101 protein-coding genes and 1 riboswitch (1 of these 102 only partly in view) are annotated in these 115,343 nt (G+C 55.6%); of the genes, 52 read left to right on the forward strand and 49 right to left on the reverse strand.

The genetic code is table 11. The features are described 5' to 3' along the window. The 10 genes from R1T41_RS11485 to ftsY form a co-directional block, all read left to right on the forward strand. Positions 1–13,198, forward strand: the 3' portion of a protein-coding gene (locus R1T41_RS11485; RefSeq protein ID WP_317337149.1) for an Ig-like domain-containing protein. It extends 1,343 nt beyond the left edge of the window; 13,198 of the gene's 14,541 nt are visible here — the last part of the coding sequence; its start codon lies off the left edge, out of view; its stop codon occupies positions 13,196–13,198. 158 nt (positions 13,199–13,356) lie between these two features. Next, positions 13,357–13,491 (forward strand): 50S ribosomal protein L34, encoded by a 135-nt coding sequence (gene rpmH, locus R1T41_RS11490; protein ID WP_007091264.1) that lies wholly within the window; start codon positions 13,357–13,359, stop codon positions 13,489–13,491. Positions 13,492–13,507: 16 nt separating this feature from the next. After that, on the forward strand, positions 13,508–13,954 hold the full coding sequence (gene rnpA / locus R1T41_RS11495) for a ribonuclease P protein component (protein WP_309471143.1): 447 nt from the start codon (positions 13,508–13,510) through the stop codon (positions 13,952–13,954). Further along, positions 13,951–14,253, forward strand: coding sequence for a membrane protein insertion efficiency factor YidD (gene yidD / locus R1T41_RS11500; protein WP_062950731.1), 303 nt, complete (start codon positions 13,951–13,953; stop codon positions 14,251–14,253). The genes rnpA and yidD overlap by 4 nt, the downstream gene beginning before the upstream one ends. A gap of 60 nt (positions 14,254–14,313) precedes the next feature. Further along, positions 14,314–16,029, forward strand: coding sequence for a membrane protein insertase YidC (yidC, locus tag R1T41_RS11505; RefSeq protein WP_297011868.1), 1,716 nt, complete (start codon positions 14,314–14,316; stop codon positions 16,027–16,029). 55 nt (positions 16,030–16,084) lie between these two features. After that, positions 16,085–16,747, forward strand: coding sequence for a ribosome biogenesis GTP-binding protein YihA/YsxC (gene yihA, locus R1T41_RS11510; protein WP_007091260.1), 663 nt, complete (start codon positions 16,085–16,087; stop codon positions 16,745–16,747). Between the two features lie 37 nt (positions 16,748–16,784). Further along, positions 16,785–17,714 (forward strand): acetylglutamate kinase, encoded by a 930-nt coding sequence (gene argB, locus R1T41_RS11515; protein ID WP_317337161.1) that lies wholly within the window; start codon positions 16,785–16,787, stop codon positions 17,712–17,714. 153 nt (positions 17,715–17,867) lie between these two features. Then, positions 17,868–18,893 (forward strand): GGDEF domain-containing protein, encoded by a 1,026-nt coding sequence (locus R1T41_RS11520; RefSeq protein ID WP_317337162.1) that lies wholly within the window; start codon positions 17,868–17,870, stop codon positions 18,891–18,893. Between the two features lie 192 nt (positions 18,894–19,085). Further along, the gene (gene mtaB / locus R1T41_RS11525) at positions 19,086–20,333 is read left to right on the forward strand and encodes a tRNA (N(6)-L-threonylcarbamoyladenosine(37)-C(2))-methylthiotransferase MtaB (RefSeq protein ID WP_062958617.1); all 1,248 of its coding nucleotides are present in this window, start codon (positions 19,086–19,088) and stop codon (positions 20,331–20,333) included. Then, the gene (gene ftsY / locus R1T41_RS11530) at positions 20,330–21,265 is read left to right on the forward strand and encodes a signal recognition particle-docking protein FtsY (protein ID WP_317337163.1); all 936 of its coding nucleotides are present in this window, start codon (positions 20,330–20,332) and stop codon (positions 21,263–21,265) included. The genes mtaB and ftsY overlap by 4 nt, the downstream gene beginning before the upstream one ends. Here ftsY and R1T41_RS11535 read toward each other — a convergent pair. Together R1T41_RS11535 and R1T41_RS11540 are read right to left on the reverse strand one after the other, a co-directional pair. Beyond that, complete coding sequence (locus R1T41_RS11535) at positions 21,262–22,620, reverse strand: diacylglycerol/lipid kinase family protein (protein ID WP_317337164.1); 1,359 nt, start codon at positions 22,618–22,620, stop codon at positions 21,262–21,264. The two genes, ftsY and R1T41_RS11535, sit on opposite strands and share 4 nt — an antisense overlap. A 116-nt stretch (positions 22,621–22,736) precedes the next feature. Next, positions 22,737–23,240 (reverse strand): Dps family protein, encoded by a 504-nt coding sequence (locus R1T41_RS11540; RefSeq protein WP_062950713.1) that lies wholly within the window; start codon positions 23,238–23,240, stop codon positions 22,737–22,739. Between the two features lie 221 nt (positions 23,241–23,461). Here R1T41_RS11540 and R1T41_RS11545 point away from each other — a divergent pair, with 221 nt between their 5' ends. Both R1T41_RS11545 and R1T41_RS11550 read left to right on the forward strand, forming a co-directional pair. Continuing rightward, positions 23,462–23,929: a hypothetical protein gene (locus tag R1T41_RS11545; protein WP_062950710.1), complete on the forward strand. Its 468-nt coding sequence runs from the start codon at positions 23,462–23,464 to the stop codon at positions 23,927–23,929. Positions 23,930–24,031: 102 nt separating this feature from the next. Next, on the forward strand, positions 24,032–24,631 hold the full coding sequence (locus tag R1T41_RS11550; RefSeq protein ID WP_317337165.1) for a YqaA family protein: 600 nt from the start codon (positions 24,032–24,034) through the stop codon (positions 24,629–24,631). Between the two features lie 83 nt (positions 24,632–24,714). Here the strand turns inward: R1T41_RS11550 and R1T41_RS11555 are convergent, their stop codons facing one another. Beyond that, positions 24,715–24,888 carry a hypothetical protein gene (locus R1T41_RS11555; RefSeq protein WP_317337166.1) on the reverse strand — a complete coding sequence of 58 codons (174 nt, stop codon included), beginning with the start codon at positions 24,886–24,888 and terminating at the stop codon, positions 24,715–24,717. A gap of 380 nt (positions 24,889–25,268) precedes the next feature. Between R1T41_RS11555 and R1T41_RS11560 the strand changes: the two genes are divergently transcribed. From R1T41_RS11560 to chrA, 4 genes are all read left to right on the forward strand, one after another. Beyond that, complete coding sequence (locus R1T41_RS11560) at positions 25,269–25,796, forward strand: sigma-70 family RNA polymerase sigma factor (protein WP_062950706.1); 528 nt, start codon at positions 25,269–25,271, stop codon at positions 25,794–25,796. Then, positions 25,796–26,038: a hypothetical protein gene (locus R1T41_RS11565; protein ID WP_062950704.1), complete on the forward strand. Its 243-nt coding sequence runs from the start codon at positions 25,796–25,798 to the stop codon at positions 26,036–26,038. The genes R1T41_RS11560 and R1T41_RS11565 overlap by 1 nt, the downstream gene beginning before the upstream one ends. A gap of 470 nt (positions 26,039–26,508) precedes the next feature. Next, positions 26,509–27,978 (forward strand): AMP nucleosidase, encoded by a 1,470-nt coding sequence (locus tag R1T41_RS11570; protein ID WP_114111643.1) that lies wholly within the window; start codon positions 26,509–26,511, stop codon positions 27,976–27,978. A gap of 169 nt (positions 27,979–28,147) precedes the next feature. Further along, on the forward strand, positions 28,148–29,377 hold the full coding sequence (gene chrA, locus R1T41_RS11575) for a chromate efflux transporter (protein WP_317337168.1): 1,230 nt from the start codon (positions 28,148–28,150) through the stop codon (positions 29,375–29,377). 15 nt (positions 29,378–29,392) lie between these two features. Here chrA and R1T41_RS11580 read toward each other — a convergent pair whose 3' ends face one another. From R1T41_RS11580 to R1T41_RS11605, 6 genes are all read right to left on the reverse strand, one after another. After that, entirely contained in the window at positions 29,393–30,844 is a 1,452-nt protein-coding gene (locus R1T41_RS11580) for a serine hydrolase (protein WP_317337169.1), read from the reverse strand. A 104-nt stretch (positions 30,845–30,948) separates the two neighbouring features. Further along, positions 30,949–32,118: a CynX/NimT family MFS transporter gene (locus tag R1T41_RS11585; RefSeq protein WP_317337171.1), complete on the reverse strand. Its 1,170-nt coding sequence runs from the start codon at positions 32,116–32,118 to the stop codon at positions 30,949–30,951. A gap of 114 nt (positions 32,119–32,232) precedes the next feature. Beyond that, on the reverse strand, positions 32,233–32,808 hold the full coding sequence (locus tag R1T41_RS11590) for a helix-turn-helix transcriptional regulator (protein WP_317337172.1): 576 nt from the start codon (positions 32,806–32,808) through the stop codon (positions 32,233–32,235). A 66-nt stretch (positions 32,809–32,874) separates the two neighbouring features. Continuing rightward, complete coding sequence (rsmD, locus tag R1T41_RS11595) at positions 32,875–33,450, reverse strand: 16S rRNA (guanine(966)-N(2))-methyltransferase RsmD (protein ID WP_317337173.1); 576 nt, start codon at positions 33,448–33,450, stop codon at positions 32,875–32,877. 6 nt (positions 33,451–33,456) lie between these two features. After that, positions 33,457–34,773 (reverse strand): pseudouridine synthase, encoded by a 1,317-nt coding sequence (locus R1T41_RS11600; protein ID WP_317337174.1) that lies wholly within the window; start codon positions 34,771–34,773, stop codon positions 33,457–33,459. Then, on the reverse strand, positions 34,770–35,492 hold the full coding sequence (locus R1T41_RS11605; RefSeq protein WP_247794036.1) for a gamma-glutamyl-gamma-aminobutyrate hydrolase family protein: 723 nt from the start codon (positions 35,490–35,492) through the stop codon (positions 34,770–34,772). The genes R1T41_RS11600 and R1T41_RS11605 overlap by 4 nt, the downstream gene beginning before the upstream one ends. A 273-nt stretch (positions 35,493–35,765) precedes the next feature. Here R1T41_RS11605 and R1T41_RS11610 point away from each other — a divergent pair, with 273 nt between their 5' ends. Beyond that, positions 35,766–36,218, forward strand: coding sequence for a nucleoside deaminase (locus R1T41_RS11610; protein WP_037991063.1), 453 nt, complete (start codon positions 35,766–35,768; stop codon positions 36,216–36,218). 49 nt (positions 36,219–36,267) lie between these two features. Here R1T41_RS11610 and R1T41_RS11615 read toward each other — a convergent pair whose 3' ends face one another. Next, positions 36,268–37,869 carry a glucan biosynthesis protein D gene (locus R1T41_RS11615; RefSeq protein WP_317337176.1) on the reverse strand — a complete coding sequence of 534 codons (1,602 nt, stop codon included), beginning with the start codon at positions 37,867–37,869 and terminating at the stop codon, positions 36,268–36,270. A gap of 186 nt (positions 37,870–38,055) precedes the next feature. Between R1T41_RS11615 and R1T41_RS11620 the strand changes: the two genes are divergently transcribed. Then, entirely contained in the window at positions 38,056–39,417 is a 1,362-nt protein-coding gene (locus tag R1T41_RS11620; RefSeq protein WP_317337178.1) for an adenylate/guanylate cyclase domain-containing protein, read from the forward strand. Between the two features lie 111 nt (positions 39,418–39,528). On the opposite strand, the gene R1T41_RS11625 is transcribed toward R1T41_RS11620, so the two are convergent. Continuing rightward, positions 39,529–39,876 (reverse strand): Atu4866 domain-containing protein, encoded by a 348-nt coding sequence (locus R1T41_RS11625; protein ID WP_062950683.1) that lies wholly within the window; start codon positions 39,874–39,876, stop codon positions 39,529–39,531. A 24-nt stretch (positions 39,877–39,900) separates the two neighbouring features. Beyond that, positions 39,901–40,647 carry an SDR family oxidoreductase gene (locus tag R1T41_RS11630; RefSeq protein WP_181850075.1) on the reverse strand — a complete coding sequence of 249 codons (747 nt, stop codon included), beginning with the start codon at positions 40,645–40,647 and terminating at the stop codon, positions 39,901–39,903. Between the two features lie 168 nt (positions 40,648–40,815). Here R1T41_RS11630 and R1T41_RS11635 point away from each other — a divergent pair, with 168 nt between their 5' ends. From R1T41_RS11635 to R1T41_RS11650, 4 genes are all read left to right on the forward strand, one after another. Then, a complete protein-coding gene (locus R1T41_RS11635; protein ID WP_209221288.1) occupies positions 40,816–41,733 on the forward strand; it encodes an AraC family transcriptional regulator in 918 nt (305 codons plus the stop codon). A 68-nt stretch (positions 41,734–41,801) separates the two neighbouring features. Continuing rightward, positions 41,802–41,999: riboswitch (cobalamin riboswitch) on the forward strand. A 210-nt stretch (positions 42,000–42,209) separates the two neighbouring features. Beyond that, entirely contained in the window at positions 42,210–43,250 is a 1,041-nt protein-coding gene (locus R1T41_RS11640; protein ID WP_317337180.1) for an ABC transporter substrate-binding protein, read from the forward strand. A gap of 8 nt (positions 43,251–43,258) precedes the next feature. Next, positions 43,259–44,311 carry an iron ABC transporter permease gene (locus tag R1T41_RS11645; protein ID WP_317337181.1) on the forward strand — a complete coding sequence of 351 codons (1,053 nt, stop codon included), beginning with the start codon at positions 43,259–43,261 and terminating at the stop codon, positions 44,309–44,311. Then, the gene (locus R1T41_RS11650; protein ID WP_317337182.1) at positions 44,308–45,090 is read left to right on the forward strand and encodes an ABC transporter ATP-binding protein; all 783 of its coding nucleotides are present in this window, start codon (positions 44,308–44,310) and stop codon (positions 45,088–45,090) included. Before R1T41_RS11645 ends, R1T41_RS11650 begins: the two co-directional genes overlap by 4 nt. A 24-nt stretch (positions 45,091–45,114) precedes the next feature. Here the strand turns inward: R1T41_RS11650 and purD are convergent, their stop codons facing one another. Beyond that, positions 45,115–46,398, reverse strand: a complete 1,284-nt coding sequence (purD, locus tag R1T41_RS11655) for a phosphoribosylamine--glycine ligase (RefSeq protein ID WP_317337183.1) — start codon at positions 46,396–46,398, stop codon at positions 45,115–45,117. Positions 46,399–46,511: 113 nt separating this feature from the next. Between purD and xseA the strand changes: the two genes are divergently transcribed. From xseA to R1T41_RS11670, 3 genes are read left to right on the forward strand one after another with little or no spacing between them, the layout of a single operon-like run. Beyond that, positions 46,512–48,155 carry an exodeoxyribonuclease VII large subunit gene (gene xseA, locus R1T41_RS11660; RefSeq protein ID WP_317337184.1) on the forward strand — a complete coding sequence of 548 codons (1,644 nt, stop codon included), beginning with the start codon at positions 46,512–46,514 and terminating at the stop codon, positions 48,153–48,155. Next, entirely contained in the window at positions 48,155–49,015 is an 861-nt protein-coding gene (locus R1T41_RS11665) for a M23 family metallopeptidase (protein WP_317337185.1), read from the forward strand. Before xseA ends, R1T41_RS11665 begins: the two co-directional genes overlap by 1 nt. A 29-nt stretch (positions 49,016–49,044) precedes the next feature. Continuing rightward, positions 49,045–50,592: a gamma-glutamyltransferase gene (locus R1T41_RS11670; RefSeq protein WP_317337186.1), complete on the forward strand. Its 1,548-nt coding sequence runs from the start codon at positions 49,045–49,047 to the stop codon at positions 50,590–50,592. Positions 50,593–50,608: 16 nt separating this feature from the next. Here R1T41_RS11670 and R1T41_RS11675 read toward each other — a convergent pair whose 3' ends face one another. The 7 genes from R1T41_RS11675 to R1T41_RS11705 form a co-directional block, all read right to left on the reverse strand. Further along, a complete protein-coding gene (locus R1T41_RS11675; protein WP_062950673.1) occupies positions 50,609–51,094 on the reverse strand; it encodes a MarR family winged helix-turn-helix transcriptional regulator in 486 nt (161 codons plus the stop codon). Between the two features lie 95 nt (positions 51,095–51,189). Beyond that, complete coding sequence (locus R1T41_RS11680; RefSeq protein ID WP_317337187.1) at positions 51,190–51,795, reverse strand: hypothetical protein; 606 nt, start codon at positions 51,793–51,795, stop codon at positions 51,190–51,192. A 93-nt stretch (positions 51,796–51,888) separates the two neighbouring features. Continuing rightward, a complete protein-coding gene (locus R1T41_RS11685; RefSeq protein WP_317337188.1) occupies positions 51,889–52,788 on the reverse strand; it encodes a lauroyl acyltransferase in 900 nt (299 codons plus the stop codon). Beyond that, positions 52,781–53,752 (reverse strand): tetraacyldisaccharide 4'-kinase, encoded by a 972-nt coding sequence (gene lpxK / locus R1T41_RS11690; protein ID WP_317337189.1) that lies wholly within the window; start codon positions 53,750–53,752, stop codon positions 52,781–52,783. The genes R1T41_RS11685 and lpxK overlap by 8 nt, the downstream gene beginning before the upstream one ends. Continuing rightward, positions 53,739–55,025 carry a 3-deoxy-D-manno-octulosonic acid transferase gene (locus tag R1T41_RS11695; RefSeq protein WP_317337190.1) on the reverse strand — a complete coding sequence of 429 codons (1,287 nt, stop codon included), beginning with the start codon at positions 55,023–55,025 and terminating at the stop codon, positions 53,739–53,741. Before R1T41_RS11695 ends, lpxK begins: the two co-directional genes overlap by 14 nt. Next, the gene (locus R1T41_RS11700; RefSeq protein ID WP_317337191.1) at positions 55,022–55,795 is read right to left on the reverse strand and encodes a lysophospholipid acyltransferase family protein; all 774 of its coding nucleotides are present in this window, start codon (positions 55,793–55,795) and stop codon (positions 55,022–55,024) included. The genes R1T41_RS11695 and R1T41_RS11700 overlap by 4 nt, the downstream gene beginning before the upstream one ends. Positions 55,796–55,815: 20 nt before the next feature. Continuing rightward, complete coding sequence (locus tag R1T41_RS11705) at positions 55,816–57,552, reverse strand: ABC transporter ATP-binding protein (RefSeq protein ID WP_007091220.1); 1,737 nt, start codon at positions 57,550–57,552, stop codon at positions 55,816–55,818. Between the two features lie 258 nt (positions 57,553–57,810). Between R1T41_RS11705 and R1T41_RS11710 the strand changes: the two genes are divergently transcribed. Continuing rightward, positions 57,811–58,644: a lipopolysaccharide kinase InaA family protein gene (locus R1T41_RS11710; RefSeq protein ID WP_317337192.1), complete on the forward strand. Its 834-nt coding sequence runs from the start codon at positions 57,811–57,813 to the stop codon at positions 58,642–58,644. Between the two features lie 14 nt (positions 58,645–58,658). On the opposite strand, the gene R1T41_RS11715 is transcribed toward R1T41_RS11710, so the two are convergent. Next, on the reverse strand, positions 58,659–59,768 hold the full coding sequence (locus R1T41_RS11715) for a glycosyltransferase family 4 protein (RefSeq protein ID WP_114111621.1): 1,110 nt from the start codon (positions 59,766–59,768) through the stop codon (positions 58,659–58,661). After that, complete coding sequence (locus R1T41_RS11720; RefSeq protein ID WP_007091217.1) at positions 59,765–60,682, reverse strand: UDP-2,3-diacylglucosamine diphosphatase; 918 nt, start codon at positions 60,680–60,682, stop codon at positions 59,765–59,767. The genes R1T41_RS11715 and R1T41_RS11720 overlap by 4 nt, the downstream gene beginning before the upstream one ends. 217 nt (positions 60,683–60,899) lie before the next feature. Between R1T41_RS11720 and R1T41_RS11725 the strand changes: the two genes are divergently transcribed. Continuing rightward, the gene (locus R1T41_RS11725; protein WP_062958588.1) at positions 60,900–61,862 is read left to right on the forward strand and encodes a diacylglycerol/lipid kinase family protein; all 963 of its coding nucleotides are present in this window, start codon (positions 60,900–60,902) and stop codon (positions 61,860–61,862) included. A gap of 9 nt (positions 61,863–61,871) precedes the next feature. On the opposite strand, the gene R1T41_RS11730 is transcribed toward R1T41_RS11725, so the two are convergent. Next, positions 61,872–63,221, reverse strand: coding sequence for a TldD/PmbA family protein (locus R1T41_RS11730; protein WP_317337193.1), 1,350 nt, complete (start codon positions 63,219–63,221; stop codon positions 61,872–61,874). A gap of 240 nt (positions 63,222–63,461) precedes the next feature. Between R1T41_RS11730 and R1T41_RS11735 the strand changes: the two genes are divergently transcribed. Next, positions 63,462–64,016, forward strand: coding sequence for a hypothetical protein (locus tag R1T41_RS11735; protein ID WP_317337194.1), 555 nt, complete (start codon positions 63,462–63,464; stop codon positions 64,014–64,016). 39 nt (positions 64,017–64,055) lie between these two features. Here R1T41_RS11735 and R1T41_RS11740 read toward each other — a convergent pair whose 3' ends face one another. Next, positions 64,056–65,582: a UbiD family decarboxylase gene (locus R1T41_RS11740; protein WP_317341575.1), complete on the reverse strand. Its 1,527-nt coding sequence runs from the start codon at positions 65,580–65,582 to the stop codon at positions 64,056–64,058. A 168-nt stretch (positions 65,583–65,750) separates the two neighbouring features. Beyond that, on the reverse strand, positions 65,751–66,215 hold the full coding sequence (locus tag R1T41_RS11745; protein WP_297011743.1) for a hypothetical protein: 465 nt from the start codon (positions 66,213–66,215) through the stop codon (positions 65,751–65,753). Positions 66,216–66,477: 262 nt separating this feature from the next. Between R1T41_RS11745 and R1T41_RS11750 the strand changes: the two genes are divergently transcribed. From R1T41_RS11750 to R1T41_RS11760, 3 genes are all read left to right on the forward strand, one after another. Continuing rightward, positions 66,478–66,834, forward strand: a complete 357-nt coding sequence (locus tag R1T41_RS11750; RefSeq protein WP_007091209.1) for a DUF4170 domain-containing protein — start codon at positions 66,478–66,480, stop codon at positions 66,832–66,834. Further along, a complete protein-coding gene (locus R1T41_RS11755) occupies positions 66,824–67,558 on the forward strand; it encodes a hypothetical protein (protein WP_317337196.1) in 735 nt (244 codons plus the stop codon). The genes R1T41_RS11750 and R1T41_RS11755 overlap by 11 nt, the downstream gene beginning before the upstream one ends. A gap of 320 nt (positions 67,559–67,878) precedes the next feature. After that, complete coding sequence (locus tag R1T41_RS11760; protein ID WP_317337198.1) at positions 67,879–69,576, forward strand: PAS domain-containing methyl-accepting chemotaxis protein; 1,698 nt, start codon at positions 67,879–67,881, stop codon at positions 69,574–69,576. Positions 69,577–69,586: 10 nt separating this feature from the next. Here R1T41_RS11760 and R1T41_RS11765 read toward each other — a convergent pair whose 3' ends face one another. From R1T41_RS11765 to ubiA, 3 genes are read right to left on the reverse strand one after another with little or no spacing between them, the layout of a single operon-like run. Further along, complete coding sequence (locus R1T41_RS11765) at positions 69,587–70,297, reverse strand: class I SAM-dependent methyltransferase (protein ID WP_062950626.1); 711 nt, start codon at positions 70,295–70,297, stop codon at positions 69,587–69,589. 37 nt (positions 70,298–70,334) lie between these two features. Next, a complete protein-coding gene (locus R1T41_RS11770) occupies positions 70,335–72,179 on the reverse strand; it encodes a sodium:proton antiporter (RefSeq protein WP_317337199.1) in 1,845 nt (614 codons plus the stop codon). Between the two features lie 51 nt (positions 72,180–72,230). Beyond that, positions 72,231–73,169 carry a 4-hydroxybenzoate octaprenyltransferase gene (gene ubiA / locus R1T41_RS11775; RefSeq protein WP_411045422.1) on the reverse strand — a complete coding sequence of 313 codons (939 nt, stop codon included), beginning with the start codon at positions 73,167–73,169 and terminating at the stop codon, positions 72,231–72,233. 62 nt (positions 73,170–73,231) lie between these two features. On the opposite strand from ubiA, the gene R1T41_RS11780 reads away from it, so the two are divergent. The 3 genes from R1T41_RS11780 (at position 73,232) to R1T41_RS11790 (ending at position 75,787) form a co-directional block, all read left to right on the forward strand. Further along, on the forward strand, positions 73,232–74,032 hold the full coding sequence (locus tag R1T41_RS11780) for a 16S rRNA (uracil(1498)-N(3))-methyltransferase (RefSeq protein ID WP_317337202.1): 801 nt from the start codon (positions 73,232–73,234) through the stop codon (positions 74,030–74,032). Between the two features lie 11 nt (positions 74,033–74,043). Then, positions 74,044–75,414, forward strand: a complete 1,371-nt coding sequence (locus tag R1T41_RS11785) for a glutamate--cysteine ligase (RefSeq protein ID WP_062950611.1) — start codon at positions 74,044–74,046, stop codon at positions 75,412–75,414. A gap of 70 nt (positions 75,415–75,484) precedes the next feature. Then, complete coding sequence (locus tag R1T41_RS11790) at positions 75,485–75,787, forward strand: chorismate mutase (RefSeq protein ID WP_037991166.1); 303 nt, start codon at positions 75,485–75,487, stop codon at positions 75,785–75,787. 15 nt (positions 75,788–75,802) lie between these two features. Here the strand turns inward: R1T41_RS11790 and glpD are convergent, their stop codons facing one another. The 5 genes from glpD to phnD form a co-directional block, all read right to left on the reverse strand. Further along, positions 75,803–77,317 (reverse strand): glycerol-3-phosphate dehydrogenase, encoded by a 1,515-nt coding sequence (gene glpD / locus R1T41_RS11795; RefSeq protein WP_317337203.1) that lies wholly within the window; start codon positions 77,315–77,317, stop codon positions 75,803–75,805. Between the two features lies 1 nt (position 77,318). Continuing rightward, entirely contained in the window at positions 77,319–78,143 is an 825-nt protein-coding gene (phnE, locus tag R1T41_RS11800; protein ID WP_062950608.1) for a phosphonate ABC transporter, permease protein PhnE, read from the reverse strand. Then, positions 78,137–78,949 carry a phosphonate ABC transporter, permease protein PhnE gene (gene phnE / locus R1T41_RS11805; RefSeq protein WP_317337205.1) on the reverse strand — a complete coding sequence of 271 codons (813 nt, stop codon included), beginning with the start codon at positions 78,947–78,949 and terminating at the stop codon, positions 78,137–78,139. Before phnE (R1T41_RS11805) ends, phnE (R1T41_RS11800) begins: the two co-directional genes overlap by 7 nt. After that, entirely contained in the window at positions 78,946–79,743 is a 798-nt protein-coding gene (phnC, locus tag R1T41_RS11810) for a phosphonate ABC transporter ATP-binding protein (RefSeq protein WP_062950602.1), read from the reverse strand. The genes phnE (R1T41_RS11805) and phnC overlap by 4 nt, the downstream gene beginning before the upstream one ends. A 69-nt stretch (positions 79,744–79,812) precedes the next feature. Continuing rightward, a complete protein-coding gene (gene phnD / locus R1T41_RS11815; RefSeq protein WP_231858195.1) occupies positions 79,813–80,793 on the reverse strand; it encodes a phosphate/phosphite/phosphonate ABC transporter substrate-binding protein in 981 nt (326 codons plus the stop codon). A gap of 226 nt (positions 80,794–81,019) precedes the next feature. On the opposite strand from phnD, the gene R1T41_RS11820 reads away from it, so the two are divergent. Together R1T41_RS11820 and fumC are read left to right on the forward strand one after the other, a co-directional pair. Then, on the forward strand, positions 81,020–81,832 hold the full coding sequence (locus R1T41_RS11820; protein WP_114111612.1) for a DeoR/GlpR family DNA-binding transcription regulator: 813 nt from the start codon (positions 81,020–81,022) through the stop codon (positions 81,830–81,832). Between the two features lie 151 nt (positions 81,833–81,983). Beyond that, entirely contained in the window at positions 81,984–83,375 is a 1,392-nt protein-coding gene (fumC, locus tag R1T41_RS11825) for a class II fumarate hydratase (protein ID WP_317337206.1), read from the forward strand. Positions 83,376–83,424: 49 nt separating this feature from the next. Here fumC and R1T41_RS11830 read toward each other — a convergent pair whose 3' ends face one another. After that, positions 83,425–83,898 (reverse strand): DUF2867 domain-containing protein, encoded by a 474-nt coding sequence (locus R1T41_RS11830; protein ID WP_170954067.1) that lies wholly within the window; start codon positions 83,896–83,898, stop codon positions 83,425–83,427. A 120-nt stretch (positions 83,899–84,018) separates the two neighbouring features. Here R1T41_RS11830 and R1T41_RS11835 point away from each other — a divergent pair, with 120 nt between their 5' ends. From R1T41_RS11835 to R1T41_RS11850, 4 genes are all read left to right on the forward strand, one after another. Then, positions 84,019–84,492 (forward strand): DUF2946 family protein, encoded by a 474-nt coding sequence (locus tag R1T41_RS11835; protein WP_317337208.1) that lies wholly within the window; start codon positions 84,019–84,021, stop codon positions 84,490–84,492. Positions 84,493–84,568: 76 nt separating this feature from the next. Further along, entirely contained in the window at positions 84,569–85,075 is a 507-nt protein-coding gene (locus tag R1T41_RS11840; protein ID WP_317337209.1) for a copper chaperone PCu(A)C, read from the forward strand. A 120-nt stretch (positions 85,076–85,195) separates the two neighbouring features. After that, entirely contained in the window at positions 85,196–85,699 is a 504-nt protein-coding gene (locus R1T41_RS11845; RefSeq protein ID WP_062951474.1) for a cupin domain-containing protein, read from the forward strand. Between the two features lie 49 nt (positions 85,700–85,748). Further along, positions 85,749–86,396 carry a LysE family translocator gene (locus tag R1T41_RS11850; RefSeq protein ID WP_317337211.1) on the forward strand — a complete coding sequence of 216 codons (648 nt, stop codon included), beginning with the start codon at positions 85,749–85,751 and terminating at the stop codon, positions 86,394–86,396. A 35-nt stretch (positions 86,397–86,431) separates the two neighbouring features. On the opposite strand, the gene R1T41_RS11855 is transcribed toward R1T41_RS11850, so the two are convergent. Beyond that, positions 86,432–86,977, reverse strand: coding sequence for a TetR/AcrR family transcriptional regulator (locus R1T41_RS11855; protein WP_062951476.1), 546 nt, complete (start codon positions 86,975–86,977; stop codon positions 86,432–86,434). Between the two features lie 92 nt (positions 86,978–87,069). Between R1T41_RS11855 and R1T41_RS11860 the strand changes: the two genes are divergently transcribed. Both R1T41_RS11860 and R1T41_RS11865 read left to right on the forward strand, forming a co-directional pair. Continuing rightward, positions 87,070–88,086 carry an NADP-dependent oxidoreductase gene (locus R1T41_RS11860; RefSeq protein ID WP_317337212.1) on the forward strand — a complete coding sequence of 339 codons (1,017 nt, stop codon included), beginning with the start codon at positions 87,070–87,072 and terminating at the stop codon, positions 88,084–88,086. Position 88,087: 1 nt separating this feature from the next. After that, positions 88,088–88,387: a putative quinol monooxygenase gene (locus R1T41_RS11865; protein ID WP_317337213.1), complete on the forward strand. Its 300-nt coding sequence runs from the start codon at positions 88,088–88,090 to the stop codon at positions 88,385–88,387. A 140-nt stretch (positions 88,388–88,527) separates the two neighbouring features. Here R1T41_RS11865 and R1T41_RS11870 read toward each other — a convergent pair whose 3' ends face one another. The 8 genes from R1T41_RS11870 to tldD form a co-directional block, all read right to left on the reverse strand. Further along, the gene (locus R1T41_RS11870) at positions 88,528–89,520 is read right to left on the reverse strand and encodes a peptide ABC transporter ATP-binding protein (protein WP_317337214.1); all 993 of its coding nucleotides are present in this window, start codon (positions 89,518–89,520) and stop codon (positions 88,528–88,530) included. After that, entirely contained in the window at positions 89,520–90,533 is a 1,014-nt protein-coding gene (gene dppD, locus R1T41_RS11875; RefSeq protein WP_097051092.1) for a dipeptide ABC transporter ATP-binding protein, read from the reverse strand. The genes R1T41_RS11870 and dppD overlap by 1 nt, the downstream gene beginning before the upstream one ends. A 3-nt stretch (positions 90,534–90,536) precedes the next feature. Next, entirely contained in the window at positions 90,537–91,478 is a 942-nt protein-coding gene (locus tag R1T41_RS11880; RefSeq protein WP_037991200.1) for an ABC transporter permease subunit, read from the reverse strand. Positions 91,479–91,491: 13 nt separating this feature from the next. Continuing rightward, positions 91,492–92,502, reverse strand: a complete 1,011-nt coding sequence (locus R1T41_RS11885) for an ABC transporter permease subunit (protein ID WP_037991198.1) — start codon at positions 92,500–92,502, stop codon at positions 91,492–91,494. Positions 92,503–92,618: 116 nt separating this feature from the next. Next, positions 92,619–94,226, reverse strand: a complete 1,608-nt coding sequence (locus R1T41_RS11890) for an ABC transporter substrate-binding protein (protein WP_037991195.1) — start codon at positions 94,224–94,226, stop codon at positions 92,619–92,621. A gap of 400 nt (positions 94,227–94,626) precedes the next feature. Continuing rightward, positions 94,627–95,652 (reverse strand): threonine aldolase family protein, encoded by a 1,026-nt coding sequence (locus R1T41_RS11895; RefSeq protein WP_317337217.1) that lies wholly within the window; start codon positions 95,650–95,652, stop codon positions 94,627–94,629. Positions 95,653–95,754: 102 nt separating this feature from the next. After that, positions 95,755–96,768 carry a threonine aldolase family protein gene (locus tag R1T41_RS11900; protein ID WP_317337218.1) on the reverse strand — a complete coding sequence of 338 codons (1,014 nt, stop codon included), beginning with the start codon at positions 96,766–96,768 and terminating at the stop codon, positions 95,755–95,757. Positions 96,769–96,862: 94 nt separating this feature from the next. Beyond that, a complete protein-coding gene (gene tldD / locus R1T41_RS11905) occupies positions 96,863–98,296 on the reverse strand; it encodes a metalloprotease TldD (RefSeq protein ID WP_317337220.1) in 1,434 nt (477 codons plus the stop codon). 225 nt (positions 98,297–98,521) lie between these two features. Between tldD and R1T41_RS11910 the strand changes: the two genes are divergently transcribed. From R1T41_RS11910 to R1T41_RS11925, 4 genes are all read left to right on the forward strand, one after another. Next, the gene (locus R1T41_RS11910) at positions 98,522–99,790 is read left to right on the forward strand and encodes a DUF3422 domain-containing protein (RefSeq protein WP_317341576.1); all 1,269 of its coding nucleotides are present in this window, start codon (positions 98,522–98,524) and stop codon (positions 99,788–99,790) included. Between the two features lie 124 nt (positions 99,791–99,914). Beyond that, complete coding sequence (locus R1T41_RS11915; protein ID WP_317337221.1) at positions 99,915–100,817, forward strand: GntR family transcriptional regulator; 903 nt, start codon at positions 99,915–99,917, stop codon at positions 100,815–100,817. Between the two features lie 443 nt (positions 100,818–101,260). Further along, positions 101,261–103,378: a TonB-dependent siderophore receptor gene (locus R1T41_RS11920; protein WP_317337222.1), complete on the forward strand. Its 2,118-nt coding sequence runs from the start codon at positions 101,261–101,263 to the stop codon at positions 103,376–103,378. A gap of 14 nt (positions 103,379–103,392) precedes the next feature. Continuing rightward, complete coding sequence (locus R1T41_RS11925) at positions 103,393–104,586, forward strand: ABC transporter substrate-binding protein (RefSeq protein ID WP_317337224.1); 1,194 nt, start codon at positions 103,393–103,395, stop codon at positions 104,584–104,586. 49 nt (positions 104,587–104,635) lie between these two features. Here the strand turns inward: R1T41_RS11925 and R1T41_RS11930 are convergent, their stop codons facing one another. After that, positions 104,636–105,721 carry a COX15/CtaA family protein gene (locus tag R1T41_RS11930; RefSeq protein WP_317337226.1) on the reverse strand — a complete coding sequence of 362 codons (1,086 nt, stop codon included), beginning with the start codon at positions 105,719–105,721 and terminating at the stop codon, positions 104,636–104,638. A 258-nt stretch (positions 105,722–105,979) separates the two neighbouring features. Here R1T41_RS11930 and R1T41_RS11935 point away from each other — a divergent pair, with 258 nt between their 5' ends. Together R1T41_RS11935 and R1T41_RS11940 are read left to right on the forward strand one after the other, a co-directional pair. Continuing rightward, positions 105,980–106,537 carry a bifunctional precorrin-2 dehydrogenase/sirohydrochlorin ferrochelatase gene (locus R1T41_RS11935; RefSeq protein ID WP_062951485.1) on the forward strand — a complete coding sequence of 186 codons (558 nt, stop codon included), beginning with the start codon at positions 105,980–105,982 and terminating at the stop codon, positions 106,535–106,537. After that, positions 106,537–107,280: a phosphoadenylyl-sulfate reductase gene (locus R1T41_RS11940; protein ID WP_297206188.1), complete on the forward strand. Its 744-nt coding sequence runs from the start codon at positions 106,537–106,539 to the stop codon at positions 107,278–107,280. Before R1T41_RS11935 ends, R1T41_RS11940 begins: the two co-directional genes overlap by 1 nt. 171 nt (positions 107,281–107,451) lie before the next feature. On the opposite strand, the gene R1T41_RS11945 is transcribed toward R1T41_RS11940, so the two are convergent. From R1T41_RS11945 to R1T41_RS11960, 4 genes are all read right to left on the reverse strand, one after another. After that, positions 107,452–107,766 carry a hypothetical protein gene (locus R1T41_RS11945; RefSeq protein WP_317337227.1) on the reverse strand — a complete coding sequence of 105 codons (315 nt, stop codon included), beginning with the start codon at positions 107,764–107,766 and terminating at the stop codon, positions 107,452–107,454. A 506-nt stretch (positions 107,767–108,272) separates the two neighbouring features. Further along, positions 108,273–109,712, reverse strand: coding sequence for a deoxyguanosinetriphosphate triphosphohydrolase (locus tag R1T41_RS11950; protein WP_317337228.1), 1,440 nt, complete (start codon positions 109,710–109,712; stop codon positions 108,273–108,275). 110 nt (positions 109,713–109,822) lie between these two features. Continuing rightward, positions 109,823–110,242, reverse strand: a complete 420-nt coding sequence (locus R1T41_RS11955; protein ID WP_317337230.1) for a hypothetical protein — start codon at positions 110,240–110,242, stop codon at positions 109,823–109,825. Between the two features lie 113 nt (positions 110,243–110,355). Further along, positions 110,356–111,018: a LysE family translocator gene (locus R1T41_RS11960; protein WP_062952278.1), complete on the reverse strand. Its 663-nt coding sequence runs from the start codon at positions 111,016–111,018 to the stop codon at positions 110,356–110,358. A 162-nt stretch (positions 111,019–111,180) separates the two neighbouring features. Here R1T41_RS11960 and gor point away from each other — a divergent pair, with 162 nt between their 5' ends. The 3 genes from gor to R1T41_RS11975 all read left to right on the forward strand — a co-directional run bounded on the left by gor (position 111,181) and on the right by R1T41_RS11975 (position 113,532). Then, the gene (gene gor / locus R1T41_RS11965) at positions 111,181–112,542 is read left to right on the forward strand and encodes a glutathione-disulfide reductase (RefSeq protein WP_317337231.1); all 1,362 of its coding nucleotides are present in this window, start codon (positions 111,181–111,183) and stop codon (positions 112,540–112,542) included. A 190-nt stretch (positions 112,543–112,732) separates the two neighbouring features. Next, positions 112,733–113,203 carry a hypothetical protein gene (locus R1T41_RS11970; RefSeq protein WP_209221329.1) on the forward strand — a complete coding sequence of 157 codons (471 nt, stop codon included), beginning with the start codon at positions 112,733–112,735 and terminating at the stop codon, positions 113,201–113,203. Positions 113,204–113,271: 68 nt separating this feature from the next. Next, complete coding sequence (locus R1T41_RS11975) at positions 113,272–113,532, forward strand: hypothetical protein (protein WP_209221330.1); 261 nt, start codon at positions 113,272–113,274, stop codon at positions 113,530–113,532. An 8-nt stretch (positions 113,533–113,540) separates the two neighbouring features. Here the strand turns inward: R1T41_RS11975 and R1T41_RS11980 are convergent, their stop codons facing one another. After that, entirely contained in the window at positions 113,541–114,029 is a 489-nt protein-coding gene (locus R1T41_RS11980; protein ID WP_062952276.1) for an Lrp/AsnC family transcriptional regulator, read from the reverse strand. A 179-nt stretch (positions 114,030–114,208) separates the two neighbouring features. Between R1T41_RS11980 and R1T41_RS11985 the strand changes: the two genes are divergently transcribed. Continuing rightward, entirely contained in the window at positions 114,209–115,225 is a 1,017-nt protein-coding gene (locus tag R1T41_RS11985; RefSeq protein ID WP_097051075.1) for a 1-aminocyclopropane-1-carboxylate deaminase, read from the forward strand. Positions 115,226–115,343 lie beyond the last annotated feature (118 nt).

The following is a 115,343-nucleotide window of genomic DNA, read 5'->3' on the forward strand; positions in this document are numbered from 1 at the left end:
TGGTTCCGAAGATTCGGCTATTACGCTGAATATCGATGCGGGCCTCATGGACGGTTCAGAAGTCCTGACCATCACGATTAGTGGTGTTCCGGATGGTGCAACCCTGTCGGCGGGTACTGACAATGGTGATGGCACCTGGACGCTGGCTTCGGGTGACCTTGACGGTCTGACGATCACGCCAGCAGACGATTTCTCCGGCAGCTTCGAGCTTGGTGTGACCGCAACGTCGGCAGATGGTTCTGATGTAGCAACCACGACAGGCTCAATCACGGTCGATGTTGCCGGTGTCGCTGATGCGCCGACATTGGACGTTTCTGATGCCAGTGGTTCGGAAGATTCTGCCATAGCACTTGATATCGACGCGGGTATGACGGATTCCAGCGAAGTCCTGACGGTCACGATTAGTGGCGTTCCGGAAGGTGCGACCCTGTCTGCGGGTACTGATAATGGTGACGGTAGCTGGACACTAAGTCCCGATCAGCTTGCAGGACTGACGATTACCCCGGCGGATGATTTTAGCGGATCGTTTGATCTGACGGTGACGGTGCAGTCGGCTGATGATGACGATGTTGCGACCACAACAGGCAGCATTACGGTTGATGTTGCCGGTGTCGCCGATGCCCCGACGTTAGACGTTTCGAACGCTAGTGGTTCCGAAGACAGTGCCATTGCACTGGATATCGCTGCAGGTCTGACAGATGGATCCGAAGTCCTGACGGTTACGATCTCCGGCGTGCCGGATGGAACGACATTATCGGCGGGTACCGATAATGGTGATGGCACATGGACGCTCGATGCGGACGATCTTGAAGGTCTGACAATTACCCCGGCAGATGACTTTAGCGGATCGTTTGATCTGACAGTTACTGCGCAGTCTGCCGATGGCGAAGACGTTGCGACGACTAGTAGTACGATCACGGTCGATGTTGCTGGTGTTGCTGACACTCCGACGCTTGATATTGCGGATGCATCAGGTAATGAAGATTCAGCCATTACGCTCGACATTGATGCAGGTCTGACAGATGCATCCGAAGACCTGGCCATCACAATCTCTGGTGTTCCGGAAGGTGCGAGCCTGTCTGCGGGTACTGATAATGGTGACGGTAGCTGGACTCTAAGTCCCGATCAGCTTGCAGGCCTGACGATTACACCAGCGGATGATTTTAGCGGATCGTTTGATCTGACAGTTACTGCGCAGTCTGCCGATGGTGAAGACGTTGCAACTTCGACGGATACGATCACGGTTGATGTTGCAGGTGTTGCTGACACTCCGACGCTGGAAGTTTCGAACGCCTCGGGTAACGAAGACGGTGCTATCGCACTGGATATCGATGCGGCTCTGACGGATGGTTCCGAAGTCCTGACGGTCAGGATCTCTGGCGTTCCGGATGGTGCTACCCTGTCTGCGGGTACAGATAATGGTGACGGTACATGGACGCTGGGTTCGGATGACTTTGACGGTCTGACGATCACGCCTGCGGATGACTTCAGCGGATCGTTTGATCTGACCGTCACCGCGCAATCTGAGGATGGCAGCGACATTGCGACAGCGACGGATACGATCACGGTTGATGTTGCTGGTGTTGCTGACACTCCGACGCTGGGAGTTTCGAGCGCCTCGGGTAACGAAGACGGTGCTATCGCACTGGATATCGATGCGGCTCTGACGGATGGTTCCGAAGTCCTGACGGTCATGATTAGTGGCGTGCCAGAAGGCGCGACTTTGTCGGCGGGTACTGAGAATGGTGATGGCACTTGGACGCTGGCTTCGGATGACCTTGACGGTCTGACGATTACGCCAGCGAATGATTTCAGCGGCTCGTTTGATTTGACGGTGACCGCGCAGTCCGCAGATGGCGACGATGTCGCGACCACAACGGGTAGCATTACTGTTGATGTTGCTGGTGTGGCAGATAACCCGACACTTGATGTTGCGGATGCCAGTGGATTCGAAGACAGTGCGATTGCTCTCGATATTGACGCGGGCTTGGTGGACTCCAGCGAAGTTCTTTCGGTCACGATTAGCGGTGTTCCTGACGGAGCAACCTTGTCGGCTGGTACCAATAATGGCGATGGCAGCTGGTCATTGTCTGCTGAGGACCTGGATGGTTTGACGATCACGCCTGCGGATGACTATAGCGGATCGTTTGATCTGACGGTCATCGCGCAGTCTGCCGATGGCGAAGACGTTGCGACGACTAGCAGTACGATCACGGTCGATGTTGCAGGTGTTGCTGACACTCCGACGCTGGGAGTTTCGAACCCCACTGGTTCCGAAGACAGCGGCATTGCACTGGATATCGATGCGGGTCTTACAGATTCATCTGAAGTATTGACCGTCACGATTAGTGGCGTGCCGGAAGGCGCGACTTTGTCTGCAGGTACCGATAATGGAGACGGCAGCTGGACATTGTCTGCTGCGGATCTGAACGGTTTGGCTATCACGCCAGCGGATGATTTCAGCGGCTCGTTTGATTTGACGGTGACCGCGCAGTCCGCAGATGGCGACGATGTCGCGACCACAACGGGTAGCATTACTGTCGAAGTTGCTGGTGTGGCAGATAACCCGACACTTGATGTTGCGGATGCATCTGGCAGTGAAGATTCAGCCATCACGCTCGACATTGATGCTGGTCTTACAGATTCATCTGAAGTTCTGACTGTAACCATCTCCGGTGTGCCGGATGGCGCGACTTTGTCTGCCGGAATCGATAATGGTGACGGCAGTTGGACATTGTCTGCTTCGGATCTGAACGGTCTGACGATCACGCCTGCGAATGACTTCAGCGGATCGTTTGATCTGACAGTTACTGCGCAGTCTGCTGATGGCGAAGACGTCGCCACCATGACGGATACGATTACGGTTGACGTTGCAGGCGTTGCTGATGCGCCGACATTGGAGCTCTCTGACGCAAGTGGTTCCGAAGATTCGGTTATTGCGCTGGATATTGATACGGATCTCACGGACTCTAGCGAAGTTTTGACCGTCACGATTAGCGGCGTTCCGGAAGGTGCGACCTTGTCTGCCGGTACCGATAACGGTGACGGTAGCTGGACAATGTCGGCGGCTGACCTGAACAGTCTGACGATTACCCCGGCGGATGATTTCAGTGGATCGTTTGATCTGACGGTGACCGCGCAGTCAGCGGATGGTGACGATGTTGCTACCACAACAGGCAGCATTACGGTTGATGTTGCCGGTGTCGCCGATGCGCCGACTTTGAACGTCTCTGAGTCGAGTGGTTCGGAAGATTCAGCCATCGCGCTCGACATTGATGCTGGTCTAACAGATTCATCTGAAGTTCTGACAGTCACCATCTCCGGTGTGCCGGATGGTGCGACTCTGTCTGCGGGTACTGATAATGGTGACGGTAGCTGGACACTGAGTTCCGATCAGCTTGCAGGCCTGACGATTACCCCGCCAGACGAATATTGGGGATCATTTGACCTCGGTGTGACTGTTACTTCGACTGATGGAACGGACAGCCAGAGCGTTTCGAATACCATAACCGTTGATGTCATATCGGACGGGCGAGAGACCATCATTGGCAGCGATGGCAAGGATCAGATCACCGGCGGTGATACCGACGATTACATCGAAGGCGGCTGGGATCACGACAGCATCGCATCGGGTGCGGGCAACGATACGGTTTATGGTGGTGATGGCCATGATACGATTGATGCCGGTGCCGGAGACGATAGCGTTCATGGTGGTACCGGGCACGATACGATTGCCGGTGGCGAGGGGAATGATTACCTCGACGGTGGCAGTGGCGAAGACATCATCACTGGTGGTGCCGGGGATGATACCCTTGAAGGCGGTAGCGGCAACGACACGCTTGACGGGGGCGAAGGCACCGATGTGCTGTCGGGCGGTTCGTGGGATGATACGCTGATCGGATCGGGCGGCGATACGCTTGATGGCGGATCGGGCAACGACATTCTTGAATATACAATCGAGCCCGAAAGCGGACAGACTGGCCTTGTTGATGGCAGCGGGGATACCGACATCCTCAAGCTTCATCTGACAGGAGAACAGCTTTCCGATCCGGATGTCCTGAGTGCTTTGCAGGAACTGCAAAATCACATCGATGGCGGAGAGCGGAGCAGTCTGACACTCACCGCACTTGGGGTTGAGATTGTGAATATAGAAGAGCTTCAGGTCTTTGTTGACGGTGAAGCTTTTAACCCGCTTGCCGATGCGCCGGAGCTTGAGGTGGACAATGCCTCGGGCAACGAAGATACGGCAATCGATCTTGATATTGATGCCGCGCTTTCGGATGCGACCGAGACGTTAAGCGTGACGATTTCCGGCGTGCCGGAAGGTTCCACTTTGTCCGCGGGAACCAACAACGGTGATGGCAGCTGGACGTTAAACCCGGAACAACTTGAAGGGCTTGCAATTACGCCCCCTAAGGATTACGCGGGCAGCTTTGATCTGACGGTCAGGGCCACATCCGTGGCAGGTGGCGATAGTGCGGCGACCGAGACTTCTGTCACGGTCAATGTTTCCGGTGTTGCTGACACTCCGACGTTGGAAGTTTCGAACGCCGCTGGCTCCGAAGACGGTGCTATCGCACTGGATATAGATGCAGGTCTGACAGATGCATCCGAAGTCCTGACGGTCACGATCTCTGGCGTTCCGGATGGAGCTACCCTTTCTGCGGGTACCAATAATGGCGATGGCAGCTGGACACTGTCTGCTGAGGACCTGAATGGTCTGACGATTACGCCTGCTGATGACTTCAGCGGCTCGTTTGATCTCAGCGTGACAGCTCAGTCTGCAGATGGCGAAGACGTTGCAACTTCGACGGATACGATCACGGTTGATGTTGCAGGCGTTGCAGATGCCCCGACGCTGGAAGTTTCGAATGCTTCGGGTGCCGAAGACAGTGCCATCGCTCTCGACATTGATGCTGGTCTGACGGACAGCTCCGAAGTTCTCTCTGTTACGATTAGTGGCGTGCCAGAAGGTGCTACCTTGTCCGCCGGTACCGATAACGGTGACGGCAGCTGGACACTATCGGCGGCCGACCTCAACGGCCTGTCGATTACCCCGGCGGAGGACTTTAGTGGTTCATTTGATCTGACAGTCACCGCTCAATCTGCGGATGGCAGCGACATTGCGACAGCGACGGATACGATTACGGTTGATGTTGCCGGTGTTGCGGATGCTCCGACGCTCGGCGTCAGTGATGCCAGCGGCAACGAAGACAGTGCCATTGCTTTGAATATTGACGCTGGTTTGGCTGATTCCACTGAAACGCTGACAATTACGATTAGCGGGGTCCCAGAAGGTGCGACGCTGTCGGTAGGTACTGACAACGGTGACGGTACATGGACACTGACAAGTGATGAACTGGAAGGTATCAGCGTTACACCGCCGTCTGATTTCAGCGGTAGTTTTGACCTTGAAATTACTGCAAGTACGCAGGATGGCACCGATATCGCATCGGTTACCGACACCGTTATGGTGGACGTGGCCGGTGTGGCCGACGCGCCGATGCTTGATGTCAGTGACGCGTCTGGCAACGAGGACAATGGTATCGCCCTCGACATCGACGCCGCTCTTGCTGACAGCTCGGAGACTCTCACTGTCACCATTAGGGGTGTTCCGAATGGCGCGACCCTGTCGGCAGGGACCGATAATGGCGACGGGACCTGGACGCTGGGTTCGGATCAGCTTGACGGTCTGACGATTACGCCTGCGAATGACTTCAGTGGTTCGTTTGATCTTGATGTGACGGCGTCCTCTGCCGATGGTTCAGATGTTGCAACGACGACCGGCAGCATCACTGTTGATGTCGCTGGTGTTGCGGATGCGCCGACGCTGGAAGTGTCTGACGCCTCTGGCGACGAAGACAGTGCGATTGCACTTGATATTGACGCAGGCCTGACGGACAGCTCAGAAGTACTGACAGTGACCATCTCCGGTGTTCCGGATGGGGCAACCCTGTCTGCGGGCACCGATAACGGAGATGGCACCTGGACGTTGACCCCTGCACAGCTTGAAGCTCTTACGATCACACCATCGGAAAACTATTGGGGCAACTTTGAGCTGACCGTTACGGCCACATCGGTTGATGGTGAGGACAGTGCAAGCATCTCACAGGTGCTGCAGATCGAAGTGATTGACGATCCGAATGAGAGCGTGATTGGTACGGCCGGTTCTGATGAAATCACGACCGCTGAGGGTAATGATTATGTAGAAGCCCTGAGCGGCAACGATATTATCAATTCCGGTGCAGGTAATGATACCAACTATGGCGGCAGCGGCGATGACATTATTGATGCAGGCGAGGGTAATGATATCGTCTATGGCGGCAGCGGCCATGACATCATTGATGCCGGTCAGGGTAATGATACCGTCCATGGCGGCAGCGGACGTGACACGATCAGCGGCGGCGAGGGTGAGGATTATATCAATGCCGGTGGCTCGGATGACATTGTAACTGGCGGTGCCGGAGACGACACGATCTACGGTGGCAACGGTCGTGACACGATTTCGGGCGGCGACGGCAGTGATTACATCAATGCCGGAAATTCTGATGACATCGTGACCGGTAATGCGGGCAATGACACCATATTGGGGGGCTCGGGCAAGGATACCCTGGACGGTGGAGACGGCACGGATACGCTTTATGGCGGTAATTCGGACGACACGCTGACAGGGTCGGGCGATGACAGGCTTTATGGCGAGGCCGGAAATGACGAGATCAATTACACCGTCGATCTGAGCGCAGAGGGAACCGGCATTGTCGATGGCGGTTCAAACACCGATACATTGAAGCTTTATCTGAGTTCGGATCAGCTTTCAGGCGATGGTGTTCTTGAAGCATTGCAGGACCTCAAAGCCCATGTCGAAAGCGGAGATGGCGGCAGCCTGATGCTTGACGCACTCGGGGTCGAGGTCAGCAATATCGAGAATCTCGAAATTTATGTCGATGGTGCGTCCTATAACCCGGCGGCGGAGGCCCCGGCACTGGATGTCGCTGATGCCACGGGGGCCGAGGATGGCGGCGCGATTGCCCTTGATATTGATGCATCGCTTGGCGACGCAACCGAAATCCTGAGCATCACCATTTCTGGTGTGCCCGAAGGTGCCACCCTGTCCGCCGGTACCAATAATGGCGATGGCAGTTGGACGCTGGAGGCCGCAGACCTTGAAGGTTTGACGATTACACCGGCCGATGATTACAGCGGTGCATTCGATCTTACCGTTACGGCAACTTCAAGTGCTGGCGATGACAGTGCATCGACCAGCCAGGTCATCACTGTTGATGTCAGCGCAGTTGCAGATACACCGACTTTGACCGTGTCGGATGCATCGGGCAGCGAAGACAGCGCGATTGATCTGGATGTCGATGCCGGGCTGACAGATACCAGCGAAACGATGACCATCACCATCAGTGGTGTTCCCGATGGGGCCAGCCTGTCGGCTGGGACCAATAACGGTGATGGCAGCTGGACATTGAGCGCGAGTGATCTTGAAGGTCTGAGCATCACCCCGAGCGGTGATTACAGCGGCAGCTTTGATCTGACCGTCACGGTAACATCGCAGGACGGCAACGACACGGCATCGATCAGCGATACCATTACGGTTGCTGTCGCCGGTGTCGCGGACAAGCCAGCACTGGATGTATCAAATGTATCCGGCACCGAAGACAGTGCCATTGCGCTCGATATCGATGCCGGCCTGACAGATGCATCTGAACTCCTAACCGTCACGATCAGTGGCGTTCCGGAAGGTGCCGCCTTGTCGGCAGGTACGGATAACGGCGATGGCAGCTGGACCTTGTCGGCGGCCGACCTGAACGGACTGACGATCACACCAGCGGATGACTTCAGTGGATCGTTTGATCTGACCGTCACCGCGCAGTCTGCGGATGGCAACGATATCGCCACCGCGACGGATACGATCACGGTTGATGTTGCAGGTGTTGCCGATGCTCCGACGCTGGAAGTTTCGGATGCCTCTGGCTCGGAAGATTCTGCGATTGCACTCGACATCGATGCAGGCCTGACGGATTCCAGCGAAGTGCTGACGGTAACCATCTCTGGTGTCCCGGAAGGGGCAACTTTGTCCGCGGGCACCGATAACGGTGACGGCACATGGACTCTTGGTTCCGATCAGCTTGCAGGCCTGACGATCACGCCAGCGGATGACTTCAGCGGATCGTTTGACCTGACCGTCACCGCGCAGTCGGCTGATGGTGATGATGTTGCGACCACAACAGGCAGCATTACGGTTGATGTTGCCGGTGTTGCCGATGCGCCGACGCTGGAAGTTTCGGATGCATCTGGTAACGAAGATTCGGCCATTGCGCTCGATATTGACGCAGGCCTGACGGACAGCTCCGAGGTTCTGAGTGTCACGATCAGCGGCGTGCCGGAAGGTGCGACGTTGTCTGCCGGAACCAACAACGGCGATGGCAGCTGGACATTATCTGCTGCCGACCTGAATGGTTTGACGATCACACCAGCGGATGATTTTAGCGGATCGTTCGATCTGACGGTGACTGCGCAGTCAGCGGATGGCAGCGACATTGCGACAGCGACGGATACGATCACGGTTGACGTCACAGGTGTTGCCGATAAACCGACGCTTGATGCCGCAGATGCCTCTGGCTCGGAAGACAGCGCGATTGCGCTCGATATTGACGCAGGTCTGACAGACAGCTCCGAAGTTCTGACGGTTACGATCAGTGGTGTGCCAGAAGGTGCAACCTTGTCGGCTGGAACCAATAATGGTGACGGCAGCTGGACGCTGTCAGCAACCGACCTCAACGGCCTGTCGATTACCCCGGCGGAGGACTTTAGTGGTTCATTTGATCTGACCGTCACCGCGCAGTCTGCTGATGGCAGCGATATCGCCACCGCGACGGATACGATTACGGTTGATGTTGCGGGTGTCGCCGATGCGCCGACACTGGAAGTATCCGATGCAAGCGGATACGAAGACAGGACAATTGCGCTGGACATCGATGCGGGCGTAACGGATTCGAGCGAAGCCTTGACCGTTACCATTTCCGGTGTCCCGGATGGTGCAACCCTGTCGGCAGGCACGAACAATGGTGATGGAAGCTGGACTCTTGATGCTGGAGACCTGGATGGTCTCAGGATCCGTCCGGTTCACAACTATAGTGGTTCGTTTGATCTTGGTGTCACGGCACAATCTGCGGATGGAAGCGATATTGCCAGCGCAAGCGGCATCATCACAGTTGAGGTTGCGGGCGTTGCCGACAGGCCATTGCTTGATGTGTCTGATGCATCGGGCAATGAAGATTCAGCTATCGCTCTGGATATTGATGCATCGCTCACCGATGATAGCGAAGTTCTGACAGTTACGGTAAGCGGCGTTCCGGAGGGAGCCATCCTCTCGGCAGGCACCAATAATGGCGATGGCAGCTGGACGCTGGGGGCTGACGACCTTGAAGGTCTGACGATCACCCCGCCTGAAAACTTTAGCGGTTCTTTCGACCTTTCTGTTGTTGCCCGGTCCACAGACGGAGATTCTTCGGCATCGACATCAGACCCAATTCGGTTAACGCGCACCCCACGTTTTGGAAGCAACACGATCACCGTAGAGGTCGCGGGGGTTGCCGATGCCCCGACACTTGATGTTGCGGACGCCAGTGGTTCCGAAGACAGCGCAATTGCACTTGATATTGATGCAGGCCTGACGGACAGCTCCGAAGTTCTGAGTGTCACGATCAGCGGCGTGCCAGAGGGCGCGACCCTGTCAGCCGGTACCGATAACGGTGATGGCAGCTGGACTCTAAGTCCCGATCAGCTTGCAGGCCTGACGATTACCCCGTCGGATGATTTCTCCGGCAGCTTCGAGCTTGGTGTGACGGCAACGTCTGCCGATGGCGAAGATATCGCGACCACAACGGGCAGTATTACTGTTGATGTCGCAGGTGTCGCCGATGCCCCGACGTTGGATGTTACGGATGCATCTGGCAACGAAGATTCTGCGATTGCACTCGACATCGATGCAGGCCTGACGGATTCCGGCGAAGTGCTGACGGTAACCATCTCCGGCGTTCCGGAAGGTGCGACCTTGTCTGCTGGAACAGATAACGGTGATGGCACATGGACGCTGGGTTCGGGCGATCTTGAAGGCCTGACGATCACGCCAGCGGATGATTTCTCCGGTAGCTTCGAGCTTGGTGTGACGGCAACGTCTGCCGATGGCGAAGATATCGCGACAACAACGGGCAGTATTACTGTTGATGTCTCGGGTGTTGCCGATGCTCCGACGTTGGATGTCTCTGACACCCGTGGCTCGGAAGATTCTGCGATTGCACTCGATATTGACGCAGGCCTGACGGACAGCTCCGAAGTTCTGAGTGTCACGATCAGCGGCGTGCCAGAAGGTGCGAACCTGTCTGCCGGCACCGATAATGGTGATGGCAGTTGGACACTGTCAGCAATCGACCTGAACGGCCTGACGATCACGCCAGCGAATGATTTTAGCGGATCGTTTGATCTGGCGGTCACCGCGCAATCTGCCGATGGCAGCGACATTGCTACCACAACAGGCAATATTACTGTTGATGTCGCAGGTGTCGCCGATGCCCCGACGTTGGATGTTACGGATGCATCTGGCAACGAAGATTCTGCGATTGCACTCGACATTGATGCAGGCCTGACGGATTCCAGCGAAGTGCTGACGGTGACCATCTCCGGTGTTCCGGAAGGTGCAACCTTGTCCGCCGGTACCGATAACGGTGACGGCAGCTGGACACTGTCGGCGGCTGACCTGAACGGTCTGACGATCACACCAGCGGATGACTTCAGCGGATCGCTTGACCTGACGGTCACCGCGCAGTCTGCGGATGGCAACGATATCGCCACCGCGACGGATACGATCACGGTTGATGTTGCAGGTGTTGCCGATGCTCCGACGTTGGATGTCTCTGACACCCGTGGTTCGGAAGATTCTGCCATTTCGCTTGATATTGATGCAGGCCTGACGGATTCCAGCGAAGTCCTGACGGTGACCATCTCGGGTGTTCCGGAAGGTGCGACCTTGTCTGCGGGTACAGATAACGGTGACGGCAGTTGGACACTGTCGGCGGCTGACCTGAACGGTCTGACGATTACACCAGCGGGTGACTTCAGCGGATCGTTTGATCTGGCGGTCACCGCGCAATCTGCCGATGGCGAAGATATCGCGACCACAACGGGCAGTATTACTGTTGATGTCGCAGGTGTCGCCGATGCGCCGACGTTGGATGTTACGGATGCATCTGGCAACGAAGATTCGGCGATTACGCTCGACATTGACGCAGGCCTGACGGACAGCAGCGAAGTTCTGAGTGTCACGATCAGCGGCGTGCCTGAAGGTGCGACCCTGTCTGCGGGTACAGATAACGGTGACGGCAGTTGGACACTGTCGGCGGCTGACCTGAACGGTCTGACGATCACGCCAGCGGACGACTTCAGCGGATCGTTTGATCTGGCGGTCACCGCGCAATCTGCGGATGGCAGCGACATTGCGACCACAACAGGCAGTATTACGGTTAATGTTGCCGGTGTCGCCGATGCGCCGACACTTGATCTGTCTGATGCCGCTGGGGACGAAGGCAATGCTGTTGCGCTTGATATCGACGCGGCATTGACCGACAGCAGCGAGACCCTGACGATTATCATCAGTGGTGTGCCGCGTGGGGCGACTCTGTCTGCCGGGACTGATAACGGGAATGGTACCTGGACGCTGAGTGCGGCACAGTTGAGTGGCCTGACCCTGACACCGGCAAGTAACTATTTCGGCACGTTCGAACTGACGGTATCGGCCCAGTCGCGTGATGGTCGCGATACGGCCACAACGACCGCGATCCTTCTGGTTACGATCGAGGAAGAAGTCGCCGATCCGAATGAAACCCGTTGGGGCACGGAAGCAAACGAAACATTCCAGACCGGTTCCGGCAATGACACCATCGGTGCGGGGGGCGGGAATGACACCATCTGGACCAACGCTGGCAACGATACGATCTGGGCCGGGAACGGTAATGACGTGATTTATGCCGGTGACGGTGATGACAGCATTACCGGCGATGGCGGGAACGATTATATCAATGCCGGTGCAGGCAACGACACCGTTCATGGTGGCGAAGGCACAAATACGATCTATGCCGGTGAGGGGAATGACTATGTCACTGGCGGCAGCGGCGATGACAAGATCCATGCCAGCGGCGGTGACAATATCATCTATGCCGGTGAAGGCGCGAATACCGTTCAGACCGGTGCGGGTAACGACACCATATATACCGGCAGCGGCAATGACACCATTGTCGGCGGTGATGGCAACAACATCGTCAATGCCGGGGAAGGCGATAACCGCATCTGGACGGGCACCGGCAATGACACGATCAGTGTTGGCAGCAAAGACGACTATGTTGATGCCGGGGACGGCAACAACACGATCACGGGTGGCGAAGGCCGGAACACCATCCTGAGCGGCAGTGGTGATGACAGCATCACGACCGGTAGCGGTAAAGATACGGTCGCATCCGGTGACGGGAATGATCGCATTGATGTTGGCGGCGGGGACAACACTGTCTGGGGCGAAGGCGGTAACGACTCCATTCATGGTGGATACGGTGATGACACCTTCCTTGGCGGCGACGGTAACGACATCCTGAACGCGGACGGCGGGTCGAACTATTTTGACGGTGGATCGGGCAACGATACGCTAACCACCGGCTGGGGGCGCGATACGCTGTATGGCGGGTCGGGTAACGACACGATTGATGGCGGGGGCGACAGAGACCGTCTTTACGGTGACGATGGAAATGACACCCTGACTGGTGGTGCCGGGAACGATACCCTGTTTGGCGGGGCCGGAAACGATATGCTGCTGGGCGGGGATGATGACGATACCCTGATCGGCGGCACCGGGGATGACCGTCTTTACGGCGGTGGCGGGTCGGATCTGTTTATTTTCAACATGGGTGATGGTTCTGATCATGTGGATGGCGGGGCCAACGGATGGACTACCGATACCATCGAATTGCATGGTGCGGATGGCGGTAATATCGATTCGAGTGACTGGACCCTTGTTCTCGATGAAGGAAGCATTACGAAATCGAAACACAACTATATGGAACTATCCACCGATTCGTCGGGAACCATTGTGTTTTCTGATGGAACCGAGTTGACATTTTCCAATGTCGAACGTATCGAGTGGTGACGAAAAGACGATTTGGATGCCGTCGGGACGCAATCTCGGCGGCATTGCCGGTTTTCTGGGGGAATTCACCCTGTCGCGATTGACAGCCATGGTGTGAAGTCCTATACAGCGGACCTCGAATTTTATCGGATTACCTTTATTAGAACGGAGTAAGTGCAGTGAAGCGCACCTACCAGCCAAGCAAACTCGTACGGAAACGCCGCCACGGCTTCCGTTCCCGCAGCGCGACCGTCGGTGGCCGCCGTGTGCTGACCGCACGCCGCGCCAAGGGCCGCAAGCGTCTGTCGGCCTAATGTTGTGACCGTTTCGGTGGAACGCTTGAAAAAGCGCGCAGAATTTCTTCGCGTCGCAGGCACCCGCCGGAAATGGGTTACACAGGGATTGATCCTTCAGGGCGCTCCGCGTCCCGGGATCAAACCGGACACAGAATACGCCGGTGAAGATCGACTCGCACGAGTCGGATTTACTGTCACCAAAAAGGTGGGCAAGGCCGTCGTTCGCAATCGCGTTCGGCGGCGTTTGCGTGCTGTGGCGGACCAATTGATGAGCGAAATGGCATTGCCCGGTTGGGATTATGTCGTGATCGGTCGTCAGCAGACCATCGACCGGGATTTTGAAAAACTGGTCGATGATATGCGGTTTGCCCTGCGGCGTATCCCTGATGCCAAACCTTCCGCCCCGGATGGTCAGCGCCCCCGCAAGGGACGCGGATCAAATTCCGGTGGTGCGACGAAGGCAGGAGACTCTGCCAAATGAGTAACCTTCCCGGATCGAATGTGGGCCCCTTGGCGCGTCTTCTTCAAATCGCGGTTCGCGGCTACCAGCTCTTTTTATCGCCCTATATCGGGTGGTCCTGCAGATATCAGCCGACCTGTTCGGCCTATATGATGGAGGCCCTTGCCCGCCATGGGGCAATAAAAGGCGGCTGGATGGGTTTTAAACGGATAATGCGTTGCCATCCATGGGGTGGTCATGGTTATGATCCCGTGCCCGGATGTGGCTGTGAACAAAACAAAGCGCCGTCGGAGGATGAACTCCGGTTAACGGCGCTTTAGTCATGTAAATAGAATACCGGTCAGGCGTTCTTCGCCGCCGGACGAAAGCGGAAAGAGGCGATGAACGAACAACGTAACCTGTGGATTGCGATTGCAGCTTCGGTCGCAATCCTTGTCGGGTTCCAATTCTTTTTCGCTCCCGAACCTGCTCCGCAGGATCGAGAAGCGCAAGTTCGCGAACAACTTGACGTCAATGGCAATACTGCACCGCAGACTGCCTCGAATGTGCCCAGCGTGCCGGGTGGTGCTGCGCCGGCGGCTCCGGTCGTCAACCGCGATGCCGCGCTGGCAAAAGCTCCGCGTATCAAGATCGAAACCCCGCGTGTCGAGGGTTCGATCCGTCTGGTCGGTGGTGTGATTGACGATATCCAGTTGCAGGATTACCGCGAAACCGAAGAACCGGACAGCCCGCTGATCCACGTTCTGAACCCGACCGGTAGCGACAATGCATACTTCGCCGAATTCGGCTGGGTTGCCGCCGACAAATCTGTCAGCGTTCCGAACAGCGATACCCAGTGGACCGCAAGCTCCAACGAACTGACGCCAGCAAAACCCGTCACGTTGAGCTGGGATAATGGCAGCGGCCTGACCTTCAATCGCGAGATTTCGATCGACGAGAATTATATGTTCTCGATCAAGCAGTCGGTCAAAAATGACAGCGGTTCGGATGTCACCCTGTATCCCTACGGTCTGATTTCGCGCAAGGGCAAGCCGACCACGGCAGGGTTCTACATCCTGCATGAAGGTCCGCTTGGTGTCATTGACGGTACCCTGACCGAAATCGATTATGACGATCTTGCCGAAGACGGTGCCGTGGAAAAGAAAACCACCGGCGGCTGGCTTGGCATTACCGACAAATACTGGCTGGTTGCGCTTGCGCCGTCCTCGGACGAGGCACTGACCACCCGTTTCAGCCATCACGTTGCTGAAAATGCCGACAAATATCAAACCGACTATCTTGGTGCGGCCCGCACGGTTGCGGCCGGTGCCGAAGCCGCTTCGGAAACCCGTTTGTTTGCCGGTGCCAAGGAAGTGTCGCTTCTTGATCAGTATGCCAATGACTATGGCATCAAGAATTTCGACCTCGCGATTGATTTCGGCTGGTTCTACTTCCTGACCAAACCGTTCTTCCTGTTCCTGCAGTGGCTGAACCATCTGGTTGGCAACTTCGGTGTTTCCATCCTGATCTTCACGGTTCTTGTGAAGGCAGTGATGTACCCACTTGCCAACAAGTCGTACAAATCCATGAGTGCGATGAAGAAACTGCAGCCGCAAATCACCAAGATGCGCGAGCAGTTTAAGGATGACCGTCAGCGTCAGCAGCAGGAAATGATGGCGCTTTACAAGCGCGAGAAGATCAACCCTGCTTCGGGTTGCCTGCCGATCGTGGTACAGATTCCGGTGTTCTTCGCACTTTACAAGGTGCTGTTCGTGAACATCGAAATGCGTCACGCACCGTTCTTTGGCTGGATTCAGGACCTTTCGGCTCCGGATCCGACCTCGCTGTTCAATCTGTTTGGCCTGATCCCGTGGGATCCGCCGCAGATGCTGATGATCGGTGTATGGCCGCTGATCATGGGGATCACCATGTTCCTGCAGCAGAAACTGAACCCGGCACCGGCTGATCCGACGCAGGCCAAGATCATGATGTTCCTGCCGCTGATCTTTACCTTCATGCTGGCAAGCTTCCCGGCGGGGCTTGTGATCTACTGGGCATGGAACAACCTGCTGTCGATCGCACAACAGCGTTACATCATGTACAAAATGGGGATTTAATCCCCATCCTCTCCGCGGGGCGGGCAACCGTTCCCGCGGGGCTCAAGGAACGACAATGACCGAAGAAAAATTGCCATCGGCAACCGCAATTCCGACATTTGAATCGGCTCAGATCGAAGCCGGGCGGAAACTGTTTTCCCGCCCGGTTACTTTCATGTTGGGGGTGGCGCAGCTCGAGCAGCTGCCGCCCGAAGACAAGATCGAAATCTGTCTTGCAGGCCGGTCCAATGTCGGAAAATCCAGCCTTTTTAATGCCATAACCGGGCGTAAGGATATGGCCCGGACGTCAAACACGCCGGGCCGTACCCAGCAGTTGAACTATTTCGATCTGGATGGTGCGCTTAATATCGTCGATTTGCCGGGCTATGGATTTGCAAAGGCGCCCAAGGACATCGTTGATACATGGCAGAATGTGATCAAACAATATCTGCGCGGTCGGGTAACATTGCGGCGTGTATTTGTTTTGATCGATTCCCGGCACGGCTTCATGAAAGCCGATCTTGAAATGATGAAGATGCTTGATGAAGCTGCCGTGTCTTATCAGATTGTGCTGACCAAGGCTGACAAGCTTAAAAAAGGCCAGATGGAAAAGCGCATTCGCGAAGTGGTCGAAGCGGTAAAAAAACATCCCGCGGCCCTGTCGCAGCTTTTCGCGACATCAAGCGAAAAAGGCACCGGCCTTGAAGCGCTTCGCGCAGAAATCGCAACGCTGCTATAATCACCCGATAGCGCTCGTATAACATTGGGGAAAAGACATGAACGAAGAAGTCCGTTCTGACGAAGAAAACTCGGAATCCAGCGCGTACCGTACGCTGGCACGTGCCAAGGTTCTGTCCGAGGCCCTTCCCTATATGCGACGCTATAATGGCCAGACGATTGTGGTGAAGTATGGCGGGCACGCAATGGGTGACCCGGAACTGGCCCGCCTGTTTGCCCAGGATATGGTGCTTTTGAAGCAGGTCGGCATGAACCCGATTGTGGTCCACGGCGGTGGTCCGCAGATTGGCCAGATGCTTAAAGAACTTAACATCCAGTCGGAATTTGTTGATGGCCTTCGCGTGACGGACCAGCAGACAATTGATGTTGTCGAAATGGTTCTGGCCGGCAAGATCAACAAGGAAATCGTTTCGAACATCAACCGTGCCGGGGGTGTCAGTGTTGGTCTGTGTGGCAAGGATGCCCATCTGATCAAGGCGTGCAAATTGCAACGGACCAAACGTGACCCGGAAAGCAATATCGAGAAGGTTCTTGATCTTGGCTTTGTCGGCGAACCGGTCGAAGTCAATCCGCATGTGCTGGATTGTTTTATCAACACCGACATTATTCCGGTAATTGCACCGATAGGGGTTGGTGAAGACGGTCAGACATACAATATCAATGCTGATACGGCTGCCGGTGCGATTGCAAAGGCCGTTGGTGCCCGCCGTCTTTATATGCTGACCGACGTCAAGGGGATCCTTGATGGTGAAAAACAACTGGTCCGGGATGCGGATATCGACAGCATCAATGCAATGATCGCCGATGGTACGATCCAGGGCGGTATGATTCCCAAAACGGAAACCTGCATGGATGCGGTCCGCAACGGGGTCGAGGCCGCGGTAATTGTCGATGGTCGTGCCCCGCATGCGGTATTGCTGGAACTGTTTACCGAACGCGGTGCTGGCACAATGATCAGGGGCGGCTGATTTCAGCCGCTCAAGGTGTAGACTGCCGACAGGTTACCATTACGGATGAGTGGTCCAGCCCCGCAGATTAGGCTATGTTCTTCACGAGCAAACGCCTCTGCAGGCCTAGGGCTCTGAAATATAATGGTTAAATAAAAAGGCGGAGCACCCGTTGTGACAACGACGGATCATCATGTTTCCAAGCACTGGGACTATGCCAAGGCAACGCTTGATGCCCTGCGCGATCATGGCCTGAGGCCGACCCCCGAACTTTATCATGTCTGGTTTGTCTATTACGCAGAAGAAAACCCCGAAATTCTGCGGGTTATCGACGCGGTAAAGGCAAGTGGGGAGGCAATCGGCGAAGAAACGCTACTGCAACTTTATTACCGGTATATCTTTGACCGTCAGGCAGCCGATTTTCTTCAGCGCGGCATGGAAGATTTTTCCGATGTTGTCGAAAACAGCGATGCCAGTCTGACAAGTACGCGCGACGAACTGCGCGTTTATGGCGATGTGCTGGGCAAAGCCGAAGAATCTCTGCTGGCTGGTGAAAAGGTCGCGGAGGTCATTCGCAATGTTGCGCTGCATACCGGCCGGATGCAAACGACGGTCGAAAGCCTGCATGAACAGCTTGGCGATTATCTGAACAAGATCGCCAATCTGCAGCGTGAATTGCATGAAACCCGTGAACGGTCCTACACCGATGGCCTTACTCGGGTTTCCAATCGCATGCATTTCGAGGAAACACTGGCCAGTTGCTGTGTTGAATTTGATACCGGCAGCATTGACGAACCATTTTGCGTGATGATGGTCGATCTTGATCAGTTCAAGGTGGTGAATGACAAATATGGTCACCGGATCGGTGATGAAATTCTTGTTCTGATCGCATCCATGATCAAGGCAAACACCAAGGGCCGCGATCTGGTGGCGCGTTACGGCGGAGACGAGTTTGCAATCCTGTTGCCCCAGACACCGCTTAAGGATGCGATGATGCTGGCCGATGATATGAGCAAGCGCATCGCCGCGCGCGAGGTGCGTGCTAAATCCAGCGGAACGTCGTTCGGTCACATGACGGTTTCGGTCGGTGTGGCCGAATATGTGAAGGGCGAAGGAGCTGCCAAGGTCGTTGATCGTGCCGATAATGCGCTCTATCGGGCGAAAAAGAACGGTCGCAATCGTAACTTCGCTGCCGAATAGCCTGCCCGTCCCGTTCGGTGCATGCGTGCCATGAACCGGCCAGACTTGCATTAAAACCGCTAAAAGCGTATGAAACCAGCGCCCGGCAAGGAGGTTGAACTTGCCGGACTTTCCGTACTGGCAGCAGGTCAATAAGTGTGCCGCGCCGACGGAAGTGTTTTCCAGACTGGAATTGATCGTAAAAGGGCGAGCATGACAGAGCCGCGCGTTATTACATTTGGTTGTCGCCTTAACACCTATGAATCCGAGGTGATGCGCGACCATGCCAAAAACGCCGGTCTTGACGATGCGATCATCATCAATACATGCGCGGTTACGACCGAGGCAGAACGTCAGGCGCGGCAAAGCATCCGCCGCCTGCGCCGGGAAAATCCCGATGCCAAGATTTTTGTCACCGGCTGTGCTGTTCAGGTCAATCCCGACAAATTCGCCAAAATGACCGAGATCGACCGCATCTTTGGTAACGATGCCAAGATGAAGGCCGAAACCTTCCTGATGCCCGAGCATGAACGTGTCGTGGTCAACGACATCATGTCGGTCGAGGAAACCGCAAGCCATCTGGTTTCAGGCTTCGAAGGCCGCGCACGCGCCTTTGTGCAGGTTCAGAACGGCTGTGATCATCGTTGCACGTTCTGCATCATCCCGTTTGGTCGCGGCAATTCGCGCAGCGTACCGATGGGCGAGATTGTAACGCAGGTGCGCGAACTGGTTGCCAACGGTTACGGCGAAGTTGTTCTGACCGGGGTGGACATTACATCCTATGGTCATGATCTTCCGGGCAAACCGACATTGGGGCAGATGGCGCGCCGTCTTCTGGCACAGGTGCCTGAACTGCCGCGCCTGCGGATTTCATCCATTGATCCGGTCGAGGTCGACGAGGATATCTTCCGCCTGATCGAAACCGAACCACGTCTGATGCCGCACATGCATATCAGTCTTCAGGCCGGTGATGACATGGTGCTGAAACGCATGAAGCGTCGCCATCTGCGGCAGGATGTTATCGATTTCTGCGACAAGGTGCGCGGACTTCGGGCCGATGTAACCTTCGGCGCCGACATCATTGCAGGTTTCCCTACCGAAACCGATGAAATGGCGGAAAATACCCTGCGTCTGGTTGATGAATGCGGGTTGATTTACCTGCATGTTTTCCCCTATTCGTCGCGTCCGGGGACACCGGCGGCCCGTATGCCACAGGTGCCAAAGGATATTCGCAAAGAACGCGCAGGCGCGCTTCGCGATGCCGGGGAAATTCAGTTGAACAATTTCCTGAAATCACGGATCGGCATGATCGAGAGTGTCCTGGTGGAAAAGGAAAATACCGGCCACACCGAACATTTTGCACCCGTTCTGCTGGATCGCGTGATAGAACCGGGCACAATTGCAAAGGCCAAGGTCATCGGCCTTGAAGACGGAAAACTGAAAGCGGAGCTTGCGGGATGAGTGAAGAGGGGAAAAAAAGCTGGTTTGCCCGACTTAAATACGGGTTGAAACGCTCCTCCTCGAAACTGACCACCGGGATTGCGGATATCTTCACCAAGCGTCGTCTTGACGATGACGCGCTTGAGGAATTCGAAGATCTGCTGATTACGTCCGATCTGGGCGTGACCACTGCGGCAAAACTGGGTGCGGAACTGTCGCGCACCCGTTTCGACAAGGAAGTCGATCCCGCCGAGATTCAGGAATTCATCGCCACCGAAGTCGCCAAAATCCTTGAACCCGTGGCAAAGCCGCTGGTGATTGATACGACCAAAAAGCCCCATGTGATTCTTGTCGTTGGTGTTAACGGATCGGGCAAAACCACCACAATCGGTAAACTTGCCAAAACCTATCGCGATCAGGGGCTTAAGGTCATGATGGCGGCTGGCGATACATTCCGTGCTGCTGCGGTCGAACAGCTTAAGGTCTGGGGTGAGAGGACGGGATGCCCGGTGATTGCCCGCGATACCGCTGCGGATGCCGCCGGGCTTGCCTTTGATGCCATCGATCAGGCCCAACGCGAAGGTTATGACCTTTTGCTGATTGATACGGCGGGGCGTTTGCAGAATAAAGCGCACCTGATGGACGAGCTGAAAAAGATCGTTCGCGTCATTCAAAAACGCGATCAAGCAGCCCCGCATGACACACTTCTGGTACTTGATGCGACCACCGGCCAGAATGCCCATTCCCAGGTCGAGGTATTTTCAGAGGCCACCAGTGTCACCGGCCTGATCGTGACCAAGCTTGACGGTACCGCCAAGGGCGGGGTTGTTGTGGCATTGGCCGAAAAATTTGGCAAACCGGTTCACGCAATCGGGGTCGGCGAAAGTGCCGAAGACCTGCGTCCGTTCGATGCAAAATCATTTGCCCGCAGTCTTGCCGGGCTTGAGGACTAGGGCTGAAAATCGTTCAGGCCCGCCTGCAAGTCACGGATCAGACTTTTCATATCCATGAGTGGCGTGGATATATCGACAGGGATTTTGTCAATCGCACAGCTTCCCAGTGCATTTTCGATAAGGGATGCCTGATTTTTCAGGCCACGTGCAAGACGTTGATCCGCATCGGCAAGCATCCATGACATTGCCCGGTCACGTAACTGTTCCAGACTGTGCAAATCCGGATCTGGTGACGATGTCGGCAGGTTATAGGGCCGAAGTGCCAATTCCAGGCGGCGATTGATGTCGCGCAGGCGATTGGCGGTATCGTGGCATATGGCCTTCAGGCCACTATCGGTGGCCATGGGATATATGGCCGACAGCCGCAGCGAAAGGCCAAGTGCATCCAATGCAATGTCGTTGACGATTTCCTGATCCTGGAATGATGCAGACCGGTCTGTTTCGCCGTGAAAAGCATTTGGTGCAAAGACAGGCAGTGTTTTTGCTTCCAGTGTGAAGCGCGCAGGCAGTTTGCTTATGATTTCACCATCGGCCAGCACGGGTTCGCCATCGGCACCTTCAATGAGAATCTCATCGCATTCCTGACTGATGGCATAATTGCTGTCATCGATTGATCCAAACAGCAGTTCGGCAGCGATATCCATACCTGACAGAGTATCGACATTGGCCTGAATGGCGAACATATGCAATTTGCCATCATCAAGGCGCTTGTTCTCGCGCGGACGCAAACCGCCACCAAAATACTGTCCGTTGGTTACGGTCAATTGACGCAGTTTAAGGTTTTGTGGCGGGTTTGATCCACAGGTAACACTAAGTTCCAGCGGCTTCATTTCGTGCCAGCTTTGCCAGTTGGCCACGGCATAGCTGATCGCGCCTGTCCAGCGTTTCAGGTTCGGATCAATACGTTTCCGGGCGTCGGCAGGGACCCCGATGCTGGCGGCATTGACAAAGCTTTGTCCGTTGACCCGCCCGATATCAAGCATGGCAATCTGGCCATTGATGGCAGCGCGCGCAGCCTGAAGGATATCATCGGGAACATAAAGGCTTCGGGCAAAATCGTTTGCGGTTCCAAGCGGCAACGGAACCATAACCACGCCAGCCTTGATAACGGTATCGAGAACGGCGTTGATCGTGCCATCACCGCCACCAATCGCGACAACGTCGCCGGGTGCGCAGGATGACGTGATAAAGGTATTCATGGCGACAGGATCATCACAGAGTTCGAGTTCTGCTGTATAGCCGGCTTCCTCGAAAATGCTGCGCAACGGCTGTGCGCCGTTGTCACGCCATTCGTCTGGCATCTTGTGACGTGTCAGAAGGATGCAAACCTTGCCGGTAAGTTCGGTCGATTTCACCTGAGGGCCTCCGCCATGGGGATCGGGAAGTCTTGCCTTGCAGGGTGCGTAAACAGAACGGCAAGATTGAGACACAAAACCGGCGCCAATCTGGCACCGGTTTTGGTTGTGATCAATCAGGAAATGGTTGCGCGAAGCATCCATGCCGCTTCTTCATGAACGCCAAGGCGTTCTGTCAGAAGATCGGCTGTTTTGACGTCATCGGCGGCTTCGGCCTCGGCCACGCCTTCGCGCAGCAGGCGCGAAACATGATCGTGATCTTCGACCAGTTCCTTTACCATATCGTTGGCCGGAAGAAGCTTGGTCTGATCCTTGACCACCGAATTTTCAATCATTTCCGAAAGCCCGGTCGGTGCCTGAAAGCCGATTGCGCGGATGCGTTCCGCCATATCGTCAATAGCTTCGTTCAGGTCTTCATACTGCTCTTCGGTCATCTTGTGGAGCGAATAGAAGGCTGGACCGACCACGTTCCAGTGGACGCCACGAATTTTGGCATACAGTACGTGCGACGAGCCAATGATCTTGGTTAGCATCTTGGCCAGTTCGCGACGGTCTTTGCGGTCGACACCGGTTTTGACCGGAAATTCTTTCGCAATGCTCTGCATACTGCTGTGTGCCATTTTGTAACTCCTGTATTTCTTTTCACGTTCATTCGCTTTGATCCTGAACCAGCATATGGCTGCCGGTCATATCCCGAACGCTTGTTTAAAAAACGTGACCAGGAAACAAAAGTTCCAAAAATTAAAATCAACACAATTGGAACATTCTTTTGCACCACCCGTTTGAAACGATAAGCAGTGCCAAAGAAAAAGCGCTGCTGTTCAATAACTAGGAGGTTGTGATGCTTAGCAAGACTGTTCTGATGGCTGGTACTATTATGATGTCTGTTGCGGTGGCTGCACCGGCTTATGCAGATGCACAGAAAAGCTCGGATCAGGCAGGCTCTATGGCAACCGACGACGCAATGAAATCGGATGCTGAAAAAATGGGTGATAAAGCCAAGGCCGAATATGAAAATGCCAAGGATTTCACCTATGAGGAAAAAAATGAATTCCTCGCCTGGGTTGAGGAAAAGTCCAATCAGCTTGGCGAAAAATATGACGAGGTATCCGCACGTGTAAGCGATGACAGCGAAGATGCAGTCGATGAGCTCGCAGAAGCATGGGATGGTGCCAAGGAAAACCTGAACGAGGCATATGAAGATTCCAAGGATGCTTCGGCTGAAACCTGGGAGACCGTGAAGGCCAAAACTCTTGAGGCGCTTGATAATGCCGAGCAGGCGCTCTCGGATGATCACGCCACCGAATAAGACATCACAACCTTAACTCGGTGAAGTGGTGTTCCGGGTGTCGGCGGCCCGCCCATATGGGCGGGCCGTTGCTCGTTTGACCCTGTTCAGTCAAGGGTGTCTATGGAAAAAGAACAAAAAAATCGCCGGAAAAGCGGGATTGCACGGTGGTGGCGTGCCTGGCAAGTGCGGTTGGAAAAGCTGGCCGCCGGCCGCAAGGGACTTGGGGGTATTGCTGTTGCGTCGTTTCTTGAAACCACCATCATTCCTGTTCCGATCGAAATCCTTATTGCCCCCATCATGGCCGCATCGCGTCGGCGCGGTATCATCGTTGCGACGGTTACCCTGCTTGGCAGCATTGCGGGTGCCGTTTTTCTATACCTGATTGCTTATGGGCTTTCGGATGAATTTATCCGGCCCCTTGTTGAAATGGCGGGCGGGCAACAGGAGTTCCAAGAGGTGGAGCAACGGTTCGAGGCCGGTGGCTTCTGGGTTGTTTTTGCGATCAGTATTACGCCAGTGCCGATGCAGCTTGCAGCCCTAGCTGCGGGAGCAACAACTTATCCCTTCTGGCTGTTTGTGGTTGCCATCGGGATTTCACGCGCCTTGCGTTATTACGGTCTCTGGGTGCTGGTTCTTGGTTTTGGTGCGGGGATTGCCCGGATTTTTGAAGGCAAGAAGCCCTCAAAAGGGCCGGGTGGCGATAGAAAACCTGCCCCGTAATCTGGCAAAACATGAGCACATGAATAACAAAGCCCGGCAATTGGCCGGGCTTTTTTACAAGATATCCGAGAATTTTCTTTGAATTATTCCGGTTCGATACGGAAATCGGTGGTGGTTTTACCTTCGGTTTCCGGATCTTCCACGTCCTCGGAGACCAAGCCGCGGCGAATCAGCTCACGAATAGCTGCTGCCCGGGTTGGCATGCGATGCTCAAATCGCCAGTCGTCGATGAACTTCAGTTCATCGTCGTCGAGCATAATCTGAAGCTTTTCAGTTCTTTTCGAGGTTGGCACGCGGGGGTCCTTATTAAGTTCAGACGTTCCAATATGCGTCTGAAACCATTGATATGCAACGCATCCGAGAATTTTGGAGTAACTTACGTTACCTGCGTTTTCTCCATATTACAACTGCCTTGCTCAGTTGCATCATTTTGCGCAACTTGCGCAAGTAATGTAAAATAATGAGTAAATGTTAAGTGCGTATTATGGGCGTGTTGATGTGATTATGTTTGTTGTGTTTGTTGATGTTGTTGTGCACGTTAAGTCACTTCATTGTATTGCCTAAGTGAACCATACGATTTTACTTTAAATATTATTTTCTTTTGTTACGGTGAAGACATCCAAAAACGGAGGTTGTGATGTCTGAGCAAGTGATGAACGAAATTGAAGATCACGTACCCGCGCTGCGTCGCCATGCATATCGGCTGACGGGCAGCATGGATCGTGCACAGGATCTCGTGCAGGACACTTTGTTGAAAGCCATCAGCAAAAAAGATCAGTTCGAAGAAGGCACCAGTCTTAAGGCATGGCTGCACCGGATTCTGTTCAACACATTCATCTCGTCCAAGCGTCGCGAGAAGACCCGTGGGCATCATGTCGACTGGGATGATCTTGGTGACGTCTACGGTCATGGCAGCAATCAGATGGCCCGGTTGCAGCTGCGTGATGCGGATCGCATCTTGGGTGAGCTTCCCGAGCAGGAACGTCAGGCGATCCTTCTTACCGCCGTTGACGAAATTTCCTATCAGGACGCCGCCGAGCGGATGAATGTCGAGATTGGCACGGTCAAATCCCGCGTAGGTCGCGCACGCCGGAAGCTGCGTTCTTCCGTCGGGCGGATTGAAACACGGGAGCACGCGTCGCGGTTCGTGGCGGAGGCAGCCTGATGACCCATGTGCTTGCTGTTTATGGCAAGGACGACATTGTAAATTACGTGCGCGGATCGATTGATGATGAAGACAAGAGCGATATCGAAAGTCTTGTCCAGTCCGATCCGCGTGCAGCAGGAATTGTCCAGGATATCGAAAAAGGTCATTTAGGTGACGGAGGGACAGTTGACCTGCTGTACTACCGTCGTCTCAGGAAGCTGAAATCGTTGGCTTCCAGTGCCGGGTTCCTGCAGGAATGATGCGTCAAACGCAAGACTGCATTGATTCGAAATTTTATTGACTTTGTTGACCAATGGTCAGATAAAGTCTGTATCGGAGTTGATCGTCTTTTCCCTCAACGTCTAAGGCCCTTCTCCGAAATAGGCCGAAACCTCTTGGTTTCGGCCCTTTTTTTATTTTGGTGCCGGATTTCCTGCTTGGCGAATCGATTATGTTCATGTCGGTTGGCATGGAAATATCGCGTCATGGTTATGACCCGCGCATCAAAACTGTCATTTGGATTTCTTGAAAATAATCCCGACATATAAAGCAGTCACGATGCTGTGCTGCGCGGGTTTATGCGCTTCGTGTGTCATGATCCGCCATATCGTGTATGGCTGATATGCTGCCTGTGTGCCAAGCCATGCATGAATTGGGGGTTGCCAGAGTCCGGGCAGGCGGTGATAAATCTCCCGCTCAATACAACAATAAGAAAAAGGAGCAACTTATTATGGTTTCCGGAGTCCACGGATCGGTTCGCGATCTGTTTGAATTTACTGACGCCGACAGGGCACTTGCCCGCATCAAGGATATTTATACCACTGGTGCCGAGGCAGTCCGTGAAGCATTCACCCGGTTTGGAAACGGTCAGCAATCCTCGCCTGTGCGCGCCTATTACCCGTATCTCGGGATTGAGGTGCCGCCCGAGAAGTTGCATGTCGAAAGTACATTGTCGTATGGCGCGCCGCGCGACCCGGGCATTTACGGTACGACCCTGACGCGCCCGGATCTGTTCGAACAATATTACCGCGAACAGATTGAACTGCTGCTTAAAAACCATGACGTGCCGGTCGTGGTCGGTGTTTCGGATCGTCCCATTCCGTTACCGTTCCTGGTTGAAACCGCAACCGATAATATCGGCCCGACCGATATTCGCCAGCTTCAGCTGGTGTTTGACATGCCTGATCTGGCGCGGACAGATGACGATATCGCCAACGGGGTACATTACGGAATTACCGAAGGACCCAAGCCGCTTTCTCTGTTTTCCGGGGAAAGGGTGGATTACTCGCTGGCACGTTTGCGCCACTACACGGCGACATTGCCCGAACATTTCCAGAAGTTCGTGCTGTTCACCAACTATCAGCGCTATGTCGACGAGTTCATCGAGTTTGCCAAATTGCAGCTTGAAGACCCCAAAAGCCCCTACGTTGCTTTTGTCGAGCCGGGGCCAAAAGTCCATGTACGCAAGAATGCTCCCAAGGCATGGCAGGAAAGCGGAGAAGCCGTCAAACAGCTTCCGCAGATGCCTTCCTATCACCTGATCCGTGAAGACGGTCTGGGGGTGACGCTGGTCAATATTGGGGTCGGCCCGTCGAATGCGAAAACCGCCACCGACCATATCGCGGTTATGCGCCCGCATTGCTGGTTGATGCTGGGGCATTGTGCCGGACTTCGCCGAAGCCAGCTTCTGGGCGATTACGTTCTGGCGCATGGTTATGTCCGTGACGATCATGTTCTCGACTCGGACCTGCCGCTTTGGATTCCGGTGCCGCCAATTGCCGAAGTACAGGTCGCCCTTGCCAATTCCGTGACCAAAATTACGGGACTTAAAGGGCGCGAAATGAAGGCGCGCATGCGTACCGGTACTGTGGCAACCACAGACAACCGGAACTGGGAACTGCGTTACAGCGAACTGTTCGTGCGTCTTAACCAGTCGCGCGCGATCGCGGTCGATATGGAAAGTGCAACCATAGCTGCCAACGGTTTCCGTTTCCGTGTTCCTTACGGCACGTTGCTGTGTGTTTCCGACAAGCCGGTGCATGGCGAACTGAAACTGCCGGGAATGGCCAACAATTTCTATCGGCAGCGTATCGGTCAACACCTTCAGGTCGGTCTTGATACCATCGATACCCTGCGAAACGAGGTCAATCAGCTGCATTCGCGCAAACTGCGGTCGTTGGACGAACCTGCTTTCCGCTAGTTTCGCTTGTACAGTTTTGTCTGGCGCCCGTTACCATCCGGTAGCGGGCGTTTTGTTATGTTTTTATGAAACGCCGAAAAACTGCCGCTTTTGGCTTTGGAAGGGGCAGGACTTCACCTATCTTCGGCCGGCTTCTTTGGCGATATCATCTATCCGATAGCAGGCAGGTATGACGGTTCATCACGATGCCAGACAGGATTTGCCGGTTTGGCAGATTTTTCTGATTTTTCTTCGACTTGGCTTGACCAGTTTTGGTGGGCCGGTTGCACATATCAGTTATTTCCGTGAAGAGTTCGTAGTACGCCGCAAATGGCTTTCGGATGCGACTTATGGCGATCTGGTAGCACTCTGCCAGTTCGTGCCGGGTCCTGCCAGTTCTCAGGTCGGGATGGGAATCGGCATGTCGCTCGGCGGATTTCCCGGTGCATTTGCCGCATGGATCGGTTTTACCATGCCATCGGCAATTGTTCTTGTCGCGCTTGGGCTTGGTTTGGCTGGCAGTAACCTCGCCGCCACTGGTCCCATGATATGGGGGCTCAAACTGGTTGCCGTTGGTGTTGTTGCGCACGCTCTTTGGGGCATGGCGCGAAGTCTGTGCCCTGATATTCCGCGTGCGGTTATTGCCATAATTGCAGCCGCACTGATGATCGCATTTAGTGGTGCGGGCATGCAGGCCATCGTCATTGTCGGTGGGCTGGTTGCCGGGACACTGTTCCTGCAGGCTGATCTGGTCAAGCTGGACGGGAAGCTGGCTGCCGGTATTTCCCCGAAGGTGGCGGTGTTCGCGTTGGCAATCTTTGGTGCGCTACTGATCGGGTTGCCGTTACTGGTGCAGGTCACATCGTCATCATGGCTTGCCGTATTTGACGGATTTTATCGCAGCGGGGCGCTGGTTTTTGGTGGCGGCCATGTGGTGCTGCCACTGCTGCAGGAAGCCGTTGTTGCGCCCGGTTGGGTCGATACGGATACGTTCCTTGCCGGTTATGGCGCAACGCAGGCAGTACCGGGGCCGATTTTTACCTTTGCTGCCTATCTGGGGGCCGTGATGCAAACCGATACGGGCGGGATCGCGGGGGCGATGATTGCCCTGATCGCCATTTTCCTGCCTGCGTTTCTTCTGGTGATCGGATTATTGCCGTTTTGGGATCGTATCCGGCATATGCCCAAAATGCGTGCGGGGCTGGCAGGGATCAATGCTGCGGTGGTGGGCTTGCTCGCATCGGTTCTGTACGATCCGATCTGGACCGGATCAATTCATGACGTGAAGGACGTGGTGATTGCGATCATTGCATTCATAATCTTGCAATGGCGGCTGATGCCTGTCTGGGCGCTGGTTCTTGCGGGTGGAACCGGTGGTATTGTGATGGGCTATTTCGGCGTTGCCGGTACGGTTGTCTGAATGGCCGGCTGGGGTTTATTCGGCTGACTGTGCGGTATTTTCCACTTCCACAGTGGTATCACCATTGCGCGCGATAATATCGGGAAACAGTGCCGAAATTGATCCGACAAAGCGATGTTGGTCAAAGGCACTGCCGTCTCTGGTCAATCCAAGTCTTACAATCACCAGTTCCTTTGACGGGATGATGCTGATGATCTGGCCATCATGACCAAGTGCAAAAAACGCATCATCCGGGATCGTTGGGCCATTGATTTGTGTGTCACCGTCTTTATCACGTGAACCGGGCAATTGAAGCCACCAGTGGGCACCATAGATACCGTTTGGGGCGGCTGGTGCGGGCGTGACCGAATATTTCACCCAGTCTGGCGGTAGAAGTTGTTCATCGTTCCAGACGCCATCCTGCAGGAATAACTGACCAATTTTTGCCCAGTCACGAGCCGAGGCATGCATGAAGCTGGAACCGATGAAATAGCCGTCCTGATCGGTTTCGATTACCGCATTGCGGATGCCAAGCGGCCGGAACAGCATGTCAAACGGGATATGCTGATAGCTAAGGATTGAGCCGCTGATATTGCGCATTGCCGCCGACAGAACGTTTGTCGCCCCGGAATTATAGGAGAAATATTCACCTGGTTTGTGTTCAAGCGGGCGGGCCACGGCAAATCCGGCAGTGGCGGGTTCGACAAACAGCATTTGAACCACGTCCGATAGCGGATTCCAGTAGCTTTCATCAAATTCCAGTCCGCTGCTCATATGCAGAAGCTGGTCATAGGTGATGACAGCACGGGGATCGTTTATCCGGGATTGCCATTCGTTGATCAGAACCGGGCTGTCAACTCCGGGGATCATGTGTTCCTGCTGCATCCGGCCCAGCAGGGCATTGAACACGCTTTTGGTCATCGACCAACCCGGCAAGGGGGTGGTGGCATTGATCCCCGGTGCATAACGTTCGGCAATGACCTTGCCACGATGCAACACCACAATTGCCCGGCTGCGTCGCGAGATATCCGTGCCCGGTTCATCCATCGCATCGGCAAGAATATTGTTAAAGGCCCGCCTGTCAATATTGCCTGGCACGGATGCCGTTCGCAGCGGTTGTGCCGGGATCGGACGAATTAGCGGGCTTGTCGCGCGCAACTGTTCAATCCGCGCCGGATCATCGGAAAGTGTGCAGCCAAGATTTGGGCGAAAAACCGCGATACGTGTACGAAAACCGAATGCATGCGCGCTGACCGTTTGATGGCGCAAATCAACATTCGCGGTAATCAGCGACAGCAATGGATTGTTATCGGCAAGTACATCCTCGTCACGGGCGCGGTCCGAGGACAGGCCATTTACAAAAATGGCTGAACACATGATTTTGGCCGTATAACCCGCCCCCACAGGGGCCAGCCAGATGAAGAACGCGGAAATCACCAGAATGCCAAGCAATATCAGGCCGACAAAGGTGGCTTTAATCCAGGTCATTCCGTTTCCCTTGTGCAGAGCGTTATTTGCCCCTTGCATCTGATCCGGCAAGGAGGGTCGCCTGCTTTACGGGATAGGTCAAGACAGCGGATTGTATAGGCGGACTAACCCGCTGTTACGATACGGACCTGACGGTACCGAAGCGAAATGACAAATCCGGCAAGGTAGAAACCGGCCAGAAGAAATGCCGCCCCCCTCCAGTTTGCCCAGTCGATCATGGCGCCTGCAACGGGTGGAACAATCACAACGAAAATCTCGGCAAACTGGGCCAGCATCCCCTGAAGGGCGGGCATCGAAAGATTGCGATCTGCAATACGGGGTAAAAGCGCAAAGCATGTACCGGCAACGACGCCCTGCCCGATATTGAACAGGACCAGCGCCAATACACTGATGGTGATGATCTGGCTGACAAACAGGATGAAGATCGCCGCCGCCATGACCGGTAATCCGATCGCAAGCATGATGCGGCCGGGCATCTCGCGGCCCAGTGCCATTCCTGCGCCGACGCTACCGATGATGTTTCCGGCAATTGCCGTGATGCCAATGATCGCCGCGGCAAGGGGAATGCTGATCGCAAGATTGTCTGCCATCATGGCGGGCATGAAGGCAAGAGATGCGGATGTTGCCCCGGCAAAGGCCGCAAAGGTAAGTGCGATTTGCATCGCCGGGCGGGATTTAAGGACGCCGGAAATACCCGATGTCAGGGACCGGTTGAAACTTTGCTCGCGCGGTTTGGTCAGCAGCATCAGGGCTGGTAAAAGGATCGCGACCGGGATGGTGCAGGCAACAACCGCCATGCGCCAGTCAAGCCACGCAACAATCGCGGCACTGGTCCAGTTCCCCATGGCAATGCCGACCGGGATGAACGTGCCCCAGATGCTCATGGCCATGGCAACGGTTCTGGCATTGCCCAGATTGGCCATCCAGCTTGGGGCACCCACCACAATCAGAAGATATCCGACACTGGTGACAAGACGCCCGACATAAAGCATCCCGCTGCTGGATGCTGTTGCAAAGAGTGCAGCACCAATGATCATCATAAGGCCGCCCAGAACCAGCGAGCGACGCAATCCGACCTGTGCGGCCCAAACCCCTGCGGGAATGGCAAACAGCGCACCCGCCGCCGTGATCAGCGACGCGACAAGTCCAAACTGTGCCTGGCTAAGATCAAAACCGGCACGAAGATCGGGGGCAATCGGCCCGACCAGCCCAACCTGCATCGAGGCCGTCAGTCCAAGACCGTAAAGAACACAAATGGCAAAAATCGGTGGCATGAGGGCGCAATCCGTCAATTCAATAAACGATTTGGTTGGGGCGAACCAAAATAGCGGGTTCCTTTTACCGGAAACCCGCTTGGGCGATCCACGTATGAAATATGCGTGAAGGGGTTAGACGGGCGGTGTATCAAAACCGGTGGTCAGGCGAACGGCGGTACCATCGGACAGGAAAAACCGTTCCCACAGGATGAATTTATCGACAATCGGCATCGGCGGGCCGTCGCGCCCGGATGTTTCGAAAGTCAGATGATCTGCCTGATCTTCGTGCCAGCCCATATGATGCAGGCGTTTTTCCGCCTGTGCGATTTCCGGCGTGGCAAAGCGCCAAAGGGATGTGCCAAGAAGATCACCAGAATCCCGTTGCCATTCCTTTTCGCGCGGTCCCGATGCGCACAGCAAACGATGGCTGCGATCCTCGATCAGATGAACACGTTGCCGCGAATGGATCACCAGCCGTTTGATCGCCTGATCCAATCGGAAATTGCGGTTGCGCGTCATCATCTGATGCAAAAGGTCGATCTGAAGCGGGGCGGGCGTTTGCAAACCCTTTTCCCAACGTGATACGGTGGCCTGTGTGACTCCGACAATATCGGCAAGACGCGATTGCTTGATCTCGCTTTCGCGGCGCCATTGGCGCAGGCGGCGACCAAATTCAGGATCGGGTGCTGTCGGGGTCAGTAACTTCATCACTCAACACGGCCTGACTTTTCGAAAGGCAGACCACCATAACACAGCCGGGAATTCAATAAAGGCTCAAGCCGCTGCGCCAAGGCGGCAAATATCGATCTGGCAACGGCCATATTTGCGGCTGTCGAGGATTTCAAGCCCGTCAATATCGGGCACTGGATCGCGCGGATCGCGTTCGGCAATGATCAGCGTTTCCGCATTGATCCATCCGGCATTTGCCAGTCCCGTAATGCTCGGTCCCAGCAATTCCTTATGATAGGGCGGATCAAGGAACACCATACTGGCGGGTTCTGGCGCGCGCGGTGGCTTGGTTGCATCTGCGCGCTGAACGCGGGTTTTGTCGCCCAGTTTCAAATCGGCAATATTCTGTTCGACGGCGGCAAGCGCACCGCGATCAAGGTCAAAGAAAACCGCCTTTTGCGCGCCACGTGAAATGGCTTCAAGTCCCAGCGCGCCGGAACCGGCATAGGCATCAAGAACCAGCCCGTCATAAAGCGGGTTCTGGTCGTCCTCGTACCAGCGCGATGCATGTGTCAGGATGTTAAACAGGGCCTCGCGAACGCGATCCAGTGTCGGGCGCGTATCGCGCCCGGTTGGTGCGGTCAAAAGCCGCCCGCGAAGACTTCCGCCAACAATCCGCATTCTGCCTTAGCCCTTCTTGCTACGCGGGCGATTGCCCGCCGGTTTCGATCCGCTGCGTCCCGCCGGGCGATTGCCGGGTTTTCCATCGGCAATGCTGCCGCGATTATTGCCGCCGGTATTGCCAGATGGCTTGCCGCGACCGCCACCAAACGATTTCCCACCGTCGCTATTGCGTTCGCCACCGGCTTTGCCACCGGGCGCATAACGCCCGCGGCCTTTGTTGGCCGGGCGGTTTGTATTGTCGCGATCATCAAAACGATTGTCCCTGTCGTTTCGTGCGCCGCGGTCGTTACGATCTTCGCGGTTTTCACGATTTTCACGCGCAGGACCACCACGCGATACCTCTCCGCGTGCGACGGCCGGTCTGGCGCGATTGCCCGGACGTGTCCGGTTTTCAAAGCCGTTCTCAGTCCGGGTGTCATCGGTGACGGCGTTCAGGTTGTTGCCCTGCTGGCGACGGCGCGGCGCGGCTGGTTTGCCAAACACTGTGCGCGGTGCCTTGGGGCGGCCGGTACCACCGCGCGCGACCGATTTCTTTTCGGAAACCTTGCTGTAATCACCCTTGAAGAACGCGGCCAGCTGTTCTTTCATCACCTTGCCGGTGATTTCTTCGCAATCGCCGGGTGCCAGGTTACCCAACTGGAACGGGCCATAGGACACACGCATCAAACGGGTTACCGGCCAGCCAAGATGTTCCATCACGCGACGGATTTCGCGGTTTTTACCTTCGCGAAGGGTTACGGTCATCCAGGCATTGCTGTCTTTCTGAACATCAACTTCGGCCTGAATCGAACCGTAATTGATACCGTCAACCGTAACACCGTCTTCAAGCTGTTTGAGTTTTGCCTCATCAATCCGGCCGTGAACGCGCACCCGATACCGGCGTGCCCAGCCGGTGGCAGGCAGTTCAAGATAACGGGCAAGCTCACCATCATTGGTCAGCAGCAAAAGACCCTCGGAGTTCAGATCAAGACGGCCGACCGAAATCACGCGCGGCATATAGCTTGGCAGATGTTCGAAAACCGTATCGCGCCCCTGTTCGTCACGGTGGCTGGTGACCAGTCCGCGTTTTTTAAACAGACGCCAAAGGCGCGGCTTTTCCTTTTGCGGCAATGGTTTGCCATTGACGTAAATTTCGTCCTCGTCGGTGACGGTTACGGCCGGGCTATCAAGCACCTTGCCATTCAGCTTCACCAGACCTTCCTCGATCATGCGTTCGGCATCACGACGCGAACAAACGCCGGAACGCGCAATGCGTTTGGCAATGCGCTCGGGTTTGCTTTCTTCGGTATCTTCTGTCGGGTTCGGGGTCTGGTCGCTCATTTGCGGGCCTCGGAAATCAGGGCGTCGAAGATTTTCGCATCGCCCGAACTGATATGAAATTCGGGATGCCATTGCACCCCAAGACAATAACGATATCCCGGATGTTCAATCCCTTCGATCACGCCATCAGGGGCAAGGGAATTGATGATCACATCCGGGCCGACCTTATCCACGGCCTGATGATGGGCGGAATTGACCGACAGGCTTTTGACATCGCCAACAATACGCGAAAGCAGGGTATCGGCTTCGACGGTCACATCATGCCCCGGCTCGTTGCGCGGGTTGGGTTGTTCATGCGGCAGGCAGTTTTCAACACTGTCGGGAATATGCTGGATCAATGATCCGCCAAGGATCACGTTCAGCAATTGTTGCCCGCCGCAAATACCCAGAACCGGCATATTGCGTTTCAGCGCACCTTCGGCCATCGCCCATTCAAACTTGGTGCGGCGGTCTTTGGTCACCACGGTATCATGGCGTTCTTCGGCGCCAAACAGGCTGGGATCGACATCAAATGCGCCACCGGTGACAACAAGCCCGTCAATCAGATCCAGCAGATCGGGAACCAGTTCAACCTCGTGGGGAAGGGGCATGGGAATGCCGCCCGCCGCCGTGACCGCACCGGCATAGTTTTCACGCAGCGCATACCACGGAAATTTGGAATAGCCACCGGGTTCCTCGGAATCAAGGGTAATGCCGATGATCGGTTTTCTGGCACTCATGATCTGTCAAATCCCGTTGGTGGTGGCAGTTGTTCGCTATGTTTGCTGGCGATGCCATGAATTTGGCCGGAAACTAACCCCGGTGCGTTAGAAGGGCAACGGCAATTCATGCATATGTGCAATCGGCCATGATCTTATCACCGCTTGACCGATCCTTGCACAGATTGCAATCTCATATCCTTAAAACTCAAGAAAAACAGTCAACAGACAGTGCGATGGGCCGTGTATGATGATGCTGCGGCCAACTCATTATTCCGGGATGGAAAGCAAATCATGAGCGCAGACAGCTATATGGATATGGCGCTGGAAGAGGCGCGCGCCGCCGCAAGGCGTGGCGAGGTGCCGGTCGGTGCGGTTCTGGTCGATGCCGACAGTGGCGAGGTGCTGGCGCGTGCCGGTAACCTGACCGAGGAACTCAATGATCCGACGGCCCATGCCGAAATCCTTGTGATCCGTGCCGCTGCCGGGGCCAAGGGCGAACCGCGTCTGCCCAATTGCGATTTGTATGTCACGCTTGAACCCTGTCCGATGTGTGCCGCCGCAATTTCGTTTGCCCGTCTGCGGCGGGTATATTTCGGGGCCTATGACCCTAAAAGCGGTGGCATCGATCATGGTCCGCGGGTATTCGAAAGCACAAGCTGCCATCACCGACCGGAAGTTTACGGCGGGATCGGCGAGGTCGAGGCAGGCAAGCTTCTGAAGGAATTCTTTGGGTCGCTGCGCTAAGGCCCAAGATAAAAAGTAAAAGGCCCGCCAAAATGACGGGCCTTTGTTCTTATTCGCGTGTCTGTCCGCGCAATCCCGGCAGATGCTGATACATCCAGGTTTCGCTAAGCGGTGCATCGCCGCGTCTCAGATACATCCGTAAATCAACCGGCTCGGTGCCCTCGACTTTAAGGTCAAACGCCGCACGCCAGATACGGGTATCCATGATCGGCTCGATCTTGGTGCGGACAATTTCTCCGCGCGAGGTTGAAACAATGACTTCCGGGAACTCGCCATAGGCCAAGGTTCCAAGGATTTCACCTTCGAACTCGACCGAGAATTTCAGTTCATCCTTCGGACGGACCGTGCCGGGATTGCCGCCGCGCCCCATGCGGGTGGCGGTAACATGGGCAAGCTTGTCCATCGGGAACGGGTTATGGGCCTGCCAATACAGGCGATAACGGAACTGATAGCTATTGCCCGCCTTGGCAGGAGCATTCGGTACCCAGAAAGCGCCGATATTGTCGTGAATTTCGTCATCTGTCGGGATTTCGACAAGCTGCACGGCACCGTCTTCCCACGCGCCAAGCGGTTCGACCCACAGGCTGGGGCGGCGGTGATAACGCACACCGTCAAGATAATGGCTGACTTCGCGATCCCGCTGCATAAGTCCAAACCCGCGCGGGTTTTTATCGCCAAATGCCGATGTACGGATGACTTCCGGGTTGTTCAGCTGACGCCAGATGCGTTCGCCATTCCCGGTCCAAAGCTCCAGCCCGTCACTGTCATGGACTTCCGGGCGCCAGTCAAAGCGGAACGATTTGTTCTGTTCGGAATACCAGAACATGCTGGTCAGCGGGGCGATGCCAAGGCGTTCGATATCCTTGCGCAGGAACAGGTGTTTTTCGACATCCATCGTCACACCTTCGCCGCGCGTCAGATAGAACCGGTAGGCACCCGTGATGCTGGGACCATCGAGCAGGGCATAGACCGTGACCGGGGCGTTGGCCGATTTCGCAGGCTCAATATAAAATTCGCGGAAATCGGGGAATTCTTCGGGCTGCGACGTTGCCGTATTGACGACAATACCGCGCGCCGACAGGCCATATTGGCCTTCATCGCCAATCGCACGGAAATAGGACGCGCCAAGAAACGCCGCCCAGTCCTGGGTCTTCCAGTCATCACGTTCGACATTTTCATGCAGACGGAAACCGGCAAAGCCACTGTTTTCCGAAAGTTTGCGCGCGATGCTGTCTTCGGGCATGTCGAAATAGTCGGGCGTATAAACCACTTCGCGCGATTTGCCACCGTCAACCAGATGCATATGCACCGGTTTGGCGAAATACATGCCAAGATGGAAGAAGGTCAGCGGGTAGGTGCCCGAACCATCGGCGTATGGTGAAAATTCGCGCTTGTAATGCAGCTTGCCATGAATGTCGTAATCGATCTTGCCGACAATTTCGGGATCGGGGGCGACAGGCGGCTCATAAGGCGATTTTGCCATGGCTTCGGCGCGTTTGATCAGGGCGTCAAAGCTGAAGCTTTGCGGTTCGCCAAGATCAAGTTTTTCGTTGGCCGCCGATGCGCCATTGACCAGCGACATACCCGGCAGGATCAGCCCGGCAGCGGCCATGGATTTCAGAAATCGTCTGCGTTCCACAGAAGTCGTCATCAATCAGGTCCCGTTAATTTAAGATGTCCGGAACTATACCGGACAGTGTGGACGTAATCGGGATAAAACATGGCGAATTCAAGATCGTAATATCTGCATTTTTCGCATAGCGGTATGTTCGATGTCTGCCTAAATAAACTTGCAATCATTAAAATGGCGGGGTCGCCATCGCAGAAAGGCATGTTCATGCAGCAAACTGTTATTGGAAAATCTGAGCAGGCCGCCATTTTCCACGAGGCAGAACAGAAAGGCCTTCGTCTGGCGATCAAGGGGCGTCTGGTCGCGCTGATCCTGATGGGGGTCTGGCTTGTGGCGTCGCGGTCGGGCGACCCGTTACGTGCCATTGAATATCTGATTGCACTTGGTGTCTTTGCCGGGTTTGGCATTATCCATTACCGGATTATCGGATCATCCTATGATCGGAACTGGATCAAGTATCTGTTCATTGCGCTTGATATTGGCTTCCTGTCTCTTCTGATTGCGACGCAGCCGGTGTTTGATAATGTCGATCTGCCCCAGGCGGTGATTTTCCGCACACCGATCTTCCCGTTTTATTTCATCATTCTTGGTGTTGCCGCATTCAGCTTTTCACCGGGGCTTGTTTTATGGGCCGGTATTTGCGGTGCCGCCGGATGGCTTGGCGCGTTCCTTTATGCCATCCGCGATATGACGCAAACCTATGACTGGCAGGATATTGGTACATCGCCCGATACCCAAACCTTTGTGACCTATTTCTTTAGCCCCGATTTTATCGGCGCCTGGAGCCGCGTACAGGAAGCCTTGGCACTGGTTATTGTTGCCATCCTGATTGGTCTGGTGATGTGGCGGGCGCGCCATACGGTCCACCGCCAGATTGAGGCAGAGCAGGAACGCAGCGCCATTTCCGATATTTTCGGACAATATGTGCCGCCCGCCGTGGCCGAGGTGCTGATTTCCAAACGCGGGACACTGTCCCCGATTGAGCGTGAGGCAACCATCCTGTTTGCGGACGTGGCCGATTTCACCAAGCTTACAGAAACCATCGGGCCAAAAGGAATTGTCGAAGTCCTGAATGCCTATTTCGATGCGGTGTCACAGATCATCACCCGTCATCATGGCGTGATTACGCAGTTTCAGGGTGATGCCGTTCTGGCGACATTCAATGTCCCGGTCGAGGATGACGACCATGCCGGATGTGCCATCCGGGCCGCACGCGAGATCAATGATCTTGTTCATCAGCGTGATTTTGCCGGTATTCACATTCAAACCCGGATTGGTATTTGTACTGGAACGGTGATCGCTGGAAGTGTCGGTGGTGGTGGGCGCCAAAGCTATACCGTGCATGGTGATACGGTGAACCTTGCTGCAAGGCTCGAAGTCATGAACAAGGAACTCGGGACCGATGTTCTGATTTCGGGGACAACGACGAAGTATCTTGCTGCGGATGATTTTCGCAAGATCGGGCAAATGGACGTGCGCGGGCTTTCCGAACCGATTGATCTGTTCACCTTTGCAGCCGCTGGCGAATTGAATGTTCCGACCGACAATGTGCCCGCGACGGCAAGCTGATCATCGTTAAAGATTTCACTCATGAAAAAGGAACGGCATCCATCGGATGCCGTTCCTTGCGGGTTCTGCATCGGAGTTAACCGGTGCAGTGGGGCTCTGAAATCAGAATATCTATTGCAGCGGCTGGCGATACATAACCATTCCGGCGTGATACAGAACGCCATCTTCGAAATAGCCATCTGCGGTGAAGCCGGTATCATCCCAGTAATCGATGTGATTGCCTGAAATTTCGTAACGTCCCTGATAGGCGGACTGACGATTGCCGCGCGCCTCGTCATAACGCCCATTGGCCAGCAATTCCTGACGGATGTTACCGTCTGCCGTGACCCACATGCCGACATAGGGATGCGGATCGTTCGACGCGGTTCCGGACATGACGGTATCCTCCTGTGCGGTGGCTGTGCTGGAAAACAGCATCAGAAGACTGGTGATAGAAGACGCAAACATATGACGTGCCATGCGGGCCTCCTTGGGCGGTACGGATCAATATGCCGATGCCGTCGGGCGTACGATGATCTCGTTGATATCGACGCTGTCGGGCTGGGCGATTGCATAAAGGACAGACCATGCAATCGAAATCGGACTAAGGGCGGTTTTGCGTAGTTCGCCGAGGAACCCCTTGGCGCTGTCATCGGTAATATCGTTGCCAAGTTCGGTTTCGGTAACACCCGGCGAAACCATGGTAACGCGGATATCCCGGCTTTCCTGACGCAGGCCGTCTGAAATGGCCCAGACGGCGTATTTGGTGGCGCAATAAACCGCGGCGGTCGGCGATACCAGATGCGCCCCGATCGATGCGGTGTTGATGATATGACCACCGCCCTGTTCCTTGAACAATGGCAGGGTGGCGGCAATACCGTTCAGAACGCCACGGATATTGACGTCGATCATCTTGTTCCACTCGTCGATTTTCAGTTCGGCAAGTGGCGACAGGGGCATGACGCCCGCATTGTTAAACATCACATCAACGCGGCCATAGGTGTTTTTGGCGAAATAGACCAGTGCTTCGACATCGTCGGCATCGGTGACATCAACCGCGCGGCATGTGGCGGTGCCGCCTTCGGCTTCGATCTCGGCGACGATGGAATGGAGTTTGGCCGTGCGGCGGGCGGCCAGAACGACCTTTGCACCATTTTCAGCCAGAAGTTTTGCCGTGGCTTCGCCAATCCCGCTGCTGGCACCGGTGATAACGACGACCTTGTTTTCAACATTGCTGGACATAAGCGACATGACATCCTCCGTGTTTGGTTGATGGCGCTCAATGTGAGTGCAAACAGCAATTTGATGAATACACAGAACTCTTGATCAATTGCCTGATCCTCCGAACGGTACGAAAACCGCTTTTCAGTACAGTCCGGATCGGTATAGTTCATATTAGAGAAACAAAGGAGTTTGGTGATGTCTGTATTCGAAGAGATGTCTGAACTGATTGACAAATACTGCGAAGGAGAAGGCGTTGCCCAGACGCCGGTGAGTGCGATGCACCTGTATCGCGCGACCGGGCCATCGATGAAAGTCCCGACAATCTATAAGCCATGCCTTTGTATTATCGCGTCAGGTGCTAAAGAGGTCACTCTGGGCGAGGCGGTTTTCAGTTACGCGCCCGGAAAGTATCTGGTGGCGTCGGTTGACCTGCCCATTGTCGGGTGTGTGACAAATGCCAGTGCAGCCCTTCCGTATCGCAGTTTGTCGATTGAACTTGACGGCCAGATGCTAAGTGACCTTGTAACCCAGATCGATCTTCAGATCGGATCCGCATCCGAAAGCGATTGCGGGCTTCATGTCGATGATGCCAGCGATACCTTGCTGGACGCCGTGATGCGCCTGTTGAGCCTGTGCGATCAGAAAGACGATATTTCGGTGATGGCGCCGATGCTTCTGCGCGAAGTGCATTATCGCCTGTTGCGCGGCCTTCAGGGGGCCCGGATTGCACAAATCGGAATGGGCGGCAGCAACATGCAGCGCATTTCCAAGATCATCCGTCTGATGAAGGACGATTTTGCAGCACCACTGCGGGTCGATGATCTTGCTGCACAGGCAAATATGAGCCCGTCCTCCTTCCATCATCATTTCAAGCAGGTAACATCCATGAGCCCGCTTCAGTATCAGAAACGCCTTCGCCTGACGATGGCGCGCCAGATGATGCTGACGGAAATGAAGGATGCGGCGACCGCGGCCTATGAAGTCGGATATGAAAGCGCATCACAGTTCAGTCGCGAATATGCCCGCATGTTTGGCGCACCGCCCATGCGTGATGTATCGGCCATCCTTGGACGACTGGGCGGGGATGGTACGGCGGCAGCGAACGCCTATTAGGAAACCAGGTCCTGACCCTTGATGATTGCGACCGGTTTGCAATTCTCTTGACGGGTCTGTGTGACTATGTGACATCAATTGATGTCAGTATCCGACAAGGATAAAGGGAATTCGAAGCCGTTCGTCTGGACGGTTAACCGAAGCTGCCCCCGCAACTGTAGGCGGTGAGTGTTTTTCTTCTGAAAGCCACTGGGATATTTCCCGGGAAGGCAGAAAAGCACAGCGACCCGCGAGCCAGGAGACCTGCTGACATGACGACGACGGACCGGGCGGGGTGCCCCGGAGGATGTCGGTACATGTCACCGTCTCACGCAGGTTGCAATGCGTTATGCCTGCTTTCGGGTTCTGACATTTCCCGCCATTTTTCAGCACCTTTGCCAGTCTCTTGACCATAGTAACTTTGATGTTATGTTATAACATAACATTTATTGGTTTGATATGCCTGATCGGGAATGAAATTCCGGATCGGTATATCCATGAAAGGACGCAAAGTGATCGAACTTAACAAACGGGTTCTTGCAGTCGGGGTGTTTGCTGCAGGGCTGGCTTCTTTCGCGCAATACGCATCTGCGACGGAATATCCGCTTACACTGGAAAATTGTGGTCGGACTCTGACCTTTGATCAGGCCCCGAACCGTGTCGTATCGCTGGGCCAAAGCAGCACCGAACTGCTTTATCTTCTGGGGCTGGCCGACAGGGTGGTTGGAACGGCCGTATGGCTTGGGCCGGTACAGGAACAGTTTCGCGACGTTAACGCCACCATTCCGCGTCTGGCAGATAACGATCCCAGCTTTGAAAGTGTGGTCGGCCAGAAACCCGATTTGGTCACAACCCAGTTCCAATGGCATATCGGCCCGAATGGCAAGGTCGGAACGATTGACCAGTTTGCCGAACTTTCAATCCCGGTCTATACCGCACCGGCTGATTGCATGGGCAAGGACAACACCACGGGCGGCGACGGAACCCGAATCGATGCCTTTTCGATGGATCAGATCTATCAGGGGATAGATGACCTTTCGAAAATCTTCGATGTCGAGGAACGTGGCGCCGAACTGATTGCCGATTTCAAAGCCCGCGAAAAAGCCGCACGTGAAAAAGTCGCCGCCGTCAACGGCAAGGGCATTTCGGCCCTGTTCTGGTTCTCCAGTGCTGAAATCGATGTTGATCCGTTTGTTGCCGGTCAGAAAGGTGCGCCGGCCTATGTCATGTCGATCCTTGGTGTCGACAATGTTATCGACAGTGACGATGAATGGCCCACAGTCGGGTGGGAAACCATCGCACGAACCAATCCCGATATCATTGCGATTGGCAAAATGGATCGTCGCCGTTTTCCGGCTGATGACTGGGAACTGAAAATGCAGTTCCTGAAATCCGATCCGGTAACCAGTCAGATGAGTGCCGTCAAAAGCGGAAATATCGTCGTCATGGATGCCCAGTCGATGAACCCGACCATGCGGACAATCGAGGGCATTGAAACGCTGGCCAAGGCAATCGAGGCGTTCGAGGCTACTCAGTGATCGGGCCAGTGATCAGACCAGTGATCGGTAAAGTCATTTCCAGCCCCGTTTTCCTAAAACGCATCAGCGTGGCATTTGCCGCGCTGATGTTGCTGGCTGCGGTCCTGGCGGTTGCCGCATCGGTGGGTGAAACAGCAATCCCGGTGGGTACGGTGATCGATACGATTGCCAATCATTTATGGGATGCCGGTCATCCGGTGGATGCGATCGATGCCGGTATTGTCTGGAACTATCGGCTGAGCCGCGCCATCGTTGCCGCAAGTTGCGGGGCGGCCTTGGCCGTTTCCGGCGCGGTCCTGCAGGCGCTTTTGCGCAACAGTCTTGCCGATCCCTATCTGCTGGGCATTTCTGCCGGGGCGTCGACCGGTGCGGTCAGTATCGTGATTCTTGGTCTTGGGGCCGGGATGCTTTCACTGTCACTTGGTGCATTTATCGGCGCAGTGGCGGCATTCGCCTTTGTGACTCTTCTGGCGTTACAGGCCGGGCGCGGCACGGGGGCAATCATTCTGGCCGGGATTGCCGGGTCGCAGATGTTTAACGCCCTGACATCCTTCATTGTCACCAAGTCAGCCAGTGCGGAACAGGCGCGCGGCATCATGTTCTGGCTTCTGGGCAATCTTAGCGGCGTGCGCTGGCCCGATGTGTGGCTGGCCTTGCCCGTGGCTATTGTCGGGCTTATCGTGTGTCTTTGGCATGCACGCGCACTTGATGCCTTTACGTTTGGCCGTGAATCCGCGGCATCACTTGGTGTTCCGGTCAGACGCGTTTATGCCGTCCTGATTGCTGCGGCGGCAATGATGACCGCGGTGATGGTCAGCATCGTGGGCTCCATCGGCTTTGTTGGACTGGTAATCCCGCATGCCGCGCGCTTCTTTGTCGGAACGCGCCATGGGCTGGTATTGCCGTTATCGGCATTGATTGGCGCACTGTTTCTGGTCTGTGCCGATGTCATCTCACGCGTGATCGTTCCGGGGCAGGTGTTGCCAATCGGGGTGATTACTGCCCTTGTCGGGGCGCCGGCCTTTGCCCTGATCCTGTGTCACGGAAGGATTTTGCGATGACCCTGGAACTGCGCGATATCGTCTGGTCTGCCGGTTTTCGCAAGATCATTAAAAATGTCTCGATCCGGGTTGAACCAGGCGAGTTCCTTGGCCTGATCGGGCCGAATGGATCGGGCAAAACAAGTTTGATGTCGGTTTTGGCCGGTATTCGTCCACCTGATCAGGGGCATGCGATGCTGGCAGGGCAGGACATGAAAAAGCATGGCCGTCGCAAACTGGCCCGGCAGATCGGCTTTGTCGAACAGCAGGCCGACACCACAGACCGCTTGACCGCGCGCGAGGCGGTGGCACTGGGGCGCACACCATATCTCAGCATGCTGTCACCCTGGTCTGAACGGGATGATGCGATTGTTAACCGCGCCCTTGGTGATGTCGACATGACCCATCTGGCCGACCGGTTCTGGCATACACTTTCGGGCGGCGAGAAGCAGCGGGTTCATATTGCGCGCGCGCTGGCACAGGAACCGAAATTCCTGTTACTGGACGAGCCAACAAACCATCTGGATATCCGCCATCAGCTTGGATTACTGGAACTGGTGCGCGAATTGCCGGTTACCGTGGTCGCAGCCCTGCACGATCTGAACCATGCCGCGATGTATTGCGACCGGATTGCCGTGATGCGTGATGGGGAACTGGTGGGCATTGGCAGCCCTGCCGACATTCTGACATCGGAAAATCTGCGCGATGTGTTCGGTGTCGAGGCAACCATCGAACATGGCCCGAATGGTGAATGTGCGGTGCGTTATCACGCAGGCATGAAAAAAGACCGGGCTGCATGACCCGGTCTTTTTTAATTCAAAGGCTTACTTCTGTTCGCGGGCAATCGCGCGCCAGCCGATATCACGGCGGCAGAAACCGCCCGGCCAGTTAATGGCGTCAACGGCTTCGTAGGCGCGTTTCTGCGCCTCGGTCACCGACGTGCCACGTGCGGTAACGCCAAGAACACGACCCCCTGTCGCGGTCAGTTGGTCACCATCCATTTTCGTTCCCGCATGCAGGACCTTGACCTTGTCCATCGCATCCGCATCGGCAACGTTTCTGATCTCGGTGCCTTTTTCGTAGCTGCCCGGATAACCCTTGGCGGCCATGACAACGACCATGGCGGTTTCATCATGCCATTCGGGTTTGACGGTATCGAGTTTTCCGGTGGCCGCCCCATCAAGGATATCAAGCATATCCGATTTCAGGCGCGTCATCAGAACCTGGCATTCCGGGTCGCCAAAACGGATGTTGTATTCGATCAGTTTCGGATTGCCCGCATCGTCAATCATCAGACCGGCAAACAAAACCCCCTTGAACGGATGGCCTTCGGCGGCCATGCCCTTGACGGTCGGAACAATGATCTGTTCCATGACCTTGTCTTCAACCGATTGCGTAAAGACCGGTGCGGGGGAATAGGCACCCATACCGCCGGTATTCGGGCCGGTATCGCCTTCGCCAACGGCCTTGTGATCCTGTGCCGCAATCAGGGGGATGACGTTCTCGCCATCGCAGACGGCAAAGAAGGATGCTTCTTCGCCGGTCATGAATTCCTCGATCACCAGTTCCGCACCGGCATCGCCGAACTTGCCACCAACCATGCATTCGTCAATTGCGGCAAAGGCTTCGTCAACTGTCTGGCAAATCGTCACACCCTTGCCTGCGGCAAGGCCATCGGTTTTGACGACAATCGGCGCACCGTGCTTTTCAACAAAGGCACGGGCATCGTCAGGGGTGGTGAAACGGCCATAGGCCGCTGACGGCACGCCGAACTTTGCGACCATGTCCTTCATGAAACCCTTGGAGCCTTCAAGCTGTGCGGCAGCCTTGGAACAGCCAAACGATTTGATGCCGACTGCATCCAACGCATCAACAAGGCCCGCGACCAGCGGGGCCTCGGGGCCTACAACCACCAGATCGACCGCATTGTCGGCGGCAAATTTCACAAGGCCGTTAATATCGCTATCGGAAATGGCGACACATTCTGCTGAATCGGCAATCCCGGCATTGCCCGGCGCACACCAAAGCTTGTTCAGCCGCGGGCTCTTGGCAATTGCCCAGCATAATGCATGTTCACGTCCGCCACCGCCAACGACCAGAACCTTCATGATTTTAACCTCGATTACGTGTCCGACTGCTTGATGGTCCAGACGGGATGAGCTAGGCTTGCACCCCATCCCGCTTGAAAATTTATGCGGGCTTTTAGCATAAAGTGCCCTTGATGACGCAAGATTTGTTCGACCCGTTCGCTCCCATGCCCGAAGAACCCGCGAAACCGGGAAATCTGCCGGAATTTTCGGTCTCCGATCTTTCCAACGCGCTTAAACGCACGGTCGAGGATGCGTTTTCGTTTGTGCGTGTGCGCGGCGAAATTTCCGGCTTCAAGCGCGCAAGCAGCGGTCACATGTATCTCGCCCTCAAAGACGATCAGGCGGTGCTGGACGGTGTTTGCTGGCGCGGGCAGGCGTCCAAGCTTGGCATCGCACCCGAAGACGGCATGGAAGTCATCGTTACCGGCCGACTGACGACATTTCCGGGCCGGTCGAAATACCAGATTGTCATCGAAACGATGGAAGTCGCAGGCGAAGGCGCGCTTCTGAAACTTCTGGAAGAACGCAAAAAGAAACTTGCCGCCGAAGGACTGTTTGACCCGGATCGCAAAAAGCCGATCCCGTTCCTGCCCGATGTCATCGGGATTGTAACATCCCCGACCGGGGCGGTTATCCGCGATATCATGCATCGGCTTCGCGAACGTTTCCCGCGCCGGGTTTTGTTATGGCCCGTGGTGGTGCAGGGAACCGGGGCGGCTGAACAGGTCGCGCAGGCGGTGCGCGGTTTCAATGATCTTTTGCCCTATGGCAATATTCCGCGCCCCGATGTCCTGATCGTCGCGCGCGGTGGCGGGTCACTTGAAGACCTTTGGGCGTTTAACGAGGAAATCATTGCCCGTGCGGTGGCGGAATCCGACATTCCGGTGATCTCGGCGGTCGGCCATGAAACCGATACCACCCTGATTGATTTTGTGTCCGACCTGCGCGCGCCCACCCCGACGGGGGCCGCGGAAAAGGCTGTGCCTGTGCGACTTGATCTGATTGGTCAGGTCGAGGAAGACGGCCTTCGTCTGACGCAGGCCGTCCGTCGGCTTGGCGTGGAAAAACGCACCGCCCTTGAAAGCCTTGTGCGTGGTCTTGGCGATCCGCGCAGGATGCTTGAAGAACGCAGTCAGGCCCTTGATAACTGGGCCGATCGGTTGCCACGTGCCGCAGGCAGTGTTTTACAGCAGGCGCGTGCGCGTCTGAACGAAGCCGGGGCAAGGCTGGTTAGCCCGCGTGAACAGCTTTCGGAAAAACGCGGGCGGTTGGAAAATGCTGGTCTGCGGCTGGATGGTGCGATCAAATCCGCGATCCAGATGCAAAAGGCCCGACTTGATCAGGCGGCCGCCGGACTTCGCCCGGCAAATGCCAAACGCGATATCGCACGTGATCACAAACAGATCGGCGATCTGGCTGGTCGGATGCAGGCGGCGGTTAAAAATATCCTGAACCGCGAAACCGAAGGACTGGCGCGCTATGACCGTCTTCTGGAAAGCTATTCCTATCGCAATGTTCTCAAACGCGGTTTTGCCGTGGTGCGCGGTGCGGACGAAGGTTTGATCGGCAAAGCATCGGATCTGATTGCCGGGCAGGGTTACATTCTGGAAATGCAGGATGGACGTGCCGATGTAACAGCAGGGACGTATTCCTCTGGAGAGCCCGAGGCGGCACCGGTTGCCACAGTCGCGCCGAAATCCGCATCCAAACCGAAACCGGCCCGGAAAAAAGACCCGGCCCCCAAAGATGATGACAGGCAAGGGAGCCTTTTGTGATGCGTTTCGGAATGACCACGTTTCTGGCAACAACCGGTTTGATTGTATCGTGTTTCGGTGCTATCGCGGCCGAGCCGACCTATGAGGGCCAGTTTGTTCAGGGCGGCATCGTGTTCGGGCAGACCGCCCCCGGAAGCAGCATCCTTCTGGATGGCAAGGCGATTGATACGATCGGGCCGGACGGGGCCTTTATCCTTGGCTTTCCACGCGATTACGAAGGCCCGGCAAAGCTGACGCTGCGCAACGCTGACGGGGCAGTCGAAGAATATGCCTATGATATCGGGGATCGCGAATTTGATATCCAGCGGATTGATGGCCTGCCGCCCAAGATGGTGACACCGGACCCGAACGTTATGGAACGGATCAAGGATGATTCGCGTCAGGCCCGCGAAGCACGTGTCGAACGATTTACCCAGGAATTTTACAAGAACGGCTTTATCTGGCCGGTTCTGGGGCCGATCAGCGGCGTTTATGGATCACAACGCATTTTGAATGGTGAACCGCGTGCCCCGCATTGGGGGATAGACATTGCCGTTCCGACCGGTACCGAAGTCGTCGCACCGGCTGACGGGATTGTGACGCTGGCGCATCCCGATATGTATTTTTCCGGGGCGACCCTGTTTATTGATCACGGGCTTGGCATGGTTTCAGCCTTTTTGCATCTGTCGGAAATCGATGTGAAAGTTGGTGATGTGGTTCGTCAGGGTGATCCTATCGCCAAGGTCGGGGCAAGTGGGCGGGCAACCGGACCGCATCTGGACTGGCGGATCAATGTCGGGGATGCGCGTGTCGACGCGGCCCTGCTTGTGCCGCCGATGGAAGACGCACAAAAGGCCGCAAAGGCAAAGGCCAGCAATTGACGATGGATAAACAATAGGGAACGTCTGCCATGAAAAAGCACGGAGCCGTCGCCGCAGGACATGATGTCACAGCACGCGCGGCTGCCGATGTGCTTGAGGCTGGCGGCAATGCCTTTGACGCGGTGACCGCCGCGATATGGACGGCATGCGTGGCGGAGCCGGTTCTGGCGTCGCTTGGCGGCGGCGGTTTTGTCATGACGCGTCCGGCGGGAAAGCCGCCAAGGCTTTATGATTTCTTTGTTGAAACCCCGCTTGCCAAACGCCCGCGCGAGGAACTTGAATTTGAAAGCCGGTTTGCGACATTTGCCGGTGGCGTTACCCAGGAATTTCACGGTGGATACGGTTCGGTTGCAGCGCCGGGCGTGGTTGCCGGCATTTTCAAGCTGCATGACGATCTTGGATCATTGCCGATGGCGATGCTGGCCGAACCGGCAATTACGGCTGCGCGCGACGGGATCAGGCTGGATGCGTTTCAGCGATACGTCATGGGGATCGTAACCCCGCTTCTGGCCTTTTCCAAAGACAGCCGGGCGGTTTTCGGTGCGCTGGAACATCAGGATGAAGACCGATTTGAATTGCCGGACGAGGGTTCCATTCTTTGTCAGGCAGATATGGCCGACAGCATCGAATATTTGTTGCGAACCGGTTCGGACGGTTTTTATCACGGCGATCTTGGTCATGCGCTTGTGACCGAATGCCGGGAATATGGTGGCTATCTTACGGGCGCTGATTTGGCGGCATACCGGGTTCTGGTCCGTGATCCGCTATTGATTGCCGGACGCAACGGACGGTTTGTTTTAAACCCGCCGCCTGCATCGGGCGGGGTTCTGGTCGGGTTCGGGCTTAAGCTTGCGCGCGAAATTGAGCTCGGGGCATTTGGATCGGCCCGTCATCTTGAAGCCATTTCGCGCATTCTTCATGCCACGGGGCTGGCACGTAGCGAACATGGCGCAAGCCCGACAATCCTTGCCGACGAATTTTGCGAAGCTTACCGGTCGATGATTGGGGAACGCCCGCTTAGCCAGAATGGCACGACCCATATTTCCGTGGTTGATGGCGATGGCAATCTTGCCGCCGCGACAATTTCGAACGGGTCCTGCTCCGGGCGGATGGTTCCTGGGACCGGGATCATGCTTAACAACATGCTGGGCGAGGCCGATCTGTCGCCTGACGGTTTCCATCACTGGCCGTGCGGTGTGCGCATGACATCAATGATGACCCCGGCCCTGTATCTGGCGGCGAATGGTGATGCGATTGCACTTGGATCTGGCGGGTCAAACCGCATTCGTTCAACCATGTTGCAGGTGATGCTGAATATCGATGCCTATGACATGACCCTGCATGGGGCTGTGGCGGCACCGCGACTTCATGTCGAAGACAGTCTTTTGTCGGTCGAACCGGGATTTGACGGTTCGCTTCTGGATGGACTTAGCCTGGAAGACCAGCAGCGCTGGGATGCGGAGGATATGTTCTTTGGCGGTGTTCACGCCGCCAAAGTCAGTGGTGATGGCACAAAATTCAATGCGGTGGGGGATGCCCGACGTAATGGCCATCAAGTTGTGATTACCGATCTGTAATCCGGCTTGAACCAGCTTAACGCGGAATTTCGTCCGCAGGGCGGACGTCAAGCAACGGAGCCGCATCTATATTTTCCGCATTCATCATGGTGGCAACCCGCTGCATGGATGACAGAAGCTGCGTCTTTTCCCAATCTGGCAGGGCATCGAACTGCGATATGAATTCTTCGTGCAGCATGGTGGGGGCTGCTTTCAGAACATTCTGACCTGCCTCTGTCAGAACCGTATTGACCACACGCTTGTCCGTGGTGCTGCGGCGGCGTTCTGCCAGCCCGCGCTGTTCAAGGCGGTTCAGGATTGTGGTAACCGTTGCCTGGCTAAGTGACACATGATTGGAAATGCGACGCACCGTGACGTTCTGCAATTCGTCAATCGCCCGCAGGACCATCACCTGCGGGATGGTCAGGCCACAGGCTTTCATCATTCGTTTGGAATGAAGATCGGTTGCGCGGATGATCTGGCGCAATGCGACCAGAATGTCCTGCCAGTAGGCCTGTGTCATTATGGTTTCCTCGGGCGATGGCTCTTACGCCACTCGGTAAAGGGGATTGACCGCATTATCAATGCAATTTGTCCTGCGACAAATGATGATCGCTGTTAATTTCCCCGAATGCGTCGTGTGGCGAAAAAAATCATCGCGAAAATAGCGATCAGGACAAGGGTTACACCGGCGATCAACATGGCCTGATTGAGGCGCAGATCATATTCCTGTTTGCGTTCGACATAGGCGATAACCTGTCGGCGAAGCTGATCCATTTCCGGTGTGATATCGAAACTCGTTCGATACATCTTTGCCCCGGCACGTGACAGAAGATCGTTGGTTTTGTTCATGCGTTCGATGAACATCGCAAAGCGTTCTTCGGTCGCGGCAAGCTCGTCAAGCGGGCCGTCTTTCACGTCGCCATCTTTGGTGCGCGCGATTGACAGTCTGGTTTGGGTCAGATCATCACCGTCTTCGGCAATGCAATCAGACAGCGGCTTTTTCTCGGCACTCTTGCCGCACTCGATCTGGCGATCCCCGAACTTCTCAACGGCTTCTCGCAGATGTGTCTGCAATTGCAGATCAAGTTCGGCAATCCGTATCCGCACATTCTTTGAACTGCTTTCTATCTTGCCAACATCACCTTCCAGCGCGAATGACGGCCAGACGGCAAACATTGAACCAACAAAAATCAGAAAAAGCGGGACGACGAAACGCAGCAAAAGGGAACTTCCCCCGGACAAGGTGGAGAGGTATCCACCAGTCTGCTGCAAGGGTGTTCCCATTCGGTTAATGCCGGGTGCGATTAACGATGATCAGTTCGGCCAGCGTCTGTGAAGCCACAACCATTGCGCGGGTCGGTCACGAATCCAGCTTTCCATGATCGCATTAACTTCGGTCATGATGCGCAGAATATCGGCATGACGGTCATCGGTCGGGACAATTTCGAGTGCCGGATAAAATGTCATGCGGAAATAGGCGCCGCCCAGTCGTTCCACCCGTACCGGTACTACCGGGCAGTCATATTTTAGCGCAAACTGCGCCAATGCCGGTGCTGTCATGGCGTCACGACCAAAAAACGGTACGGCAATGCCGTCATTCATTTTCTGATCGACCAGCATCGCGACATGTCCGCCTTCTTTCATGTATTTGGTAATCTGGCGGGCACCCTGTGCCCCTTTTTTTACCAGTTGACCGCGGAAAGTCTTGCGGGCACGAATGAATAACTGATCAACCCACGGATTATCCGGGGCGCGATAGACACACATCATGTCCATATCCATCGCAGTTGCCAGCGTCATGCCGATTTCCCAGTTACCGATATGGCCGGTAAAGAAAACACCCGGTTTGTCATCATCTTTAGAAGCCATGCCGTTCTCAAGGCCGACAACCTCGATCCTTGGGCCTCCCGGGCGCAATTTATGCAGATGCGGGATTTCAGCCGCGTTGCGTCCCAGATTTTCCCACATGTCACAAATGATCGTTTCGATCTCTTCCGGGGATTTTTCCGGAAATGCGCGTGTCAGGTTGTTTCGTGCCTTTTTTGTCTGGCCGAGTTTGGGGCCAAACTTTCGCAGTAATGTACCACCAGCGTTTGATGCCATATCAATCGGCATGGCAGCAAAAAGCCAATAAATCAGATGCGCTGCCAATCCCTGCAACGGGTGGGAAATATATTTCTGTCGTGCTTGGTAAAAGGCACTGCGTTCAGGCATCGGACAACACCGCCGTAATTATTTTCTCCAGCTGGTCCGGGGCTTCGAATTCCAGCACAATATCAAGGGTGCTTATGCCGTTCCGCTGCCCGGCAGGCAAGCGCATCAGGTCTTTTTCTGTCGTGACCAAATCGGCATTCAACGCCTTGGCTTTTTGATGCAACTCCGCCAATTCGGACGCACGGAACGGATGATGATCCGCAAAGTCGGCGGTCGCAACAATATCAGCACCGACTGCGCGCAGACTATCATGGAATTTGGCCGGGCGGGCAATCCCCGCAAAGGCGAGAACCCTGCGACCGGCAAATTCGGCGCCATTGCAGGGAACAATGCGGGCGCGCAAAACCGGAACCGAAGCTGGCAGGTTTTTCAGGAACGGCGGATTGCCATCACCGATCAGAATGATCGCACGAACTTTGGCCAATCCCTGTTCAAGGGTTTCGCGCATCGGACCTGCGGGAATGACGCGACCGTTTCCAATCCCGAAAACGCTGTCGACAACCGCAAAGCTGCAATCCTTGATCAACGATGGATTTTGCAGTCCGTCATCCAGAATGATGGCCTCGGCACCCGCATTTCTGGCCGTTTCGGCGCCCATGCCCCGGTCCCGCGAAATCCATGCCGGCGCCGTTCGCGCCAGAAGCAGTGGCTCGTCCCCGACATCGGCTGCGGTGTCCTTCGTCGGATCAACACGATGTGGGCCGGTTTCCCGACCACCATATCCACGGCTCAGGAAATGGGCCTGAATGCCCATTTTGTGCAACGTGTGATACAGCGCGATTGCCGTCGGTGTTTTACCCGCACCGCCGATGGTAAAGTTGCCAACGCAGAAAACCTTGCATCCCGGATGGCGCATGGTTGTTGTCATCGCCCGAATGCCTGCACCTGCGCGCCACAGCAGGGAAAAAGGCGACAGTGCCTTGGCCATGCAGCCGTCTGCCAGCCAGAAATCAGGCGCGCGCATTGGCAACCTCCCCGGTTAAAAGCGGGGTGATCGCATCAATGGTTCGTTCGAGAACCTCGGCCTTTGAATTGGCATATGCCAAGGCGGCATTTGCCAGTGCGCTCGCCTTTTCCGGTTGGGTCAGAAGAATATCAATCTGCCTTGTCAGGTCGTCACGATCAGCAACCGGTCGGCAGGCGTGTGCTGTAAGAAGTTCCTGACTGATCTCGCTAAAATTGCTCATATCGGGGCCATGCAGAATGGCACATCCAAGCCGTGCCGGTTCAAGCGGGTTTTGCCCGCCGGACGCACAAAGGGATTTTCCGATCAGGCAAACCGGTGCAACCCGGTAATAAAGCCCCATCTCGCCCATCGTATCGCCAAGATAGATGTCGATATCTTCGGTGATTTTGTGCCCCAGGCTTCGGCGGGCAACGCGCAATCCCTGGGCAATCAGATCCGCCTCGATTTCATCAGCACGATCCGGATGACGGGGAACAATAACTGTCAAAAGGCTGTCATGCTTTGGCGAAAGTGCTTGATGAACCTGTGCGCAGGCCAGTTCCTCGCCCTCAAACGTACTTGCCGCAAGCCATACCGGGCGGGTGCCGATCTGCGATTGCAGTTCGGTTAGGGCGTCGGCTTCGACCGGCAGCGGGGGGGCTGCAAATTTCAGGTTCCCGACGGCGCGCACATCCTTGCCGCCAAGGGAAACGAACCGTTCGGTTTCCTTGCTTCCTTGCGTCAGGATCAGGTCAAATGCGGAAATGACCGGCGTGATAAAGGATGGAAATCGTGAATAGCTTTTAAAGCTTCTGGCCGAAATGCGGCCATTAAGCAGTGCCAGTCTTGTCCCTGCCTTTTTGGCCTTGGTCAGAATGTTGGGCCAGAAATCACTTTCAAGCCAAAGAGCCGCATCCGGTTTCCAGTGATGCAGAAAACGCGCAACGCAAACCTGCCGATCAATGGGAATGAACTGATGGATCACCCCTTTGGGAAGGCGCTGATACATCATTGCCGCCGACGTAACGGTGCCGGTGGTGACAAGGATCGAGGTTTCGGGAAAACGCGCACGAATGGCATCAATCACCGGCAGGGATGATAGGGATTCGCCAACACTGGCACCATGTATCCAGACGAGTTTCCCCTTCGGGCGTAATGCACTGGCATGACCGAACCGTTCACCGATCCGTCCTGCATCTTCCTTGCCGCGTTTTTTGCGCCGTTGCAGATAAATGCCAAGTACCGGACCCAAAAGCCGTGTCGCCACGCGATAGGCGTAAAACAGGCTCATTTGGCGCTTTCCTGTTCTGCCGCTGCCATGGCCGAACGCTTCTGTTTGGGAAGTTCATCCGGTCCGGCGGGCTCAATCACGTCAAGGCCAAGCTTGCGGTCGCTTTCCTGTGTCAGCCTGGTCAGGGCCGCTTCAAGCTCCAGCCGCTTTTCCTCCAGCCCGGCATCATCCAGATCCCGTCCGATATGGATCGGATCGCCCCAGCTAAAAACGCCTTTTGAAAACGGAAGCGGCAGCACGAACCGGTCCCAACTGCCAAAGACGCGCCGGTTTGATGCCGAATAGGTCAGCGGGAAAATCGGAACGCCTGCAAGCTTTGCCGCCTGCACAATGCCATCCGAAATCCGCATGCGCGGTCCTCGTGGTCCATCCGGGGTCATGCCGACGACTTCACCGGATTTCAGCGCCTTCAGAATGCGCCGCAACGCTGCCGCACCGCCTTTGCCCTGCCCGGTTGACCCTGCAATCGTGGCAATCCCGAAATGACCAATGGTGCGGGAAATGATTTCACCATCGCGATGCGATGAAATCAGCATGTTAAACGGGCGGTCACCGGCAACCGAACGCCATGTATAGGGCATCATCAGCAAACGCTGATGCCAGAAAGCCACGATAAACGGTTTGCCCTCCGTCAGGAAATGGGCGGGATGATCCCCGCCTTCCGTGTGCCAGCGACCGGTGAGCCGGACGAACCGGATATAGGCTGCCGCAAGCCAGCACAAAGTGCTACGCGCCTGATCGCTTTTTATGATCCGCTTATGCAACTGCACGCCAGTTTATCCCGAATGTTTTAGGCCTGATTTTCGGTTTCTTCCGAGAATTGCAGATTATAGAGATTGGCGTAAGCCCCTCCCAGTGCAAGCAATTCTTCATGACGTCCCTGTTCCGTGACGCGTCCGTTCTGAATAACGCAAATTTTGTCGGCATCAATAATTGTCGACAGGCGATGCGCAATAACAAGCGTTGTGCGACCCTTCATAAGTTCGGTCAGGGCACCCTGAATATGGCGTTCCGATTCCGTATCAAGAGCCGACGTCGCCTCGTCCAGAAGCAGGATCGGGGCATTTTTCAACATTGCCCGCGCAATCGCAATACGCTGGCGCTGCCCGCCCGAAAGCTTCACACCATGTTCTCCGACAATGGTGTCATAACCGTTTTCAAGTTGCAGGATGAAATCATGCGCTGCCGCGTGGCGGGCGGCTTCTTCGATTTCGGCGTCGGTCGCACCAAACCGGCCATAGGCAATGTTGGATCGGACCGTATCATCGAACAGCGTGATTTCCTGACTGACCAGTGCGGTTGCCGAACGCAGGCTTTCCAGTGTCACATCGCGGATATCCTGACCGTCAATGGTGATCGCACCTGCATTGATGTCGTAAAATCGCGGGATCAGGTTCAGGATCGTCGATTTACCGGCACCCGAGGGCCCGACAAGCGCGATCGTCTGACCGGCTTCGATATCAAGGCTGATATCGTGTAATGCGGTCGTTTCATCATTATAGGAAAACGCGACATCCTTGAACTGGATGGCGCCGCCCTTGACCTCAAGCGTTTTGGCATCATCGGCATCGCGAATTTCCGGTTCGATATCAAGAACGGTAAACACGCGCTGGGATGCTGCAAGACCGGCCTGCAGGTTGATATTGATATTGGCAAGGCGCTTGACCGGTTCATATGCCAGCAACAGGGCGGTGATGAACGAAAAGAAACTGCCCGGGTCGCTTGCCCCGTCAATGACGCGGCTGCCGCCGTAAATAATGATGGTCGTGATCGCGGCCCCGCCCAGTGTTTCCATGATGGGGGACGAACGTGCGCTGACTTTCTGCGCCTTGAAGCTCAGATCGAAAACGGTTTCGACAAGCTTTTCCATCCGTGAACATTCATAGGGTTCCATGCCATAGGCTTTGACATGACGGACACCCTGAAAAGTCTGTTCCAAGAGGGTCGCAAATTCACCGATCTGCTGTTGCGTATTGGCCGAAACCTTGCGCATGCGCCGACCCAGACGGGCAATTGGCAGGATGGCGGCGGGAAAAACGGTAAAGGCAATGATCGCAAGCTGCCAATCCTGATAGAACATGACGCCAATCAGAACGATGGCGGTCAGAAAGTCCTTGCCAAAACCGGTCAGCGATACGGAAACGGCCGCACGCATTGCGGTGATATCACTGGTAAAGCGCGTGATCAGTTTGCCGGTGTTGGTGCTGTGGAAAAATCCGATATCAAGGCGGATGACATGCTCGTAAAGCTTGTTCTGAATATCGGCAAGAATACGACCGCCGACATAGCTCATCAGAACCGATTGCCCGTAATTGGCAAAGCCTTTCAGCGCGAAGGCTGCAAGGACGGCAACCCCGACAGGGACCAGCATCGCCGGGTTCTTTTTGACGAAGACCTCGTTGATCACCGGGTCCATCAGATAGGCATAGCCGCCGGTTGCCGCCGCCATAAGCGCCATGCAAACCAAAGCCAGAACAATCTTGCCGAAATAGGGGGCAACCGCATCCTTAACGATGCGTTTGATCATTGGCAATGTGTTCCAATGTTCTGTCGTGCGATCTAGCGAATGCTTTGGCAATGAATTCTTCCCGGTCGTGTGACGCCATTTCCGATTGTGTCAGCCTGACACTATCTATATGGAGTAAGCATCATGAATGTCTTAATCTTTCCGGGCTGTTGCTAGCATGCCCGGGCAGGTGCGGCAAGCCGCAGCAACTTGACTTGACTGATACTAATAGGGCCTGCCGGAAAGCAGGCCACGAAAAACGACATATAAGATAAAAAAATGACAGAGCAACTCCACGTGTTCGTGGAACAGACGATTGCGCAAGGTGTGGGCGCACGTGTTTTTCCGCTGCGTTGGGCCGGGCGCCGTATCTGGGTCAAGCAGGCCGTTCCGCCAAAGGAAAAGGGCTGGCATCGCCTGCAGCGGTTGATCGCGACCCTGACGCGGATACCGATGTTGCGCCCGACCGTATCGCCCGGCGGCAAGGCCGGTCTGGCGAGCGAGGCTGAAATAATTCATGCCTTGACGAAGGCGGGTGTTCTGGTTCCCGATCTTCTGGCGGTCACAGACAACTGGATTGCAATCGGGGATAATGGGGCCATTTTGCAAACCGTCATCAGCGATGCGGTAAAGGCCGGTGATGAAGACCGTGTTGCCGAACTGATTGCCAAAGCCGGGGCCGCCTTGGCCGATTTGCACAGCAGCGGCTTTACCCATGGTGCGCCCCTTCTGCGCAACATGACCATCCGTGATGATGGCAGGATCGGCTTCATCGATTTCGAAGAAGATCCCAACAAACGCATGCCATTGCCCGACGCGCAGGCGCGCGATGTCCTTCTGTTTCTGTTTTCCATCCAGCGCGGCTTCAAACGTCGTACTGATCTTTTGCGTGCCGGATGGCGGGCATATCTCGTGGTAACCGGCATGACCGCGCCGCAAATGAAACCGCTGTCTCATATCGTGGGGGTTATTCGACCGGTTTACATCGCACTGAAACCGTTCCGTCGCTGGCTCGGGACGGATGCGATCAATGCGATGCTGGCATATGGCATTCTGCGTCGAAGCCTGCGTGGCAAGGATGCCCCACAGGACGTTTCTCCGGTCGCCAGATAAAACACCGGCGCAGATTACTGCGCCGGTTGTTCCACGGGCATGGCGATTGCCGGTTCCACCGATGCTTTCACCTCGGTGATGTCTTCAACAGTCAGACGTTTGGCTGCAGCCCCGTCAAACCCGCCCGAAAACGGTGCCAGATTGTGCAGGAACTGGTTGGCTGAATTGCGCCAGCTATATTGTTCCGCCAATGCACGGGCGTCTTTACCGTCAAGCTCAAGGGCTGCCATGGCGGCTTCGCGAAGGTCGGCGTCAATCGCGCCTGCCTTGGTCCCGCGCACGATATCGGCTGGTCCCTGAACCGGGAATACCGCAACCGGGGTTCCCGATGCCAGGGCCTCAAGGATAACAAGGCCGAAGGTATCGGTTTTGCTCGGGAAGACAAAAACATCTGCTGACGCAAAGGCGATTGCCAATTCCTCGCCGATTTTTTTGCCAAGGAACTGCGCATTCGGATATTTCGATTTCAGTTCCGTCAGTTGCGGCCCGTCACCGACAACGAATTTTGTCCCCGGCAGGTCAAGATCCAGAAAATGTCCGATATTCTTTTCAACCGCCACCCGGCCAACAAACAGCCAGTGCGGTTTGGGGAAATCCCCGAAACTTGCATCCGGTCGCGGCTTGAACAGGTTAAGATCGACACCGCGTGACCAGATATTCAGCTTGTTAAAACCGCGATCCGCCAGTTCTTCGCGAAGCGATTCCGTGGCCACCATGACCGATTGTGATTTGTTATGGAACCGCCGCATCCCGCGATAGGAAATCGAAAGCGGCAGGCGCGTCCGCGCATGCAGATATTCCGGGAACCGGGTGTGATAGGCCGATGAAAACGGCAGTTCGCGTTTCAGGCAATAAGCGCGTGCCGCCTGACCCAGCGGGCCTTCGGTTGCGATATGGATGGCAACCGGCTGCAGGGCATCAATCATCCGGGCAAGCTTGCGTTTGGCAAACAGAGCCAGTCTGATTTCCGGATAGGTAGGGCAGGGGATCGTCCGGAATTGATCGGGCGAGATGATATGGACATCGTGCCCCATCTCGCCCAGTTCGTTGCGCACGGTTTCAAGGGTGCGCACTACTCCATTTACCTGGGGGTACCAGGCATCGGATACGATCAATATTCTCATGCGGTCTTTCCAATCGGCGTGCCGCTGTTCTTTTTGGAACTGCGGGACGCGGTGCGGGTACTTTCCCCGGCAATCCGGAACAGCGACATCAGCTTGCCAAGTCCAAGGGACGGCGCACTGGCAGCATCGCGGCCGGGTTGGGAATGTGTCATCGCCATCTGGCGCATATCCGCCCAGTAAAGCAGTTCAAGTTTTCCGGTCTTGTCTTCGACAAGCGCGGTGCAGCTTTCGACCCAGTCGCCGTCATTGCAATACAGCACATCGCCAATCATCCGCTTTTCGGCGTGATGTATATGGCCGCAAACCACGCCATCCACCTTGCGTTTGGCGGCTTCGTGCGCGACGGCATTTTCGAAATTGCAGACGAACTGGACCGCGTTCTTGACCCGGTTTTTAAGATAGGCCGATAGCGACCAGTATCCGTAACCCAATCGGCGGCGAATGCCGTTGTAGTAACGGTTCAGGACAATTGCGAGGTTGTAGGCCGTATCCCCAAGATAGGCGAGCCACTTGGCATATTTGACGACACCATCAAACTCGTCGCCATGAATGATCAGAAGCTTTCTGCCATCCGCCGTCTCGTGAATGTCGTTCATCTTGACTTCGACATGCCCGAAGGTCATGTCGACAAACTCGCGGGCGAATTCATCATGGTTGCCGGGCACAAAGATGACCTTCGCGCCATTTTTGGCCTTGTCCATGATTGTGGTGATCACGGCATGGTGGCTTTCGGGCCAGTACCAGCTTTTCTTAAGCCGCCAGCCGTCAATGATATCGCCAACCAGATAATAGGTATCTGCCGTTACTTCATTGAGGAAATCCAAAAGAAGATCTGCCTGACATCCACGTGTTCCGAGATGGACGTCTGAAATCCAGACCGTGCGGTAATGCGGTTGCAGCGTCATCGCTGTCATTGCCGCTCCTCCGTATCCTGCCATAAGGACGGCTGGAATCCGACGGTTTTACATGCCGGATACTGTCCCCAACCAGTAATTGTTTAAAACAAATGGCGCGAATATATAACCCGTTCATATAAATTTATCGGTTCTGTCAATATCCTGTTACATATTTCATTTTGTATAAAGGGAACGCGAAAGTAATGTTTCATTTTTATTTCGAAAGTTTTTCGCAATGACCCATGACGGGGTAACGGTCATCTTCAATCCGCGTGCAGGCGGAAACAAACAGCGGTTCCTTTCAAGCATTTTACAGAAGGCTGGCATAAAGGTTGAATTGTTACAGACAACCCATCCCGGTCATGCCCGTGAACTGGCGCGCAAGGTTCGTGCCCATCAACGGCTTTTTGTTGCCGGCGGGGATGGGTCGCTGAACGAGGCCCTGAACGGTTTGCTTGATGCGCAGATCGAAGGCCACGAAGTCCCGCCGCTTGGCATCATTCCGCTGGGAACGGCCAATGTTCTGGCGGTCGAGGTCGGGCTTGAAATCCGCGCGCAGGCAATTGCCGATTACATCAACAACCCGGCCCAGGTCTGGGTACGGCCCGGTCTGGTCAATGGCCGTGCGTTCTTTTTGATGGTCGGCATGGGGGCGGATGCCGATACCGTCGCAAATGTGTCGCTAAAACTTAAAAGACTGATCGGCAAGGGGGCATATGTTATCGAAGGGCTCCGCAATATCATCTTTCCGCATCACCGCGATTTCGAGGTTAATATCGGGCGCGAACAATATCGCGTCGCCGGTGTGGTTGCGACACATGCCAAGCATTACGGCGGGGCGTTCGTTATTTCACCTGATGCCAAACTGACCGATAACAGCCTTGATGTCGTGCTGATGCCCGGAAGCGGCTTTATGGCGCTGGCGCGATACGGGATTGCTTTGACCCTGAATCGGTTGCACGCGCAAACCGATGTATCGGTCGTACAGACCGAACGACTGACCATCACCAGCCATTGCGGCCCGGCACCCTTGCAGATTGACGGCGAAAGTGCCGGCAAGCTGCCATGCGAAATCAGCCTTTCACCCTATCCGGTACGGGTTATGGTGCCACAGGCCTATGCCGACCAATGCAATGGCCGCCAAAACGAAAACAGGGATGCGCAAAACACACCCCTGTTGCAAATCGCCGCAGATTGATTTTCGAACTTATTGCCCGGCCAGCGTCATGCCATCAACCCGGATTGTCGGGGCATTGGTGCCGTATTTGAAGGTCAGGTCATTGGCCGGTACGGCCGTTTTGAACATGTCTTTAAGGTTACCGGCAACCGTGATTTCGGAAACCGGATAAGCCAGTTCACCATTTTCGATCCAGAAGCCCGATGCACCCCGCGAATAATCGCCGGTCACGCCATTAACGCTGCTGCCGATCATCTCGGTGATGTAAAGGCCCTGTTTGATGTCCTTGATCATGTCGGCGGGCGATATGGTGCCCGGTTCCATGTAAAGGTTGGTGGTCGACGGTCCCGGCAGGCTTCCGGCACCGCGCGATGCGTTGCCGGTTGATTTCAGGCCAAGCTGGCGGGCCGATCGCAAATCCATGATCCAGGTTTTCAGAACGCCATTTTCAATCAGATGGCGCTTTTCGTTGGCAACACCTTCGGCGTCAAACGGTTTGGAGCGCAGGCCACGCTTGCGGTGCGGATTGTCAATGATGTTGATCCCCGGCGCAAAGATTTCCTTGCCCATGGCATCCAGAAGGAAACTGGTGCCGCGCGCAATGCCCGATCCGTTGATTGCACCGGCCAGATGCCCGACGAGGGATGCGGAAACGCGTGGATCATAGATTACCGGGACCTGCGTGCTTTTGACCTTGCGCGGGTTCAAACGTTTCAGGGTCTTTTCGGCGGCCTTAAGGCCGATATCGACCGGATCGCGCAGATCGGTCGAAAAGACCGCACTGTCATAGTCATAATCGCGTTCCATGCCGGTGCCGGTTCCGGCAAGGACGGATACGGAAATGTGGCTGCCGCTGCCGGCATAGGAATTGGCAAAGCCGTTGGTCGCGGCAAGCGTGATCTGATGGGTTCCCCAACCGGCGTCGGCGCCCTCGGAATTGGTGATGCCTTCAACCGACCTTGCGGCTTCTTCACAGGCGGTGGCCCATGCAATCAGCTTTTCCTGGCTGACTTCACCCGGCTCGCAAAGCTCAAGCGCCTCGACGTCAAATGTTTCGGCCAGTTCGGATGGGTCGGCAATGCCGCAGAACGGGTCCTCGGGGGCGTTTTTCGCCATGGCGACGGCGCGCTCGACCAGTTCTTTCAATGCGCTTTCGCTGGTGTCGGATGACGACACAACTGCCTGCTGCTTGCCGATCAGAACACGCAGGCCAAGATCGGCACCTTCGGATCGTTCAAGCTTCTCCATCTTGCCCAGTCGCTGGGATACCGAAAGTGACGTGCCTTCGACATAAACGGCATCCGCATCGTCGGCACCCGCCTTTTTTGCACGCGCCAGCAGGTCGGTGATGCGATCGAGTGTCATGTCGGTTTTGGGCATGGAAGCTCCCTTTGATCGGAATGTGGTTTCCTATGGTTATAGGCAGGCTGATCGCTTTTCGCAAAGGGCAAGAAAAGGCAATCGCTAGAAAGACCCAACCAGATACCGTCTGACGCACATTTGAATGAACCATTGAGCGAAAGCCGATCTTTGGTCATTTTTTCTTCGCAAGTTGCTATTATGACCTGAAATCCGAACCGGGAAAAACCGGAAACCTGTAAAAAATGACGGGAAACATACGTGCGAAACCTGTTTGTGGCAACACTGCTTCTGGGCACTTCCCTGACGATGTTGCAAGCTGATGCGCAAGAAGCCGAAACTGCGGCACCAAACGATATGGCGGCTGCACCGGTAACGGCCAATGATCTTTATCGCGAAATGCGCATTCAGGCTGGACAATATGCCGCGCAAAACCGTCATCAGGTTCTTGTCGGGGATTTTACCTGTGACGATGTCAATGACCAGATCGTCGGCTGGGTGGATCGTGACAATCCCGAAGGACCGTTTTTCGATGTCCTGATGGTGACCAATCACAAGGGGCAGGCGCATTCCGAATTAAAGCAGATTCCGTTCGCCCAGTCCGAACAATATGCCCTTTGCATTGACGATAAAACCGCCCCGCCGGTCATGAGCTGGCAGGTCAACGATCCCGAATACATGCGTGATGTCATGGGAGATGGCGATCTTTGCAATGTTGCCGTCCGGATCGACGACTTCATGTGCGACGCGCCACAGTTTTTCTGGTCGGACAAACCATCTGATGACGGACAGCATTGGCTGTTCTTCCGGAACTGAAAAAGAAAAGGCGGATCATTTTGTGATCCGCCTTTTAAATTAATCCCGCCAGATTTTCTTGCCCGATCCCGGCAATCCGTACCGGTCCCATTTGGCATCAACCCGGTCGATAATCTCGTCTTCCATGAAAATCTTTTCGCCCCATTCCCGGTGGGTTTCGGGGGGCAGCTTGTTGGTCGCGTCAAGGCCAAGCTTGCCGCCAAGGCCGCTTTCGGGTGATGCGAAATCAAGATAATCGATCGGTGTTTCGGTCACGGTGGTGATGTCGCGCACCGGGTCCATGCGGGTTGAAATCGCCCACATCACGTCTTTCCAGTCGCGCACATCAATATCGTCATCCACGACAATAACAAATTTCGTATACATGAATTGCCGCAGGAACGACCACACACCCATCATCACGCGCTTGGCATGCCCCGGATAGGCTTTCTTCATCGATACGACCGCGATGCGATACGAACATCCTTCGGGCGGCAGCCAGAAATCGACGATTTCCGGGAATTGCTGCTGCAATAGCGGCACGAAAACATCGTTCAATGCCTCGCCAAGGACCGATGGCTCATCTGGCGGGCGACCGGTAAAGGTCGACAGATAGATCGGCTTTTTGCGCATGGTAATCGCGGTCAGGGTGAATACCGGGAATTCCTCGACCGAGTTATAATAACCGGTATGGTCGCCATACGGCCCTTCGGGCGCATATTCATCCAGCGACACATAGCCTTCCAGAATGATTTCTGCCGTCGCCGGGACTTTCAGCGGAACGGTTTTGCAATCAACCAGCTCGACCTTTTCCCCGCGCAGCAATCCGGCAAACTGATATTCCGAAAGCGTATCGGGAACCGGGGTCACCGCGGCAAGGATCGTACCCGGATCGGCACCCAGCACGATGGCAGCCGGCAACGGATCGCGCTTTTCCTTTTTCCAGCGCGCATGATGCTGCGCCCCGCCACGATGTTTCAGCCAGCGCATGATCGCCTTGTTCTTGCCCAGAACCTGCATGCGATAGATGCCAAGATTGAACACATCGCGTTTGTCACCGCCCTTTTCGTTGGCGGTCGGGCCTTGGGTCACAACCAGCGGCCACGTGATCAGCGGGGCCGGTTCACCCGGCCAGCATGACTGGATCGGCAATTTTGAAAGGTCAATGTCATCGCCCTTAAGGACGATTTCCTGACACGGGGCCTTGGAAACCGTTTTGGGCTTCATCGCCATCACGGTCTTGGCCAGCGGCAGCATTGAAAATGCTTCCTTGAGGCTTCCGGGTGGTTCGGGCTGTTTGAGAAACGCCAGCGTCTCGCCGACTTCGCGCAATTCTTCGGGCTTGCGGTTCATGCCTGCCGCCACGCGGTCCACGGTGCCAAAAAGGTTCACCAGAACCGGCATGTCGTATTTCTGGCCATCCTCGCCAATGACATTTTCAAACAGGACCGCCGGGCCACCTTCGGCCAGAAGGCGCGTCTGGATTTCCGTCATCTCAAGATAGGGGGAAACCGGTTCGCTAACCCGGACCAGACGGTCTGTCTTTTCAAGCTCGTCGATGAAGTCGCGAAGGGATTGATAGGGCATGGGCACCGCAATCTGTGAAATCGGTCGGTCAAAGCTGGCAATAGCCGGACCAGCAACAAACCGTGCCAACAATAAATCTGTTGTTTCACGAATTAATACGGTGCAGACGCGATGTCCAGCATCCACTCCCTTCCGGAAGTCAAAGGGAGTGGATGCCAGACCGGAAAATTACGAGGAACGATTGGTGTAATAGGCGACGTTTCCATCATTATCGATGGTTGCCAGCTGCCCCGCCTTGGTCAGGACGGACATGCAATCATCTTCCTCATCCTGGCCCCAAAGGCACAGATATTGCCCCTGTTCGATGGTCCAGAGTTTTTCGCGCATACCGCGATCACCGTCCTCGTCAATCCAGGTGATTGATGCCATGCCATTCTGGAAATAGGTGACATTCACATTGGTTTCCTTGCCCTCGTCACGATAGGAAAAGGTCTGATCATTGATCGTATTGACCAATGCGGTGCCGGTTAACGGGCTGTATCCCGAAGCAATAACCGTCGCGGTGGCTTCTTCCATGTCGTCACTTTGAACATCAATATCCGGGGTCGCCGATGGTGTTCCGCAGGCAGACAGGGCCGCGGTGATCGAAATAACGCCAGCAAGACCGGCACGCTTGATATGTGTTATGTTCATTTTGTTTTCCTTTTGCTCTTTGTGCCCACCAAATCATTTGGGATATCTGCCGTCCAAAGCGGCGATCCGGCAGAGCGAACAGTCAGAATAAAAAGGAAAATTGTCGCCTTCTGGTCGTCTATGCGTCGACTGAATGGCAATATTGACCAAATTGGTGGTGTCGGTTGCAGACGGATTTGGTTATACAGGGGCAAGAAACCGGGTTGCGCAGCACCACCCTGTGCGGCCTGTCGACATTCACCAAAGCATGAAGGACGCACAGATGGCCAAGTACTGGGTTATCGGGGGCACCTATCAGGATACCGGTTTTGACAAGCCGATCGGCGAAGAAACCAAAGTCGGTCCGTTTGGCAGCTTCGAAGACGCGGAAAAAGAATGGTCCAAGATGGCCTGGCAGTCGGTTGACGACGCCAATTCGCGTTACCGCATCGAACGTCTCGAAGAATACTGGGTTGTCGGTGGCGAATACGAAACCACCGATTTCGAAAAGCCGGTCGGCGGCGAAGAAGAACGCCACGGCCCGTTTGCGACCTTCAAGGATGCCGAAAAGGCTTGGTCGAAACTGGCTTGGCAGCACGTTGATAACTGCAATTGCCGCTATCGCGTCGTTGAAGGCTGAACCGGCCTTAAAACCGGAACCGATTGAAAAACACCCACGCGCGCAGGATCTCCTGCGCGCGTTTTTATATCCCTATACCGCGCCGGATCATGACTTCCTGTTTGTCGATGGTGCGGTTATGGCCCTTCCGGGCGACAGTATTAAGGATGCCATCGCCGGACGAATGCCTGTTCTGGCGGTGGGGTCCAACCGGGCCCCGGTTCAGCTGGCGCGAAAATTTGCCGCCCCGCGTCATCTGGACCCGGTTCCGGTCACGGTTGGCTGGATGGATCATCACGATATCGTTTATTCGGCGCATATGACCGGCTATGGCGCGATCCCGGCAACATTGGCCCCGTCACCCGGAACCCGTGTACGGGTTGCCGTGACGTGGCTGAACGCGGTGCAACTGACCCACATGCACGCAACGGAATCTGTTCCCGATCATTACCGGTACCAGCAGATTGACGGAAAAAACCTGCATCTTGATTGCGGGGTGTCGGTTGATCTGATCGGCAGCTATCAGTCGACTGCCGGGCATGTTTTTGATGCGAACGATATCTTTGCCCTTGCGGGGATCGCAGCAACGAAACGGCGGTTCAAGTCCCTGAACCAGTGGGAAATGGTCGCACATAGCGCAATGCGGGCCGGTCATCCGATGCATCCCGATTTCGTGCTTTGGTTGACTGATAATATTGTAATGCGGAAAAAACTGGTCGGCCGCTATTTAAACCCGGTGGAATGATCCCACATCAGAACTATCGTTCCATTACGTTGTTGCTTTCTTTTTCATGTTTTGTAACCATTTGAAATTGCTTTTATTTTGAATGTAGTTCGCAAAGGGGAAAAGCAGCCTGAAGCCAAAAAGACTTTGATGACTGCAATTGGATGAACCAGAAACATCCGGTTGTATTCGTTGAAAATACAATTCCGATGCTCGGGGTACAACAGAGGTATCGGAATGGGAAAAATCAAAAGATCCTTTGGGGGGATTAACTGGCGCAGTTTTTCTGCTGCCAGCATTGCTGCGTTTTGCAGCAATGACCATTTCGTGGGGAGGATGAAATGTTTATTGCGCGGTCCGACGATGCCCATATCGTCGAAGCGATCAAAAGATCCCAGGGTACTATCGAGTTCACGCTTGATGGCAAGATACTGGATGCGAACCAGAATTTCCTGAACCTGATGGGCTATGACCTGTCAGAAGTTCGCGGCAAACATCACAAAATGTTTGTCGATGAAGAATACGCCCAAAGTTCCGAATACAGGGATTTCTGGGAAAAACTGCGTGCGGGTAAATTCTTTACCGCCGAATTCCAGCGATTTGGCAAGAATGGCAAGGAAGTCTGGATACAGGCAACCTATAACCCGGTCCTGAACCATCGCGGTGTCCCTTACAAGGTATTCAAGGTCGCAACAGATATCACCGATCGTAAACTGAGATCGGCGGATTATGCCGGACAGGTCGATGCCATCGGAAAATCCCAGGCAGTGATCGAATTTTCCATGGATGGTACAATCCTTAAGGCCAATGAAAACTTCCTTTCTGCGATGGGATACGAGTTGTCCGAGGTGCAGGGCAAACATCACCGGATGTTTGTTTCACCCGAATTTGCCCAAAGCCGCGAATATGCCGATTTCTGGGCCAGGCTGCGCGACGGCAAATATATGTCGGCCGAATATCAGCGCTTTGGAAAGAACGGGAAGGAAGTCTGGATACAGGCCAGTTACAACCCGATCATGGATATGTCCGGGCGCCCATTCAAAGTTGTAAAATACGCAACCGACATCACAGCCGAAAAAATACAAAGAGCCGATTTTGCAGGCCAGATCAATGCCATCGGCAAATCGCAGGCGGTTATTTCGTTTGAAATGGATGGCACGATCATTGATGCCAATGACAATTTCCTGAATGCAATGGGCTATTCCCGCGAAGAGGTCAAAGGAAAGCATCACAGCATGTTTGTCGATCCGGAATATGCCAAAAGCGACAAATATCGTGATTTCTGGGCGGCTCTTGGACAGGGGAAATATCAGGTCGCGGAATTCAAACGCTTTGGCAAGGGCGGCAGGGAAATCTGGATTCAGGCCAGCTATAACCCGGTGATAGATATGAATGGTCGGCCATTCAAGGTGGTCAAATATGCCACCGACATCACCAAACAGGTTCAGACCCGTATCACGGCCGAAGAACTTGCAGAAGGATCAAGCGCAAGTGCCGAAGCCGTCGCCAGCGCATCCGAGGAAATGCTGTCAGCCATTCAGGAAATCAGCGAAAGCATGCAGCGTTCCCAGATCGCCGTGACGGACATTGTTTCAAAAATCCAGATGGCCGATGAAATCCGCGGAGAGTTGGAAACAACATCCGAAGCGATGACCGGCGTGGTGCAGATCATCCGTGATCTGGCTGAACAGGTAAACCTGCTGGCCCTGAATGCAACGATTGAGGCCGCGCGCGCCGGCGATGCGGGCAAGGGTTTTGCCGTGGTTGCGGGGGAAGTCAAAAACCTTGCCACCCAGACTGCCAAGGCAACCGATCAGATCGAAGTGCAGATCAGCTCGATGCTGAGCATCACCAAACGTGTCGTCAGTTCGACACAGCAAATTTCAACATCCGCCAACGAGGTCAGCGATTACGTCAATGCGGTGGCTTCGGCAGTGGAAGAACAAACCAGCGTGACACAGGATATTTCAAAGAATATCCAGTTCGTGTTCACCGGCATCAGCGAACTGAATGACTGCGTGAAACAGATCGCAAGCTGAAGATGAAAACTTAATTCTCCCGGTCTGGCAAAAGCTGCCAGATCCGGGTGAATTTGTTTTCAACATCCTCGACGGCAACATCCACCGGCACGTCATAGGTTTCAAGTTCGTCGATATTGTGTGTCGGGGCATATGTCCGCCCCGGATCGGCAAGGATCACACGCGTGCCAAGTCGTGCCTCGCCCATCAGCCATTGCAGAACGGCGTTGGCCATTTGCTGCTGATAACAGACATCACCGGCAAAAATCACATCCCAGCGCCGGGTTGCCGATTGGGTGCCGACAAAGTTTTCGGTCGTGGTTTCAAATGCAACGCCATTGCGCTTGGCATTCAGGCGGGTGGCGGTAATGGCCACCGGGTCAATGTCGTTTGCCAGAATGCTGTCCGCACCGGCCATGACGCAGGCAATCGCCTGCATGCCGCCACCGCACGCAAAATCCAGAACCTTTTTGCCGCGGACCAATTCCGGGTGATCAAGGATGTATCGCGTAATCGCCTGTCCGCCCGGCCATGCAAACGCCCAATAGGGCGGCGGGATATCAAGCACGCCAAGGATATCCTCGGTCGCCTGCCAAAGTGGCGTGATATGCGTTGCCAGATACATTTCGACCTCGGGCGCCAATGGTACCCGTGCCGGTACGGTAAAGGTATCGATCAGATCGGCAAAACGCGGATCGTCGACTTCGGGGACCAAGGCATCGGCGAAAACATTATCGGTCATGATCGGCCCATATCAGGGTGAATTTGATTGCCGGGGCTTACTTGCTTTGTGACCCGGGTGCAAGCGAAGTCGCATCCGGGCTTTCGTCGGGCTTCTGACTGTTTTGGGCATTGCGACCAAGATACAACAAGATATCACGCGGCTTTGCCTTGGGAATGTCAGGCCCCATATGAAGCTGCGCCCCGCGGACAAGGGCAATGACCGGCGGTTCGGCGCCCTGAACCTCAATAAAATCATTCCATCCGAATTCGTCGGTCAGACGGGTTTGCCGAATTTCGGCCCCGTGCCGGAAATCCTCCCGGATGTCGTCGGTTGTCATCGGCTCGGAAAACAGTGGCAGCCCGCCAAGTGTCTGGCTATGGCGTTTCGGGTCTTCGGGTGATCCGTGCATGCCGGTCTGGAAAACGGCGCGACGGCCAAATTCCGGCGCGAAATCGGTGCAGACCAGCGTGTTATAGGCATCGTTGTCCGTGGTCGCGATCAGCTTGCCAAGCGAGGAAGTATCAAGGTGATGTTCGAAAACTTCCGAAAGCACTTCCCCGTAATAGGTCTGCAATCCGGCCTCGCGCGCCAGACGCATGCTGTGCCAGCGGCTATCGGCAACCACGACCGGAATGTCGAGCTCGACAAGACGCCGGGCAAGATCAATCGTCCAGCGATGCGCGCCAACGATCAGAACACCGGGTGGGCCTTTAACGGCCAGATCAAGGTGGCGGGCCATGGGCCGGATCGAAAAGCCGTGCAGCACCACGGTCGAAAACACCATGGCAAAGGCCAGCGGGATCAAAAGCGCCCCGTCGGCATAGCCAAGTTCGACAAGCTCCGCGCCAAACAGGCCGGAAACCGCGACCGCCACAATCCCGCGCGGCGCGATCCAGCCAACCAGAAGCCGCTCTTTCCAGGTCACCTTTGAAAATGCCAGCGACCCGATCACCGAAACCGGTCGCACGACAAACAGCATGGCCAGAACAAAAAGCCCGTGCCCCCATGTCAGTTCGGCAATCATCGACCATTCAAGCGTTGCGGTCAGGATGATGAACACGCTGGAAACCAGAATGACGGTAAGGGTTTCCTTGAACCGGCGGATTTCATCAATCGCCATCAGATGGGCATTGCCAATTGTCAGGCCCAGCACCGTTACGGCCAGCAAGCCGCTTTCTTCCTGAATTTCATTGGCCCCCGCAAAGCAGGTCAGAAGCACGCCAAGAACAAGCGGGGCTTTCAGGAATTCCGGGATCCAGCCGCGTTTGAAAATCTGAACCGTCCCCAAGCCAAACGCCAAGCCGATCAGGACTGCCAGCAGGATATTAAGTGCCAGATGACCGACTGCTGCGCCAAACCCGTTGCCATGCTGGCTGGCGACAATGACTTCGTAGGCCAGCACCGCAAACAGCGCCCCGATCGGGTCATTAACGATGCCTTCCCATTTCAGAAGCGTCGCCGGGCGTTTGGATAACCGTGCATGACGCAACAGCGGCGCAATCACCGTCGGCCCTGTCACAATCATGATCCCGCCAAACAGGGCCGCCACCGGCCATGAAAGATCGGCCAGATAATGTGCCGCCCCCGCGCCCAGCAGCCATGCGACAAGCGGGGCAATCGTCGTCAGGCGGATCACGCCACTGACACTGTGCGTCAGTTCCCGGAAATCAAGCGCAAGCCCGCCTTCAAACAGGATCACCGCAACCGCGACGGCAACAAGGGGCTGCAACAGTGTGCCGAAATCATTGACCGGATCGATCAGATCGGTTCCCGGTCCCAGCAGCAGCCCGACGATGGACAGCAACACGATTGCCGGAATACCGGCCCGCCATGCAAACCATTGCGCCCCGACACCCGCAAGGATCAGTCCGGCAATCATCAGGGCAAGCGGTGCGATCATGGGCGGCCTTTCAATGGTGCAGATATTGGGTGGATCAGTCCGTATGTGGGCCTAAAGTCCGGTCTCGACCAGATTGGCAATGATGATGGCAGCCAGCACCATCAAACCGAAATCACGGTTTGATTTAAACCGTTTCAGGCAGTTTGCGGCATCATCAAGTTTGACCGTGGCAACCTGCCACGCCAGATGCAAACACGCCAGTGCCAGAAGCGGGAAATAAATCCAGTGCAGCCCGGCCAGCATACCCGAAACACCCAGAAAAAGGGTCGTTACGGTATAAAATCCCATCGCCCATCGCGGGGTTGCATCGCCAAGCCGAAGGGCAAGCGACTTTACCCCGATCTTGATGTCGTCATCCTTGTCCTGATGGGCATATATGGTGTCGTAACCAAGTGTCCAGAAGAAGCCCGCAACATACATCGCAACCGCCGCCGGTGCGACGGTGCCGGTGACCGCTGCCCAGCCGACAAGCGCCCCCCAGTTAAATGTCAGCCCCAGAACCGCCTGCGGCCAATAGGTAATGCGCTTCATGAACGGATAGGTGATGACAAGCGGCAGGGAACAGATGCCGACAATGATCGCCTCGATCCGGAACTGCACCAGCACGGCAAGCCCGATCAGAAGCAGCAGCCCCAGAAACGCGATTGCCTGCCAGACCCTGACCTGTCCACTGGGGATCGGGCGGGTTGCCGTGCGTTCGACCCTGCCGTCAAAATTGCGATCCGCCAGATCGTTGACCACGCAACCGGCCCCGCGCATGATCAATGCACCAATGGCAAAATAAACCATCATCAACAGGCTGGGCGCGCCGTCACTTGCCATGGCGGTTGACCACCAGCAAGGCAAAAGCAGAAGCCATGTGCCAATCGGACGGTCAAGTCGTGCCAGTTTAAGGTACGGGCGACTTGCCAACGGAGCGAACCGGTCGATCCAGCTATCGGCTGGCATATCGTTCTTCGTGTTCTGTATCGGTTGGTTGACCTGTGACATAATTGGCCTATGTAACTCTTTAACAAACTGAACTTCGCCGAATAACCGGCCTGGGGACATATATGACAGATGACGCCACCCGCGCCCGGCAACGCCTATTCGTTTCCGATCCTATCACGCCGGGATGCGAGATCGAACTCGCACCTGAACAGTCTCATTACCTTGAACATGTGATGCGCCTCAAGCCCGGAACGCCAATCAAGATATTTAATGGTCTTGATGGCGAATGGCTGGCGACCATCGACCACCTTCGCAAAAAGAAGGGCACGGTGACCGCCGAACGGCAATTGCGTGACCAGATTGTCGAACGCGGCCCGATCCTGGCTTTTGCCCCGATCAAAAAGCAGCGCCTTGATTTTCTGATCGAAAAGTCGGTCGAAATGGGCGTTGGTACCCTGCAACCGATTGTCACGGCACACGGCATTACCGACAAGGTCCGCCTTGACCGTCTGCAGGCCCAGGTGATCGAAGCCGCCGAGCAATGCGAACGCCTCAGCGTGCCGGAAATTGCCCCACCGGTAAAATTGCTTGATTGGCTCGCAGACTGGCCGGAAAACCGGTATTTACTGTTCTGTGACGAGACGGGATCGGGCTCACCAATTGGTGAAGTGTTAAGTCAGCTATTGGCAAAGGGCGCTGGCTCGGCTATCGACAACGACAATGTTGTTAACCATGCAATCGTGATTGGACCCGAAGGCGGCTTTAGCGCCGACGAAATTGAACGCATCCGCAAACAGCCTTTTGCAACGCCTGTAAGTCTTGGTCCGCGCATCTTGCGGGCCGAAACCGCGGCAATTGCTGCTTTGTCCGTGTTTCAGGATCGCATCGGCGACTGGTCGATACCTCCGGTCACGAGAGATTAGGGGAAGCCCTTATGACTGTCAGCGCCTCCACCGGCGACAGCCCGGTCATCGAAAGCCGTCGTCAGCTTGTCGAATGGTTCGAGTCCGGATGTACACCGAAAAAAGACTGGGCCATCGGCACAGAACACGAAAAATTCGCCTTTACCCGTAACGATCTTCGCCCGATCCCTTACGAAGGGGAGAGGGGGGTAAAGACCCTTCTGACACAACTTGCCGAACGCTTTGATTGGGAACCGATCATTGAAAACGGCAATGTGATTGCGCTCACCAAGGATAACTGTTCCGTCTCGCTTGAACCGGGCGGGCAGATCGAATTGTCCGGTGCGCCGCTTAAAAACATTCACCAGACCTGTGGCGAAGTGCATCAGCATCTTCATGAAATCCGCGAAATCTGCGGTGATCTTGATATCGAAATGCTGGGTGTCGGTCATCAGCCGAAATGGAAACGCGACGATATTCCGTGGATGCCCAAGGGCCGCTACGCGATCATGCGCGACTATATGCCCAAGGTTGGCAATCTTGGCCTGGACATGATGCTTCGGACCTCGACCATTCAGGTCAATCTGGATTTCGCCTCCGAAGCCGACATGATCAAGAAATTCAGAACGTCGCTGGCGCTTCAGCCGGTTGCGACCGCGCTGTTTGCCGCATCCCCGTTCGTGGATGGCAAACCAAGTGGCTATCTGTCTTCGCGATCCCACGTCTGGACCGATACCGACCCGGACCGTTGTGGCATGCTGCCCTTCGTGTTCGAAGACGGTTTTGGCTTTGAACGTTATGTCGATTACATGCTCGATGTGCCGATGTATTTCGTTTATCGCGATGGCAAATACATCAATGCCGCAGGCAAATCGTTCCGCGATTTCATGGCCGGAAAGCTTGACGTTCTGCCGGGTGAACGCCCGACGATGAATGACTGGTCCGATCACATGACGACCGCCTTCCCCGAAGTGCGCCTCAAGAAATTCCTTGAAATGCGCGGCGCGGATGGTGGCCCGTGGAAACGCATCTGCGCCCTTCCGGCCCTGTGGGTTGGTCTGCTGTATGATGATGTCGCACTCGATGCCGCATGGGATCTTGTCAAGGATCTCAGCCATGCCGAACGCGAAGCCCTTCGCGACGATGTGCCGCGTACCGCCCTTGCCACGAAGTTCAAAAACGGCACCGTTCAGGACCTCGCCAAGGACGTGCTGGCCGTCTCCAAACAGGGGCTTAAGGCGCGTGGTCGCATGGATGCCTATGGTGACGATGAAAGCCACTTCCTCGAAAGCCTCGAAGACGTCGCCGAAAGCGGCCGTACCCTGGCCGAGGAATTCCTTGATAAATATGAAACCGAATGGAACGGATCGGTTGATCCGCTGTTCCGGGAATACGCCTATTAGACATTATGAAATGGCAGTGAATAATCACCGCCATTTTTCATTTTTCGTGAATAATGAAAGTTCTGCCGTGATGACGACCAAAGCCAACCCCTGCGAAACCATGTCCGATGTACGTGCGAATGTGGATCGGGTGGACAGGCTTCTGGTGGCGCTGATGGCGGAACGGTTGAATTATATCGAACAGGCCGCGCGCATCAAACCGACCCGCGATGCCGTGCGTGACGAAGACCGGATCGAGGACGTGATCACCAAGGTCCGCGCCCAGTGCCGCATCGATGGCTTTGACGAAGACATGGCCGAACGGATGTGGCGGGCGATGATGGAAGATTTCATCGCCCACGAATTCGTCAAATGGGATGATCTGCGCAAGTAACCGGTTGCCGGTTGCTTACTGTGCGGCAAGTTGATCCGCGCGGTTTGCAAACCAGTCCCGAACCGCGTTGATATCGCTTTCTTCCATGCCAAGGCCAAGCTTGGTCCGTCGCCAAAGGACATCCTCGGCTGACCGGGCCCATTCCTGCGTCATCAGGAAACGCAGTTCCGCCTCGAACAGGTTGGGCGCAATTTCCGCACCCAGATCACCAATGGCCTTGGCATCCGGCGCAATATCAAACAGGCGCGTGCCATAACAGCGTGCCCAGCGATGGGCGATCTGTTCGGGCAGCCAGCCGAACTTCGTTCTGACACTGCTCAGGAAGCGGTCGAAATTGCCATCGCTCATATCCCCGCCCGGCAGAACCGATGTCGCGGTCCAGTCGGATGCATCATTGCCCAGAACCGGACAAAGCTTTTGCAGGGCATGTTCGGCCAACCGGCGATAGGTGGTGATCTTCCCACCATAGATCGACAGGATCGCCGGGGCATCGCCGTCCCCGGTATCCAGATCGAACACATAGTCACGCGTCACCGCCGATGCGTTGCTGTTCTTGTCATCATAAAGCGGCCTGACACCGGCATAATCCCAAACGATATCGGCCCGCGTTAACGGTGTCGCCAGATAACCATTGACCAGATCAAGCAGGTAATCGATTTCACCGTCGCTGATCTTCACATCCGCCGGATCACCGTCATAGGGCACATCCGTCGTCCCGATCAGGGTGTAATCCTGCTGATAGGGGATGGCAAAGGCAATGCGACCATCCCCGTTCTGGAAGATATAGCAATGATCATGCGGGTGAATGCGCGGCACGATGAAATGGCTGCCTTTGACAAGCCGCAACCCCGCGGCCTTGTCGCCAAGCCCGGCACGGTTGACCATTTCGGTCACCCACGGACCTGCGGCGTTGACCACGGCGCGCGCCGAAATACTGGTTTCCTTGCCGTCTTCGGTTTGCAGTGTCGCGGTCCAGTCATTCTCACCGCGCACAAGGGCGGCACAGCGCGTCCGGGTTTTGATCACGGCCCCGCGGGCCTGCGCATCAAGGGCGTTTAAAACCACAAGCCTGGCATCATCGACCCAGCAATCGGAATAGGAAAAGCCGCTGGTGAACTGGTCCAGAAGTGGTTTGCCTTCGGCCGTGCCATTCAGGGACAGGGCGCGTGAAGCCGGCAAACGTTTACGCTTTGCCAGATGGTCATACAGAAACAGTCCGGCACGCAGCATCCATTTGGGCCGAAGGCCTTTATGGTGCGGCAGAACAAAGGTCAGCGGCCAGATGATATGCGGGGCGGCAGCCAGCAGAACTTCGCGTTCCTGCAGGGCTTCGCGCACCAGCCGGAATTCGTAATGCTCAAGATACCGCAGGCCGCCATGGATCAGTTTGGTCGAGGATGAAGAGGTGGCCGAGGCAAGGTCGCGCTGTTCGACCAGAAGGACGGACAGGCCGCGACCGGCGGCATCACGGGCAATACCCGCACCATTGATGCCGCCGCCTACGACCAGAAGGTCGTAATGTTCAGACACGTCAGATCACCTTTTTGCGCAGCCAGGCCGCCAGAGCCTCGCCCACGATCACAAGACCGATGATCGCCAGAAGAATGGTGGCAACCGTCTGCCAGGCAAAGGTGTCAATCGCGCCTTGCAGGACGATACCGATCCCGCCGGCCCCGACCAGACCCAGAACCGTACTTTCGCGCAGATTGATGTCCCAGCGCAGGATCGACACCGCAAAGAAAGTCGGCATGACCTGCGGCACAACCCCGTAAATCAGGATTTTGAACCGCGATGCACCGACGGACTCAAGCGCCTCGATCGGGGCCCGGTCGATTTCCTCGATCGCCTCGCCCAGCAATTTGCCGATGAAACCGATCGAACGGAAAATGATCGCAAGAATACCGGCCATCACGCCGGGGCCGAAAATCGCAACAAACAGCAGCGCCCAGATGATGGTATTGACCGACCGCGACGACACCAGAATAAACCGGCCAATCCACAGGGTCAGCTTGTTGGGCGTGGTGTTCTGGGCCGCGATCAGGGCAATCGGCAATGAAAGGAACACCGCAAAGAACGTTGCAATCGTCGCAATATTGACGGTTTCAAGCAACGTGATGGCGATCATTTCCCAATCATTGAGGGATGGCGGATACATGCGCGAAAAAAGATCGCCCATTTGTTTCGGGGCATCCCAAAGCCACGGCCAGATGATGTTGATCGTCGAAAGCGACCAGACCGTTGCCAGAACCACGCCGCCATACATGGCAAAGCGCAGCCAGCGTTGTTTGGGGGTATAGCGTGACCATTCGCGTTCGGCGATGGCGTCCGGCCCGGCATTTTTTGTTGTCGTTACCATATGTTCCTCCGGATCCGGCCGCTTATGGCTTCGCTGATCAGGATGACGCCGATAATGCAAAGCGTGATCGCAAGCGCGAAGTCATAGTCATAGCGCCGAAACGCATTCATCAGGGTCGATCCGATCCCGCCCGCGCCAACAATGCCAACCACGGCAGATGCACGCAGGTTGCTGTCAAGCTGATAGATCGAAAGACCGATCTGGCGGGGCATGATTTGCGGGATCACGGCATAAAGCATGGTGATGAATGTCCCGCCCCCGGCCGCCCGGATGGCTTCAACCTGGCCCCAGTCGATTTCCTCGATCCGCTCGGCCAGCATTTTGGCAACGAAGCCGATGGAATAGATCGTCAGGGTCAGAATCCCCGCCAGCGGACCAAAACCGACCGCCTTGACGAACAGGATGGCAACGATCACCGGATGGAAACTGCGCGCGATAATGATCGTGGCTCGCCCGACGTTATAGAGCCATTTGGGCGCAATATTGGATGCGGCGGCAAAGGCAATCGGCACGCTCAGCATCACACCGGCAAGGGTTGCAACGATGGCGATCTTGATGCTTTCAAGAAAGCCCTGCAGCACCAGTTCACCCCGGATCATGTCCGGCGGAAAGGCGCCCTTGAAAATACGGATGGCGCGCGGAATGCCTTCCTGAATACGTTCCCAGTTAAACGGCAGGCTGGTGACCGCCCACACGACATAGGCCAATACGCCAAGGATGATCGCCCAGCGTATCGCCGGATTGGCGATAAAGGGCGGCTTTTTCCATGTGCGATGGCCCGTTGTTTTTTCAACGGAACTGGTCATTGCGATACAACCTCGCGCAGGGATTCCGGATCGCCGGTTTCGCCACGTTCTTCTGCCGGAACCCCGGCATAGATTTCATCCATGGCATCCTGGGTAAGATCGGTCGGCACACTGTCAAAGATGATGCGGCCAAACCGCATGCCGACGATACGCTGGGTATATTCCTTGGCCTCGGTGACATTGTGGATATTGATCAGGACCGGCAGGTGCAGCTCGGATGCCAGTGCGCGCAGCAATTCCATGATCTGTCGGGATGTTTTGGGGTCAAGCGACGCCGTCGGTTCATCGGCCAGCAGGATTTCGGGTTCCTGCATCAAGGCGCGAACCACGCCGACGCGCTGGCGTTCGCCGCCCGATAATTCATCGGCGCGTTTGTTGGCATAATGGGCAATGCCGACACGTTCCATCAATTGAAACGCACGATCAATGTCGCTTTGGGGGAAATTGCGCGTCATGGCGCGCCAGGCCGGAACATATCCCAACCGTCCCGACAGAACATTTTCCATAACCGTCAAACGGTTGATCAGGTTGAAACCCTGAAAAATCATGCCGATACGGCGACGCGCCAGACGCAGATCGCCGCCGGACAAAGTCGTCAGTTCGGTGCCGTTAAGGTCAATTGAGCCCGATGTCGGTTCGACCAGACGGTTAATACAGCGCAAAAGCGTGCTTTTACCCGCACCCGATGCCCCAATGATGGCAACGACGCTTTCGCCGGGAACCTCAAGGTTCAGGTCCTTCAGAACAGCCTCATCCTTGCCATAGCGTTTGACCAGATCTTTGATACGCAGCATCACGATACCTTGAAAAAAGACTACCGGGATCGAAAACCGATCCCGGCAGAAGCAGTTTGAAAGAAGGGATTACTTCAGGTTGTCCGGGGTGTATTTCACGCCGTTGGCAGCCTGGATTTCACGAATAACGTCCCAGTCTTTCTGGTAGGTGACAGGAACGAATTTCGATACGCCTTTGAATTCTTCGCCAAGGGCGGTGCCCTTCATGTCGAAGGTAAAGAAGGCTTCCTTGATCTTTTCGATCAGTTCCGGCTTCAGGTTATAGGCATAGTTGAACGAAGTGGTCGGGAAAGGCTTGCTTTCATAGATGATTTTGACTTCGTTCGGATCATAAAGGTCGCGCTGGACCATGCGTTCGACGACTTCGGATGCAACCGGTGCTGCGTCATAGTCACCGGCAACAACGCCCAGGATCGACTGATCGTGCGAACCGGAATAGACGACTTCGTAATCCTGTTCCGGAACGATGCCCTGACCCGGAAGCAGTGCGCGCGGTGCAAGGTTGCCCGAGTTCGATGTCGGCGAGGTGTGCGCAACGCGCTTGCCCTTCAGGTCCTCGATCTTGTCGATGCCGCTGTCAACGCGGGTATAAAGCTGCAGCGTGTAACCGAAACGGCCATCATCGCCACCCATCAATGCGAACGGAACCGCACCGGCAAGGTTAACTGCAAACGGGGTCGGACCGGTCGAGAAACCGGCAACATGCAGGCGGCCGCTACGCATGGCTTCGACTTCGGCCGAGTTCGACTGAACCGCAAAGAAGTGAACGTCCTTGCCGGTTACTTTTTCAAGATGTTCAAGGAACGGCTGCCAGATATCGGCATAAACCGCCGGGTCTTCGACCGGGGTATAGGCAAACACGAGGGTGTCCGGGTCAACCTGCTGATCGGCGGGCGGTGCATCGGCAACCAGATCGCCATCCATGTCGCAATACATCTGATCAAGATCGCCACGTGCGATGCAATCATCGGCCTGTGCAAATGCCGTGCTGCTGCCAAAGCTCATCATGCCGATGGCGGCAAGCAGCGTAGAAACTTTCAAAATGTCCATTTTTTTCGCATGTGAAAACATGAGACAGAACCTTTCTTCCCTGTAAACGCGGGCTTAATGCCGGTTTTAAATGTGGTTTTGTTGTTTTTGTTGTTGCTTTTATCAACATTATAAAGTGGCAAAAAGTTTGAAAAGCAACATAAAACTGTAACAATCGGTTACAAAAATAACTGCTAACCTTATCCAAAAGTGGTGCGGGCTAGGCTATTCAGGGGAGAGAGGCTCTTTGCGTATCGGAAAAAAGGAACGGCAGCAGCGCATTCTTCAGGAACTGCAAATTCATCCGCATGTGAGAGTTGCCACATTGGCGGAACGATTCGATGTGGCAACTGAAACAATTCGCCGTGATCTCGACGCGCTAAGCGACGATGGCCTGATCAAACGTGAATTTGGCGGTGCATCCGCACAGCCCATGGGCCATCAGCCCGATCTGGCCCAGCGCCAGATGACCGCGGTTGCCGGGTTCGAACGGATCGGCATCATGGCGGGCAACATGATCCGGCCGGGTGATGTGATCATGATCGATGCCGGGTCCACCGTCAGCCAGCTTGCCCCCTATATGGCCCAGAATCCCGGCGCATTGCGGCGCACGGTTCTGACCAATTGCTATGCAGTGGTGCATGGCATGGGCGAACAGGCGGTTATTGACGATGTCATCATGTGTCCGGGGCAGTTCGATCCGCGCGAAAATGCGGTCTACGGCAATGATACGATTGAATTCCTGCGCCGTTTCCACGCCAACAAGGCCTTTATCGGCGCATCGGGTGTTGCATGGCAGGGGTTCAGTGACGTTAACCGTCGGGCGGTTGCGGTCAAACGCGCCATGATGGAACGGTCCGATGAAACCTGGCTGATGGTCGATCACACCAAGTTCGATCAGCGTTACCTTGAAAACATCGCACCGCTTGAAGCCCTGACCGGGGTGATCACGGATCGTTTGCCGCCTGAAAAACTGCTGTCCCATCTGGATCGCATCGGCGTTCAGATTGTCGCATGGCAGGACAATGTTTCCGCAGATCAGGGGGCAATCGCCGGCTGATATTTTATCGCTGGCGATAAAACTGCATTTTTTCAACACAGTGACTTTGCGCGAACGATCATTTGCGCCCATATTCGGGATCGGCAAAACGTAATTGCCAGCCGGGTTCCCGCCCCGGTCAGTATGCTTTCTGACACGGAGGATTTCTATCGTGACCAATCCAGTGACCACCCGCACCGAACAGGACACCATGGGCAGCATCGATGTGCCCGCGGACCGGTATTGGGGGGCGCAGACCCAGCGATCAAAACAGAATTTCCGCATTGGCGGCGAACGGATGCCCGATGCATTGATCCGGGCGTTCGGGATACAGAAACTGGCTGCCGCGCGCGCCAATGCTGCCCTTGGCAATCTGGATGCGAACCTTGCCGAGGCAATCGAGGCCGCCGCGCGCGAAGTCGCCGATGGCAAGCTGCTGGATCACTTCCCGCTTGTCGTCTGGCAGACCGGCAGTGGCACCCAGACCAACATGAATGCCAACGAGGTCATCGCCAACCGGGCCTGCGAAATCCTTGGCAAGCCGATGGGCAAACGTGATCCGGTCCATCCCAACGACCATGTCAATCGCGGCCAGTCATCCAATGACAGTTTCCCGGCGGCCATGCATATCGCCGCCGTGGTCGAGATCGAAGAATGCCTCAAACCGGCTCTTGCCCATCTTCGAAGTGCACTGGATGCCAAGGTCAAGGCCTTTGCCGATATCGTCAAAATCGGCCGCACCCATATGCAGGATGCTGTGCCGCTGACCCTGGGGCAGGAATTTTCGGGCTACGCCGCCCAGATCGCCCTTGGCCTTGATCGCATTGATGATGCACTGGTCCGGCTTCGCAAACTGGCGCAGGGTGGGACTGCCCTTGGTACGGGCCTGAATGCGCCAAAGGGTTTTGACGTCGAATTTGCCAAACAGGTTTCGACGATCACGGGGCTTAAATTCGAAACGGCGGCCAACAAATTCGAAGCCCTTGCCGCCCATGATGCCTGTGTCGAGATGTCGGGTGTACTGAACGTTCTGGCGACGTCGCTGATGAAGATCGGCAACGATATCCGTCTGCTGGGGTCCGGCCCGCGTTGCGGGCTTGGTGAACTGGTCCTGCCCGCGAACGAGCCGGGATCATCGATCATGCCGGGCAAGGTCAACCCGACCCAGGCCGAAGCCCTAACCATGGTCTGCGCTCAGGTGATCGGCAACCATGTGGCAGTCACGGTCGGCGGTTCGAACGGTCATCTGGATCTGAACGTGTTCAAACCGGTGATCATTTATAACCTGCTGCAATCGATCCGCCTGATTGCCGATGCCTCGGTCAGCTTTGCCGATAACTGTGTTGTCGGTCTTGAAGCCGATCAGGAAAAAATCGATCACTATGTCGAACAAAGCCTGATGCTGGTGACGGCCCTTGCACCGCATATCGGGTACGACAATGCCGCCGCCGTCGCCAAAAAGGCGCACAAGGATCGCAGCAGCCTTAAGGAAGCAACCATTGCGCTCGGCTTCCTTGACGGGGCGAAGTTCGATGAGCTGGTCCGCGCACGCGATATGATCTGATTTGATGTGATGATGCGGGCCGGTTTTGACCGGCCCGTTCTTTATCCGCCTATCGGGATGCGAACGCGCCGTTCAGCATCGCGGGCACGATTGCCTTATGAAACGGCATGATGGTGCCAAGATACATCCGGCCCAGCATATTGTGCCGCCGGATCAGGGTGCTGGACCGGATCACCGTTTGCCCGCACTGGAATTTTTCGACCTCGACCGTCAGGCGAAAATCAAGATGCCTGTCATCCATGCCCAGCACGATGAAATCGTCCCCGCGCTCAATCACCGGGAAAAGGCCGATGACATCGGCGTCCGGTTCGGGCGCGGTTTTAAGCCCCAATGGCCGGACCATCGCATTGCGCAACGCCAGCAGATAGCCCATCCAGACCGGCCTGCCATCCATGATCTTTTGCGCGGCGCGTTCGGGGGTGATGTCGGGATCGTCAATCGTGATCGCAAAACTGTCCGCCCAATCGGCATCGACCATTGCAGGATGGGGCAGGGATATCGGAACAGCCATCGCGTAGGGCAAAAACGTATCCTTTCGATCAGCCTGGATCAGCTTTTTCGGCGGTGATCGTGCCCCAATTGTCATCCTGCGGCAATGATATATCTCATTGTCGCGGGGGGTAAATTCAGGCATACCCAATCCATGCGTATTCGTACCAAACCGATGCTGTCACATGTGAATATCCGGGCTGCGGGCAAACTCCTGCGCGTCTGGATGCTGGCATTCGTCATCCTGATGACCGGGGTGACGCAGTCGGGTTTCGTAAGCGCGATGTATGGCGGTGCCAGTGGTGGCGGGTTAACCGCCATTACCGGGGCCAATGCCGAACCCGGTGGCGATCTGATTTTCATCTGCACGGCGGATGGGGTGCGCGCAGTATCGTTTGGCGACGTCGGCCCCGACGGCGCGTCACAAAATTCCGGCGGGCATTCTGCCGGTCATGGTTTCTGTTCGCTATGCGCGTCCCATCATGGGGCGATGGCAAGTCTGGACGTGCCGTTTGGCGCGCCGGTTTCAATCATCCATGATGCCGAATACGCGCAAGCCCGCCTGCTTGCCGCCACGATCATCGTGCCGCGTACGCGCTATTCCCGCGCACCCCCGCATTCCATCTGATTTCCCGATACACCCGAAATCAAATCACCGGTGTGATGCAACCAATCCACACCGGACAAGGATGGAAACAAAGATCATGAAAAAACTGTTTGCTGTTATTGCGACCCTGGCCGGTCTGTTTGCCGCCACTCAATCGTTCGCTGCTGATATCGAAATCAGGGATGCCTGGGCCAAGGCATCGCTTGGCAAGGTGCCGAATGGCGCGGCCTTCCTGACGGTCGAAAATACCGGCATGGTAGACCGTATTGTCGGGGTGAAATCCGATCTGGCCGATAAAACCGAACTGCACACGCATATCATGGAAAACAACGTCATGAAGATGCGCCCGGTCGAAGGCGGGATCGATGTGCCGATGCATGGTGAACTGATGTTCAAACCGGGCAGCTATCACGTCATGCTGATCGGCCTGCACAAGCCGCTCGTCGAAGGTGAAAAAATCGACGTAACGCTGACCTTCGAAAAGGCGGGCGACATACCGGTGACCATTGATGTGATGGGGTCAATGTCCAAAGGCCCGCACGGCGATGCCGGTATGGATCACGGCGACATGAAAATGGGCGATCAGGAACACAAGGGCCACTAGGTCCTGTTCTGCCAATCCATCGATCGACAGATACAGAAAATACCAAGGGGAACGGTTTGCACCGTTCCCCTTTTTTGTCATGATGGTCGGCCATCATCCATCCCATGCAGGGAGTGCGCCATGTCCCGCGATATCACCATTGAAAACCTGATTGAAAAACTCGGCCTGCAACCCCATCCCGAAGGCGGCTTTTACGCCGAAACATTCCGCGCGCTGGAAACCTGCAATCCGGGCAACCGGTATCTTGGCGTGCGATCAACGGGGACCGCGATCTATTACCTGCTGACGCCCGATACCTTTTCGGGCATGCATATCCTGACCAGTGACGAGATTTTCCACCATTACCTTGGCGATCCGGTCGAACAGCTCCAACTGTATGCCGATGGCAGCCACCGGCTGGTTGAAATCGGCAATGACCTGCTGGCGGGGCAGAAACCGCAAATGATCGTGCCGAAAAATGTCTGGCAGGGGGCGCGCCTGAAACAAGGTGGCAAATTTGCCCTTCTGGGCTGTACGGTGGCACCCGGTTTTGACTTTGCCGATTTCGCGATGGGCAAACGGGCGGACCTTTCGTCGAAATGGCCGGCTGCGGCAACCATGATTGCCGCCTTGACGCGCGACTGAATTTCGGGCGCAATCAGCCGGTCACCCATTTTTCACAGGACTTCCCCAAATGCAGCTTGATACATGGTTGCTGTTTTCCGGCGCTGCCTTGGCGCTTTCGATGGCCCCCGGACCGAATAATCTTCTCGCGATGTTCAATGGCGCGCGTCACGGCGTTGCATCGGCCGCCATCGGCGGGGCGGGACGTCTGCTGGCTTTTGCCCTGATGATCGTTGTGACGGCCATGGGGCTTGGCGTGGTGCTTGCCGCCAGCGAAACCGCCTTCATGATCATCAAGTGGGGTGGGGCGGTCTATCTGGTTTATCTGGGTCTCAAAAGCTGGCGAACCAAAGTTGCGGAGCCCGAGATTCCCGGTGATAGCGTCGGTTTTGTCGCCCATCCCGGTGCGATGTCACTGGCCCGGACGGAATTCCTGACGGCGATTGGCAATCCCAAGGCGATCCTGATCTTTACCGCCTTCTTTCCGCAATTCCTTGATCAGGCCGATTCATACGGCCCGCAATTCGCGATCATGGGCGTGACCTTCATCGCGATGGAGGCCTGTGTCCTTCTCGGATACGGTCTTGTCGGCGGGCAGGTAAAGGGGCTGATCCGCTCCGCCCGTCACATGCGCTGGCTTAACCGCATCAGCGGCAGCCTTCTGATCGCCGCAGGGGTGCTGCTGGCCCTGACGGATCGGACGCGCAGTAACGCCTGATCCGCTTTGCTTTGCGGATGTGATGGTCCCGGCCATCACTTCTTCAGGATGGCGCTGGTGATGACATTGAACAGATGATCCGCACGTGGTGCTGATGATGGCTGATCGCCAAGCCAGGCAAGTGCACCCACCATCGCGAACAGGTCACCGCCATCGATGTCGGTGCGTGCAACGCCCTTTTCCTGCGCCCGGACAAGAAGCCTTGTCCCCGCGGCTTTCATGGTAACGCACGACGCATGAAGAGCGGACTCTTCATCCTCAATGGCGGCCACCATCGCGGCAATGACACCGCGATAGTCGTTCGCGCACGCAACAAGATCACGTAACCACGATACCAGCGCATCATCCGGCGAACTTGCGGTTTCGCGTTCGCGCGCTGATTCTTTCAGCCCGTCAAAGCTCTCGCGCAGCAGAGTTTCAAGCAGTGCCTCGCGCGTTGGAAAATGTCGGTACAGCGTACCAAGTCCCACCCCGGCTTTGCGGGCGATGTCGCGCAAAGATGCTTCCGCACCCTGGTCTTTGACAACCTCCCGTGCGGTGGCAAGCAGATGTTCGTAGTTCTTCTTTGCGTCGGCGCGCATATGTTCCTCTTGACAAACGGAGCACTGCTCCATAAATGCGGATCAGTGCTCCGATTGTGGATAGCACATATGCGATGAAAGAAGAAGCCGTAATGACAAAGACAATGAAGGCGGTCCGTCAGCACGCGTTCGGCGGACCCGAGGTCATGCGCTACGAGGACGCGCCGATACCTGATCCGGAACCGGGTGAAATAAGGGTCCGGGTGCACGCGGTCGGGATTAATCCGCCCGACTGGTATTTGCGTGATGGCTACAGGATGCTGCCGCCGGAATGGCAGCCGCAAATATCTTTCCCGGTGATACTTGGAACCGACATATCAGGTGTCGTTGACGCCGTTGCCGATGATGTTACCGGCTTTGCGCCAGGAGACGACGTTTACGCCATGGTTCGTTTCCCGTCCGGGCTTGCCGGGGGAAGCAGGGCCTATGCACAATATGTCACGGTCCCTGCATCGGAAGCCGCCCCCAAGCCGGTCGGGATTGATCATGTGCATGCGGCGGCGGCACCCATGTCGCTTCTGACCGCGTGGCAGTTCCTGGTTGATCTGGGACATAACGAACCAAATCCGCTTCAGTCCTATCAGCATAAGCCGGTTGAACTTTCGGGAAAAACCGTTCTTGTGAATGGCGCTGCCGGTGGTGTTGGGCATTTTGCCGTGCAGGTCGCAAAGCTCAAAGGTGCCAGGGTCATCGCGGTTGCGTCGGACAAGCACGAGGCGCTTCTGCGCGACTTGGGGGCTGACGAGTTTATCGATTATACGAAAACGCCACCCGAAGACGTCGTGCGGGATCTTGATCTTGTGATTGATGCCCTTGGCGGACCGACCGCCGGGCGTTTCCTGCCCACGATCAAACGGGGTGGTGCCCTTTTCCCGGTGTTCCCGCTGGGCTTTTCCAGTCACGAAGAAGCCGAAAAGCTTGGCATCACGGTATCGGCAACGCAGGTTCGCTCGAACGGCGATCAATTGGCGGAGCTTGCCGGTCTGCTGAGTGACGGCACACTTCGCGTCGTGCTCGACAGCACATACCCGCTTGCCGATGCCCGCAAGGCTCATGAACGTGCGGCCAAAGGGCACATTCAGGGCAAGATCGTGCTCGTGGTGGAATGACATGATCATTCTGATGGGGCACATTCATGTTGATCCACCTGAAATTGATCAGTTCATCGCCGACGTTCAGGTGATCGCGCGTAATGCAAAGCCCGAGAAAGGCTGTCTTTTTTATGCGGTTAATCCTGATACGGCATGCCCGGGGCGTCTCGTGATTGCCGAACGTTGGCGCGATCAATCGTCACTGAAAGCCCATCTTGAAACGTCAGAGGTTTCAGACTTCGTGCATAACTGGCAAGGCAGGATGAGAAGCGAGATACAGCAATATCAGGCCACGCACGAAGAAACATTCTTGGGCTGAGTTTTGTTCTCGGAGTTCGCATACAGCCAGCAAAGCCTTTGCAGGCTTTCTTGTGACCCTGAAAGGCTCAGGGGCGCAGCTTGTTAAAGCGCGCCCCCTTGCTCCCTTGTCTACCCGGATATCCGGGCGATCGCCTGTTTTCAGGCGATTTCTTCGACCCGATGGCAAGCCACCTCGCGGCCTTCATACATGCGCAATTCAGGTCGAACCTGTGCGCAATGGTCGGTCGCGAACGGGCAGCGTTTATGAAACGCACAGCCCGACGGCGGATTGATCGGTGAAGGCAGTTCGCCTTTAAGCGGCTCTGCCTTGACGCGATGCGCCGGATCGATCTTTGGTGCCGATGCCAGAAGCGCCCTTGTATAGGGATGCAGCGGTTTGGCAAAGATTTCTTCGGTCGGTCCCTTTTCAGCGACGCGCCCCAAATACATCACCATGACGTCATCTGCAATATGGCGAACGACAGAAAGATCGTGCGAGATGAAGACATAGGCGACATTCATCTCTTCCTGCAGGTCCATCATCAGGTTCAGAACCTGTGCCTGGACCGACACGTCAAGGGCGGAAACCGGTTCATCGGCGACGATGACTTTCGGTTCAAGGATCAGCGCGCGCGCAATCGCGATACGCTGACGCTGCCCGCCCGAGAACATATGCGGATAGCGCCCGTAAAATTCGGGGCGCAGGCCAACCTTGGCCATGGTTTCGCGCACACGTTCCTCGCGCTCCTTGCGACCCAGATCCATGTTAAGCAACACCGGCTCGCCAAGAATCTGACCGACTTTCTTGCGCGGGTTCAGCGACCCGTAAGGGTTCTGGAAGATCATCTGAACCGTGCGACGGAACAGTTTCGCTTCCTTGTCACTCAGATCACCAACCGCTTCGCCGTTGATTTTAAGCCCGCCTGCGCTGGGCTTTTCAATCAGGGTGAGCTGACGGCCAAGCGTGGACTTGCCACAACCGGACTCGCCAACAACCGCCAGCGTCTTCTTGGCTTCGAGCGTAAAGGAAACACCATCAAGCGCCTTGACCATCGCACTGGGTTTGCCAAGGCCGCGGCTGACTTCGTAGTGACGGACAAGATCATCGGATTCCAGCAGCGGAACACCGGGTTTTGCATCAAGGAAGCTCATTACACGGTCTCCCCGGTTGTCTGGCCGGTTGTTTGGCCGGTTGGCTGGCCGTGGTCGTCAAGCGGATAGAAGCAACGCACATCGCGCCCGTTATAAGCACCAACATCGGGGCGTTCGACAACGCAACGATCATTGGCATAACGGCAACGCGGCGCCAGAAGACAGCCCGCCGGGCGGTCATACTGGCCCGGAACCACACCGGGGATGGTGCGCAGGCGATCATGGCCTTCGGAACGTTCCGGCAATGCCTCAAGCAACGCCTGGGTATAGGGATGGCGCGGGGCGGCAAAGATGCTGTCAGCCGGGCCACTTTCAAACAGCTGGCCGGCATACATCACCTGAATGCGATCAGCCGCTTCCGATACCAGTGCCAGATCGTGCGTGATCAGGATCAGGGCCATGTCGCTATCGTCCTGCAATTTCAGCAGCAGGTCGATGATCTGGGCCTGAATGGTCACGTCAAGGGCGGTGGTCGGTTCATCGGCAATCAGCAGGCGCGGATTGCACGCAATCGCCATCGCAATCACGATACGCTGGCTCATCCCGCCCGAAAGCTGGTGGGGATAGGCGGTCATGCGTGATTTCGGATCGGGAATGCCAACCTGGTTCAGAAGGTCAAGCGTACGTTCACGCCGCTCCTTTTTCGACCCACCCTCATGGACTTTCAGGGCTTCCATGATCTGGGCTTCAACCGTAAAGCACGGATTAAGCGCCGACATCGGATCCTGAAAGATCATGCCGATATCCTTGCCCGTAATCGCACGGCGCTTGCCGGGCGACATCGTCAGCAGGTCCTGACCATCAAAGGTCAGGCTGTCGGCGGTAACACGACCGGGGAAGTCGATCAGGCCCATAACGGCAAGCGAGGATACGGATTTACCCGAACCCGACTCACCAACGATGCCAAGGACTTCGCCGCGATCAACGGAATAACTTACATTATCAACAGCGCGGAACGGCCGGTCTTCGGAGCCGAACTCGACTGTCAGGTTTTTAACTTCGAGAAGAGCCATGACTTACCGCTTCATCTTGGGATCTAGGGCATCGCGCAGACCATCACCCATCAGGTTGAAGGCAAGCACGGTGACGAGGATGCAAAGGCCGGGGAAGGTGATCACCCACCATGCCGATCCCACGAATTCGCGGGCTTCGGCCAGCATGGTGCCCCATTCCGGCAGCGGCGGCTGTGCGCCAAGGCCAAGGAAGCCAAGGGCCGCAGCATCAAGGATGGCACTTGAAATACCCAATGTGCCCTGAACGATCAGGGGTGCCATGCAGTTCGGCAGGATATTGACGAACATCTGGCGGATATGACCGGCACCGGCAATCTGCGATGCGATGACATATTCCTTGTTCAGTTCGGAAACCACCGATGCACGCGACAGGCGCACATAATGCGGCAACTGGACAATCGCAATCGCCAGCATGGCGTTTTCAAGCCCCGGGCCGAGGATCGCGACAATCGCCATCGCCATGATCAGGCTGGGCAGGGCCAGCATGGTATCCATCATGCGCATGATGCCGACTTCGATCCAGCCGCGGAAATATCCGGCAACCAGTCCAAGAACGATACCGGCGATCATCGAAATGATCACGACGAACACGCCGATGGTCACCGAAAGCTGCGCACCATGGATCAGGCGCGACAGGATGTCGCGGCCAACCGCGTCGGTGCCAAGGATATAGCGCGGGTCGGCACCTTCCATCCAGATCGGCGGTTTCAGGAACGCGGTGCGGTCCTGTGCAATCGGATCAAATGGTGCGATCCACTGGGCGAATGCCGCCATGAACAGGATAAAGCAGATGACGATCAGCCCGACATAAGCACCGCGGTTCTTGCGGAAATAATTCCACGTTTCCATAAACGGGCTGGGCGGATTGATCTTCTGGTCCTCGACGGCCACCACTTCGGCTGCTGCCGTTTCGGGGGTGGTCGATTGGGTATTCTGGTTTGTCATTTCCCGTGCCCCCTTAACGCTTGTGCCGGATGCGGGGATTGATCACCCCATACATCAGATCGACGAACAGATTGACCCCCATAACCACGAAGGCAATCATCAGGATGCCGCCCTGGATGGTCGGGTAATCGCGGCGGTTCAACGCCTCGACAATCCATTTGCCAATACCGGGCCACGAGAAAATGGTTTCAGTCAGGATTGCACCGGCAAACAGCACGCCGACCTGAAGGCCGATCACCGTAATAACCGGGATCAGGGCATTGCGAAGCGCATGGACCATGATCACCCGCATCGGGGCCAGGCCCTTGGCTCGCGCAACACGGATATATTCCTCGCCCAGAACTTCAAGCATCGAGGAGCGTGTCATACGCGCAATCACGGCCATCGGAATGGTGCCAAGCGCAATCGTTGGCAGGATCAGATGACGGAGCGCACTGATAAACGCGCCTTTTTCATCGCTGAGCAATGTGTCGATCAGCATGAAACCGGTGGTCGGCTCGATGTAATACATGATCGACAGGCGACCGGAAACCGGGGTCCAGCCAAGCGTCGTCGAAAAGAACATGATCAGCAACAGCGCCCACCAGAAGATGGGCATTGAATATCCTGTCAGCGATAAACTCATGGTCAGGTGGTCAAGCCACTTTCCCCTGTTGATCGCGGCAATAACCCCCAATGGCAGACCGACAATGATCGCAAACAATATCCCCGCGATGGAAAGTTCAATCGTTGCCGGGAACAGGGTCGCGAATTCTTCGATCACCGGACGCTTGGTGACGAAGGATTCACCAAGATCACCCTGCAAAACGCCGCCAAGATAGTCGAAATACTGAACGACAAGCGGTCTGTCGAAACCATATTCCTTTTGCAGTTCGGCGTATCGTTCGGGACTGATACTGCGCTCGCCTGCTCGCATCTGGATCGGGTCGCTCGGGATCAGGTGAATCATCAGAAACACCAGAATGGTAACGCCAAAGAAGGTCGGTATGACGTCACCCAAACGGCGTAAAAGGAAACCTAGCATGCCATTGGGCCTTTTTAGCATCCGCGCGCAATGCCTGCGGGCGGACATCTCTCTCTATTGCGGAATTGCAAAGAGGCCCGGAAAACCGGGCCTCTTCGGCAAGGTGTAGGGGCGTCTTATTCTTTGATATCGACGCCGTAGAAGATGTGACCGCCAAACGGATCGATCTTGTAGTCGACAACTTCGTTACGGATCGGTTCGAAAACGATCGAGTGCGCGATGGTTGCCCACGGTGCTTCACGTTTGAAGACGGTCTGGGCTTCTTCGTACAGACGGGTACGTTCAAGAACATCCGAAGTGGTTTTCGCCTGCTGGATCAGGCTGTCGAATTCCTCGTTGCACCACTGTGCACGGTTTGCACTGCCAACGGCATCGCAACCCAGCAGAACAGCAAGGAAGTTGTCGGGGTCACCGTTGTCGCCGGTCCAGCCGAGCATGAAGCTGCCCTGTTCACCATTTTTGGTGCGCTCAAGGTATTCGCCCCACTCGTAGGAAACGATTTCGGCATTCACGCCAATCGCGGCCCAGTCAGCCTGAACGAGTTCAGCCATACGGCGTGCGTTCGGGTTGTAGGGACGCTGTACCGGCATGGCCCAGATATCGGTGGTGAAACCATCCGGATAACCGGCTTCTGCCAGCAATTTCTTGGCTGCTTCCGGATCATACGGATCGTCAACGGTATCGTTGTTGTACGACCAGATGGTCGGCGGAATCGGGTTTTTGGCGGCAACGCCTGCACCCTGATAAACACCCTCGATGATGGCGGCTTTGTTGATCGCCATGTTCAGTGCCTTACGGACACGTGCATCGGTGAACGGCTCTTTCTTGGTGTTGTAACCAAGATAACCGACGTTCAGACCTTCCTGGCTCATCAGGTTGATGTCGCCATCGGCTTCCATCGCTTCCAGATCAGCCGGGTTCGGGTACGGCATGACATGGCATTCGCCGGCTTTCAGCTTCTGGTAACGAACCGTGCTGTCCGGGGTGATGGCAAAGATCAGGTTATCAATCGGTGCCTTGCCTTCCCAGTATTCCGGGAACGCTTTGTAACGGATGACCGCATCTTTCTGATACTGGACAACCTGGAACGGACCGGTACCGACCGGGTTCAGGTCGATCTGTTCCGGCGTACCGGCAGCCATCAGCTGATCGGCATATTCACCCGACAGGATGGATGCGAAATCCATTGCCATGTTGGCAATGAACGGTGCTTCCGGACGGTTCAGAACGAATTTGACGGTGTAATCGTCAACCTTGACGATGTCCTTGATCAGTTCGCCCATGGACATCGAGTTGAAATACTCGTAACCGCCACCGGAAACCGCATGGTACGGATGATCTTTGTCCCACTGGCGACGGAACGAGAAGATCACGTCGTCTGCGTTGAAATCGCGGGTCGGGGTGAAGGCATCGGTGGTCTGGAATTTAACGCCTTTACGCAGGTTAAAGGTGTATTCCGTGCCATCGGCCGATACGTCCCAGCTGGTTGCAAGGCCCGGAACGATGGTGGTCGTACCGCGCTTGAACTGTACCAGACGGTTGAATACCTGACGCGAGGTGGCGTCAAAGGTGGTACCCGCGGTGTAAAGCTGCGGGTTGAAGCCTTCCGGGCTTCCTTCCGAGCAATAAACCAGGGTTTTTGCCGAAGCGGCAGTCGGAGCAGCAAGCGCAGTCGCTGCAAGCAGACCTGCACCGATCGCCGCTTTGACGAAATTCGCTTTCATATAAGATGCCTCCCTCAAGGCTGGCCCAAACAATTTGCACGGGTGGCTGCTGGCCTTGAACGGCTCATGCATTGCAATTTGTGCAAAGGGTCGGGCGGGTTTACCCGATCCAACAGTTATGTTGGCAATCGACGAGGGAAAATAATCAGGGTTTCTGCGTATCGTCAACGTTTCCTGCGGGGTTCTACGTAGGACGACCTGATCGGATGAATGATGAATTTATGTCAAGTGTCTGTTATTTTTATGAAATTGTCCCCCACAATCGGGTATGGGAGCCGTGCATTTTTTTCGGGGCTACTGATGACCGAATGGAAAAACACATAAAGCTAACGTGCTTTTCCGTCCGATCTATCTTCTTGAAATTTCTAGATTCGTTTGATTGCTGAACCACTTACACGGGTCAATTGCGCGTAATGCGATCATTAAGTTCACTGATTTGCGCGATATCCGTGTTCCACGCCGTCACAAATCGGTAAATATCCGCCCCCAATGACGGCCACGGATAAAACAGCGCCCCGGCATCACGCATCCGTTGCGCAAGCTCCGGCGCAAGCTTCACAAAAAGCTCGTTACCCTCGGCCGCATGCGCCAAAGTCGCCCCATGCGACACCAGCATGTCACAAAGGGTTCTGGCCGCCCCGTTGGCATGGCGCGCATTGCGCAGCCAAAGATCATCCTTCACATAGGCCAGAAGCTGTGATGCCAGATAACGATGCTTGGAATAAAGATGTCCGCTGCGTTTGCGGGCCTGTTCGACCCTGCCGCGCAGTGACGTATCAAACAGGACAATCGCATCGACCGCCTGCGCACCGTTTTTGGTCGCCCCAAAGCTGATCGCATCAACGCCAGCCTTCCACGTGATATCCGCCGGGTGGCAGCCCAGATGGGCAACCGCATTGGCAAACCGCGCCCCATCCATGAAAAACCGCAGGTCGCGCTTTTTGCAGATCGCGCCAATGGCGGCGAGCTCATCGGCGGTGTAAACCGTGCCCAGTTCGGTCGCCTGCGTGATCGCAACGCATTCCGGGGCCACCGAATGCACCCCACGATCCACCCGGCTTGCCAGAAAGGCATCCAGATTGTCGGCTTCAAGCTTTGCCGCCGGGCCGTCAACCGGCATCAGCTTCGCCCCGCCGGTAAAGAACGCAACGCCCGTGCTTTCATCTTCGTTGATATGGGCCTCGTGATGGCAGACGATGCCGCCAAACGGCGATACCAGTGCCGACAGGCTGATGCAGTTTGCCGCGGTCCCGGTGGCGACCGGAACAACCGCGACCTCACGGTCGAACAATTCGGAAAAGGCCGCGTCAAGCTGACGGCTGGTTTCATCTGCCCCATAGGCCGGTGCATTGCCATAGGCTTCGTGTTCCAGCGCACTCAGGATTTCCGGGCACAGGGGCGATACATTATCAGAGGCAAAATTCATCGAACGGGTCCGTGTCTTGTGGTGGCGTCCATAGGCTTCGGGGACTGCCCCGCAACCTGACCAACCTTTATCACACGCGATCCGTTCGAATGGCAATGATGCCTATAGTGTTTCCGGTAATGCGCGGATTGCCTCAATCGGGCTGTTCCAGCCGCTAACAAAGCGAAACGCATCCGGCCCGACCGCGGGCCATGGCCGAAAGACCAGCCCGGCCTTGCGCAACCGATCCGCCAGATCATCATCCATATGCACAAACAGCTCGTTGCCCTGCGGGGCAAAGGCCGCCCGCGCACCAAGTGTTTCAAGCGACTGGCAAAGGGCGCTTGCGGCCTGATTGGCATGGCGCGCATTGCGCAGCCAAAGATCATCCTTCACATAGGCCAGAAGCTGTGCTGCCAGATAACGATGTTTGGAAAACAGATGCCCACCGCGTTTGCGCGCCTTTTCGACCCTTGCGCGCAGCGACGGGTCAAACAGGATGATCGCATCCACCGCCATCGCCCCGTTCTTGGTGGCGCCAAAGCTTAAAACATCAAGCCCCGCCTTCCAGGTGATATCAGCGGGATGGCAGCCAAGGGCGGCAATGGCATTGGCAAATCGCGCCCCATCCATGAAAAACTTCATGCCATGCGCCTTGGCGACCTTCCCAATCGCCTGAACTTCATCAACGTCATAGATCGTGCCGAATTCGGTCGCCTGCGTGATGGCCACACATTCCGGATCAACCGAATGCATGCCATGGGTGTTTTCGCGGGTTAAAAACGCATCAAGCGTTTCGGGCAACAGCTTCGCCGATGGCCCGTCCATGGTCAGAAGCTTCGCCCCGTTGCCATAAAATGCCACCCCGGTCGATTCCGTCCGGTTGATATGTGCCTGATGATGGCAGGCCACCCCGCCAAATGGCGACACCAGTGCCGACAATCCGACAAGATTGGCCGCCGTCCCCGTCGCCACCGGCACCACGGCAACCTCTTTGCCAAACAGGTCCGAAAACGCCTGATCAAGCTGCTGGCTTGCCGCGTCCGCACCATAGGGCAGGGCGGGATCGCTGGCCTCGGCAATCGCGGCAAGGATTTCCGGGCAGATCGGCGACACGTTATCAGACGAAAAATTCATCGGGGCCTCGTTATCAATGGTGGCGATGGGCAAATAAAAAGCCTGCTTACGGTTTAACGCAAGCAGGCTTTGAAATTAACATGATATCCGGCCTTTAAACGGCCGTGCCACCAACGGTCAGGCCATCAATGCGCAAGGTCGGCTGACCAACACCCACCGGAACACCCTGGCCATCCTTGCCACACGTTCCGATCCCGTCATCAAGCTTCATGTCGTTGCCGATCATGGAAACCTTGGTCAGGCTGTCGGGGCCATTGCCAATCAGGGTCGCCCCCTTGACCGGTGCGCCAAGCTTGCCGTTTTCGATCAGATAGGCCTCTGATGCGGAAAACACGAACTTGCCCGATGTGATATCGACCTGCCCGCCACCGAAATTGACCGCATAAATGCCTTTCTTGACCGACGCCAGGATTTCGCCCGGGTCCTTGTCACCGCCCAGCATATAGGTATTGGTCATGCGCGGCATCGGCGCATGGGCATAGGATTGACGCCGCCCGTTGCCGGTGGATTTCACCCCGGTCAGGCGCGCATTCAGGCGATCCTGCATGAAACCTTTCAGGATGCCATCCTCGATCAGAACCGTGCGCTGGGTCGGGGTGCCTTCATCATCAATCGAAAGCGACCCGCGGCGATCATGGATCGTACCATCATCAACAACCGTAACCCCCGGCGATGCAATCCGCTGGCCCAGCAAACCGGCAAAGGCCGATGTGCCCTTGCGGTTAAAGTCGCCCTCAAGCCCGTGACCGATGGCTTCATGCAGCAAAATCCCCGGCCAGCCCGGACCAAGCACCACGGTCATCTCGCCCGCAGGCGCCGCAACCGATTCAAGGTTCAGCGTCGCCTGACGCAATGCTTCGTCAACTGCCGATTTCCAGCTTTTTTCTTCAAAGAACCCGTCATAGCCAATGCGTCCGCCCTGGCCATGCGATCCGGTTTCCATGCGGTCGCCCTGCTTGACGACGACGGAAACGTTAAACCGCACCAGCGGGCGGATATCGCCAATCCGCTGCCCGCCACTGCGCCAGATCTGCACGGCCTGCCAGTTACCCGAAATCGATGCGGAAACCTGCACCACGCGCGGGTCCTTGGCGCGCGCATAGGCATCGATCTTGCCCAGCAGATCAACCTTCGCCTCAAACGTTGCCTCGCCCAGCGGATTGACATCGGAATAAAGCGACACATTGGTGCCGATTGATCCCAGATCGACCTTGCCCGAACGGCCATTGCCAACCGCCTTGACGGTCTCGGCCGCTCGGCCAACCGCATCGTTGGAAAGCTCGTTGGAATGCGAAAAGGCGGTGGCTTCATCGGCAACCGCACGCAGGCCAAACCCCTGTGCGGTATCGAAATTGGCACTGCGCAGGCGGCCATCATCCCAAGTCAGGCTTTCGGACTGCCGGTATTCAAGGAAAAGTTCCCCGTCTTCCGCCGTACCCAGCGCATCATTAACCTGCTTTTCAAGCCGGTCGCGATCAAGGTCGCCATTGGCGAAAAACAGGCTGTCGGTTTTGCTCAGATCGGTCATGAAACCTCCTTGCGGGCGTGCCGGATGGCAACAGATGGGCGACGGGCGGCCAGTTTCGGCCATGCGGGCGATTTTCGCCTGTAAGTTAAAGCATTTGTGACAGTATTTTCCCTTACGTTTTCAGGGCTATCTGCCACCTTGGACTTTCGTCTATACAGAACGTGTCGGGGCGTGCCCCGAAGGCTCTATATAGACCGCAATGGCCAATTATGAAAGCCCGTGGCAATGTTTGTTGAACATCCCCAGCGTGTCGCCCTTCATAACGAAATCCATGCCCGCCCGTTTGGCGGGGTACAAAGCCCGGCCCGCTGCACCTGCATCGCCTTTCACGCGGGCGAGGAACTTGATACCGATGTCCGCGACCATTTTCAGGGCTTCTGTCAACGATACAGCCTGACACCCCCGGCATCCGATCAGAAATATTACGAAGCCCAGTGCGACGGCTTTTCCGTCATCTGGGAACGCCATGCGGAATTCACGGTCTATGTCTTCAAACGGCAGGCCGCCTTTGATCATCCGTTTGATGACCCGGTCATCAACCTGATCCCGCAGGACTGGCTTGAAGCCACGCCGGGGCAGCTTCTGGTGGGCTTGCACATCGCGATGGATCGCGATGAACGCTCGTCTGATGAAGTATCGCGCCTGTTTGATCATAACGGCCTGACCGGCAGCCGCGTTTTGGGGGGCACGGCGATGGTCTGGACCGATTTTCGCCTGCATGGCGATGGCTTTGGCCGCATCCTGATCCGCGATCAGGGGCTTGAGGTCCTGCAGGCCGGGCGTCTGATCCAGCGGCTCAAGGAAATCGAGGTCTATCGCATGATGGCCTTGCTGGCCTTTCCGCTGGCCCATTGCGCAACACCCAAGGTCTCGGAAATCGATACCCGGCTGTCCTCGATCACCGCCGAAATGGCCAGCAAATCGCACACCGACGACGAAGGCACCCTGCAAAAACTGACCGACCTTGCCGCCCAGACCGAAGAAATGGCCGCATCGCTGAATTACCGTTTCAGTGCCGCGCGCGCCTATTACCGCATCCTGCAGGCCCGCCTTGTCGAACTGCGCGAAGAACGCGTCGAAGGCCTGCAAACCATGACCGAATTCATGGAACGCCGTCTGGCACCCGCGATGCGCACATGCCAGAATATCGGTGACCGCCTCGAAGTCCTCTCGAAACGGGTGGCCCGTGCCAACAACCTGCTGCGCACCCGGGTCGATATCCTGCTCGAAGCCCAAAACCGCGACCTGCTGGCCAGCATGGACCGCCGCGTGAAACTGCAACTGCGCCTGCAACAAACCGTCGAAGGCCTGTCGGTGGCGGCGATCACCTATTACGCCGTCGGGCTTCTGGGATATCTGTTCAAGGCGCTAAAGGATACCGGCCTTCCAATCAACGACCGCGTCGCCACCGGCATCGCCGTGCCGGTGGTCCTTGCCGCCATCTGGATATCGATGCGCCGGATCAGGAAGGTACTTCATCGCGAGGAGGGGTGAGGTTGTTTGTAAAACCCCTTTTTATTGATGCCCGTCTGGCTCATAACCTCAAGATCGCTGGTTCAAACCCTACGCATTGAATCTCTTGCTGCTTTTGGCGGCAAGCTTGAGAGGAATAGACTTCATGACTACCGAAACCGGTCCGAGCGCCCTGCAGATTGATGTTGCTCGGCAAATCCTGCTTCTTGCAAAGAAGGAGGGATGGCGCACGGGTCATTCAATCAATGAGAAGTCGCTGGCTACCAGGTTCGGTGTTTCCCGTTCCCCCATGCGGGCAGCACTGGAAATTCTGCAGGACAAGCAGCTCGTCCGGCTTATTCCGAACAAGGGGTTTGTGGTCGCGGTCGATCTGAACACCGAACAGTATCTGAATCTGTTAAGCGCCAGCGAGACGGAAAGCCTCAAACAGCAAATCCTCAGGGACCGTTCGGTGGGGCAAATATCACAGGAAGTTTCAGAAAACGAACTGACCGAGCGATACAAGGTGCCCAGGGGAACGATCCGCAAGGCGCTGGCGCAACTGTCTTCGCTTGGGCTCGTGCATCGGCAGCGCGGTCATGGCTGGGCTTTCGTGGATTCGCTCGACAGTTCCGAAAGTCTGGCGGAAAGCTATCGCTTCCGACTGGCGGTTGAGCTTGCCGGGCTGATGGAGCCCGGCTATCACGCCGAGCCGGATGAACTGGTCTCCCTCCTTGCTGCACACGAGAAAATTCTCGCACAGACAGAGGATGACAATGAAATCAGCAGACCAGACTGGCTGAACCTCAATTCTTCCTTCCATGAAGCGGTTGCCGCATGGTCCGGGAACCGCTTCATCCTGCAGGCGGTCAGAATGCAGAACGAATTGCGCTATCTTCGGGAGCTATCGGCATTTGATCGCCTGCAGCGCGCAAGGATCGAAAAATCGCTCAACGAACATATTCAGGTGCTGCGGCACATCCAGACGGGTGATCTGGACCTTGCCCATACTGTGCTGCGCCGTCATCTGGAACAAACGTTGAAGGCGTTCGAGCGAAAGGTGACCTAAGCCACTCTCAGGCCGTTCCGGGCGCGCGAATTACCCTTGCTATCAGGATTATGCGTCTTATTCGCATTTTCTTATTGTTTTTTGTTTTCATAAAATGCAAATTCCCTGCGGCGGTGCATGCATGCTTCCAATCGGGGGAGTTCGATGATCGGCCTGTCTGCGGGGAAATTTCTGGCCGAATGCTTTGCCTTGCAAGCAACCGGTCACTCCGACGGACAAGCCAAAGGGGGTACCATTGTTTTTCCGGGCGAGTTTATCGCGCCTGGATGATTGGCGGCGTTGGATGTGGCACCTGTGCCTGTCCTGATTTGTGACATGGATGGTTTCACTACGTCCCTTGGATAAGAATGATACGCATTATCGCAATATGCAAAGAGACCACCGACCGGAATTTGTGTTTCAGGAGTTCAAAAACAGATATGTGGTCAAAGCGTATACTCGGAATGTCGAAGTCTTTTGGTGTGATGACGCTTCTGGGGGTGACAGTCATTTCCCCGGACCTGTCAGCACAGGAAGAAAATATAGCGGAACAAACCGATAGCGACGCAGGCGAGATTCTGGCGCCGCTTACGGTAACCGGTGACTGGCTTGGCGATGCAGACGAGGAAATCGTGCGTCGTCATCCGGGGGCACGGAATGCGATCCGGGAACAGGAAATCGAGGAATCCGGGGCGACCTCGATCCGGGAAATCATGCGACGCATGCCCGGTGTAATTGTTCCGGAAAACAATGGTACCGGCAGCGGTGATTTTGCCCTGAATATCGGCGTCCGCGGTCTTGGGTCCCGCCTGACACCAAGAACAACTGTCCTGCTTGATGGGGTGCCGCTTGCCAATGCGCCATACGGACAGCCGCAGCTTTCGCTGGCTCCGACCGCACTTGGCAATCTCAAGGCGATTGATCTGGTGCGCGGGGGCGGTTCCGTCCGTTTTGGTCCGCAGAATGTCGGCGGCGTTCTGAACTTTGTGACCAAGGACATTCCCGATGATTTCGGCGGGGAAATAACCACGCGCGGCGAATTCTGGGATGGTGCTGGCGGCACGGGGCAGGGACAGGCCGATTTTCTGGTCGGAGGTTCGACCGACAACGGTTCGGGGCTGGCATTTCTTGGCAGTGCCAATCATGGCAGCGGCTTCCGCGAAAATGATCAGAAGGATATCGACGATGCCATGGTCAAATACAGGTTGGCATTGACCGATAACCAGCGTCTTGAAGGCCGGGTTCATGCCTACCGTGCGGATGCCGATCTACCGGGGCCGCTGAGCCAGGCCGCGTTCTCCGAAGACCCGTTCCAGTCCACGCATTCCTACGAAAAGTTCGACGGCAGCCGAGAGGAAGTTGTACTGGGCTATGTCAACGAGATAAGTGACGATCAGGAGCTTGAGGTCAAAGGATATTACACGCACAGCACCCGGGAATTCCAGCTTTCGGCACTTGGCGACGACGCAACCATGACACGGCTGGAACGCTTGCCGCGCCGCTATGACGTTTACGGCTTCGAACCTCGTTATTCCGCATGGGCCGAAACGGGGGTTCTGGATCATGAATGGACGGTCGGATATCGCTTCATTCATGAAAGTGCCCGGGAAAAACGCTATAGGCGCAATTTTGCCGCAGGAACCAATCCGTTTGCAGCGGCTGAAAGCCTTAATCGTGACACTGCCGGGCGGACCAATGCACATGCATTTTATGTCGATGACCGTATCGAATATGGAAACTGGTCGTTTACCCCGGGCATCCGGTTCGAGATGGTTGATATCGAACGCTATAACTATCTGAATGGTTTCAAGGACAAGGAAGACTACCGGGAGCCGTTGCCTTCGTTGCAGATTGCCTATCAGGCAACTCCCGACTGGATGATGTTTGGTAACTATGGCCGGTCTTTTGCCAGTGTCGAACATCTGTCACTGGGAACTTCTGCCGATAACCCGCTTGAACCGGAAAAGGCCGATACTTATGAAGTCGGTACGCGCTTCCAAACCGGTGGTTTCTCGACCGAGGGGACGCTGTTTCTGATCGATTTCCAAAACCAGATCGAATTTGATTCCACAGTCGGCATGAATGTGAACAAGGGCGAATCCCTGCATCGCGGTTTTGAAGGTGGCATTGCCTATGATTTTGCCAATTGGAACGGTGCAATCGCGGGCCTGAGCGTCTACGCGAACTATACCTATACAAAGGCAACGCGGGAATCCGGCGAAAATACTGGAAACGATCTTGGGCTTTATTCCGCCCATGTCGGTTCGGTCGGTGCGCGCTATGCGCTTGAAGAATGGGTTTTCAATCTTGATGGCTATGCCCAGTCCGAACAATATTCCGATGATTCAAACATCCGCGAAGCCAGCGCAGATGGCAAAACCGGCATGATCCCGGGATTTGCATACTGGAATGTTAGGGTCGAACGTGATTTCAGTGACGACGATCTTAACCTTCGTCTCGCGGGCGGGATCAAGAACCTGTTTGATCGTCGTTACTATACGCGCGCCAGTGTGGAAAATAATGGCGGAATTTATGTCGGAGCACCCCGCACCTTCTTTGTCGAGGCAAGAATGGCTTTCTAGAGGATAACTGAAACATGAAAGCTGATCCCAGACAGAAAGAAGTCGCGCGCCGGTTTCGGAAATTGACGGGGGCCTTTCTGGCCCTCGTCTTTACCGGTATTTCAGCATGGTCTGCACAGGCGGAAACCCGTACCTTCACGGACATTGCCGGGCGCAAGGTTGAATTTTCGCTGCCGGTTGAACGGGTGCTGATTGGCGAGGCCCGTCAAATGAGCGTTGTCGCGGCGCTGAAAGGAAAAGAGGCCTTCGACAGGGTTGTCGGTTGGCGAAACGACCTGCTGCTAAAGGATGCGGATACATATGCGGCTTATCTGAAAGTATTTCCGCATATCGCCGGTCTGCCGCAGTTCGGATACATCCCGTCAGGCACATTTGACCTGGAAGCCGCCATTGCCCTGCGTCCCGATATTCTTACCCTCAATCTTGAAGCGTACCGCCCTGCCGTTGAAAACGGTCTGATCCAAAAGGCGGAAGCTGCCGGGATTGCGGTTGTCGTTCTTGATTTTCGGATTGATGCCGACCGGAACACAGAACCCAGCATTGCCTTGCTGGGGGACATTTTCGGCGCAGAAAAGAAAGCATCCGAATTCATTGCCTACCGCCGGGCTCAACTCGCCAGAGTTGAGGATACGCTGGCAAAGGCCAAGCCAGAAAAACCTTTGGTCTTTATCGAGCGCGCACCGGGTATTTCAGGTGACATAGAATGTTGCCGGACATTCGGGGCCGTCAATTTCGGCGAGATGATCGAACGGGCCGGCGGGGAAAATCTCGGGAGCCAATATCTGGGGGAAAAATTCGGTTCGCTAAACCCCGAACTTCTGGTTGCGGCAAATCCGGACCATGTTGTTGTGACGGGCTCCAACTGGGCACAGGAATCTGACATCCATCGTTTTGTAAATGTTGGACCATCCGCCGATATGGCCGAAGCCCGCAAAAGCCTTGCGGCCTTGATGGATCGGCCTGCCTTCCGAAACCTGCAGGCCGTATCCCGGGGGCACGTTCATGCGATCTGGCACCAATTCTATGGCACACCATTCGACTTCGTCGCGATCCAGAAATTTGCTGCCTGGTTTCATCCTGATCTTTTCCCTGATCTGGACGCAAATGCCACGTTCCGCGAAATGTACGAACGCTTCATGCCCTTTGCCTACGAACCGGGCTATTTCATTTCACTGGATACCGTGATCGACCATGATGGACGTCAATAACAACGGCTAGTTTGCTGGAACGGGTTTTGATCGGCGGGGCAGACCCGGATCAATCCCCGTTACCAGGGCATGTCTCCGTCAAGGTATAGACCGCATAAGTCATCGCCCCGACAAGCACAACCGCACCCGCCTGATGCGCCACACCCAGCGGCAACCACACAACACTCAGCAGTGTTGAAATCCCCAATGTCACCTGAAGGCAAACCGCCGCCAGCACCAGATGGGTGGCAAGGCGTTGTTGTGGCGTCAGGTCCCATTTCCCGGCACGCCACCAGAACAGGATCACCATGACAAAGGTCAGTTTCGCGAGCCACCGGTGATCCCACTGCACCGTCATATGGTCCTCAAACGGTGCCAGCCATGCCGGGCTATAGACAAACAGCCCGTCGGGGATCAGTTGCCCGTCCATCAGCGGGAAGGTGTTATAGGTATGCCCGGCATTGATCCCGGCAACAAAGCCGCCCGAAAGGGCGGCAAACACGATCAGCGCCAGAAGCTGCCAGCCGCGTTTCGAGGCATGGGTTGCCATCCCGCGCGGGGCATATTGGTTAAACCCGACCCACATCAACGCGATGAAAATCACCAGCGCCAGACCGAAATGCGCGGTCAGGCGGTACTGGCTGACATCGGGGCGGTCGACAAGGCCGCTCATGACCATGTACCAGCCCATCGCACCCTGCAAACCGCCAAGGATGAACAGGCCCCAAAGCTTCCACTTGGTCGCGCCATCAATGGATTTTTTGGCAAGGAACCAGACGAAGGGCACAAAGAACACAACGCCAATCAACCGGCCCCAAAGCCGGTGAATGAATTCCAGCCAGAAGATCGATTTGAAATCCTCGACCGACATCCAGGCATTGATCTTCTGGAATTCGGGATACTGGCTGTATTGCTGATAAAGCGCCATCCAGTCCGCCTCGTTCATTGGCGGGATGATCCCGGTAAAGGGCCGCCATTCCACAATGGAGAGCCCGGACTCGGTCAGCCGCGTCAGGCCGCCAATCACCACCATGATGAACACCATGGCCGCCACAAAAAACAGCCACATCGCAACATTCCTGTGCGGGGTGGGGGCGACGGAACCGGTGGCAGGGGCGGGGGATGATACGCTGCTGGTTTGCTCAATCGAGGACATCGGCGGGATCTCTTTGTCATGCGAAGCGCTTAATTTCGCGCCCAATATAGGGTGAAATTTCAAAAAGTGCAGGAAAAGCTTCACCGCAACGTTTCTGCGTCCGATTTCTACGTCCGGCATCGGGGCCGGATCATGGATTTATTAACGCAATAAATAGTGTTCTATAAATATAAAACACATAAAAAATGTATTGAATTATCCGATATACACACCCATAGTCTTAATCAACCAACAGAAACTTTCTTTTGAGGATCGACGATGTTTCCCATCAATCTGGACCTTGCGCGGCTTTCGGTCGCGCTGGTGGGCAACGGTCAGGCAACCCTGAACCGTTTGCGCCAGCTTGACGGTGATGGGGCGAAATACGTCACCGTTTATGCCGAAGACCCGATTGCCGAACTGGTGGACCAGGCCGGCGACCGGCTGCACCGCTATCTCCCGAATTCGGCCGATGTCAACGCGGCCGCGATCATGTTTATTGTTGATTTGCCGCATGAAAAGGCCGCCGAACTGGCCGCCATCGCCAAGGCCGTCGGCACGATCGCCAATGTCGAGGACGTCAAGGAATACTGTGATTTTTTCTCGCCGGCGCGGGTCACGCGCGGTGATCTGATGATTACGGTGTCGACCAACGGGCACAGCCCGCGACTGGCCGGCCGTATCCGCCATGCGATTGAAAACTGGCTGGTGCCCAAATGGGATCAGCGCCTGCGCGAGCTTTCCGATCAGCGTGAAAAATGGAAGGCCGACGGGGCGGATATGAAACAGCTTCTGAAAATGACGGACGATTATATCGACCGTCGGGGATGGTTGTGATGACAGTCATGCGCGAAGAAGACATTGTCACCGGCGGCTCGATGTCGGTCGAGGAGGCCGAAGTCCGCGCGGCTGATCTGCTGTCGCGATACGGCCACTTGCAGGGCATTTCCCTGATCGAGCCGATGGTGCACGAGGAATTCAATGGCAAAATCACCATGACCTCGTCCTTCGGGACAGAGGCCGCGGCACTGCTCGCGCTTGTGTCCGAGGTCGACCCGAACCTGCCGGTGATCTTCCTTGATACCCGCAAGCTGTTTGGCGAAACCCATCGCTATCGTGAACAGCTCGTTGATCAGCTTGGCCTGACCAATATCCAGATCATGCGCCCGGATGAAACGCTTCTGGCGGCGGACGATCCCAACGGCATGCTGTTTGCCACGGATACCGCCAAATGCTGCTATCTGCGCAAGGTCGAACCGCTGCAACGTGCGCTTAAGGGCTATGACGCGTGGCTGACCGGGCGCAAGCGTTTCCATGGTGGCGAACGCGGGCAACTGCCCGTGATCGAAACCGCCGGAACCCGGATCAAGATCAATCCGCTGGCGGGCTATAACCGGTCTGACATCGAAGATATCTTTGACAACCGCGCCTTGCCACACCATCCGCTGGAAGCCGAAGGTTTCCTGTCCATCGGCTGCATGCCATGCACCGATCGCGTTGATCCCAATTCAACCGATGTCCGTGCCGGTCGCTGGGCCGGACAGGACAAGACCGAATGCGGCATCCACTACATCATCTGAAAATCAAAAGCCCGGTCCTTGTGCCGGGCTTTTCAGATTGCGGGCAAAACATTCCCAATCAGCATTCCCAAGCAGATCGTCATTCCCGCGAAGGCGGGAATCCAGTCTCTTCCAATCGGGCATGGATTCCGGGTCTACGCTGCGCTTCGCCCGGAATGACGATTTGATCAATCACCAGGCCAATCCAGCCACGCTGCCCCCGGCATCACCAAACGCCACCGACCGGACGGACCACGCCCCGGACGGTCCCCGCGGCCCCGAACGACGCTCGCTCTCGGTTGCCCCAAAACGCACCTCACCCCAAGGGCAACAACGTTGCCGCATGGCAGACACACAAATCCCGCCATCGATCACCGGCCTGTCGGCATCTCCGAACGATCCATCGGCCCGCTGACAACCGATCCTGCTTGCCACCCCGGCAACCCGGCCAAACGATCCCGTGCCGACCCAATCCGGGCGCAATTCGGGCCCGCTGATTCTCGGCATTGTCACGCTTCACCGACCGAACTGGCCCCGGACTTGGACTGAGCTGGACCTAACCAGCTTCGCCTCGCCCCGGCTCTCGCTGCCTCGTTCAAACACCCTTGCCCCAAGGGCACATTTCTCCCGTCATGATAAACACCCGTTTTCGTAAATTTTCCGCGGCCTCACGGCCCAAACGCACAACCGCCGTAATGACTTTTCCATGCGCCAATGGCGTCCCTTTGACGACGCCGCCCCCGCCATTTCATCCCGTCAGATCGCTGCCCCATCATCATCCCATTCCTGTTTTTGCCGCCCGAAACGCAAAAAACCCACAAAAGCGAATCACGCTTTGCGGGTTTTGTCTCCGGACCCATTTGTCCTGTTGACTTTATCTTTATGCCACAAGAAAAAGAACAAATCAAGAACTATTTTCAAGAATGATGGAAAAAATTCCCATCAAAAGCTCCTGGCAGAAACTTATTTTGACAAATTTTATATGTTTCTCAATGCATTAGACGGTATTTCCGTTAAATCGTAATGCCCTGAAGTTTGCGAAACAGCGTCACCGCATAGCGGTCCGTCATGCCGGAAATGTAATCCATCACCCGCATTATCCGGGCATAAAGCCCGTCGGCTTCCGAAAGCTTGCCCGACAGAAGCTTGTCGATCCGGTCGGCCTGCGGCGGCAGGCGTTTGCCATGTTTCTGATGTTCTTCAATGTCAATCGCGGCCCGGACAAAGCTGTCAAGCAGGCCATTGATGACCTCGAACCCGGCCATTTCAATCGGCAGGACATGCGGCGCATTATAAATCCGTTCAACCGCCAGCATCTTGCAGTTTTTGGCATCCTTGCCAAGCGGCGTATTGGCCAGCAGATCGCCTTCCAGCGTGCCCGAAAGCAACGCATCCTCATGCTCGATAAAGGCATCAACCGCCGCCTTCACCAGATTGCCAATCGCCTTGCCACGCAAAAAGCCGATCCGGTCATCTTCGGATTTTTCGGCATACCATGGCTCGGCCCGCAGATCGGCCCAGCGTTTTTCGGCGTCGCCTTCATATTTTTCCGGGTGGCGGGCAATCGGGGCAAGGGCGCGTTCGACCTGCTCGAAACTGACACAGTTAAGCTCCCAGCCATCTTCAAGATCGACCACCGAATAGCAAATATCATCGGCCGCCTCGACCAGATAGACCAGCGGATGGCGTCGCCACGCGCCGTCAAACCCGTCAAGCGGTGATAGTCCGCAGACATTGGCAATCGCATGGGCGATGTCGCGCTCTGCCTGATAATATCCGGGCTTTTTGAGGCCGGTATACTCGCGACGGCGCGCATCGGGGACCGATGTGCTGCGCGGATATTTGATGAAGCTGCCGAGCGTCCCGTAAGTCAGGTTAAGCCCGCCGTCAAACCGCTTCATCTCAAGCTGGCTGATGATGCGCAACCCCTGCGCATTCCCCTCGAAATGCCGTAAATCTTCAAGCTCCGGTCCGGTCAACCGCCCGGTCAGTTCTTCCTTGGCAAGGCGCGATGTGGTGAACCATTCATTGATCGCATCCTCGCCCGAATGGCCGAATGGCGGGTTGCCGATATCATGCGCAAGACACGCGGCCTGCACCATGTAACCGATATCGGCAATGGTGATCGGGCTTCCTTTGGGCAGATGCTTGACGATATGCGCACCGGCCATAAGCCCCAGCGACTGCCCGACCGATCCGACCTCGATCGTGTGGGTCAGGCGGGTATGCACATGGTCATTTTCCGAAAGTGGGTGGACCTGTGTCTTGTTCTGAAGACGGCGGAACGAGGATGAAAAAATGATCCGGTCGACATCGATCTGGAACGGGCTTCTGCCATCCGGGCTTGGATGCGGATCGCCATCGGGCAGGCGGATTTTGCCATCCCGAAAATCAAGCCGGTGTGGTGAAAGCAGATTTTCCCAGCGCATTTTGGCCGGTTGCATCGAACCCATGGCGATGCGACTCCCTGTCCGTGTCGTGTGTGCGTCCGCAAACCCGACTTTAACGGGGGTGGGAGTCGGGCGCAATCGGGCAAAACCGATTGCGCCAAATCAGTGTGATCTTATCCGAAGAACCAGCTTTTCGGATTATCAATCGGGCTGCCGTTAAGGGCGCGCAAAACGCCAATCACGTTGCGTCCGATAAACCACGCGGTGGTATAAAGCGCCATCAGCCCGACAATCGCCCAGCCCAGAAGTGGCACCCATCCGATCACGAAGGTGAAGAAGCCCAGAATGATCGCATAAAGGATGCTGATCCAGAATGTGCGGATGATGAATGTGTAATGGCTGTTGGCCCAGTGATCATCATCCTCGCGCGCGACATAGGCAATAATCAGCGCGATCAAACCGGTGGCAAAGACGGTAAACAGGGTCGCGATCATCAGGCCGTAGCAGACGACAGCCGTATTGCCGCCGCGCGTATCTGCATATTGCGGGGCATTGTCAAACGATGCGTCCTGACCTGTCATCCGGTCACTCATGGGCGTTGTTCCTGTGTTGTGTGTCGTGCAGGTTTACTTGCGCGATCATTCTTCTGCATATAGCGACAAAGTTGCAATTCGCAAAGGCCCTTACCCGGTTGAGCGTGCTGATCCTATGGCCGCAATCCATCGGTAATCAACCGCAGGCCAAGCGCGCCAAGCACCAGCCCCGCAAAGCGGTCAATCCATGTTTTCCCTCCAAGATAGGCACGTTTGGCATGCCGCCCCGAAAACACAATGGCGACAATGGCATACCATCCGGCCTCGATCATGAAAATCAGCGGCGGCAGGATCATCAACATCCAAAGCGGCGGATTGGCAGGCAAAAGGCTTGCAAAAATACTGGCATAGACAATTGCGGTTTTCGGATTGCTGATCTGGGTCAGCATCGCCAGCCCGAATGATTTCCTGAATGATTTATGTGCCGGTCGCGGGGGTATTTCCTGTGGTCCGGCATTCATCGCCGCCGTATCCATGATCAGGGGTTCTGACGCATGGCGCCATATCTTGATGCCCAGAAACACCAGATACGACCCGCCGGCAATTTTAAACACCAGATAAAGCCAGCTTACCTGCGATAAAAGCGCCGTCAGGCCAAGCACAGCAAGGCTGGCAAATAATGCCCCGCCAACCCCCATGCCAAGGCTTGCCGCCAGTCCATCACGGCGCGATGACGTCACCGCAATCCGGCTGACCATCACAAAGCTCGGTCCCGGACTGACTGCCCCGATCAAAAGGGCGCTTAGGATTCCAAACAGAACAAGACCGTCATGCATGGCAACCTCTTGTGCCTTGGAGGGGAAGGACCGCCAGATTGCCAACAATGATATCACAGTCCGGTGAAAACGGAATTTTTCTCGGCTTTTGCCTCGACTCTTGTGAATTCCGCCTTACATTTGGCGCCATATTACCAAATGACCAAGAATAAGGAATTCCGCATGTCGGACTATGATTTTGACCTGTTTGTCATCGGTGCCGGATCGGGCGGCGTGCGGGCCGCGCGCGTTGCATCTGGCTATGGCGCAAAGGTCGCGATTGCCGAGGAAAGCCGCGTTGGCGGCACCTGTGTCATTCGTGGCTGTGTGCCCAAAAAGCTTCTGGTTTACGGCGCACATTTTGCCGAGGATTTCGAAGACGCGGCGGCCTATGGCTGGACCCTTCCGGGCGAGCCCAGCTTTAGCTGGAAAAAGCTGATCGCCAACAAGGATGCGGAAATTGATCGCCTGAATGGCATCTATCACAAGCTTCTGGCCGGTTCGAACGTCAAGCTGTTCGAACATCGCGCAACCTTCAAGGACGCCCATACCGTTGTTGTGGGGGGCGAGGAAGTCACCGCCGAACGCATCCTGATCGCGGTTGGCGGTCATCCTACGCTGCCCGACATTCCGGGCATCGAACATGCGATTTCCTCGAACGAGGCCTTTCACCTCGAAGACCTGCCAAAACGCATTGTCGTGGTTGGCGGTGGTTATATCGCGGTTGAATTTGCCGGGATTTTTGCCGGGCTCGGGTCGCGCGTCACACAGCTTTATCGCGGTGATCAGATTCTGCGTGGTTTTGATCACGATATCCGCAACCATCTGGCCGAGGAAATCGTCAAAAAGGGTGTCGATCTGCGCTTCAACACCAATGTCACCGCGATTGAAAAGCAGTCCGATGGCAGCCTGAAACTGACCCTGACGGGCGGGGGCGACATGGAAGTCGACGCCGTGATGTTCGCCACCGGTCGTGCCCCCAATACCAAGGGCCTTGGGCTTGAGGCTGTCGGGATCGAAACCAACGATAACGGTGCGGTCAAAATCAACAAGGGCCTGCAAACCAGTGTTCCGAACGTCTATGCGGTTGGTGATGTGACCGACCATGTGCAACTGACCCCGGTCGCGATCAAGGAAGGCATGGCCTTTGCCGATACCGTCTTTGGCGGCAAGCCGTGGTCGATGTCCTATGCCGCGATCCCGACCGCCGTCTTCAGCCAGCCCCCGGTCGGGACTGTTGGTCTGAGCGAGGAAGAGGCACGCGCAAAGGGCGGACCGGTTGAAATCTACAAATCAACCTTCAAACCGATGCGCCATACCCTTTCGGGTCGGGATGAAAAAACGCTGATGAAACTCGTCGTCGATAAAACCACCGACGTCGTCCTTGGTGCGCACATGGTCGGCCCCGACGCTGCCGAAATCATTCAGGGCATCGGCATCGCGGTGCGCCTTGGCGCAACCAAGGCCCAGTTCGACCAGACCGTCGCGGTGCATCCGTCGGCAGCGGAAGAATTCGTTACCATGCGCTTCCCGGTAGCGGATTAAACATAGAGCATAACTACCTGCACCCTGTCAGATGCAATCATGAAGGCAGTGTCATTTTGGCACTGCCTTTTGTTTTGTTTGGACTTCTCACAAGAAATTCCGGGTTCCGTCTTCATTAGGCGTGTCGCAGGCAAGTTTAACAAAAATGTTGGCTTGTCGTTGTGCCGCTTACAACTCTATGAGGATTGTAATGATCTCTAAATTCGGAATGAAGAAGGCCTTCGTCGCAGTTTGGATGTTGCTGGCAGCAATAGCCACTGTTTCTCAGCCAGCATTTGCCTACTACGGCCCGAATGACTTTGCAGGGATTAATTGCAGCAATGCAATTGATCCCGACGAGGTGCGTTTCAGTCAGGATAGTATCTCGCGGAACTTCTCAGACGGCCAGACAGTTCAAAGTCTGATTGATGGTCTCAACAACGGCACCGTAACAGCAGCAGATGTTCCACCAATTCGTTTGGTGAAGGTTGATCCGTCACAGGCTGTTCGCAATGGTGGTCATGTCGTTGCCGCGGGCGTTTATACGCTTGATAATCGTCGACTGTATGCCTTCAAACAGGCTGGGGTGAATATCCGCTGCACCAAAGTAGATCCAATTCCTAATGATCAGCGGTTCAAATTCACGACGGATAATGATGGTACGGCAATTGTCGTCCGCTAATGCTATCCTGCGCAGGAGTAATTGCACTCTTGCGCAGGTTTCAGTTTACCTAAAATCAGGAGAAGAAATTGTCTGATGATGAACTAATTGATCTAGCTCATAGGGTGCGAACCAAAAAAGATTTTTTGAGCTTTATGTTGGAGCTGCAAAAAAACTATGGCGTCCAGGACGGCACTTGGGAAAACGATAACCTACGTGCTTATCTGGAAGGCTTCCATGGATATGCTGTTGATACCGTCGATATAACGATTCTGTCTAATGAAGGTCATGAGTTGCTAAGCTGGCAGCGGCTTGCCGAGATGATGCTGGCGGCTCGGGTATACGAGTAACCTGTTAACTAAAACGCCAGCGGCGCATTATCGACGACCTCTTTCATCACGAAAAATGTTCGCGTTTGCCGGACACCGGGAAGCGCGATCAGTTGGTCACCATGCAGGTGATTGAAGTCCGCCATGTCGCGGACCCGGATTTTCAGGAAGTAATCGAAATCCCCCGCCACCAGATGGCAATCAAGGATGAAGGGCAGTTTGCGGCACGCGGTTTCGAACGCGGCGAAGCTGTCTGGCGTTGATCGGTCCAGCACCACGCCAACCATCACCAGTGCGGCGCGATCCACCTTGTCCGGGGCGATCTGGGCGCGGATGGAGGTGATATATCCTTCCTCGAACAGGCGTTGCATCCGGCGGTGGCAGGTGGCCGGGCTGACATTGACCCGTTTGGCGATATCGGCATTACCCATCCGCCCGTCAGTTTGCAGCAGGCGCAGAATCTTTTGATCAATGCGGTCTATCGGGGCGGCATTCGCGGGGCTGGCAGGCTGCGTCATGAAAGAACCTTCCGGAATTCTGTAAGTTTTCGAAATTCTAGGCACATTTTTTCATATGATGAAAGCTTCGCGTGAAAAATTGGCACGAAGTTCGAGCGCACCTTTCACGCGCTTGGCGCTAGCATTTCCCCTTCATGAGGTTCGTTTCCCATGTCGTTCTGCAAATCAGGGAGTGCGCGATGCGCCTGGATAAATTTGAAAAATACAAACTGACCTTTGGCCCGACCCCGATCGAGGCCCTGCCGCGTCTTTCCGCCCATCTTGGCGGCGATGTCGAACTTTATGCCAAGCGCGAAGATTGCAATTCCGGTCTTGCCTTTGGCGGCAATAAAGTCCGCAAGATGGAATATATCATCCCCGATGCGATCAAATCCGGGGCAGATACCCTTGTCACCATCGGTGGTGTGCAATCCAACCACACAAGGCAGGTCGCGGCCATCGCCGCCAAGATCGGCATGAAATGCCGTCTGGTGCAGGAAAGCTGGGTGCCGTTCAATGACGCGGTTTATGACCGGGTCGGCAACATATTGATGAGCCGCGTCATGGGGGCGGAGATCGAACTGGTCGACGAGGGTTTTGATATAGGTATCCGCGAAAGCTGGGAAGCCGCCCTTGAGGATGTGAAGGCCAAGGGTGGGGTGCCTTACCCGATCCCCGCCGGGGCATCGGTGCATAAATATGGCGGGCTTGGCTTTGTCGGCTTTGCCGAGGAAGTCCGCGCCCAGGAAGCCGAACTTGGCTTTAAATTCGATTATGTCGTGGTCTGCACCGTGACCGGTTCCACCCATGCTGGCATGGCGGTCGGTTTTGCCGCCGATGGTCGGGCCGATAAGGTGGTCGGCATTGATGCATCCGGCACGCCCGAACAGACCCGCGCACAGGTTCTGGCGATTGCCCAGAAAACAGCTGATCTGGTCGAACTTGAAGGCGGTATTTCTGATCGGGACCTTACCCTGATCGAAGATTACGCCTATCCGGCTTATGGCGTACCGTCCGATGAAACCAACGAGGCGATCCGCCTGTGTGGCCGTCTCGAAGGCATGATGACCGACCCGGTTTACGAAGGCAAATCGATGCAGGGCATGATCGATCTGGTCAAAAAGGGCTATTTCCCCAAGGGGTCGAAAGTCCTTTACGCCCATCTTGGCGGTGTGCCTGCGATCAATGCTTATAGCTATCTGTATCGCAACGGCTGATTGCTGCTGCGCAAAGCCTGCACCCGCACCACGCCGTCATTCCCGTTCTGGCGGGAATTTGGTCTCCCACAGCTCTCCCTAGAGGACGGGGTGGTGCAAACGCAAAGGGGAAGCCGTT

This window comes from Thalassospira lucentensis (assembly GCF_032921865.1).
Taxonomy (GTDB): Bacteria; Pseudomonadota; Alphaproteobacteria; order Rhodospirillales; family Thalassospiraceae; genus Thalassospira; species Thalassospira lucentensis_A.

Bases quoted from the DNA above. Each gene is read 5' to 3' on its own strand.
- yidD (WP_062950731.1), top strand. From the start codon at position 13,951: ATGAGTAACCTTCCCGGATCGAATGTGGGCCCCTTGGCGCGTCTTCTT.
- yidC (WP_297011868.1), top strand. From the start codon at position 14,314: ATGAACGAACAACGTAACCTGTGGATTGCGATTGCAGCTTCGGTCGCA.
- yihA (WP_007091260.1), top strand. From the start codon at position 16,085: ATGACCGAAGAAAAATTGCCATCGGCAACCGCAATTCCGACATTTGAA.
- argB (WP_317337161.1), top strand. From the start codon at position 16,785: ATGAACGAAGAAGTCCGTTCTGACGAAGAAAACTCGGAATCCAGCGCG.
- mtaB (WP_062958617.1), top strand. From the start codon at position 19,086: ATGACAGAGCCGCGCGTTATTACATTTGGTTGTCGCCTTAACACCTAT.
- ftsY (WP_317337163.1), top strand. From the start codon at position 20,330: ATGAGTGAAGAGGGGAAAAAAAGCTGGTTTGCCCGACTTAAATACGGG.
- R1T41_RS11540 (WP_062950713.1), bottom strand. From the start codon at position 23,240: ATGGCACACAGCAGTATGCAGAGCATTGCGAAAGAATTTCCGGTCAAA.
- R1T41_RS11545 (WP_062950710.1), top strand. From the start codon at position 23,462: ATGCTTAGCAAGACTGTTCTGATGGCTGGTACTATTATGATGTCTGTT.
- R1T41_RS11550 (WP_317337165.1), top strand. From the start codon at position 24,032: ATGGAAAAAGAACAAAAAAATCGCCGGAAAAGCGGGATTGCACGGTGG.
- R1T41_RS11555 (WP_317337166.1), bottom strand. From the start codon at position 24,888: ATGCTCGACGACGATGAACTGAAGTTCATCGACGACTGGCGATTTGAG.
- R1T41_RS11560 (WP_062950706.1), top strand. From the start codon at position 25,269: ATGTCTGAGCAAGTGATGAACGAAATTGAAGATCACGTACCCGCGCTG.
- R1T41_RS11565 (WP_062950704.1), top strand. From the start codon at position 25,796: ATGACCCATGTGCTTGCTGTTTATGGCAAGGACGACATTGTAAATTAC.
- R1T41_RS11570 (WP_114111643.1), top strand. From the start codon at position 26,509: ATGGTTTCCGGAGTCCACGGATCGGTTCGCGATCTGTTTGAATTTACT.
- chrA (WP_317337168.1), top strand. From the start codon at position 28,148: ATGACGGTTCATCACGATGCCAGACAGGATTTGCCGGTTTGGCAGATT.
- R1T41_RS11580 (WP_317337169.1), bottom strand. From the start codon at position 30,844: ATGACCTGGATTAAAGCCACCTTTGTCGGCCTGATATTGCTTGGCATT.
- R1T41_RS11585 (WP_317337171.1), bottom strand. From the start codon at position 32,118: ATGCCACCGATTTTTGCCATTTGTGTTCTTTACGGTCTTGGACTGACG.
- R1T41_RS11590 (WP_317337172.1), bottom strand. From the start codon at position 32,808: ATGAAGTTACTGACCCCGACAGCACCCGATCCTGAATTTGGTCGCCGC.
- rsmD (WP_317337173.1), bottom strand. From the start codon at position 33,450: ATGCGGATTGTTGGCGGAAGTCTTCGCGGGCGGCTTTTGACCGCACCA.
- R1T41_RS11600 (WP_317337174.1), bottom strand. From the start codon at position 34,773: ATGAGCGACCAGACCCCGAACCCGACAGAAGATACCGAAGAAAGCAAA.
- R1T41_RS11605 (WP_247794036.1), bottom strand. From the start codon at position 35,492: ATGAGTGCCAGAAAACCGATCATCGGCATTACCCTTGATTCCGAGGAA.
- R1T41_RS11610 (WP_037991063.1), top strand. From the start codon at position 35,766: ATGAGCGCAGACAGCTATATGGATATGGCGCTGGAAGAGGCGCGCGCC.
- R1T41_RS11615 (WP_317337176.1), bottom strand. From the start codon at position 37,869: ATGACGACTTCTGTGGAACGCAGACGATTTCTGAAATCCATGGCCGCT.
- R1T41_RS11620 (WP_317337178.1), top strand. From the start codon at position 38,056: ATGCAGCAAACTGTTATTGGAAAATCTGAGCAGGCCGCCATTTTCCAC.
- R1T41_RS11625 (WP_062950683.1), bottom strand. From the start codon at position 39,876: ATGGCACGTCATATGTTTGCGTCTTCTATCACCAGTCTTCTGATGCTG.
- R1T41_RS11630 (WP_181850075.1), bottom strand. From the start codon at position 40,647: ATGTCGCTTATGTCCAGCAATGTTGAAAACAAGGTCGTCGTTATCACC.
- R1T41_RS11635 (WP_209221288.1), top strand. From the start codon at position 40,816: ATGTCTGTATTCGAAGAGATGTCTGAACTGATTGACAAATACTGCGAA.
- R1T41_RS11640 (WP_317337180.1), top strand. From the start codon at position 42,210: ATGAAAGGACGCAAAGTGATCGAACTTAACAAACGGGTTCTTGCAGTC.
- R1T41_RS11650 (WP_317337182.1), top strand. From the start codon at position 44,308: ATGACCCTGGAACTGCGCGATATCGTCTGGTCTGCCGGTTTTCGCAAG.
- purD (WP_317337183.1), bottom strand. From the start codon at position 46,398: ATGAAGGTTCTGGTCGTTGGCGGTGGCGGACGTGAACATGCATTATGC.
- xseA (WP_317337184.1), top strand. From the start codon at position 46,512: ATGACGCAAGATTTGTTCGACCCGTTCGCTCCCATGCCCGAAGAACCC.
- R1T41_RS11665 (WP_317337185.1), top strand. From the start codon at position 48,155: ATGCGTTTCGGAATGACCACGTTTCTGGCAACAACCGGTTTGATTGTA.
- R1T41_RS11670 (WP_317337186.1), top strand. From the start codon at position 49,045: ATGAAAAAGCACGGAGCCGTCGCCGCAGGACATGATGTCACAGCACGC.
- R1T41_RS11675 (WP_062950673.1), bottom strand. From the start codon at position 51,094: ATGACACAGGCCTACTGGCAGGACATTCTGGTCGCATTGCGCCAGATC.
- R1T41_RS11685 (WP_317337188.1), bottom strand. From the start codon at position 52,788: ATGCCTGAACGCAGTGCCTTTTACCAAGCACGACAGAAATATATTTCC.
- lpxK (WP_317337189.1), bottom strand. From the start codon at position 53,752: ATGCGCGCGCCTGATTTCTGGCTGGCAGACGGCTGCATGGCCAAGGCA.
- R1T41_RS11695 (WP_317337190.1), bottom strand. From the start codon at position 55,025: ATGAGCCTGTTTTACGCCTATCGCGTGGCGACACGGCTTTTGGGTCCG.
- R1T41_RS11705 (WP_007091220.1), bottom strand. From the start codon at position 57,552: ATGATCAAACGCATCGTTAAGGATGCGGTTGCCCCCTATTTCGGCAAG.
- R1T41_RS11710 (WP_317337192.1), top strand. From the start codon at position 57,811: ATGACAGAGCAACTCCACGTGTTCGTGGAACAGACGATTGCGCAAGGT.
- R1T41_RS11715 (WP_114111621.1), bottom strand. From the start codon at position 59,768: ATGAGAATATTGATCGTATCCGATGCCTGGTACCCCCAGGTAAATGGA.
- R1T41_RS11720 (WP_007091217.1), bottom strand. From the start codon at position 60,682: ATGACAGCGATGACGCTGCAACCGCATTACCGCACGGTCTGGATTTCA.
- R1T41_RS11725 (WP_062958588.1), top strand. From the start codon at position 60,900: ATGACCCATGACGGGGTAACGGTCATCTTCAATCCGCGTGCAGGCGGA.
- R1T41_RS11730 (WP_317337193.1), bottom strand. From the start codon at position 63,221: ATGCCCAAAACCGACATGACACTCGATCGCATCACCGACCTGCTGGCG.
- R1T41_RS11740 (WP_317341575.1), bottom strand. From the start codon at position 65,582: ATGCCCTATCAATCCCTTCGCGACTTCATCGACGAGCTTGAAAAGACA.
- R1T41_RS11745 (WP_297011743.1), bottom strand. From the start codon at position 66,215: ATGAACATAACACATATCAAGCGTGCCGGTCTTGCTGGCGTTATTTCG.
- R1T41_RS11750 (WP_007091209.1), top strand. From the start codon at position 66,478: ATGGCCAAGTACTGGGTTATCGGGGGCACCTATCAGGATACCGGTTTT.
- R1T41_RS11760 (WP_317337198.1), top strand. From the start codon at position 67,879: ATGTTTATTGCGCGGTCCGACGATGCCCATATCGTCGAAGCGATCAAA.
- R1T41_RS11765 (WP_062950626.1), bottom strand. From the start codon at position 70,297: ATGACCGATAATGTTTTCGCCGATGCCTTGGTCCCCGAAGTCGACGAT.
- R1T41_RS11770 (WP_317337199.1), bottom strand. From the start codon at position 72,179: ATGATCGCACCGCTTGCCCTGATGATTGCCGGACTGATCCTTGCGGGT.
- ubiA (WP_411045422.1), bottom strand. From the start codon at position 73,169: ATGTCACAGGTCAACCAACCGATACAGAACACGAAGAACGATATGCCA.
- R1T41_RS11780 (WP_317337202.1), top strand. From the start codon at position 73,232: ATGACAGATGACGCCACCCGCGCCCGGCAACGCCTATTCGTTTCCGAT.
- R1T41_RS11785 (WP_062950611.1), top strand. From the start codon at position 74,044: ATGACTGTCAGCGCCTCCACCGGCGACAGCCCGGTCATCGAAAGCCGT.
- R1T41_RS11790 (WP_037991166.1), top strand. From the start codon at position 75,485: ATGACGACCAAAGCCAACCCCTGCGAAACCATGTCCGATGTACGTGCG.
- phnE (WP_062950608.1), bottom strand. From the start codon at position 78,143: ATGGTAACGACAACAAAAAATGCCGGGCCGGACGCCATCGCCGAACGC.
- phnE (WP_317337205.1), bottom strand. From the start codon at position 78,949: ATGACCAGTTCCGTTGAAAAAACAACGGGCCATCGCACATGGAAAAAG.
- phnC (WP_062950602.1), bottom strand. From the start codon at position 79,743: ATGCTGCGTATCAAAGATCTGGTCAAACGCTATGGCAAGGATGAGGCT.
- phnD (WP_231858195.1), bottom strand. From the start codon at position 80,793: ATGGACATTTTGAAAGTTTCTACGCTGCTTGCCGCCATCGGCATGATG.
- R1T41_RS11835 (WP_317337208.1), top strand. From the start codon at position 84,019: ATGCGTATTCGTACCAAACCGATGCTGTCACATGTGAATATCCGGGCT.
- R1T41_RS11840 (WP_317337209.1), top strand. From the start codon at position 84,569: ATGAAAAAACTGTTTGCTGTTATTGCGACCCTGGCCGGTCTGTTTGCC.
- R1T41_RS11845 (WP_062951474.1), top strand. From the start codon at position 85,196: ATGTCCCGCGATATCACCATTGAAAACCTGATTGAAAAACTCGGCCTG.
- R1T41_RS11850 (WP_317337211.1), top strand. From the start codon at position 85,749: ATGCAGCTTGATACATGGTTGCTGTTTTCCGGCGCTGCCTTGGCGCTT.
- R1T41_RS11855 (WP_062951476.1), bottom strand. From the start codon at position 86,977: ATGCGCGCCGACGCAAAGAAGAACTACGAACATCTGCTTGCCACCGCA.
- R1T41_RS11860 (WP_317337212.1), top strand. From the start codon at position 87,070: ATGACAAAGACAATGAAGGCGGTCCGTCAGCACGCGTTCGGCGGACCC.
- R1T41_RS11865 (WP_317337213.1), top strand. From the start codon at position 88,088: ATGATCATTCTGATGGGGCACATTCATGTTGATCCACCTGAAATTGAT.
- R1T41_RS11870 (WP_317337214.1), bottom strand. From the start codon at position 89,520: ATGAGCTTCCTTGATGCAAAACCCGGTGTTCCGCTGCTGGAATCCGAT.
- dppD (WP_097051092.1), bottom strand. From the start codon at position 90,533: ATGGCTCTTCTCGAAGTTAAAAACCTGACAGTCGAGTTCGGCTCCGAA.
- R1T41_RS11880 (WP_037991200.1), bottom strand. From the start codon at position 91,478: ATGACAAACCAGAATACCCAATCGACCACCCCCGAAACGGCAGCAGCC.
- R1T41_RS11885 (WP_037991198.1), bottom strand. From the start codon at position 92,502: ATGCTAGGTTTCCTTTTACGCCGTTTGGGTGACGTCATACCGACCTTC.
- R1T41_RS11890 (WP_037991195.1), bottom strand. From the start codon at position 94,226: ATGAAAGCGAATTTCGTCAAAGCGGCGATCGGTGCAGGTCTGCTTGCA.
- R1T41_RS11895 (WP_317337217.1), bottom strand. From the start codon at position 95,652: ATGAATTTTGCCTCTGATAATGTATCGCCCCTGTGCCCGGAAATCCTG.
- R1T41_RS11900 (WP_317337218.1), bottom strand. From the start codon at position 96,768: ATGAATTTTTCGTCTGATAACGTGTCGCCGATCTGCCCGGAAATCCTT.
- tldD (WP_317337220.1), bottom strand. From the start codon at position 98,296: ATGACCGATCTGAGCAAAACCGACAGCCTGTTTTTCGCCAATGGCGAC.
- R1T41_RS11910 (WP_317341576.1), top strand. From the start codon at position 98,522: ATGTTTGTTGAACATCCCCAGCGTGTCGCCCTTCATAACGAAATCCAT.
- R1T41_RS11915 (WP_317337221.1), top strand. From the start codon at position 99,915: ATGACTACCGAAACCGGTCCGAGCGCCCTGCAGATTGATGTTGCTCGG.
- R1T41_RS11920 (WP_317337222.1), top strand. From the start codon at position 101,261: ATGTCGAAGTCTTTTGGTGTGATGACGCTTCTGGGGGTGACAGTCATT.
- R1T41_RS11925 (WP_317337224.1), top strand. From the start codon at position 103,393: ATGAAAGCTGATCCCAGACAGAAAGAAGTCGCGCGCCGGTTTCGGAAA.
- R1T41_RS11930 (WP_317337226.1), bottom strand. From the start codon at position 105,721: ATGTCCTCGATTGAGCAAACCAGCAGCGTATCATCCCCCGCCCCTGCC.
- R1T41_RS11935 (WP_062951485.1), top strand. From the start codon at position 105,980: ATGTTTCCCATCAATCTGGACCTTGCGCGGCTTTCGGTCGCGCTGGTG.
- R1T41_RS11940 (WP_297206188.1), top strand. From the start codon at position 106,537: ATGACAGTCATGCGCGAAGAAGACATTGTCACCGGCGGCTCGATGTCG.
- R1T41_RS11945 (WP_317337227.1), bottom strand. From the start codon at position 107,766: ATGCCGAGAATCAGCGGGCCCGAATTGCGCCCGGATTGGGTCGGCACG.
- R1T41_RS11950 (WP_317337228.1), bottom strand. From the start codon at position 109,712: ATGGGTTCGATGCAACCGGCCAAAATGCGCTGGGAAAATCTGCTTTCA.
- R1T41_RS11955 (WP_317337230.1), bottom strand. From the start codon at position 110,242: ATGAGTGACCGGATGACAGGTCAGGACGCATCGTTTGACAATGCCCCG.
- R1T41_RS11960 (WP_062952278.1), bottom strand. From the start codon at position 111,018: ATGCATGACGGTCTTGTTCTGTTTGGAATCCTAAGCGCCCTTTTGATC.
- gor (WP_317337231.1), top strand. From the start codon at position 111,181: ATGTCGGACTATGATTTTGACCTGTTTGTCATCGGTGCCGGATCGGGC.
- R1T41_RS11970 (WP_209221329.1), top strand. From the start codon at position 112,733: ATGATCTCTAAATTCGGAATGAAGAAGGCCTTCGTCGCAGTTTGGATG.
- R1T41_RS11980 (WP_062952276.1), bottom strand. From the start codon at position 114,029: ATGACGCAGCCTGCCAGCCCCGCGAATGCCGCCCCGATAGACCGCATT.
- R1T41_RS11985 (WP_097051075.1), top strand. From the start codon at position 114,209: ATGCGCCTGGATAAATTTGAAAAATACAAACTGACCTTTGGCCCGACC.